The sequence below is a fragment of the Pantoea sp. E2023-21 genome (assembly GCF_051302795.1).
Taxonomy (GTDB): domain Bacteria; phylum Pseudomonadota; class Gammaproteobacteria; order Enterobacterales; family Enterobacteriaceae; genus Pantoea; species Pantoea ludwigii_A.
On the sequence record NZ_CP195344.1, the window covers coordinates 1,086,886 to 1,200,076 of the forward strand.

The following is a 113,191-nucleotide window of genomic DNA, read 5'->3' on the forward strand; positions in this document are numbered from 1 at the left end:
GACTTATCTGACAGCATGCGAGCCACGTTACAGACAGGCACTGCAGGCATCATCGCGCGACTGGCGGAAGCGTTAGAAGCGGGGATTGAAGAAGGTTCGCTGGCTATCGATGATAAACCAGGCCGTGTGGCGGAAAGCCTGTATCAGCTTTGGGTTGGCGCCAGCGTCATGGTAAAAATCGTGCGCAATACCAGCCCGTTTGATTCCGCCATGTGCATGACGCAAAAAATCATTCGTATTACCGCGCAGTAAGAAGGGCGTCCCGCCGGGACGCCGCTTCACTCTCACAGAATCGATTTCGCCGTTTTAACCACGTTTTCAACGGTGAAGCCAAACGCTTTGAACAGCTGATCCGCCGGCGCTGACTCACCGAAGGTGGTCATGCCGACGATCGCGCCGTTCAGGCCGGTGTATTTGAACCAGTAATCTGCGATTCCCGCTTCAATCGCCACGCGCGCCGCCACCGCTTTCGGCAGCACGGATTCACGGTACGCCGCGTCCTGCTTGTCGAAGGCGTCGGTGGAGGGCATGGAGACCACGCGCACCTTGCGGCCTTCTGCCGTCAGCTGCTCGTAAGCGCTCACCGCCAGTTCCACTTCCGAACCGGTGGCGATCAGGATCAGCTCCGGCGTGCCGCTGCTGTCCTTCAGCACGTAACCGCCGCGCGCCACGTTAGCCAGCAGCTCAGCGGTACGATCCTGCTGCGCCAGGTTCTGACGCGAGAAGATCAGCGCCGACGGGCCGTCAACGCGTTCGATGGCGTATTTCCACGCCACCGCCGATTCAACCTGATCGCACGGGCGCCACAGGCTCATGTTTGGCGTCACGCGCAGGCTGGCCATCTGCTCAACCGGCTGGTGCGTCGGGCCATCTTCGCCCAGACCAATGGAGTCGTGGGTGTAGACCATAATCTGACGGATTTTCATCAGCGCGGCCATGCGTGCGGCGTTGCGCGCGTACTCGACGAACATCAGGAAGGTGGCGGTGTACGGCAGGAAGCCGCCGTGCAGCGCCAGACCGTTGGCAATCGCGGTCATACCGAACTCGCGCACGCCGTAATGGATGTAGTTGCCCGCCGCGTCTTCGTTGATTGGCTTCGAGCCGGACCACATGGTGAGGTTGCTTGGCGCAAGGTCAGCGGAGCCGCCCAGGTATTCCGGCAGGATTTTACCAAAGGCTTCGATCGCGTTCTGCGAGGCTTTACGGCTGGCGATTTTCGCCGGGTAGGCCTGCAGCTGCTCAATGAACTTCTGCGACTCGCTGGCCCAGTTTTCTGGCAGCGCGTTGTTAACGCGACGCTTGAACTCCGCGGCCAGCGCCGGATGCGCAGCGGCGTAGGCGGCAAACTTTTTGTCCCACGCGGACTCTTTCGCCTGGCCGGCTTCTTTGGCGTCCCACTGCGCGTAGATGTCGGAAGGAATTTCAAACGGACCGTGGTTCCAGCCCAGCTGCTTGCGGGTCAGCGCAATTTCATCGGCACCCAGCGGTGCGCCGTGCGAATCGTGCGTACCGGCTTTGTTCGGCGAGCCGAAGCCAATCACGGTTTTGCACATCAGCAGCGAAGGCTTGTCGGACACCGCTTTGGCTTCTTCCACCGCTTTCTTAATCGCGTCGGCGTCGTGGCCGTCCACGCCGCGCACCACGTGCCAGCCGTAGGCTTCAAAACGTTTGGCGGTGTCGTCGGTGAACCAGCCGTCGACGTGACCGTCGATGGAGATGCCGTTGTCGTCATAGAAGGCCACCAGTTTGCCCAGCTTCAGGGTGCCGGCGATGGAGCACACCTCGTGCGAGATGCCTTCCATCATGCAGCCGTCGCCCATAAACACGTAGGTGTTATGGTCTACGATGTCATGACCCGGACGGTTGAACTGCGCCGCCAGCGTGCGCTCAGCGATGGCGAAACCGACCGCGTTAGCGATGCCCTGACCCAGCGGGCCGGTGGTGGTTTCAACGCCCGCGGTGTAGCCGTATTCCGGGTGGCCTGGCGTTTTAGAGTGCAGCTGACGGAAATTTTTTAATTCGCTTAGCGGCAAATCATAACCGCTCAGGTGCAGCAGGCTGTAAATCAGCATTGAGCCGTGACCGTTCGACAACACAAAGCGATCACGGTTAGCCCAGTTGGGATTGCGGGGGTTGTGCTGCAAAAAATCGAGCCACAAGACTTCAGCGATATCCGCCATGCCCATCGGGGCGCCCGGATGCCCCGAATTGGCGTGTTGTACGCCATCCATGCTCAAAGCGCGAATGGCGTTGGCTCTTTCCCGGCGTGTAGACATACAGTTCTCCAGAGGTGCGACGTCGGCGCTTATTTAGCGTGGGATACTTGTTCGTAGTAACCGATCTTCTCAACTTTGGCGGTTGAGCCACCACCTTCAAACTCCGATGCCAGCCAGGCATTGACGATATTTTTCGCCAGCTCAGGCCCGATAACGCGTGCGCCCATAGTCATGATCTGCGCATTGTTGCTCTTGCGAGCACGCTCGGCAGAGAAGGTGTCGTGACACTGCGCCGCACGCACGCCCTCTACCTTGTTGGCGACAATCGCCACACCGATGCCGGTGCCACACAGCAGAATGCCGCGCTCAAATTCGTTTTTCTGAATGGCCGTGGCGAGAGCAAATGCCACATCCGGGTACATCGGACGGTCGTTTTGCGCGTCATTGGTGTAATCCGTTACCACATAGTCTTTCTCTTCCAGCAGCTTTTTAATCACGTTTTTCAATTCGATAGCCGCATCATCGGCGCCAATTGCGATCGTTTTCATCGTCGTTCTCCAGCAGGGTTTGCAATGACGCCTGCACGTTTGTTCAGCAGGCGAGAAGATGTTCATGGTTAGCGTGCCATAAAATCAATCATATGTTCAATGGTTGTTCATATGAATTGCAGCCGGAATCGCATATGAAACCCTTCCTGATCCCCGTGAGAGGGCCGCTGCCCGCGCTTATGGGCGTAATAATCCGATAAATTGACCAAAATCAAATCTCATGAGCCTGCTCACACTTTCGCGTGTTGCAGTTGAGAGATGCACAATTATCCGTGTAGTGTTCATATGTTCGCATGACTATACCAATGTACAAGAAGACCCATCGAGGACTCGAACATGTGTCATTTACACCGTACCTCTCAGTACTCCTGCAGCCAGCGCTCCTTTGGCGTTTGGTCAACACCACATAAAGAAATGATCACTCACGCACGTCGTGGAGGTGCGTTATGAACCAACAAACAATGACGGCGGTGGAGCAATCCACCATCAGAAAAATCTCCTGGCGCCTGGTGCCGTTCGTGGCGCTGATGTTCTTCATCAACTTCCTCGATCGCACCGCGATTTCGTTTGCCGGCCCCAATGGCATGACGCAAGACCTTGGCCTCACCGCGCTGCAGTTTGGTCTGGCGTCGGGCATCTTCTTTATTGGCTACATCTTGCTGGAAGTGCCAAGCAACCTGGCGCTGCATAAGTTCGGCGCTCGCCGCTGGCTGGCGCGCATCATGATCAGCTGGGGCATTGTCTCGCTGCTGTTCACCTGGGTGAGCAGTGTGGAAGGTTTGTATACGCTGCGTCTGCTGCTGGGTATCGCCGAAGCTGGCTTCTTCCCTGGTGCGATTCTCTATCTCAGCATGTGGGTGCCGGGCCGCCATCGCAGCAAAATCCTGTCGCTGTTCTATCTTGCCCAACCGCTGACGGTGGTGTTCGGTGCGCCATTAGCCGCGTCACTGATTCAGCAGCACGGCCTGTTTGGCATGGAAGGCTGGCGCGTGATGTTTATGGGTGTCTCGATTCCCGCGATTCTGATTGGCATCGCCGCGCTGTTTTGGTTGGTGGACTCGCCGCGTCAGGCTAAGTGGCTGACCGCTGAAGAGAAGACCTGGCTAACGACAGAACTGGAAGCCGAACATCAGCAGAAGCAGGGCCATCAAAAACACAGCCTGCGTTCGGTGATGGGCAATGGCCGCGTCTGGATGCTGTGCCTGATTTACTTCGGCTTTATTTACGGCCTGTATGCGCTGGCATTCTTCCTGCCAACCATCATCGCCGGCTTCCAGCAGCAGTTTGGCACCACCTTCAATGTGATGCAGAAAGGACTGATTACCGGCGTACCGTATCTGATCGCAGCGGCAGTGATGTTCTTCTGGTCGAAAGATGCCACGCGTCGCGGCTGCAAAACCTGGCACATCGCTATCCCGGCGCTGGCAGGCGGCATCAGCGTACCGCTGGCGCTGTATATGGATTCGCCCTTCACCACCATCATGGTGATTGCGATTACCGCCAGCGCGATCTTCGCCGCATTGCCAAACTTCTGGACCTTACCGACGCAGTTCCTGACCGGCGCATCTGCCGCCGCAGCGATTGCACTGATCAATACCGTAGGAAACGTAGCGGGCTTCTCCGCAGGCTACATCACCGGTGCGCTGCATGACGCGACCAACAGCTATGCCTTGCCGATGTTTGTGGTGGGTGGATTCATGCTGCTGTCAGCCTTACTCATGCTGTTACTTAACCGCCGTCGCTCGCCGTCGCAGCCGACCTCTTTAGCTCAGGAGCATTAATATGACGTACCTGTTTAACCAACCTTCAGCCTTTGCCGCTGAGCTCATTGAAGGCTTTGTCGCCGCTAATGCCGATAAAGTCCGTCAGGTTGCCGGAGGCGTGGTGCGCAGCACCCGCAGTCAGCAGAATACGGTGGCGGTGATTGTGGGCGGCGGGTCCGGCCACTATCCGGCATTCGCCGGGTTGGTTGGACAAGGTCTGGCACACGGCGCGGCGATGGGTAACTTATTCGCTTCACCGTCGGCGCAGCAGATCTACAACGTGGCACGTGCGGCGCATAACGGTGCGGGCGTGTTGCTGATGTTCGGTAACTACGCCGGGGATGTGCTGCACTTCGGCCAGGCGTGTGAGCGCCTGCGGGCAGAAGGCATTGCTTGCGAAGTGCTGGCGGTGACGGACGATATCTCCAGCGCGGGTAAAGATGAGCTGGAGAAACGTCGTGGTGTGGCTGGCGATCTGTGCGTGTTCAAAGCCGCCTGCGCTGCCGCCGAAGCGGGTCACGATTTATCACAGGTACTGCAACTGGCGCAGCACGCCAATCAGCGCACGCGCACTTTTGGCGTGGCATTTTCTGGTTGCAGCCTGCCGGGTGCCTCACATCCGCTGTTCGAAGTGGAAAAAGGGCGTATGGCACTGGGTCTGGGGATTCACGGCGAGCCGGGGATTAAAGAGACCGACATGCCGAGCGCGGATGAGTTGGCAGAGATCTTTGTGGAGCGTTTACTCAATGAACGGCCAGCCGATATTCCGCAGGCCGACGGTCAGCGGGTGGCGGTGATCCTCAACGGCTTAGGCTCGGTGAAATATGAAGAGCTGTTTGTCGTCTACCGTCGTGTCGCACAACTGCTTCAGGCTGCCAGGCTGCAGGTGGTTGAGCCAGACGTCGGTGAGTTTGTCACCAGCTTTAACATGGCCGGTGCATCACTGACGCTGATGTGGCTGGACGATCAGCTGGAGACCTTGTGGCGCGCGCCGACCAATACGCCAGCTTACCGCAAAGGTAGCGTATTGGTTGCCGAACCGTTGAGCGCCGCTGAGCTTGTTGAAAGCACTGAAGAAGCCTTGCCAGCAGCAACGGCCGAATCACAAGAGAGCGCGGTACGCGTGCTGCAGCTGCTCGAATCAGTGGCGCAAATGTTACAACGTAACGCTGAGCGTCTTGGTGATATCGATGCGGTGGCCGGTGATGGCGACCACGGTATTGGCATGGAACGTGGCGTGTTGGGCGCGGTAGAGAAAGCGCGTGAAGTCGCCGCGCGTGGCGCCGGTGCGGGCAGTTTGCTGTGCCGTGCGGCAGATGCCTGGGCGGATAAAGCCGGCGGCACATCTGGCGCGTTGTGGGGGGTGGCGCTCACTGCGCTCGGTACCGCGCTGGGCGATCGTCAGGTGCCAGACGCACAGCGTGTGGCAACCGGTGTACGTGAGGCGAAAGAAGGCATTATGCACTTTGGTAAAGCGCGCGTCGGCGATAAAACCATGGTTGATGTGCTGGTGCCCTTCAGCGACACCCTCAATGAGGCGGTTGCCGCAGGTGCCTCGTTAACCGACGCCTGGTTAGCAGCAGCGCAGGTGGCCGATAAAGCCGCACAGGACACTGCCCAACTGGTACCGAAAATGGGGCGTGCGCGTCCGCTGGCAGAAAAAAGTGTCGGCACGCCGGATGCCGGGGCCATTTCGCTGGCGTTAATCGTCAATACTGTCGGCGATCTGCTAAAAGAACACAGTGCATCTGAACAAGGAGCTTGAAGCATGTCTCAGCCAAAAATCTGGCTCGGCGTCAGTTTGAAAATGTACTTCGGCTATCAACAAACGTTGCAATGGTGTCGCGATGTGGCGGCATTAGCCGAGCATCAGGCGGTGAAAAGCGGCGACGTCGGATTGTTTGTGTTACCGGCTTATCCAGCCATTCCTGCAGTTGCCGAGATTTTCGCGCATACGCCGGTGCGCTTCGGCGGTCAGAATGTTTGTCAGGCAGAGAACGGCGCCTGGACCGGTGAGGTTAGCGCCAGTATGTTGCAGGAACTAGGCTGCTCGCTGGCAGAAATTGGTCACGCTGAGCGCCGTCGTCACTTCCATGAAGACAAGACACAAATCGCCGCTAAAGTGGCGATGTCGCTGCGCCACGGCATAACGCCGGTGCTGTGCATCGGCGAAGAGCAGCAGGCGGAACCGCAGCAGGCGATAGCGCTGTGCGAGCAGCAGCTTGCCGAAGCGCTGGCCGAGTCTGCGCAGCAGGGATTAAAAGGTGAAGTGTTCTTCGCTTACGAACCGCAATGGGCGATCGGTGCGCCGCAACCAGCACCAGACAGCTACATCCGCACGGTGTGCGCCGGATTGCAGCAGCTCGCCACGCCGCCTGGTATCAGCCTGAAAGTTATTTACGGCGGCAGTGCCGGCCCGGGACTGATTCAGCGCCTTGGCGCGGACGTGAATGGCTTGTTCCTTGGGCGCTTTGCCCACGATCCGAAGGCGTTGGCCCACATTATTGATGAAGCCAGTGAGCTGGCTCAGGAGCGCCGTTAATGAGCCGTATCGGACTCAGCACCTACGCCTTTTTCTGGCGCATGTCGTCGAAAGTACCTCATCCGCTGACGCTGGAGCAGATGCTGCAGCAGACCGCCGATCTCGATGTGTCAGTGTTTCAAATCTGCGACTATCCGGCGATTGAAAGCTGGTCTGACACACAACTGCTGACGTTGCGTCAGCAGGCCGATGCGCTGGGCATCACGCTGGAACTCGGCACGCGCGGCCTCGGCACTGAGCATCTGCGCCGTTATCTGCATATGGCGGAAATCCTTGATGCGCACGTAATACGTTCGATGTTCTACACCGCCGATCACCGTCCATCGCTTGACGAGGCCGCCGAGCTGATTGCCAACGTGTTGCCAGATTTTGCGCGTCAGCAGGTGCGTCTCTGTCTGGAGACATACGAGCAGGTGAACAGCGGCGCGATGATGTCGGTGATCAATACGTTTCTGTCGCCGTGGCTCGGTGTATGTCTCGATCCCGCTAACTGTGTCGCCGGACTCGAATTGCCAGAGCAGGTGATTGCCAACACCGCTGCGCGTGTCGGTAATCTGCACATTAAAGACTTTGCTTTCACGCGCCGTGATGGCTGGGTCGGCTTTACCTTTGCCGGCTGCCCGATGGGCGAAGGCTTGCTGGATTACGACCGGATGATCGCCAGCGTGCGCCCGGCGGATAAAGGCATTAACCAAATCGTCGAACATTGGTTGCCGTGGCAAGACGATGCCGCTGTAACCTGCGAGCGAGAAGCCGAATGGACTCGCCGCACCGTTGAATTCTTACGCAGTAAACAAGATCAGGAGTAACACTATGAGCGAGCAACTGAAAACCATCACCGTGATTGGCGCGGGCGGCAAAATGGGTATGCGTATTTCTGCTAACTTCCAGAAAAGCGCTTACCAGGTATTTTACTGTGAGAATTCACCCAAGGCGCAAGAGCAGGTCAGCGCACAAGGTCGCGAACTCTCTGACGCCGCGTCAGTGGTGCCATTGAGTGACGTGGTAATCCTGGCGGTGCCCGATATCGTCCTGGGCAAAGTGTCTGAAGGCGTGGTGCCACAGATGAAACCGGGCGCGATTCTGCTGACGCTGGATCCGGCGGCGGCGTATGCAAACCTGATCGCGCATCGTGATGGCATTGAATACGCGGTGGCGCATCCTTGCCATCCGTCGGTGTTCCTTGAGCGTTACACCAAAGAAGAACATGCCGATGCGTTCGGCGGTATTGCAGCCATTCAGCATGTGGCAGCATCGTATGAAACCGGTTCTGATGAGCAGAAAGCCGAGCTAAGCAACGTGATCAGCGTGATGTATGGCCCGGTTGAGCAAGTGCATTGGGTGACCGTAACGCAATTGGCGTATCTGGAACCGACGCTGGTGGAAACCGTGGCCTGTATGGTCGGCGCATTTATGAAAGAAGCGCTGGATGAAACCGTAAAACACAGCGGCGTGCCGGAAGAAGCGGCCAAAGCGATGCTGTATGGCCATATTCAGATCGCGCTGGCCGTGGCGTTCCGCGCCACCAACCCGTTCTCGGATGCCTGCATGATCGCTATGGAATACGGTCGTGAGAAGATTGTGAAGCCAGACTGGAAGCAAATCTTCGATCAGAAAGAGCTGGATATCGTGATTGCCCGTATGCTGAAAATCGACGCCATCAAACGCTAAGCGTGACGCTCGACCGACTCGCGGCGCTGTTGTCTGGCGAAGCGAGTCGTATCAATGATATAACTCCCTGCCAAAGTCACATTAAGCCGGTATTTTGTAGGGTCGCCATTGATGGCGACCAGGTGCGCATAAATGCGCACCCTACGTGGTACGCTTGCAGCATCTTAACATAACACCCAAACAAGACAGGTTACGGATGGAAAAAAACACGCTTTCTCAGGACTCCGAGCTGCTGACGGAAATTGCCGTCGCCTACTATCAGGACGAAATCACCCAGGAGGAGATTGCGCGTAAGTTTGGGATTTCTCGTATTAAAGTCGGCCGATTGCTGAAACGTGCTCGTGAAGAGGGCATTGTCGAAATCAATGTGCGTTACCATCCTGTATTCAGCACCCGCCTCGAACAACAGCTGAAAAATCGTTTCCCCCAACTGCAACGTGCGCTCATTGCGCTTGATCAGCCCGATCAGGAGGAGCAACGTCGTCAGGTTGCTGCACTGGTGTCGTCACATTTAGCGCAGTCGTTGAAAGACGACGCGATTGTCGCCGTGGGGCAAGGGCGCAACGTCGCCGCTGTCGCCGATTATCCCGGTCAGGTCCAGACGCGGAATTGCCTGTTCATTAGCGGCATTGGCGGCACGCACCGTCCCGGCGATGCCATCAACGCGGATCACATCAGCCGCCGTATGGCGAAGAAATTCGGTGGCATCAGCGAAACGCTGTATGCGCCCGCCTATGTTGAGAACCGTGGGCTGCGTGATGCCTTTATGCAAAACGGCACCATCAAAGAGACGCTGGACCGCGCGCGTAAAGCGGATGTGGCGTTGGTGGGCATCGGCGACATGAATGAAAACAGTTATATGGTGAAACTCGGCTGGTTTACGCCGCATGAAATCATCGACGCCAGCGTTAATCAGGGCGTAACCGGGGATGTCGCCGGCTATGACTTTTTTAATGCTCAGGGACAACACGTTGATACCGTGATGAACGATCGTGTTATTGGACTCAGCATTGATGAGTTACGTAAAATCCCTTGCGTGATCGCTATTGCCGCCGAGAACACCAAAGCGATGGCGATCCTTGGCGCACTGCGCACGGGTGCGATAGATATTATTGCGACGACCGCGCAGAACATTCGTACCATATTGAGTTTGTCGCAGTAGCGGTCAATGTCGTGTCAATTTGGCTGGGGTGAGGCGCCTTCGCGCTTTGCCTGCCAGCAATCAGCCTTATTCCATAACGCGAAGTGGCATAACCTAACGATCTTGTTCGCGCCAGGTACAGGATATATCCTGTATTTTTCCTTGTTGAGAATCCTGCCAGATGAAAGACGCACGCTTGCTCTCGGTTGAAAATCTCTCACTGCACACGCACGATCGCCGCTTGCTGGTGGATAACATCTCCTTTCATCTCGAGCGCAAAGAAATCCTGGCGCTGGTTGGCGAGTCGGGTTCCGGCAAAACCTTAACTTCACTGGCATTGATGAATTTACTGCCTGCGGGCGTGCAACAGCGTGGCGGTCGTGTGGTGTTTAATGGCGAGACGCTTGATGCGCGCACCACCCAGCAACTACGCGGTTGCCGCATCGCCACGGTATTTCAGGAACCCATGACCAGCATGAATCCCACGCTGCGTATTGGTGAGCAGATTGCCGAAGTGCTGGTGCGGCATCGTCAGTTCAGCTGGAAACAGGCGCAGCAGGAAGCGATTGCGCTGCTGGATCGCGTCGGCATCGTCAATCCGGCGCAGCGTGCGCGGCAATATATTCATCAGCTGTCGGGCGGAATGCGGCAACGTGTGATGATCGCCAGCGCCATCAGCGGTCAGCCTGAATTGTTAATTGCCGATGAACCGACCACCGCGCTAGACGTCACCATTCAGGCGCAAATTCTGGCGCTGCTGCAGGCGCTGCAACAAGAGATGGGCATGGGGATCTTATTGATCACCCACGATCTCTCCGTCGTGGCGCGCTACGCCGACCGCGTTTGCGTGATGAAGCAAGGGCAGCTGGTTGAACAGGGCGCGGTACTCAATACGCTGGGCGCGCCCACCCATCCCTACACGCGGAAATTGATTGCTGCCTCGGCGCCGCAGATGCCGGAAGCGGTCGCGCCGGTGGTACAGCCGCCGCTATTGGTGCTGCGTGACATCAGTAAAAGCTATCCGTTGCCGCGCCGCATGCCGCTGTGGCCGGCCAAACGACAAACCGTTTTGTATCCGGCCAATTTGTCGATTGCGCAGGGCGAAATTGTCGGGCTGATTGGTGAATCTGGCTCCGGCAAAACCACGCTGGGCAGCGCGGCCATTGGCCTGATTGCGGCAGATGGCGGTGAGGTACACTTTGAAGGTCAGCACCTGCAAGGGCGTCAGCTCCATACCTTACGTCGCCATACGCAAATTATTTTCCAGGATCCTTATGCCAGCCTGAACCCCAAAATTCCGGTCGGAGAGCAGATCGCCGAACCGCTGCGCGTCTGGCAGCTACGCAAAGGTGCCGCGGTGGATGAGCGGGTCAAAGAACTGCTGACGCTAGTGGGATTGAAAGCCGAACATGCCGGACGCCTGCCGGGCGCGTTTTCAGGTGGGCAGCGTCAGCGTATTGCCATTGCGCGCGCGCTGGCGATGGAACCGAAGCTGCTGGTGGCGGATGAAGCGGTGGCGGCACTGGATTTATCGGTGCGCGGGCAGATTCTCGCGCTGTTCAATACGCTGCGGCATACGCTGGGATTATCAGTGTTGTTCATCAGCCACGATCTCAGCGCGGTGCGCCAGTTATGCGATCGCGTGGTGGTGATGTATCACGGCAAGATTGTGGAATCGGGTGCGACCGCCAGCGTAATTAATCATCCGCAGGACAATTACACCCGTCAACTGCTCGCCGCCGCGCCCGACATTCAGCAGGCGCTGGCGCTGCGGTTAGCGGCCGTGTAACAGCGGCAGATCGAGATGCTCGGCCCATTCATGCCAGGAACCGACATACACCGAGACATGTGCATAGCCCGCCAGCGTTAACGCCGCCCATACCGTGGCGGCGCGGGCACCGCGATGGCAATAGACCTGCAACTGCGCGTGCTTACTTAATCCAGCGGCCTCGGCGCGTGTAGCAATCTCCTGCGCAGGTAAGTAATGGCCGTCGGCGATGACCTCTTCCCAAAACAGCAGCTGTGCGTGCGGAATGCGTCCAGCGCGTTGACAGCAGGCATGTGCAAAGCTGCCATCGAACTCGCTGGGACGACGCGCATCAACGTTGATTATCGCCACGCCATCCGCCGCTAAAACCTGTTCACGGCTGCAAACCACATCGTTATTCCACGCAGGGGCGCTAACTGTGGGTGGATGCGCCACGGTGCGGCTCAAGCCCAATCCCGGACTGAGGTCATATCCCGCGGCGATCCATGCATCAACGCCGCCATCCAGAATCAGGGCATCCTCACGCTTGAGCAGCCATGCGAACCACGCACCGCGTGGTGAACGCATGCCAACCTGCTGTTCGAAAAACACCGGCGTGGCACCGGGATAGGCGGTAAACATCGGTTGCAGCGCGGTGGCGGCTTCTGCTGCCATCATCGCTAAACCTTGCTCGCTGCCATCCTCAATAAAATAGTCGTAGACGTTGCAGTGCTGTGCGCCGGGTAATGTGCCGCGTTGCCAGTCGGCAAATTCGCGCACATCGATCAACAGAAACGCTTCGCCGCATGCCAGGCGCTGATGCAGTGATAGCACATCAATGATCATGCAGAACTCCTGAAAACAGCGGCTGTAGCGAACCGAGTTCGTCGTGCTCGGCTGCCAGCAAGACGCGCGCGGCGAGGGCGATATCAAAGACGTTGAGGCCAAACGAGGAAAAATAGACGCTGTCATCGTGCTGTGGCCGCCAGTTATCCAGCAGCAGCGCCGCGAGGTCGGCTGCTACATCCTGCTCACGAAACTCACCGGCGCGGAACATCTGGAACAGGCTTTTGGCGCTGCGCTGGGCGAAATCACCCCACGCATCGACCATCACTTTGCTGCTGGCTTTAATCGCGGCAAAACTGACTTCGTGATAGCCGACCTGCACAATCATTCTGCCGGGACGCACTGCTGTGGCATCGACAATCGGCTGGTCTGCGCTGGTACAGGTCAGTATTGCGTCATAAGGCTGTGCTAAGGCGAGTGGCAGATCGGTTTCGATCTGCACTTCGCGCAACGCGCTAAGTTTGAATGGCGAGCGATTCCACACGCCAATCTGTTCCAGCTGCGGAAACAGCTGCTGCAGCATGCGGAGATGCGCCTGAGCATGCAGACCGGCGCCGAGTAGCAGCACACGTTTCACCGGACGCGGCGCGGCCAGCTGTAATGCCAGCGCGCTCACCGCAGCGGTGCGGGCAGCCGTTAATGCGCCGCTGGCCAATAAACCACGCGGAATGCCGCTCTGCGCATCATTAATCAAGGTTAACGCTAATGCGGCGGGCAATACATCAGGTCGCTGCGGACGATGTGCGGTCCACTTCACGCCAGCGGCATTGTAAATTCCGCCGACGCGCGCCGGTAAGGCATAGGCTTTACCGAGTGGCGTACCAAGGTCGATGTGATTTTCGGCGGGCATCTGTGCTTCACCAAGCCGCATCAGGCGGATCACCGTTTTGACGTCTTCCAGCGCCAGAGCAACATCACCGCCACCCAATTGCGCGACAGTGGCTTCATCCAATACACGCAATAAGGCTTCCATTATTGCTCCAGCAGTCGGTCGGCGAACGGATAGAGCGCCGGAGAACCACCACAATGCACGAAGGTAACGCGCGAACCCTGCGGAATACGCCCTTGCTCCACCAGTGCGAACAGGCCGTGCATCGCTTTGCCGGTGTAGACCGGATCCAGCAGCACGCCTTCCAACTGGGCGAGTTTATAGATGGCGGCAATGCCGCCGTCCGATGGCACGCCGTACGCCTGACCGACATAGCTATCTTCTATCCAGATATCATCCGGCTGCCACTGCTGCGGCCATTGCAGCAGATCGGCACAATCCTGCGCCATGCCAGCAATGCGCGGCTGGAACCAGTCGGCTTTGGCACTAACGCTTACACCAATGACCTGAGTATGGGGCCAATAGTGACGCGTACCCACATGCAAGCCTGCCAGCGTGCCGCCGGAACCGGTGGGCGCAACGATGAAATCGGGTGCGGGCGTCTGGCTGGGTGCCAACTGCGCCGTCATCTCTTCCACCGCCCGCACATATCCCAATGCGCCGAGTGGCGTCGCGCCACCCAGCGGAATAATCATCGGGATTTCACCTTGCGCAATAGCTGCATCAGCGTGCGCCTGCATTGCGCCTTCAATTTGCGAGAAATAGCCGTCGGGATCGAGGAACTGCACCTCGGCGCCAAACAGCTTGTCCAGCAGCAGATTACCTTGCCAGCTGGCGGGCGGATTGCCCCGCAGCACCAGCACAGGGCGCATACCAAACTTGCGCGCCGCGGCGGCCACCATGCGGGCGTGGTTCGACTGATGCCCGCCGGTGGTGATCACCACATTCACGCCTGTTTTGCAGGCCTCCGCCATCAGATACTCCAGCTTGCGCACTTTGTTGCCGCCGCCGCCGAAGCCGCTGTAGTCATCACGTTTTATCGTCAGCGTAATCCCAAGTGCCTCACTGAGCCGCGGCAGCGGCTCGTGAGGCGTGGGGAAGAAGCCGAGCGGAACGCGTTCAAACTCTTCTACTGATTTCATTATTTACGACCTTTATTTTTGTGTACTGCGGTGTTTCCCTGGTGTGGCGCGACCCGGCCAATGGCCGAATCATTGAATGCGTTGAGCCATAAGCTCATGGATTGCTGGAAGCGTTCGAGTCCTGCCAGCGTGACAAATTCATTCACGGCGTGCGCGTTGCCGCCGTGGCCTAAACCGCCAATCAGAAAGGCGGGCGCGACGGCCGCGAAGGCGTAGGCGGGCGCACAACCTGGCGCCCACGGCCAGATTTGCGGTGCCGCGCCCAGCGTTTGATAGCTGGCGATCAAGGCATCGACGCCGCTGGCGTTGCGGCTAAAGCGCACGCCGGGATAGCGATCGAACAGTTGCAGTTCACTGCCGGCTAAATCAGGTTGCGCCAGGCGCTGCTGCGCGGCTTCAATCATCGCATCCTGATCGAAGCCCGGCGGAATGCGGAACGCCAATTCAGCGCTGGCACGGAACGGAATCACGCCGCGTCCGCCCGGCGGATCGCTGTGCAGTTCAGCCAGCGTTAGGACCGCGCTACCGAGCAGCGTTTGCAGGCAGCTCAGCGTGTCGCCTTCGATCATCAGGCGCTGGCTGCGACGGAAGTGCAGTTCATCATCAATGCTAAATTCTGCGGCGACTGTGGTTAGCAGGGCATTCGCCTCATCGTCCGTTGGTTTGCATGCCAGCACGCCGCTGTGTTCAGCAGGCGCAATGGCATTCAGCGCGTTGACTAAGCGCCACGCCGGATTGGCTATCCAGCTGGCATTGCTGGCATGAATTGCCGACGACGGTCCGCCCCACGCGCCACCGGTGACGCTGAGGCGTCCGCTGGCCAGTCCGGTAAAGCCGAGGTAAACGCGTGGCGCGCCGCCGCCGTATTCGCACAGTGACGGAAACAACACGGCTTCCGCGGGGGCAATCGGGCAAGGTTGTTGCGCTAAATAGCGACGTAGCGCGCCGCTGCCGACTTCCTCTTCACCTTCGAGCAGGATTTCGATATTGAAGTCGAGCTGCTGGCGCTGCTGCAGTTCGCGCAGCAGGATCAGCAAAGCGGCGACCGGGCCTTTGTTGTTTTCAGCACCGCGTCCGACAAACACCTGGCCGAGTTCAGGCCACTCGCACACGCCGCCGACAAACGGCGACACATCCCAACCTGCCTCATCCGCAGGCATCACATCGTACATGTTGTACAGCACCACGGTTTTGTCGCTGCCGTTATCGATGCGCACATGCACCAGCGGCGGGGCGTCGCCATTTTGCGACGCGACCGGAAAAATCACTGTCGCCGCGAGATGCGCCACCATCCACTGTTCCAGCCAGGCGGCCAGACCGCGCTGCGCAGAGAGCTGACCGGCCACACTCGGCCAGCGCGTCAGTTCACTCAGCAGATCTAAGGTGGCATCAAGGCGACTCATAAACGAATCCTCGGGTTCAGCACCAGATAGAGCAGGTCGATCAGCAAATTGATTGCCACGAACACCACTGCGGCGAGCAATACAATCGCCTGCACCAGCGGGAAATCGCGGTTTTGAATCGCCTGAATCGCCAGACGACCAATGCCCGGCCAGGCAAAAATAATCTCAGTCACCAGTGCGCCGCCGAGCAGCGAGGCGAAATACATGCCCTGCACGGTGATTACCGGAATCAACGCGTTACGCAAACCATGGCGTACCACGATGCGCCAGGCGCTGAGCCCTTTGGCGCGCGCGGTCCGGATATAATCCTGTTGCAGCACATCCAGCAGGCTGGCGCGCGTCAGGCGTGCCACGGCGCTCATGTAAAACGCGCCGAGGCTTAGCGCCGGCATCACCAGCGCGGCGAAGGTGCCGTAACCGCTGGACGGCAGCCACTGTAACTTCAGGCTAAACAGCAGAATCAGCAGCAGTCCGAGCCAGAACACCGGAATCGCCTGACCGGAGAAGGCCAGCAGGCGGCACAGCAAATCCCACAGGCTGTGTGGTCGCAGGGCGCTAATAATGCCGAGCAACAAACCCAGCAGCGAACTCCACGCCAGCGCACTGACGGCTAGCAGCGCGGTTGCGGGTAAACGTTCGGCGATCAGCGCCAGCACCGGCTGGCTGTAACGCAGCGATTCACCAAAATCGCCGTGCAGCACGCCGCCGAGGTAATGGCTGTATTGCCACAGCAGCGGACGATCAAAGCCCATGCTGTGACGAAAAGTAGCAATCTCCTGCTGGCTGGAACCGGGCGGCATCATCAGCGCCGCCGGATCGCCCGTCATATGCAGGCTGAAAAAAATCAGCAGCGACACGCCAAGCAAGACTAAAACCGATTGGCCAAGGCGATTAAGCAGAATATTCAGCATCTCAATCCAACCTTGTATGCGTGCGACGTAACAGCGCATCGCCGAGCAGGTTGCAGCCAATCACCAGCGCCGCAATCACCAAACCGGGATAGAGCACCAGCCATTGCGACAGCAGCATGTAAGAGCGGCCTTCACCAATCAGATTGCCCAGCGTTGGCGTGGGTGGCTGAATGCCCATGCCGAGAAAACCCACCGAGGCTTCGAGCACGATTAAACGCGGGATATCCAGCGTCAGCAGCACCACCAGCGGTGTTAGCAGATTGGGCAGAATATGCCGCAACAGCACGCGCAGTGGGGAAAAGCCCATGGCGCGCACCGCCTGAATGTATTCCAGTTCGCGAATTTCTAAGGTTTTGGCGCGTGCCACGCGGGCGTATATCGCCCAACTGGTGCAGCCCATAATCACGATGATGTTGGTGAGCGATGCGCCCATCAGCGCAATCACCAGCAGAATTAACAGAATAAACGGCACCGCCAACTGGATATCGATCAGGCGCATGATCAGCGCATCAACCCAACCCCCGGCGTAACCGGCGATCATGCCGAGCGCGACGCCAATCACCGCGCCAATTGCTGCCGCGACCAATACCACCAGCAGCGACAAGCGCGTGCCGGAGAGTATTCGCGCCAGCAAATCGCGGCCCAGTTGATCGGTGCCGAGCCAATGCGTGGCTTGCGCGCCGGAACTGCCCGGCGGCAGGAACATCTCATTGAGGTTGTTACTTAATGCATCAGGCAACGGCAACCACGGAGAGAGCAGCGCCGCGGCAATCACCACGATCAGCAAGACACTGCCGATCACCGCATCGCCATAAATCAGGCGGCGCGGACGGCGCTGCAGCACGGTGCCTGGTGAAATCATTTCAGCCTCAGGTCAAACAGCGGGATGCGGGCATCGACGCGGCCTTTGAAGTTGAGCGACGTGCTGTGCGCATACAAGGTGTCTTCACGGTATAGCGGCAGCAGCGGCTGCTGTTCAGCGACGCGTTGCTGAATCTGCTCTAACACTTTTTTGCGCGCAACGGGATCAACAATCTGACGACTTTGGTCGAGCAGCTTATCCAGCTCCGCATCATGGACGGTGGAATAGGGCTCGCCGCTGCGCAGAATCGGGAACAGCGCGGCATCGGCATCTAAAGTTTGGGTGGAGCCCCACGCCAGCATGTACATCGGTGCCTGCTTCTGTGACGCGACCTGCTGGGTATAAACCGACCATTCCGGCACGTCCAGTTCGGCTTTCACGCCAATTGCCGCTAAATCCTGCACGATGGCTTGTGCTACGTCGGCGCTGGCGATGTAACGGCGCGGTGCCTGGAAGCGCAGGGTAAAGCCGTTGGCGTAACCGGCTTCTGCCAGCAGGGATTTGGCTTTCGCCACATCCTGCGCGGTAGCCGGAACCGCCAGATAACCGAAGTCATTAGCGCCTGCCATGGTGCCGGTTGGCGTGCCGAAACCGTGCAGCAGCTGCTGGGTATAAGCCTGGCGATTCAAGGCTAACGACAGCGCCTGACGTACGCGCACATCACTCAGCGGCTTCTCATCCTCTTTAAGGCCGAGATAAATCGTCAGCCCGCCGCCTTTTACTTGTTCCAGCTCGACGTTCGGGCGATTTTTCAGCGCCGGCACTAAATCGGCAGGTACACTTTCAATCAGCTGCACTTCGCCGGTCAGCAGCGCGGTAAGACGCGCGGTGGCTTCAGGAATTGGGCGCCAGGTGACGCGGTCGATGGCCGGTTTACCGCGCCAGTAAGTTTCGTTCGCCACCATCACCACTTTTTCATCCGGGATGAAGCTATCGAGCTTATAGGCACCGCTGCCCACCGGTTTACGTGCAAACTCGCTGGCACCCACTTTTTTCACATAGGCGGGTGGCACAATGTAAGCCGGATAGCGGCTCATGCGTGTCGGCAGCAATGGATCCGGGCCGTTGGTATGGATCTGCACTTGATAATCGTTGATCACTTCCACCGATTTGATGGTGCGGATATAGGAGATGGTCGGCGCGTGATTGGCGGGGTCTAAAATACGATCGAGAGAGAATTTCACCGCTTCGGCATTCACCGGCTCGCCATCAGTAAATTTCACATCCTGGCGCAGGGTAAATTGCCAGGTGGTTTCGTTAATCGCTTTCCACTCAGTGGCTAAGCCCGGCTGTAATGACATGTCATCGGCGCGGCGCACTAAGGTATCGAAGAGGTTATCCACCAGCGTGGCAGATTCTTTCAGAAAGCCGGGATCCATCGCCGTGGCAGACGTGGGTTGGCCAATGGTGAGTTCTGCGGCCTGTACGGTTGGCATCAGAGCAAATAGCAACGCGGTGGTGGCAAACTTCACTGCAGGTAGTCTCATAACATTTCCCAAATTTGCCAGCGGCAAGGTAGTGAAAAGAGTGGATACTGCCAGAATCAAGACTGTGCTTATTTGTAATACATGATATATCCTATAATCTGGCAGGTTGGCAATAAAACATTAAAAATAACTTACCATTTGCGAATTTCAGTAAAAGGCTCTCAACGAATGATCGAAATGGATAAAGCGCAGCGCATGAGTTTGACCGCGCAGGTAGAATCGTCACTGCGCAGCGCGCTGATAGTCGGCAAGTTAAAACCTGGCGCACGGCTGGTGACGCGCGATCTGGCGGCGCAGCTTGGCACCAGTATCACGCCGGTACGCGAAGCATTATTACGTCTGGTTTCTGCGGGTGCGCTGGATGCCACGCCGGCTGCGGCTTTTCTGGTTCCCGATATGTCGCGCCAGCGCTTTGAAGAAATCACCCTGATTCGTAAGCAGCTTGAAGGTTTAGCGGTGAGAGCGGCGACGCCATTTGTGGGGAAAAAACAGATTTCCGAGCTGAAAAAACTCTGCGCGCGCTACATGCAAGCCAAGCAAAGTGGGGATGCGGAAGCGGCGTTAGAAGCCAATCGCGCGTTTCGTTTTACGCTCTACCGCTTTGCGCAAATGCCCACGCTTGAAGCACTGATTGAGCAACTTTGGGTGCAGATTGGTCCGTGCTTTAACTATCTTTATCCGCAGCCCGCCGAGGTGGTAAAGGGGCATCATAATTACGATCGTCTGCTGGAAGCGTTAGAGGCGGGTGATGCGGTCACCAGTGAAAAGATATTGATGAAAGCGATTGATGATGGCGCTGCGATACTCAAGCAGCACTATTTTAATCAGTAAAAAACAAATTAGCGCGATGAATCGCGCCGCTACAAATACGTGCATACATCCGTAGCGGCGCAATTTATTGCGCATCCTTTAACCGCGCAGTCACCGCAATGACATAAATCCTTCATTTCCTTCCGCTAGCTTACCGCCATTCTGATTTCTGGATTGCGGATGCATGAGCCACCTTTCGCTACATCACATCACTAAAGCCTGGGGCGAGAAAATTGCCCTGGATGACATCAGCTTTGACGCGGCAGAAGGGAGCTTCGTTGCGCTACTCGGCCCATCGGGCTGCGGCAAATCGACGCTGCTGCGCACCATCGCCGGACTGGAAACCGCCGATCGCGGTACAATCCATTTTAAACACGCCGATATCACCCATCTGCCGCCGTCCCAGCGCAAGCTTTCGATGGTGTTTCAGTCTTATGCGCTATTTCCGCACCTCAACGTACGCGAGAACCTGCTGTTTGGTTTGAAAGCGCGCGGCGAGGAGAAACGATCATTTGCCCAACGCCTCGAAGACGTCAGCACGTTAATGGAGCTGGATACGCTGCTGGAGCGTTTGCCGTCGCAGCTTTCCGGTGGGCAGCAGCAGCGTGTGGCGCTAGGCCGTGCGGTGATCGCCAATAACACGCTGTGTTTGATGGATGAACCGCTGTCGAATCTCGATGCCAAGCTGCGTCAAAGCATGCGCCGTGAAATTCGCGCGCTGCAGAAAAAACTCGGCTTGACCATGTTATACGTCACGCACGATCAGACCGAAGCGATGAGCATGGCCGACAGCATTATCCTGCTCAACGATGGCCACATCGAACAGCACGGCACGCCGGACGATCTCTATAACAATCCCGCCAGCGTATTTGCCGCGCAGTTCATTGGCGCACCGCCGATGAATATCCTGCCGCTGCAGCAGCACGGCGCGTATCACTATTTGCTGCCCCTCACCGCGCCGGTGGTGGAATACCGCGACGCGCCGCTGAGTCTTGGATTGCGTGCCGAAGATATCCAGCTGATCGCTGCAGAACAGGCGGCACTGACCGCGCGGGTGATCAGTGCTGAATATATGGGGGCTGATACTTTGCTGGTGTGCAATCTTGCCGACTTCGGCGCACCGCTGACGGTCAAAGTGCCTGGCATGCAGCGCTTCACCGATGGCAGTGAAGTGGGATTGCAGTGGTCCGCCGCGCGGCAATATCTGTTTTACAGCAAGAGCGGGAAGCGCTGTGCGGATGCCGAGCGCCAAATGTTTGCCTCACAGAAAAAATATGCCGTTTAACCGTTGTCATTTGCCCAAGGGAAAATCATGTCTGCGATTCGATATTCACGTCTTTCTGCTTTAGTGCTCGCCGTTACTGCGTCGGCGTTCGCTGCCGAACCGGTCAAGCTGCAAATGTATTATCCGATCGCGGTGGGGGGCAAAGTCAGTCATACCGTTGATGCGCTGGTGGCGGATTTCCAGAAAGGGCATCCGGGCGTGAGCATCCAGCCGGTGTATACCGGTGACTACGCCACCACCGTAACCAAAGCGCTGACCGCATTTCGCGGTGGCAACGCGCCGCAGCTGGCGGTGATTGGCGATATCGAAGCCTATTCACTGATTGATGCCGGTGCGATTGTGGCGGCCAGCGATTTGGCGCAGGGCGATTCAGGCAAAAAATGGATCGAGAGTTTCTATCCGGCGTTTCTGCGCCACATTGATGGCAAAGTGTGGGGCGTACCGTTCCAGCGTTCGACCGTGGTGATGTACTGGAATAAACAGGCGTTTGAAAAAGCCGGTTTGAATGCCGATACGCCGCCGGCCACCTGGCAGCAGGTGGTGGCGTTCAGTAAGAAACTCACTATCAAGGATGCCAATGGCGTTAGCCAGTGGGGCATCGAGATTCCGTCTACGCCAAACGGCTATTGGAACTTCCAGGGCTTGTCCGCCACAAATGGCGGTCGTCTGGATAACGGCAAAGGCACTGCGGTTCACTTCAATACGCCGGGCAACGTTGAAACGCTGCAGTGGCTGAACGATCTCGGCCAGAAAGAGGAAGTCTCGCCTAAAGGCGCAATTGCGTGGGGCACCACACCGCAGGACTTCATCAGCGGCAAAACCGCGATGATGGTGACGACGACCGGCAATCTGACCAACGTGCGTGATAACGCGAAATTTCCGTTCGGCGTAGCGATGTTGCCGGAAAAAACCCAGCGCGGCAGCCCAACCGGCGGCGGCAACCTGTATGTTTTCAAAAATGCGTCGCCAGAACAGCAGAAAGCGGCGATGGAATTTATCCGTTGGGTAACGTCGCCAGAGCAGGCGGCGCGCTGGAGTATCGCCACCGGTTATGTTGCGACGTCTCCAGCGGCCTGGGATACCACGGTAATGAAGGATTACGTCAAAGACGTTCCGCAGGCATTGGTGGCGCGTGAACAGCTGAAGTATGCCCAACCGGAACTCTCTACCTATAACAGCGTGCAGATTCAGGATGCGCTCAATCACGCGGTAGAAGCTGCGGTGACGCAGGCGAAAACGCCAGCCGAAGCGCTGGAAGGCGCGCAGAAGCAAGCCGATCGTCTGCTGAAGCCTTACCAATAATGATGAGCACGATTCTCACCGTCGCGCCGGTTCGTCCTTCCCGGTTATGGTCGATGCAGCTGTATGGTTATCTGCTGATTTTGCCGGCACTGAGCTTTTTGCTGCTGTTCACGCACTATCCGGCGGTCGCGACTGTGTGGGAAAGCCTGTTCAGCGCAGCGCGTAACGGTCGTCCCGCGCATTTTGTTGGGCTGGATAACTATCTCGCGCTGTTAGATGACGATATCTTCATCCAGTCGCTGTGGAATAACCTGCGCTACGCGCTGATCACTATTCCGCTGGCGGTAACGCTGGCGCTGCTGATGGCGCTGGCGGTCAATCGCCATATGCGTGCCAATGCGCTGGTGCGCTCTGCGTTCTTTATTCCTTCGCTGCTGCCGATGATCGCCATCGCCAATTTGTGGCTGTTCTTCTATACGCCGCAGCTTGGGTTACTGAATAAGCTGCTGGCGCTGTTTTCGCTACCGGCCATTAACTGGCTCGGCGAACCGGGCAGCGCATTGTACTGTCTGATGGCGGTTTCAGTGTGGCGCGAAGCGGGCTTCTTTATGATCTTTTATCTCGCCGCTTTGCAGCAGATCGATCCGCGCCTCAGCGAAGCCGCGCAGATAGAAGGGGCCTCGCGCCGCTATTTCTTCCGTCGCGTGCAGTGGCCACTGCTGATGCCCACCACGCTGTTTGTGCTGATCAATGCCTCGATGAATGCCTTCCGCATTGTCGATCAGGTGATTGCCATGACCAATGGTGGACCGAATAACAGCAGTAGCTTGCTGCTGTTTTATATTTATCGTACCGCCTTTAGCTTCTGGGATATGCCCGCGGCTGCCGCCATGACGGTGGTGTTGCTGGTGATCCTTGCCGCTATTGCGCTGCTGAAATTCAACCTGTTAGACAAGCGAGCCCATTACCAATGAAGCCGACAATCACTTTTGGTCGTCTGTGGCTGAACACGGTTATTGGGCTTGCCGCCTTGCTGTGGTTTTTACCGATTCTGGTGGCGTTTTGGGTAGCGATTCATCCGGCTTCCGATCAGGCGAGCTTCTCGCTCTTTTCACCGCTAACCTTACAGAACTTTGTGAATGCCTGGCACGCCGCGCCATTTGGTCGCTACTTTCTCAATACCAGCTTGCTGGTGCTGATGATTGTGGTGGTGCAACTCATTCTGGCAACCATGGCCGCTTATGCGTTAGTACGCTTTCGTCTGAAATTTTCGGGTGCCATCTTTGCGCTGATTCTGCTGCAACTGATGATCAGTCCCGACGTGCTGATGCTGAACAACTACCAAACCATTGGTGCGCTGGGTTTACGCGATACGCTCACCGGCATCGCGCTGCCGTATTTCTCCTCGGCGTTCGCCATCTTCCTGCTGCGGCAAACCTTCAAAGCCATCCCGCTGGTGCTGGAAGAGGCGGCGATAGTAGAAGGCGCCAGCCGCTTTTACATTCTGCGTAAGATTTACATCCCGCTGGCCAAGCCGATCTATGTGGCGTTTGCACTGGTGTCGATCAGCTTTCACTGGAATGATTTCCTCTGGCCGCTGGTGATCACCGATTCCGTCAACGTGCGGCCGCTGACCGTCGGCTTGCAACTGTTCTCGGCGCCAGAGCAGGGCGTGCAATGGGCGTTGATTGGTGCGGCCACCTTGATGACCACTTTGCCGCTGCTGGTTCTTTTCCTGATTTTCCAGCGTCAGTTCATTCAATCGTTTATGCGTGCCGGTATTCGCTAAGGAGTGCTTTTCGTGTCTTATCCGCATCCGCTGACCCCATTACAGCGTGAACTGCTGGGCGATGTCGCCAAACTCTATGCCTTGCCTGATGTGCGTCGCGCACCGCTCGGTGGCACGCTACGTTTTGGTTTGATTGCCGATCCGCAGTATGCTGACATCGACGCCGATATTGCTAAAAATCTCTACTATCGCCACGCGCTGCGTAAGCTGCCGCAGGCAATTGAGGTGTTGAATCAGCAGCCGCTGGATTTTGTCGTCACGCTGGGTGATTTAGTTGATCGCCAGTGGAGCAGCTACGCGGCGATATTACCGATTTACCATCGCCTCGAGCATCCGCATGTGGTGGTGCTGGGCAATCACGATGCGCAGACCATCGCGCAACATCTCAATGAAGCCGCCGCGCTGCCGAAAAGCTATTACGCCTTTGGATTGCAGGGCTGGCGTTTTATTGTTTATGACGGCAACGATATCAGTCTCTATTGCAACACGCAGAACGGTGACGATCGCGCGCAGGCGGAGGCGATGCTGGTGGACCTGACGGAGCGCCAGCAGCCGCAGGCGAAACCATGGAACGGCGCGGTAGGCAAGCAGCAGCTGATGTGGATTGAACAGCAGTTGCAACAGGCTCAGCAGCAAGGGGAAAAGGTGGTGGTGTTCGGCCATTATCCGCTGGCACCGCATAATAGCCACAACTTGCTCAACGGCAGTGTGCTGGCAGAACTGCTTTCTAGTTACAACATACATGGGTGTTTCTCTGGACACGATCACCGCGGCGGCTTTGCACGTATCGGTCGAACAGGCTTTTATACGCTCAAAGGAATGCTGGATGGGGCCGACGAGGTGCCATTTGCGGTGGTTGAGATAGAGGGCGAATCGCTACGCGTGACGGGTTATGGCGGGGAAGTCAGCTGGGCACCATCACTGGCGTAATACCGATCGGTTAAGTTCTGAATTCACTTATCGCACAGTCCGTAGCGGTACAATTTATTGCGCAATAAATTGCGCCGCTACATTACGTGCGAGCGTATGCCACTCATGGTTATGATGCTGGTATTTGCCCGCGCTGACGATGAATCGCAATCTCTTCGGCGCGCTGCAACAACTGCTGCAAATCATCCTCATCTATATCCAGCACTTCACCGCTTTCCAGTGCCTGATGCAGGTCTTCACGCGTAATCTGCACGTCAATCACCACGGGCGGCGCTTTGGTCTCCGTTGTCGCCAGTGGATGCGGGTAACGGCGGCCGGCGAGATTGTTAAACACCAGCGCCAGCAATGCCAGACACACCGAATTCAACAATACCGGCGTCAGAATAAAGTGATAACCCAGTTGCTGGACGCCATTACCGCCCAGAATTGCTGTCAGCGCCACCGCGCCGCTCGGTGGATGCAGACAGCGCAGCTGGAACATCAGCGCTATCGTCAAGCATGCCGCGATGCCGCATGCCATTGCAGGATGGGGAACAAGCAGCGCGGTAGTGACGCCGATGACACCCGCCACCAGATTGCCGCCCACAATTGACCACGGCTGCGCCAGCGGACTATTCGGCAGGCCAAATAGCAAGACCGCCGAAGCGCCCATCGGGGCGACAAACCATAGATTTACTTCTCCCAGCAACCAGTGACTGGTCAAGCTGGTAATCATCAGACCTAATCCCGCGCCAATGCTGGCAATGACCCTCTGCTTTTTGCCTCCCGGTAACGGAGGGGGCCACAGGCGGGCCAGAAAGGTGCGCACGGATGAAATCCACGTCACCGATGGCTGTTTTGTCATTGCGGAATCACTCTGTCATAAGAAAAAACGATGGGTGCGGATTGTCGCTGATCGATCCAATGACAACAACCACATTGTTAGTGTGCTGTTACATCGTGGTGAGAGAAATGCTGATGATTGTCGCGATGCTTAACCAACGCCTAAGGTTGCTGTATAGTCCGTTTTTTTTCGGAGGAACCATGCTGCCTAACTCATCCACACGCCTGAACAAGTACATCAGCGAGAGCGGTATCTGCTCACGCCGCGATGCCGATCGTTACATCGAGCAAGGCAACGTTTTCATTAACGGTAAACGCGCTGCCGTCGGTGCGCAGGTGTTTGCGGGGGATGAAGTAAAAGTGAACGGTCAGCTGATTGAGCCGCGTGACGAAGAAGATTTAGTCCTGATTGCGCTCAACAAACCGGTTGGCATTATCACCACCATGGAGGAGGGTGAGCGTGACAACATCGGGGATTTCGTTAATCACAGCAAGCGCGTATTCCCGATTGGTCGTCTGGATAAAGATTCGCAGGGACTGATTTTTCTCACCAACCACGGCGATCTGGTGAATAAAATCCTGCGTGCGGGTAACAACCACGAAAAAGAGTATGTGGTCACCGTCGATAAGCCGATCACCGATGAGTTCATTGCCGGAATGGGCGCGGGCGTGCCGATGCTCGGCACCGTGACAAAGAAGTGCAAAGTAAAAAAAGAGTCGACCTTTGTCTTCCGCATTATTCTGGTTCAGGGGCTGAATCGCCAGATTCGTCGTATGACGAAGCATTTTGGCTTTGAAGTCACCAAACTTGAGCGTACGCGCATCATGAACGTCAGCCTGAAAGGGATTCCGCTCGGCGAGTGGCGCGATCTCACCGATGATGAACTGATCGACCTCTTCAAATTGATTGAAGACTCGTCATCCGAAGACCAAAAAACGCAGAAGACTCAGGCGAAGAAGAAACCTGCGGCAGCCGCAAAAAAATCGGCAGCGAGCGCAGCAAAACCAGGCGAGAAAGCGGGCGCAAAGCCGGCCAATCGTCAGCGTTTTGCCCAGCCGGGACGTAAGAAAAAAGGGCGCTAATTTCATTTCCCCGCGCCATCTGCGCGGGGAATCAAGGTTACTTGTCGGTGCCAAATCCCTGCTTTTTCAGCGCGTCCAACACATGCGGGAAATAGATCTTGTGATAATAGCCGCTCACGCTTTCGCTCCAGCTCTCGCCATCTTCACGTCCGGTATTCTTCCAATGCTGCACCATCTCCTGATTGTAATCAGCAATGTGCTGCTCCAGTCCATCACGTTGATAACGCTCTTCATGACGGAAGGTTGCCAGCGGCAAACGCGGCTTCTGATGTGCAGGTTGATCGACATGACCAATCACAACGCCCGCCACCGGGAAGGTGTATGCCGGCAAATCGAGTAAGCTGACCAACGCCTGTGGTTCACGACGAATGCCGCCAATCGGTACAATGCCCAGGCCTTCCGCGCGCGCTGCCGCCATGATAGAACCCAACGCAATACCCACATCGGTTGAGCCTGACACAATGCTTTCAATGCTCTGCTGGGCAATCTGCTCGCGGTCGATAGCGTTCATCGCCAAACGCGATTTATGCATATCCAGCACCAGCGTAATAAATACCGGCGCTTTGGCAATCCACGGCTGGCCGCCGGCAATCTGTGAGATTTGTGCGCGTTTTTCAGCATCGCGCGTCACCACCAAAGAAACCTGCTGCGAGTTCACCGAGGTTGGGGCGCGATACGCGGCCGAAATGATGCGATCCAGCACCGCATCCTCAATGGGATGGTCGGTAAAACTGCGCTCGCTTTTATGACTGGTGAAAATATCGATTAATGAACTCATGGATCCTCCTGATTGGGAGGCGAGAGCGTAACAGAAGAGGGAAGGACCAGATTTAACCGTTGTTGCCTTGGCTAACGACGTCTTTCGAATAAGTAAAGTGCGGGAAAAAGTAAGCGGAAACGGGCCGGTGCATAATGCACCGGCTAAGCGACCCTGGCTTGAGCGACGGCAGGGTGGATGCTGCGATCGGGACCGCTGAGCATTACGGCTTTACCAGAACGTAATCCGCGCTGAAACTGCGTCATTCGCTCTTCGCTGATCCCGGCACCACACCATAACAAATGATGATTGTGGCGGCTTTCTGAGTCGTACCGTATCGGTTGTGAGGTTTGATCCACATCGACGCAGAATCCTTGTCCGGTCAGGCGAATGGCTTCCAGCCACACTTCCGTCTCATCACCTGTGCTTACCACTTCAAGCAACAGCGGCATCTGCTGTTGACGCGATGAAGCGCGTTTTACGCAGTCGCTGTGATGAACGATTGCTTCGTGAAAGCGCGTTAACCTACGCGATGCGCCGCGACGCGTATCATCACGCAGCCAACGATTGAGCGGTTTCATCAGCACATTGACGAAATCGTCACTGCTGTAATCGCCCGACAGATTGCGCACGGTGCGTGCCAGTTCGCGGTCAGAACCTAGTTCCAGCTGACGTAACAGATCGCCGCGGCGTGCCACCCAGCCCGATGATGAGTAATCAAGTCCGCAATGTCTGCCCTGATAGATTTGCCACAACGTGGCGCCACCCGCGGTTAATGCCATCATGGCGAGCACTTCATCAACCTGATGTCGGCTCCAATCCTTATTAACGTGATTCTCAGAAATTAATCCACCGCGCAACCAGCGACGCAAATTAGCGCGGTTGGCACCGGTTAAGGCGCAAACGGTTTCTGTTGAGTAAAAATTCATAACGTGCCCTCAGATTGAGGGTGAATTGCCGTGGGTGCTAATCCAGGATGAGTGACCATCCTGAACCTTATCTGTATGGATTACCAGTAATCTCTGCAAAGTTCTTAACAATATTTGAACAAGCGAAGCGCCAAAAAACGCCGCAAGCCTTACTGGACTTGCGGCTGTGCTAAATGATGAATTTTTAACTTTTTACCCTACAGCGCGACTTTTACCACGGTTTTCCCGAAGTTTTTGCCGTTCAACATATCGAAAAACGCCTGTGGTGCGTTTTCCAGTCCGTCGATCATGTGCTCGCGGTAGTGGATTTTTTGCTGCTCCACCAGCGGCGTCATCGCTTTAAGGAATTCAGGGTAACGATCGCCATAATCCTGGAAGATGATAAAACCCTGCATACGAATGCGACGCTTAAGAATACCGCCCATGATTTGGGGGGTGCGATCCGGCCCCGGCGGTAATTCGCGGCTGCTGTAGCCCGAAACCAGGCCACATACCGGCACGCGCGCCGCGGTGTTCAGCAATGGGAATACCGCATCGAACACTTTGCCGCCGACATTTTCGAAGTAGATATCGATGCCGTCCGGGCAGGCGGCGGCCAGCTGTTCGGCAAAGTCTTCGCGGTGGTGATCGATACACGCAGAAAAACCGAGTTTCTCAATCGCATAACGACACTTCTCTTCGCCACCAGCGACGCCTACAACGTGGCAGCCCTGAAGTTTGCCAAGCTGACCAACCGTGGCACCGACCGGGCCGGTTGCCGCGGCAACCACTAAGGTTTCACCCTGTTTAGGCTGACCAATGTCCATCAAGCCCATATAGGCAGTAAAACCCGGCATACCGAGAATGCCCAGCGCCCAGGAAGGATGGGGCAGATCGCCCAGTTTCGCCACGCCGTTTCCGTCCGAAACCGCATAGCTTTGCCAGCCGCTTTGCGCAAGAACCACATCGCCTTGCTGGAAATCTGCATGTTTAGATTCCACCACTTCACTCACCGTGCCGCCGACCATCGGCTGGTCGAGTTCAGCGGGTGCAGCATAGGATTTGCTGTCATCCATGCGTCCGCGCATATACGGGTCGAGTGAAAGATAAAGCGTGCGCAGCAGGATCTGGCCCTCCTTCACGTCAGGAATCGGCTGCTCCACCAGGCGGAAATTCTCTTTTACCGGTTCACCATCAGGGCGTGAGGCTAATAGCCAAGCTTGATTACGTTGATTAGATTGCGACATTTTTACCTCTATTAGCGTTTTCACGTGAGGCAAGTGTAGACGAGGAAAAGGAAACAAGATCACTTAAGCTGAACTAAATGTTGTCATATAGAAACATTATGGTGATAATACAGTCATTGTTATCATATAACAACACTGGAGAGGGTATGTTGCCTGGTTTGCAAGCAATAGGAGCCAAATGCCGGGAAAGGCGGAAGGCTAACCGCTGGACTCAAGCCGATGCCGCAACGCGTGCAGGCGTTCATCGCACGGTTATTTCACAGATTGAAAACGGCGCCTATTCAGGTTCCCTCAAAGCGCTCACTTTGTATCTTAATGCGCTTGAGTTGGTGTTGTCTGTGCAGTCAGCGGGCTTACCACAGATGGATGAACTGGAGATGTTGTTTGATGATGACTGATTTTAACCAGCTTGCTCGACCGATTCGTCATATTGATGTCTACAGCGGTGGCGAATTAAGTGGCAGATTGCTGCACGAACACGGCAGTTATAATTTTAGCTATGCGGGTTCTGATGTCCACGCTGCTTCGATGACCATGCAACCCGCAAACCGCCTAAGCTATAATTCCAGCCGCTTATTTAATATTTTTGAGATGAACATTCCGGAAGGCTATGTTCGTTATCATATTGCTGAGCGTTTACGGCGTTATGTAGGTCATGTTAGCGACATGCTGTTCCTGGCTTTACAGCAGGATACCGGTATTGGTGCGCTATCCTACAAGAGTGATATTGAGCTGCCGTGTCCATCGCCGGAAAAATTAGATGATTTACTTCATTGGGATCTTAAAGAGAGTGCATTTCAATATCTGCTAAATAAATATTTATTGCAGACCTCGATTTCTGGCGTTCAACCGAAAGTCATGATCAGTACAGAGAGTCGCGGCACCGTTCTTTATCCTAATTTGATAGCGAAAACCGGTGATGAGGAGTATCCGCGTTTGGCAGAAAATGAGTTTATCTGCATGTCGTTAGCCAGGTTGTGTGGGTTACCCGTCGCTGATTTTTGGCTCTCAGATAATAAAGAGCTGTTTATCATGGAACGGTTTGATATTCAGAATGATAAACGGTTGGCGATGGAAGATTTTTGTGTGCTTTCAGGCAGGTCAGCCGATCATAAATATAATGGGTCCTATGAAACGGGGGGTAAGATCGTGAGTCTCTTTACTCGCGATCAGTCTCAAGTAGAACTTTACTGGCGTTATGTATTGTTTAGTTGCATGGTGGGAAATGGTAATGCGCATTTAAAAAATTTCTCTTTATTATATTCTGCAACCAACCATAGCACAGCCAAGTTATCGCCATTATATGATGTGGTAAATACACATATCTATCCAACTACCGATAATGAATTGGCCCTGAAGTTAAATAAAAGCAAAAAATTTCCTGATAGAGACAGTCTGATTAAACTCGCACGGGAATTGAAAATCGTTAAACCCGCCATGGTGATGGAGCAGTTTGCTGATGTTATCAATGATGATTTAAATCGAAATGCAATATACGCAGACTTTCCTGAAATGCGAGAGTCAATTGGTCGTTCTTTGACACGCAGTGTGGCAACTAATAATTTATTTTTAAAAACGGATGTTAAACGCGCCAAAAAACGAAAAACGGATTCCTTACGTTAATAGGTGACGCGAAGGGTGCATCCCGTCGTGAGCCAGCGCACAAACCAGGCGTAAACTTTTCGACGCGAATTAATATAACATCATGAATTTTAACAATCATAGGGCGTTTGCCTAAGCGGTCTCGGGCAATGCCACATACCCGCAGGCTCCCTCTGCTGCGTATATCTATAGGGATGCTTTTATCCCTACAGGTGACGCATGACACAACAACAATATGAATTATCACCCGATCATGACGCGCATATTGCCTCAGCCATCGGTAAGTTTTTCCGCCGCATCATTCCAATGCTGGCGTTGATGTTAATCGTTAATCAAATTGACCGGGCAAACATTGGCTTCGTTAAAGCCGAACTGCAAACTGATGCAGGTATCAGCGCTGCTGCTTTCGGCTTAGGCGCAGGACTGTTCTTTATCGGCTATGCGCTGTTTGAAGTGCCGAGCAACATGATGCTGAAGAAACTCGGCGCACGTGTGTGGCTCACGCGCATTATGATTACGTGGGGCATGGTGGTCGTGCTGACCGGTTTCGTGAGTACGCCGCTGCATTTCTATCTGCTGCGCTTCCTGCTCGGTGTAGCGGAAGCGGGCTTCTTCCCCGGCGTGCTGTTCTACTTCCGTCAATGGGTGCCGAACGCCTGGCGAGGACGCGCCACCGCGATGGTGCTGAGTGCCACAGCCAGCGCCTTTCTGTTCTCTGGTCCGCTCACCGGCGCCATTTTGATGATGCATGATGTTGGCGGCATCGCGGGTTGGAAATGGGTGATGTTTATGGAAGGCGGTGGATCGATCGTGATCGGCTTACTGGCCGCCTTTGTGCTGGTCTCTAAACCGGACAGCGCGAAGTGGCTGAGCGATGCGGAGAAACAGGCGCTGGCGCAACAGTTGGCATTGGAAGATGAGGTTCGCGAGGAGCATGCGGTTAGCCATGGCCGATGGGGCTTGATCACCGATCGCAGTCTTTTGTCTTACTGCCTGATTTTCTTCACCATGACCATGACCGGCTACACGTTAGTGTTTTGGCTACCGCAAATCATTCAGCGCATTCAGGGCTTCAACAGTTTTGAAACCGGACTGTTGACCGCCGTTCCGTGGCTGTTCGCTATCGTCGCGCTGTTTCTATTGGGTAAAGCCACCGATCGCTATCGCAATAAGCTGGATAAAGGGCTCGGCATCGCTATGCTGATCGCCGCGTGCGGCACCTTTATGGCCACGCTTGGCACGCCATGGTTTGGCTTTGTGGCGATGATTGTGGCCTGCATTGGGTCCAAAGTGAGCGCGGCATTCTTCTGGCCGCAACCGCAAAGCGAATTACCGGCATCCATTGCCGCTCCCGGCATTGCGCTGATCAACTCGATTGGCAACCTCGGTGGCTTCTTTGCGCCAACCGTATTCGGCTATCTTGAAATGCACACCGGCAGCACCACCGGCGGACTTTATGCCCTGACCAGCGTGTCAGCAGTTACCGGACTTTATTTGCTGTTGCGTCGCAAGCCTGTTCCACCCGCATTCGGTCACACGGAGAGAAACCATGTCAGACAGTCCAGTCATTAAATCGATGCGCATCGTGCCGGTTGCCGGCTACGACAGCATGCTATTGAACATTGGTGGCGCCCATAACTGCTATTTCACGCGCATCATCGTGATTTTAACCGATTCCGCCGGACATACCGGCGTCGGCGAAACGCCGTGTCATGCATCGACGTTGCACCTGCTGGAGCAATTTCGACCGATGATTGAAGGCAGCTCGTTGCTGCGCCTTAACGCCACGCTAAGCCAATTGTTCAGCAGCGACGCGCGCCAGCTGCAAACCTCGCATACCAACGATATTCATATTCCGCAGATGAATCCGGAGAAATTTTACAACGCCGCAGCGGCCATAGAAGCGGCGCTGCTGGATCTGCAAGGAAAGCTGTTTAACCTGCCGGTGGCGGATCTGCTGGCCAGCGGTAAACAGCGCGATCGCATTCCGGTGCTGGGCTATTTGTTCTACATCGCCGATCGCAAGCGCACCAATATGAACTATCGCTCGGGAGAGCAGGAGCAAGATGGCTGGTTCCGTCTGCGTCATGAGGCGGCGATGGACAGCGATGCCGTGGTGCGACTGGCCGAAGCGGCGGTTGAGCAATACGGCTTCCGCGACTTCAAGCTCAAAGGCGGCGTGCAAACAGGTGAAGAGGAAGTGGCAACGGTGGAAGCGCTGCTCGCACGGTTCCCTGAAGCGCGCGTAACCGTGGATCCTAATGCCAGCTGGTCGCTGGATGAGGCGATTCGCTTTGGCAAGCAGCTGGCTGGAAAGGTGCCGTATCTTGAAGATCCTTGCGGCGCAGAACAGGGCTATTCCGGGCGGGAAACCTTAGCGGAGTTCCGCCGCGCCACCGGCGTGCCGGTCGCCACCAACATGATCGCCAACGACTGGCGTCAACTGCATCATGCGCTGCAACTGAATGCCATTGACATTCCTCTCGCCGATCCGCACTTCTGGACGATGCGTAACGCCAACGTGGTGGCGCAGTTATGCAATGAATGGGGGCTGACCACTGGCTGCCACTCCAACAATCATTTTGATATATCGCTGGCAATGGTCGCGCACCTTGGTGCAGCTGCACCGGGCGACCGTCAAACCGCGTTTGATACTCACTGGATTTGGCAGGACGGTCAGCAGCTTACGCGTCAACCTCCGCAGATCCGCGATGGCTATCTGGAGTTGCCGCCGGGGCCGGGATTGGGCATTGAGCTGGATATGGATCGCATCGAACAAGCGCATGCGCTCTATAACGCGCTGCCGGATAAAAATCGTAACGACGCGTTGGGAATGCAATTTTTGATTGATAACTGGCGCTATGATGCCAAACGTCCGTCATTAGTGCGCTAAGGAAGCAGTATGAAGAAACGACTACGCGCGGTGACGCTATTGGCGTCGATGGCCGCCAGCGCACCGTTGATGGCGCAAACCTTTGTTTACGTGTCAGAAGCTAATGATGGCACCATTGCGCGCTACGCGCTGAACGAGCAAACCGGTGCGTTACAGTTGCTGGGACACACTCAAGCCGCTGGTAAAGTGATGCCGATGGCACTGAGCGCCGATCATAAGCATCTGTACGCCGCGATTCGCAGTACACCGCTGCAACTGGTGAGCTGGAATATCGACAGCAAAACCGGCGACCTGAGCCAATTGAACCGTGTGACTGCCGCGGCCAGTTATCCCTACATCAGTACGGATCCGCAGGGACGATTTCTGCTTGGTGCGTCCTATGATGGCGATGTAGTACAGGTTTACAGACTCAATAACGACGGCAAGGTGAGTGCGCCGCCGATCGGCAGTTATAAAACCGGGCATGCGGCGCACTCAGTCATTGTTGATGCGAGCGGTAACAACGCTTATGTCGGTAATCTCGGCACCGATCGCGTGCTGCAATTGAAACTTAGTGCTGAGGGTGAACTGACGTCGCTGGGGAACGGTTACGTCAAAACGGCTGCTGAGAATGGGCCGCGCCATTCCGTGTTATCGCCGGATAATCACTTCCTCTACAACATCGGCGAAATGGGCGGCATCATTACCCAGTTCCGTCGAGAAGCCAGTGGAGAACTGGTGAAAGTGGCGGAGACACCGAATGCCGTGGCTGAAAAATACCAACTTGAACATGGCAAAGAGCGTCCGCCGGGCTACAGCGACACCACGCCACGTATCTGGGCAGCCGATATTCGCCTGACGCCGGATGGACGTTTCCTGTATGTCAGCGAGCGCACCAGCAGCACGATTAGCGGATATCGTGTGAATAAGGCTGACGGTAAACTGACGTTGATTGATAGCTGGCAAGTCGAGAAACAGCCGCGTGGTATGGCGATTACCGATGATGGACGTTGGCTGATTGCCAGCGGCGAGAAAAGTGCGGTTACCGGCAGCTATGAAATTAATGCCGAAAGCGGGGGGCTGAAGCGAGTTGGCGAAGCTCCAGCTGGCGGTGATGCCAATTGGGTGACCGTGGTGAGTTATTGATTTATTCGTAGGGGGGCGATTTCGAGCAATTCATTGCGCCCCTACGAAGCAAGTGATCCGCAGCAGAACCTATAGTTGCTTATATTCTTCATCAGAAACCGGTTCAAGCCACTCGTTGGAAGCGCCCTCAGCTGGTACTGCGATAGCGATGTGTGCGAACCAACTATCCGCCGATGCGCCATGCCAATGCTTCAATCCCGCCGGAATGTTGACCACATCGCCAGCCACTAACTGACGCGCTGGCTGATTCCACGCTTGATACCAACCCGTCCCGCCAGTAACCAGCAAAATCTGCCCGCCACCATGATGGATATGCCAGTTATTGCGGCAGCCCGGTTCAAACACCACATTGCCGATATTGACGCCTTCTGTCGTCAACATGCTCAGATAGCTGGTCCCGGTAAAATATTGCGCAAATGCATCGTTTTTAGGCCCTTTGGGGAAAATGCCATTGCCGTCAAATTGATCGTTCATCTTTATCTCCATGTAAGTGCAGCATGGTTAAAGTGTAGCGGCGGGTTAGCTAAATGATAATGCGCTCAAAGTTGCAAGCACTTGTGAGCGCTATTCATTAATGCAGCTTGCGTGACGGTGTCACATATTTGAGCGTAAAGATTGCGTTCACATCCCACGACGATCGACGTTGCTAGCGACTAACCACAGAAGCGCGGTGACAAACCAGCCAATCACCCACGACACATCATTACCGGCAAAAATCCAGGTTAACGAACCGTGATGCAGCGGGTTATCAATAAATGGCAACTGTACCAGCACGCCACAGAAGTAAACAATAATGCCTGCCCAGTTCCAGCGGCCATAACGTCCATTGGGTTGTGAAAGCGCCGGCACATCAACTTTTCCTTTGGTAATCAAATAGAAATCCGTCAGACTAATGGCACTCCACGGCACAAAAAAGGCCAGTAAGAACAGCAGGAAATGGGTGAAGGATTTCAGGAAAGCCGGTTCGCTAATCAGCGCAATGACGCAAGAAATCGTCACCATCAAGACGACAAAAACAATGCGACCACCACGGCTCAACGCCGTTTTCTGACGGAAACCAGAAACGATGGTGGTGAGCGACATAAAACTGCCGTAGGCGTTTAACGTGGTAAAGGTGATTTTGCCGAAGCAAATGGCGAAATAGATCACCATCGCCATAGTTGCGCTGCTGCCTAAACTGACAATATAGCCAACCTCGTTGCCAGAAAAAGCCTTGCCGGCAATGGCTGCAACGATGACACCTAACGTCATTGATGCCTGTGTACCTAAAACGGTGCCAAAAAACACGCAGCTAAACAGTTTCTTTGCCGAGACATTCGCCGGTAAATAGCGCGAATAGTCAGAGACATACGGACAAAAAGCAATCTGCCATGACGACGACAGCGAAACGGCAAGCAAGAAGTTAGCGACCGTGAAATGCTGGTTTTGCCACAACGCGGAAAGATCATGGGTTGAGAGCAACGTGACAAACAGGTAAACGAAGGCGAGGACGCCAATTACGCTGGCCACTTTACCGAGCTTGTGAATCACGCGATATCCCAGCACCGCGATGACGACGATAATCGCACTGAAAAGGATCATGCCTAAAGCATTGCTGGTATTGATCAGCCTGGCGAGCGCCTGTCCGGCCAATACTGTGCCGCTGGCAGAGAATCCGACATACATGATGCAAACCAACACTAACGGAATCACCGCACCATAAACGCCAAACTGCATGCGGCTGGTGATCATTTGCGGCAGTCCGAGGCGCGGGCCCTGAATCGCATGCAGTGACATAATCACCGCGCCAATCACTTGCCCAACCAGCAAGCCGATTATCGACCACACTACGTCACCGCCCAATACCACGGCCAGCGCGCCGGTCACAATGGCGGTAATCTGCAGGTTGCCACCAAACCACAGGGTGAACTGGCTAAAAGGATGTCCGTGGCGTTCGCTCGGAGGAATGAAATCAATGGATCGCGTTTCTGACAGGCGCTGTTTCTCTGCGCCGGCGTAATCTGCTGCAGGTGATTCGGCTGACATAGTTTCCTCGCTGAAGCGTCTAAAAGTGGGGAATTATTGTTAGTGTGAGGTGAACTCTCTTGGTGGTACATGTATATACATGTAGCGATATTGTCATGCAGAATAGAAAGTTACAATACGATCAGCCATTGGAAAATGTGATGACGTTGGCAAGGTTAGGAAGTGATGAGAAGTACAGCACAGCGGAAATATGGGACGTTAAGATGACGTCGCTACGTGAATTCTGTAAAAAGAGCAGGGGAATAACAGCTGAGAATTCACGTAGCGCTGCCTGGTTTATCGGCAAAAATTACTTATCCCGGCCGATTGTCCAGGGGTTTGGCGCTGAATCATCTGGCTTATCGCCAGCAAAATCATCCAGCGAATCCAGATACAGTGCCTCAACTTCGGCACGCGCCCAAGGCGTACGGCGCAAAAATTTCAGGCTCGATTTAACGCTAGGATCGCTTTTAAAGCAGTTGATATTAATAAGCTTACCCAGTTCGGCCCAACCGTAATGGGCGACCAGCGCATTAATTTGCATCTCAAGCGTAATGCCGTGCAAGGGATCTTTGGAGCGATGATCGTTCATAGGAAATCCTTAAAATGTTGACGGCAAAGGTTACAAGAAAGCCACGCAGGCGGCAATGGTGCGATCTTCATTGCCGTTAAATGCTGTACACTTGTTGCCAGAAAATCACTATTGGACGGTACGCTATGAACGACAAGAAAATGATTTCCATCGATCAATTCAATCTGAGTGAACGCGTTGCAGTAGAGGACGCGTTTAAAGGGTTGATGGAGAAGTATCGCCAGCGCACCGGCAAAGAGCCGGATGCAAAGAAAGAGAAAGAGTTCACGGCGGAAGCCCGGCAGCAGATTATGACGACGAAACTGGCCAAAGAGAAAGCGCTGGCTGAAAAGGCCAGGAAAACACCGACGCGCCGGAAGAAACCTGAATCGTTGAAAGAAAGTGAAGTGAGCGATTTCAACTGGAAGGCATCAGTGATTAAAGGGCGCAGATAACGACGTTGTTGCCACAAATTTCATTCAACAGTCCGGTAACCGGGTTATAGCGGTTTACGGATTGTTGTTGGATAGTCGTAAGAAAGCAGGTGATGAGCTGATGGTGATTTGGGTGCGCGCTTAGATACTTCATTTAACATAATATACATTATGCGCCCTTTGGTTGTAGGTGCTATTTGATAATGTCACTTTTTAGCTAGTTCATAATGTCACCCAGATACGGCGCTTTTGCCATCTTTTCTGGGAGATCTCTGCTGATGCTGGTGACCATGTCGAACAAAGAACTTCACCGTCTTCCCGTGATTCAGGCTGTTATCGAAAAACGCCTGCGTCGTTGTGATGCTGCTTCACAGTTGCAGCTCACTGAACGTCAGGTTCAGCGGTTGATGAAACGCTATCGCGAGTTCGGCGCTGCCGGGCTGACGAACGCGCGTCGCGGTAAACCTGGCACCCACCGGATTAATGATGCGCTGCGCTGCCAGATACTGACGCTGCTACGCGAAAATTACGTCGGTTTCGGCCCCACACTTGCCGCAGAAAAGCTCCAGCAGCGTCACGGGATTGCGATCTCAGTTGAAACACTACGATGCTGGATGACTGCTGACGGACTCTGGATCCCGCACGCTCGCCGTCAGCCTCGAGTTTATCAGCCTCGTCACCGGCGTGACTGTCTCGGCGAACTTATCCAGATCGACGGCTCTCACCATGACTGGTTCGAAGGCCGCGCACCAAAATGCTGTCTGCTGGTTTACATTGATGACGCAACCGGTCGTCTGATGCACCTGCGCTTCTGCCAGAGTGAATCAGCTTTTGATTACATGATGGCCACGCGCGATTACATCGATAAACACGGCAAGCCGGTGGCGTTTTACAGCGATAAGCACGCAGTATTTCGCGTCAGCCAGGCCGAAACACGACGTACTGGCATGACGCAGTTCGGACGCGCGCTGCACGAGCTGAACATTGATCTTATCTGTGCCAACAGCTCACAGGCCAAAGGCCGGGTCGAACGCGCTAACCTGACGCTGCAGGATCGGCTGGTTAAGGAGATGCGGCTGGAGAACATCATCGGCATTGATAACGCCAACGCCTGGATTGAAACGTTCATCAGCGACTTCAACCGCCGCTTTGCCAGACCGGCAAAATACCCCAAAAACCTGCATCGAACTGTTACAGAGAGTGGTCCGGAGCTGGACGATGTCTTCGCCTGGCAGACACTGCGCACGCTCTCAAAATCACTGACTTTTCAGTACGATAAAATCATATATCTTGTAGAACCTACGGAGGAAAACTCACGCATTGCCGGAGAGAAAATCCTTGCTTTTGATTATCCGGACGGCACGCTCGCATTTCGCCACGGCAGCAGAATCTTGGAATATCAGATGTTCGACAAGCTGGAGTGCATCAGCCAGGGGCGCATCGTTGAAAACAAAAGGCTGGGCGCGGTGCTGAAGCTCGCGCAGGAAAAGCAGGATGAACTGGAGGCCGCAGGAAAGAGAAAACGCAGCCGTCATATGCCTAAGAGACAGGCGCAGGTTCAGGAACAACTCAGGGCAATCAATCCTGTACTGGCTGAGCCGTCACTCTTTAAATCCAGCCTGAAAAAATGAGCTCTCTGCCCTTTTCTCTTCATCAGAAAAGAGCACAAAGTGACATTAACAAATGGGAAATCAGGGTGACATTATCAACAGGGATAGACATTGGTTTGTAACGGCTAAATTCAGATGTCCGCCTCGAAGATGCGGATATTTCGTTGGATTGGTTATGTTGAGATCCTCAGATGCTGACGCTGCTAAGCGAAATCCCCAAACTACACAACGGTTGAAAACTAAGGTAACTGAAGATTTGTGGCTTTTCGCTGCCGCTGCTCGCCAATGACGGAAAATAACCCACCCGCCATCACCAGCGCCGCACCCGCAAAGGTATTAATCCCCGGTAATGCTCCGAGGAACATAAAGCCAATCAATACTGACCAAATCAGCGTGGTGTAATCAAATGGTGCAAGCAATGAAGCGTCTGCATATCGCAGACTGAGCGTCAGAAGGATTTGCGTAATTCCACCAAACAAACCGCAGCCGACGAGTAACAGCAGTTCACGGCTATCAGGCATTTTCCAACCGGCAGCGAGGGTAAGCAGTGATGTTGAAGCGGTCATGACCGCAAACCAGAAAGCGATGGCACCGGGTTTTTCTGTTTTATTTAGAAAGCGGATTTGTATCGATGCTCCCGCAGTACATACCGCGGCGGCGATTGCCAGCATCACGCCTGCAGAAGAAGCAAAACTGATTGAGGAACCGGAAAAAGCGATCAGGCCTGAAAGCATCACCACAATGCCCGCGAACCCTGTTAGCACCGCTATCCAACGATAAAATTTCACCCTTTCGCGCAGAATAATAGCTGCAAGAATAACGGTAAAAAGCGGTGCTGCGTAGTTAAGCACCGTGGCATCGGCCAGGGAAATGTAGAGTAGAGAGAGATAACTCAGGTACATGCCGCCAGTTCCTGCTAGCCCACGCAAAAAATGTCCTTTGACGTCTGAGGTCTTTATCCCCTCTTTCACCCCTCCTTGCAGTCGCAGCCAAAGTAGTAAAGGAAGCATGGCGAGAAACGAACGGAAAAAGATGACTTCGCCAACGGGCACGTTTCCGCCGAGGCCTTTAACACAGGCAAGCATCAGCGTTGAACTGAGTGCAGCCATAATTTTCATTGAGATGCCGGTTGAAACACTCATTACTTAATGTGGCCTGGAAATGTGTCGAGAAGAGTTGGATTAAGATACGTCAACAACCGCGAAATTCGTCACTTAATCATCGACCTTGCACGGCATTATATTTCTTAAGCGGTGGGAACAGACGGCTAACAGGGTAAAAAAAAGCCGCCCTTGAGCGACTTTTTTACAAGTTAATCATTTAAAGCGGTAATCAAATACGCCCATTACTTTATTTTTGCCAACACTTATCATGTGGCCGTCATTAAATTAACGGCTCACTTCATGACCAATTAAACCACCGATGGCTGCGCCGCCGAGCGTGCCGAAGGTGCTGCCGCCGGTTAAAACCGCCCCGCCTACCGCACCGACGCCAGCGCCAATCGCGGTGTTTCGGCCACGATGCGACATACCGCAGGCGGTCACAGAAAACATCACCAACATAACCATAGCAATTTTACAGCTGCGTTTTAAAAGCATACAAAGCCTCACTGCCATTATTTTATGGCATGCAAAAGTGTTTATTTGATTGTTGTTAAAATACCCAATCTGTAATGACTGGCACTGCTCGTCGGCGTGAATTTAAGGTGTTTTGGTATCAGGCGGAAGGTAAAAATTCTTATTTAATGGTGGTACTGGCGCGCAGAGAATCGTGCTTAATGTCAGGTGCGCACGGATGCGCACCTGGTGACTTGTTTAACGCTGATCTTCGGCCATGACGTTGCCGTTGATGGTCATCGGCACGCCATCCAGCGACAGCGAACAGTTTCTTAGAGGGATATCAAGATGGCACGGGGTATCGCGCGTTCCGCCCGCTTCGGTATTCGGGCCGCTGGAGAACAGGAAGTTTCCGGCGAAGGCACGTGCATCCATGCCGATGGTGGCTTGACGATCGTACAAGCCTAGTGTGCTCCAGTGGGCGCGCGTCATTAATCCCCAGCCTACATGTGCCATGGCGTAGGCTTCTGGATCGTTGAATGAATCCATAAAATTACGCATAAACTCCGCGTCAAAGCCGCCCTCAATACTGCGGATGTAACCTTCCTCGATAATCAACGTGACCGGCTCGCGCGCGTAACGTTTGAACGGCAACAGGATATCGCCGCTATCAATAACAATTTTACCATTTGAGCTGCCCTCATTTGGCCAGCGGGCGATGAAGCAACTTGGCCAGTGATCCCACTTACCCGGCGCATCGGAGAAGCCATATTGGGTTAACACCGGATAATCGCCCAAAGCGCAGCTAAAGTGGGTACCCGCCGTTGAGGTTACCGTCATGGTCTTCGCCTGCTGCAGCTGTTGGGTTGCAGCCAATGCACGCTGTTTATCGGCCAGAGTGGGCAGCAAACGCAACAGAATTTCCGGCGGTTCAACCGCCAGCAGCATGCGCGTATTGGCTTTGAGAATTTCTTCCTGCTCTGGCGAAAACAGCAGCAGCATTGTATCGATAATCAGATCGCTGCTTTTTAGCGCATTCAGCGCCACGGTGTTGGTTTCCAGTGCCGTTTTACCAACATAACCCGATTTATCCGGGCTCAGCGCCTTTTCGCCGTTCATCGGTGGCAGCATCAAACGCGTGACGACACCCCCCAATAACCCACAGGCAATTTCGCAGGTATTCACTACCTGAGGATGCGAATCGGTGCTGGTGAGAATGGTGACCTGCTCGCCCGCCTTTAATTGACACAAGTTCAAAACATGCTGCCAACCTTTTACTAAGTCGCTATCACTTACAGCCATCTTATGCTCCTCGTGCAGATGAGATTCAGGCGATGCCAGGCGCCGCCAGAGAGAAATATTGACGATCAAAATGCAGTAACGGTGGATGTGCATGACCAAAGCGAATCGCTTCAACTGCACCAAAAAATACGCTATGTGTGGAGGTCTGCACGCGTTCTGCAATGCGGCAGTCGAGATTCACTAAGGCATCATCCAGCGCCGGTGCGCCGCTGGCGAGTTCGCTCCAGTCTGCATGATGAAAGCGCTCACTGGGAGGGACGCCCGCCTGACCGGCAAAGATATCCGCCAGAAAGCGTTGGTCGGCATTTAACACGTTGACGCAAAAGGACCCGTTCTCCAGTATGGCGCGATGCGCTTCGCCAAAATGGTTGACGCAGATCAGCACCATCGGTGGCGTCACCGTCAGGCTACATACCGCCGAGGCGGTCATCCCGCGGCGCCCTTCTCCTTTGCCGGTAGTAATAATGTTTACCGCCGTAGCTAACTGACGCATGGCACTTTTAAACTGCTCTTCCAGGGGTATTTCATTGGTTGTCATTTCAGTTCCTCTCGTTCCCAGCCGGGTAACCGGCGCAGTTGCCGCACAAAAAAAGGCGCGCCCAATACCACCACAAACATGCGCACGGTTTGTAACGCCAGTACAAAGGTCACATCAACGTGGCTGGCAATCGCCACAATCGCCACGGAGTCGATGCTGCCTGGCACAGTCGCCAGAAACGCCGTCAGGAGATCGACGTTCATCAAATAGCTGAGCAGCAGTGAAAAGAGTGCGCTGAGTGCAATCAACGCCAGTGAAGCCAGGAGCGCCAGCGGTATCATGCGAATCAGGCGCAGCAGAATTTCGCGCGTGAACTTAAGTCCCACCTCCAATCCGATGGCGGCAAACGCCAGATTCAGCACCCAGCTGGGCAGCGTCATATGATAGACATCGCTAGCGCTCAGCAGCGCGCCTACGATCAGCGGCACCATCATCGCTGCCGCCGGTAAAAAACGGAGGTAACGCGTTGCCAGCGGCCCAAGTGCGGCAATGGCCAGCGTACTGCCTAAGGCGCTGAGGGCAATTGGTGTAAAGCTGAACAAGCTCGCACTGCTGATCACGGTGGCGGGCGTCGCGAAAAGATGGGATACCAGCGTTACGGCCAACACCACTGAAGCGAGTCGGATGTATTGCACCAACGCCACCACCCGTCCATCGGCGTTACGTTCATAAGCAATTATCACCATGGCGCTCGACATACCGGGCATAGCGGCCCATATCGCCGTTTCTGCCGACACATTGCCGAAATAGCGAAGTGCCCAACTGATCGAAAATGAAAATAACAGCGTGGCGGATACCGACAGCAATAAGATCGGCCAGTTACTGATGACCGAGAGCAAAATCACGGGCGTTAAATTGGTGGCAATCAAGCAACCGGCCACCCCTTGCGCCAGCAGAAACACCGGCCGCCATAAGCGGCGCTCATTGCCGCTCACAGCAAAACAGACGCCGGCCAGCATGGAACCTAACAGTGCGGCAGCCGGGAAGTTGATCAGCGTCAGCAACTGAGAAATGGCAGCAGCCAGCACAAAGAGGCCGCCCCACTGAATCAGTTGATTACTGCGTGAAGGCGAAACAGCTGACGCAGTGAGTTTCATACCACCCCTGTAAAATCCTGATTAACCGCTAAATGGTCTTCGATCCACGCTGCGCCGTGCAGCAGACGCGCATCGTCGCCAATGCGACCCACCAGTTGAATGCCTACCGGTAAGCCTTTGGGGCCACGCGTGGCCGGGACGGTAATGCACGGCGTATGCAGCAGTGTCCAGACCTGGTTAAAGGCCGGATCGCCAGTAGCGGCTAATCCTGCTGGTGCTTCACCGGGCGCCGCCAGCGTCAAAATCAGGTCGAAATCTGCCATCAGACTCTGCATCCTGTGACGCCACTCGCTGAGTGCCGCTTGCGCCTGCTGATACTGCGCAAAGGTGGATTTCGCTTTGAAATCGAGAAAACGGCGGGTGACATCACTGATTTCACTGCGACGATGCTCGAATGCCAGCGCATGCGCCACTTCCCACCCCATCACCGCATCGTGCATAGCGAACAGGTGCTCGAAATGGGGCGGCGTGGCGATATCACTCACGTGCGCGCCGGCAGCGGCCAATTGCGAGGCAGCAAACTCCACCGCCGATTGTGATTCACTCTGCGCCTGCGCCCAGTTTGAAGAACGGAACACGGCAATGCGCGGAGCTGCAGACGCCTCTGCCACGTTCAACGCTGGTTGGCTGGCTAACACCGCGCTGGCAAAGCCTGCATCACGCACGTTACGGGTAATCACACCAATGGTGTCCAGCGAATGCGCCAGCACTTTGGCACCGGTGCTATTAATGGTGCCGAAACTCGGTTTGTATCCCACCACCCCGCAATAAGAGGCCGGACGAATAATCGAACCAGAAGTCTGCGTACCGTAAGCCACCTGCGCCATATTAGCGGCGACGGCCGCGCAGGAACCGCTCGATGAACCGCCCGGCGTGTGTGCGGGATTATGCGGATTACGGGTTTGATTCGGGCTGGCCATGGCAAATTCGGTAGTGACGGTTTTACCCATGATCACGGCATCAGCGCGGCGCGCCAATGCCACACAACTGGCATCCCACGCGGGATGAAATCCGCGGTACAGTGCCGAACCGTAGCCGGTCGCGAGGTCGACGGTATCAATCACATCTTTAACCCCGATCGCCACGCCCGCGAGTGCGCCTTTTTCTCGTCGTGCATCAAGCGCTTGTGCCGCTTGTAATGCCTGTTCATTGGCTAAGGTTTCCCACGCTAAAATAGCCGGTTCGCGGCGCGCAATATGTGCCTGACGCACTTCAATTGCCGCGCTGGCGGTTAATTCACCCAATTGCACTTTGGACGCCACTTCACGGGCCGTTAGCGCCAGAATGGCCTGCTCAGACAGAGACATGGGAACTCCTGTTAAAGGGGGGGCGACGATGGAACCAGGGCTGCGCCTGTTCGAGTTGACCGGCGAGCGAAAACAGCGTGGTTTCATCACCAAATGCCGCGCCAAAATGGACGCCGATGGGTAATCCCGCGCTCGACATACCTAGCGGAACGCTCATCGCCGGGCAGCCAGCGGCATTGAATACGCAGGTAAAGGGACCGTGCTGCCAGAAGTGTTGATAGAAAGCATCAAGATCCTCGGTATCACCGTGCATCACACCCAGTAACGGCGCGACTTCGCTGGTGACCGGCGACAGCAGAATGTCGTATTGACTGAAGAACTGTCCCATGGCGCGGGCGCAGGCGTGTAGTTGGTTTACCGCCCACAAATAGTCGGTACCGCGCCAGTTAAGCCCTTCTCTGATCCACTGCTGGTTAACCGGCTCTAGGCGCGACAGCGGATCGCTGATGCCGCGCGCCGCGGCAAAACTGTTCATGCCATTGGCAACGTTGACGCCCAAAATAATGCGCCAGGCGCGCATCAAGGCTTCGGCATCGTAGCGACATTCAGCCGGTTCAACCTGATGGCCCAACGTGCTGCATAAGTTGGCCGCTTGGTTAACCGCCTGCAAAATCTCGGGATCGATGGGATTCCCCAACGGCGAACGGCTAATCAACCCAATACGAAGCGGGCGCGGCGCCTGGCTTACGGCCTGAAGGTAACTGTGTGGGCTGGCGGGAGCAGCATAAGGATCGCCGCGATCTGCGCCCGAACTGATATCCAATAGCGCGGCATTATCGCGGACCGACCAGCTCACGGCGTGTGGCGTCGACATCCCCGCAATCGCTTCAACCGCTACCGGGCCAAGCGGATTGCGCATGCGGCTGGGTTTAAAACCAAACAGGCCGCAATGTGACGCCGGAACGCGTGTGGAACCGGCTCCGTCAGAGGCATTGGCCAGCGGCATCCATCCGGCAGCGACCGCCGCCGCCGAGCCGCCGGAGGATCCTCCTGGTGTTCGCGAGAGATCCCAGGGATTGCGCGTAGCACCGTAAGCCAGAGGCTCGGTGGTAAAACTCAAGGCAAACTCCGGGGTGTTTGATTTGCCGAGCAGCAGCAATCCCGCCCGGCGATAACGCGCAATCAGCGTGCTGTCCTGCGAAGAGACCACGTCACTGAATAAGTGCGAACCACTGGATAAAGGCTGGCCGTTGACCTCAAAACCGGTGTTTTTGATCAGCATCGGCACACCAGCAAACGGACCATCGGGTAAACCCTGCCGCAGCTGCTGGCGCGCCTGTTCCCATGCGGGATGCACCACCGCATTCAGCGTAGGATTACCCTGTTCACACAGGCCGATCGCGGTTTCCAGCACTTCTTCTGCACTGACCTGCCGCTGACGAATCAGCGCAGCCAGTCCCAGACCGTCATAGTCTGCATAGTTGTTAAACATGCGATTCTCCGTTACCCGTCAGTGACGTGTGGCCGCCAAACAGGGCGACCCTGCGGCTGCATTACGCCAAACCGGCGAGCTTCTTCACCTGGTCAACAAAGACATCGCGTTTTACTTCTTCATACAGGCGCGCACGCAGGCGCGGTGCCGGGCTGGAGTTCACGTTTTCGAACAGCGCCACGCGCCCTGCCAGGGAGCTGGTGGTCATATCCCAGATAAAGTTCATTAATTGCTCTTTCTCCATCGCGCTGGCACCGTGACCCACCAACAAGTCGTGCAGGTAATGGCCAATATCTGGATTGTCGAACGCGGCTTTGCCAAAGCGCATCACCAAACCCTGTCCGCACATCTCCTGCAAAATATGGATGATGCGTGGATAGTGCTGGATCGAATAGAGGCGCCCCGCCGTTAACATGCCGACATCCGGAGCCATCACTTCGCCCTCGGTCATTTGCGCTTTGGCTTCGGCGGCATAGACGAAGGCGCGCAGCGTCTGCGCATACTCAATCAGTTCCCCGAGCATCGCCTGCACCGCAGGAATGCGACCGGTGCCGAGCACATCCAGCACCAATTGTCCGGCCCCGACAAACAGCTCGGCCTTCACTGCCAGACGCGTCAGCACGTGCCAGTGGGCAAAGGTACAAACCGGGCCGTAATATTGCATGGCCGTAGGATCGCCGAGATTGAAAATACGGTCAGTCGGCACAAACACGTTATCAAAGATGATGAACTGATCGGCCTCCTCGCCCAGTCGCGCGATGGGATGGTCAAAGGGATCGGCTTGCGGATGCGACACCATTTCACGTGAAATCATGCGAATGCCGTCGGAATTAATGGGGATGGAACCCCAAATACAGGCTTCCGCGGGCGTTTCCTGGATGCCGCCTAGGTTGGTAAAGAAGATTTCATTGGCCTGCGCCGCAATCGAGCCGACGGTTTTTGCACCGGAGACGCGTATGCCGCCGCGTTCAATGCTTTTCACCCTTAGCAGTGACGCTTCACCCGCTTTCGGAGAGGAGCGATCGGTTTGCGGACCGGTCAGGCTTTCGGATGCAGTAAGGTTATTGTCGCGACCATAAGCGAGATAGCGCTCAATGTTTTCAGCGAAATCCGGCTGGCAGCCATCGAAGGTGGATTTTTTAGCTTTAAAGGTGGGCAGATAGGCATATAAACCCACCGCAATTGCCGGAGCCAAATCCGGCGGACGACCAAAGGTGCCGCCGGTTTTCAGCGAGGTGTACTCAATCATCTTACGACGATCCTGCAATTCGCTAATGGTGCGAGGGATTTGCCAGGAGCGGCTGTAGACATCGCCAGTCACGCTGTCGGTGACGGTGGTGGCGTCGGCATGTTCTGCGGTGAACTGGTCATCAAACATCGATGCCAATAGGTCGACACCCGCAGCAAGCGCCGGCTCATCCGTGACTTTCTCCAGTTTTTTGCCGTTAACCCATAACTGGCGACCATCATCTAACGAAGCTTTGAACTCCGCGCCGGTTTTCAGTTTTTGTTGTGCTACGCCTTTCAACATCGCTTCCACTGGCTACCCCCTGAGTTTGAGAATCTGTCACGCCGCAAAGACCTCTTCACGACGGGTCGAACAGTTAAACCAATTACTCAACCATTTCCGGGTTTCCTCTGGTGTTGGCGATCCCGGTGATGCCAGAAAAACATAACAGCACAAACATTTCAACCATTAAAATTGGTTGTGGGGTGATTGGTTAATCGTGAAATTGACTGCGTAAAATGCTGAAATAACAGCGGTGAAAGCCGATGCGACCTGTGATTAATACGTTGAAATTAATAGATATAAATTTTTTTGGTTTAATGTTTGAATCTTATAGATATCCCCTGTGCCGCTTTCCGTCACTGGAAATTAGTATGACCTGCAGACGAGTGATAACCAAATGATATGGTTCAACCAAAAATATTGGTTGCATATTGGTTGTGTGAATAGCTTAATGAAATGCACCGGTGTAAGGGTGGTGCGCGTAACAACGCAACCCTGTGATTACACTGTGCATTCCGTTAATCATTTGTGCGGAGGAGAGAATGGCGGCAAAACAGTATGCAACATCAACGGGAAGCCTGGCATTGCGTGGTTTTATCTCCAGCGCGACAGGCAAAGGTAAGCGAGTGCGGTCGCAACTGGCGACGATCGGGCAGCGTAAATTGATAGCGCGTCTGCCAACTGGCACCCTGCTGGCCGCACCAAAATCGCTGTACTGGCATGCGATCCTGATGCTGATTAAGGATAAACACCTCGCCGCTGCCGCTGTTTTTCCACAGCGTGGTGTGCAGGGATTTGCCAGGCGTAACCTCCCCCAATGCCACCGAATACCAATGGGCGGTCGCCACCTCACACGACAACGCTTGTTTGCCCTGGTTATTAATGGCGATAACAAACTTATCCAGTCCTTGCGTTCCCCTTGCCACATGCAGCGTTTCCTGTGCCCACAGCGGAGCGGAAATAATAACAGCAAAACTTATTAGCCACTGAATTCGCATCATTGATCTCGTCGTAATTAAAGTGATGAGTTAACAAAGTGAATATTTATTTAATTTAACCTGATGTCAACAACAATTAATGAGGAATGCCATGATGAGAAGTTGGCAATTAGTTCGCTCCGCGCTGTTTATCAGTTTATTTTATTGCGTCAGCAGCCAGGCTGCCGATATTAAATCCATTGCGATACTCTCTCCCGAGCCGGGAACAGATTTTGGCTGGAACCAGCAAGGCATTGATGCCGCTAAAGCCGCCGGGGAAAAACAGGGTGTGAAAGTGATGGTGGCAGAAAATTTGAGTTACGGCGATGTGCGTCCGGCGATGCGCGATTTGATCGACGATGGCGCTCAGCTGTTGATTGCGCACGCCAGCGGCTACAACCAAGCCGCGCCAGAGATTGGTGCGCAGAACAACGTGCCAGTGGCAGTGACTGACAGTCCAGCTGCACTGAAATCCGGTTTGGTGGCTGATTACACCGTCAGTGGCCATGAAGGCGCGTATCTGGCGGGCGTGCTGGCGGCGAAAATGAGCCGCAGCGGTACGCTCGGCATGGTGGTCTCGGGCGAACCGCCTTCATGGAATGCGCAATCAAATGCTTTTATTCGCGGTGCCCGCGCAACTAACGAGCAGATTAAAATCCGTTACGCGGTGATCGGCCCTGCCGCTTATAGCGATGCGGCGGGCGGCAAACGCGTCACCGCGTCGGTGATTGCCGCCGGTGCAGATATCATCTTTGGTCAGGGTAATGGTTCCAGCTTTGGCATGTTGCAGGCCGTTGAAACCGCCAAAGCCGCCGATGGCGGAAAAGTCTATTTCATCGACGTGATTGGCGATAAATCAAAAATAGATAAAGGCAATTTATTAAGTTCGGTGTTATGGAACCTCACGCCGGTATTTAGTGCCATGATTACCGACTTAAAAGCCGATAAATATGGCAGCCACAACTACAAAACCTCATTAGCCGATGGTTCCATCAGCTTATTAAAGACCGATCATATTCCTGGGGATATTTGGCAGAGCGTTGAACAAATCAAGCAACAAATTATTGCCGGCACAATAAAAGTGCCGGCGGAATATGATGCTAAATCGCTGCATGATTTATTGAACAGCGGAAAATCCTAAATCGATTCAATTACCGGAGCCCATTATGAGTGATATCGCGCCCGTGCTGTCGGTTAAGCAGATTACCAAACGATTTCCCGGCATTGTCGCCAACGATCAGGTCGATTTCGCCTTGTGGCCGGGAGAAGTTCATGTGTTGCTGGGTGAAAACGGCGCGGGAAAATCGACGCTGGTGAGTATGCTCGCCGGCCTGTTGCAGCCTGATGAAGGCAGCATCACGCTGGCTGGCGAGCAGCAAAGCATTCACTCGCCACAGCGGGCGCTGGACTTGGGTATCGGCACGGTGTTTCAACACTCCATGATGGTGCCTTCCCTTTCGGTGGTCGATAACTTTGTGCTGGGCGAACGTTGGTGGAAGCGCCCGCCGCGCGCGCGTTTTGCCCAGGAAATTGCGCGCGTCAGCAAAGAGATTGGCGTGCAGGTCAATCCTTATGCGACCGCCGGTTCGCTGTCACTCGGCGAGCAGCAGCAGGCTGAAATCGTGCGCACGCTGCTCCGCGGCAGCCGGGTGCTGATTCTGGATGAGGCCACCGCGATGCTTACACCGCAGAATGCCAGCGAACTGGGGCAGCTCATGCGACGTCTGGTGGCGCAAGGGTTAGCGGTGGTGTTTATCACCCACAAATTAAATGAAGCGTTGGATTGGGGCGACCGCATTTCAGTGCTGCGCCTTGGCCGCAAAGTGGGCGAAATCACCCCCGATAGCTTGCGTGCGTTAAGCCGCGAAGAAGCCACGCGTCGGGTGGTGCAACTGATGTTTAATCTTGATGCGGCTCAGAGTCGTGAAGCCGAACACCGCGAGCGCAGCAGTAGCTGTCAGCACGATGCCAGTCCGGTGCTGGAAATCCATGCGCTGGAGGTTAATGACGCGCTGATGCCGGTGAGCCGCATTGAATTGCGCATTCGGCCCGGAGAAATCATCGGCGTGGCCGGTATTGATGGGAACGGGCAGAAACAGCTGGCTGAGGCGATTGCCGGACAGCGACCGCTCAGTAGCGGCCGCATCTGGCTGGATGGCACGTCCATTGAGAGCGACTCGATTGGTGAGCGGCGGCGACGCGGTCTGCGCTATGTCACCGATAATCGGTTGGGCGAAGGGACGGTGGGGACTTTTCCGGTTGCCACCAATCTGCTGCTCAAGCAGATCGGCGATCCCCCTTTCTGGCGCAACGGCATTGAGCAAACCGCTGCCATCGCCGAGTGGAGTCGCGTGCGCATTCGCGAGTACGACATTCGCGTACCGCAAACGGATACCCCGATTGGTAAGCTTTCGGGCGGCAATATTCAAAAAGCGGTGCTGGCACGCGAGTTGGGGGGCACGCCGCGCGCGGTCATCTTCTCCAAACCCACCTACGGCCTCGATTTACAAAATATTCGCTCAACGCGCCGGCGAATCCGCGAAACCGCTGAATCCGGCAGCGCCGTGATGCTGATTTCCACCGATTTGGAAGAGATTTTGGAACTCGCCGACCGCATCGCGGTGATGTCACAAGGCCAGATTGTTGGCGTGGTCGAAAACGATCCCCGCGCCCGCTCGCGCGTGGGTGAACTGATGAGTGGAGTACATTGATGAACAGTCAATCCGAACAAACCGGCTTGTCATCGCCAGCGGTGGTGCTGCCTTCGTGGACGAAAGTCTGGCTGATGCGTCTGGCCTATTCCGTGCTGCCGTTGCTGATTGCGCTGGCGATCACCGGCAGCCTGCTGCTGATGATGGGCGTTAACCCGCTGAAATATTACGCCTATATTGTGCGTAAAGGGCTGTTCACGCCGTCCGGTCTGGCTGCCACCTTGACGCGCATGGGGCCGCTGCTGCTGATCGCCGCCAGCCTGATTGTGGCGTTTCGCGCCGGGCTGTGGAATCTCGGCGGTGACGGGCAGTTTCTGCTCGGTGCAGTCACCTCTTCCGCGCTGGCTCCCGCACTGATTGGCTGGGGCGTGCCGGTCTGGCTTACGCTGCTGTTGGCGATGCTTGCCGCCGTGGTGGTCGGCGCTATCTGGGCGCTGTTGCCGGGCCTGTTGAAGGCGTGGCAAAACATCAATGAAATCATCACCACTATGATGATGTCGTTTTTGGGGATATCGCTGGCCAACGTACTGGTGAAGCTGGTGTTTTTTGATCCCAACACGACCGTGCCCCAGACCCGCACCTTGCCGTGGGAGGATCGCTTACCGGCGCTGTTTGGCAGCAATATCTCCTCTGGCTTACTGATTGGTTTAGTGGCGATTTTAGCGGTGCATTGGATGATGACGCGCAGCGCTTTCGGCCTGCAACTCCGCGTGGTGGGAGCCAATCCGCAGGCGGCAATTCATGCCGGAATCCCGGTGAGCCTACTGACGCTGGCGGTGTTTGCCCTGTCGGCGGCGCTGGCAGGATTAGGCGGCGCGGTAGAGATCATGGGCGTTCAAGGCAACGTACGTGCCGACTGGAATCCCGCTTACGGATTGGTGGTGGTTCCTCTGGTGTTTCTGGCGCGCTTTAACGGTTTTGGCACCATTGCGTTTGTCTTCCTGTTCTCAATGCTCTCCATCGGCAGCGAAAGCGCCGCCCGGCGCATGGATATTCCGAACCATTTCACCCTGGTGACGGTTGCCGTCTTGATGCTGGTACTGGGGTTAACCGAATGCGTTGAACAGCGTCAACGCCAGAAAAAGGGGTAGCACATGGATCTGTTTACGGTTGGCTTCCTGACATCACTGCTGCTCGGCGCGGTCATCGCGGGCGTACCGCTGTTGCTGGCGGGATTGGGCGAGCAGCTTTCCGAGAAAGCGGGTGTGCTGAACATCGGCCTCGAAGGCATGATGTTGTGCGGGGGTTATCTTGGCTTTTATGTTGCCTGGCAAAGTCAGTCGATGGGGCTCGGCCTGCTGGCCGGTGCACTCGGCGGTGGATTGACCGGCGCATTGATGGCGCTGCTGTGCGTCTGGTGGCGGCTGAATCAAATTGTGGTAGGAATTGCCATAACGCTCGGCGCAGAAGGCGCCACCGCCCTGCTGCACTATTTCCAGTTCAGCCGTACGTATCCCCGTTTGGGTAACGTCGATAGCTGGGCAATTCCCGGTTTGCATCAGATTCCGCTGGTTGGTCAGGTACTGTTTAATCAGCCGCTGGTTGTCTATCTGGCCGTGCTTACGGTACCGCTGTTTGCCTGGATCTATCGATCCACTCTCGCCGGACTGTATCTCCAGGCGGCCGGCGATAAACCGGCTGCGCTGGATGCCGCAGGTATCAACGTGTTACGCACCCGCACCATTGCGGTGGTGATCACCGGCATGTTTGCGGGGCTAGGCGGCGCATTTATGTCACAAATTGGCGCGGGGATCTTTGTCCCCTTTATGACACAAGGCAACGGTTTTATCGGTATTGTGCTGGCGATGCTGGCGCGCGGCAAACCATTATGGGTGCTGGCCGGTGCGCTGCTGTTTGGTTGCTGCTTATCAATGACCACTGCCTTGCAGGTATTGGGCATCGATGTACCCACCGATGTGATTCAGATGTTGCCGTTTATTGCTGTCATGTTGGTGCTGCTGTTGTTCGGACGTCGCGCTAGCTTGCCTGCGGCGTTAGGCGCGCCTTACGTACGCGGCGCACGTTAACATACTGTGTTTCTCAACCTTAAAAATCAACCAATTCATAAATGGTTTTGTGCGCGCTTTTTTTTCGGTTATGATGGGGAAATCGTGATTCTACTGCGTCAGATAATGACGAGTTGAGAATTTAGTGATCTGTTTTTGCTCATAATTATTACAATAACCATTTTTATTGGTTGCATGGCAAAGATCATCAACATCCCTACTCCGGTTATAGCGGAAAAGAACAATGACAGGAACGCCCATGACAACCAATAACGTTTCGCAGACCGAACGCTCGCCAGTCAAAGAGAAGCAGCAGGAGAAGCTGGAACAGCTGGTCACGCAAATCAGCAAACTTAAATCCGCGAAGGGTGGATTACCTGCTGAGCGCGTGCTGGCAGAAAAACTCAATGTAAAGCGTCATCTGCTGCGCCTTGCACTACAGATGATGCGCGATCGCGGTGATATTCCTCCCGCGCGCCCGGGACGTCGTATCACCTCCGGTAAGCCCAGAACCCAGCCGGTTGCCGTAACGGCTTCGGTCGATCCGGTCAGCACCTTTATTGGCAGTGACTTGGTGCGCTCCACCAATCCGCTGGAAGTGATGGAGATGCGTATGATGCTTGAACCGGCGTTAGCGCGTCTTGCTGCCCTGCGCGCGTCGCCGGAAGAAATTGCCGCGATAAAAGCCGCGGCCAGCACGCCCAACAATATCTCGCCCAGCGAAGCCGATCAGCGTTTTCACCGCGCCATTGCCGTGGGTTCTCGCAATAGCCTGGTGAGTGAACTGTTTGTATTACTCAATCAGGTTGCCAGCGACAGCCGTCTGCGCTTCGCCGAAAGCGACGAAGAGACCACGCAGGAGCGTATTGAACAGCGCGATCGTGAACATCATCAAATCGCGGATGCCATCGCCAACCGTGATTCCGACGGTGCCGAGCGCGCCATGTGGCAGCACCTTGCAGTGGTTCAGCAAAAAATCATCAGTCGCCTGGGCTTTGCGCCTTCGAAGAAGGATTACGCCTGAGCATTTTAACCGGGGAGAAAAGCAATGCATTACGATGTGCTGATTATTGGCGGGGGTTCGGCAGGTTCAGTATTGGCATCACGTTTCTCAGAAAATCCGGATTGCCAGGTGGCTCTATTGGAAGCGGGCGCGTGGCCAACCGATCCTGACATCGCTAATCCAGCCATGTGGCCGCGGATTCAGGGACGATGTTACGACTGGCAGTATGCCACCGTACCGCAAGCGGGTACCGCCCATCGTATTCACCCCTGGCCGCGCGGGCGCGTCGTGGGCGGTTCCAGCTGCCTGCATGCGATGGCGCATGTGCGTGGTCATCAAGACGATTTTGCCGCCTGGGCACACGCCACCGGCGATGATCATTGGTCATGGCAAGGTTTACTGCCGTGGTTTATTAAAAGTGAGCGCTTTTCTCAGGGTGCCAGCGCTGTACATGGCGATACCGGCCCGCTTGATGTCTGGCTGCCTGATGAAGATGTTCATCCGCTGGTAAAAAGTTATATGCAGGCAGGACTGAATCAGGGTGTGCCCTGGTTGGGTGATCACAATGGCGGGCAGCTGTGCGGCGTAGCGGCCAACTCGCTGACCATTCGCCACGGCAAACGCGTATCTGCCGCCGATGCCTGGCTGACACCCGCGCGTGAGCGGACTAATCTCAGTATCCTGCTCAATATTCAGGTCGAAAAGCTGCTGATTGATGACCACCGTATTCGCGCTGTGGAGTGCCACCGTAACGGTGAAGCATTGACCTTAAGCGCCAGCACCGTGATTGTGTCAGCGGGCGCTTTGGCTTCTCCAGCCTTGTTGATGCGTTCGGGCATTGGCAGCGCCAGCGAACTGGCTGAGTCTGGCATTGACTGCCAGATTCCATTGCATCAGGTCGGCAAGAATCTACATGATCACCTGCTGGCGGCGGGTAACGTCTGGCTGGCTCGGCAACCGATCGCCCCAACCCGCTTGCAGCACTCGGAATCACTGATGTATCTCAATGCGGCGGATATCCGCGAACGCGATGCTCAACCCGATGTGGTATTAGGTTGCGTTTGCGCACCTTCAGTGGCCGAAAGTTTCCCGCAACCGCAACCCGGTACCACTTATACCTTGCTGTGCGGCGTAACGCGGCCCACCAGTCGCGGCCAGATTCGCCTGACTGGCGCGCATAGCCGCGATCAATTGCTGATCGATCCCGCCTATTTGCAAACGGACTACGATCGCCAAACCTTCCTGAAAGCGTTGAAAATCGCCCGTCAGATTGGTAGCGATGCGGCTTTAGATGCGTGGCGGGAAAAAGAGTGGCTGCCAGGTGCGGAGATTCAGGATGATGCCGCGCTGAATGACTTTATCGCCCGCGCGGTGATCACCCATCATCATCCAGTCGGCACCTGCCAGATGGGGAAAACCGCCAGCGATTCAGTGGTGGATGGCCGTCTGCGCATTCACGGCCTGGAGAATGGTTACGTTGTCGATGCCTCTGTTATCCCGAGCATTACCAGCGGTCCGGTTCATGCGGCGTTACTGGCGCTGGCAGAATCATTTGCTGGAAGGTTTTAACGCCAGCGAACGGTTGTTTTTTACGCGCACCACGGTTCTGACCATCGCCAGCGTGGCAACAATCACTAATATGCCACCCACCATCGCCATGGCTTTAAAACCGAGATGTTTAAACATCAGCAAACCGACAATACCGCCAATCAGGAAGGAGAAAATCGTGGTCAGATGCGTCCATAACTGACGTTTCTGGCCCGAGATGTTTTTCGACGGATCGCGGCGAAACAGCGCGGCTATTACGGATGCCAGGGATATCCCCGCATCTGTCAGCGTGCCGGTAATATGGGTTGAACGTACGCGGCCATTGGATAATTGCGTTGACGTTGAATTATGTACGCCCATCAGGAAGCCCAGAATCACAATGACTTCGCGATTATTAGCCGATGAATAAAAGAACATTTCAAACAGCGATAACACGATTAAAGCAAGCCCTTCAGCCCACAGTATTTGGCAGAATATAATACGATTGCCATTCGCTAAACCGCTGATCACCACCATTCTCGCTGTGACCGCACCACAAACAAAGGCAAACAGGATAGTGGCCAAAAAGGTGATATCGCGGAAATTAACGTTCGACACTTCGCTGGATAATTGTGAGGTATTCCCTGACATGTGTGAGGGGAAAAAGCCAAACGCCCCCAAGGCGATCGCGTTGAGCACGCCGGCAGCAGTGGCGAGCCACATTGCCAGATTCCTGTCCTCATCATGCGTTCGTGTGCGTTTAAGTTTAATCAGCATCAGATACCTCATCATTCTGAAATAGGGCCAAAATATAAACTTAGAGCAGTTTGGGAAATTAATAGCCAGGAAACCCCTGAATATTTATCAAGAGTGTTAAAGAAACTAAAAAAAGCAATCAAGTTTGTAGTTATTTAAATTAACGTAAATTATCGGATGTAAATATCGGTCGCCATAAATTGCGCCCCTAGAGAATGGAGGCGCTGTGCGTTTTCATCGGTGCAACAACGACATTCACGCCTAAATCCTGCATACGGCGCAAAATAGGCACCGGCGTGCCCTGATTGACAATCACCACATCAAATTCACTCAGATGAGCAAAGCGATGCAACGCTCGACGTTCAAACTTGGTGTTATCCATCATCAAAATACGCTTCTGCGCGGCGTCAAACATCGCGCGCTTAGTCTCTACCGTTTCGGCGGATTGGTGGAACACTGCATCGTCGATGATCGCTGACATGCTGACGAAAAACACGTCGGCGCGCAGGCTGGCAATTTCATCCCGTGTCATGCGGCCCATGAACGCATTGCACCAGTGATAAAACTGTCCGCCCAGCCCCATCAGGGTGATATCGCGGCCGTTACGCAGCTCGTTCATTAAGGTCAGAGAGTTGGTGATCACCGTTAGCGGCGCGCGTGCCGAGAGCAGCCGCGCCATTTGCAGCACGGTAGTGGAATCATCAAGGAAAATCGCCTGTCCCGGTTCGAGATAGGTGGCGGCCACATCGGCAATCGCCTGTTTCTCTTCCAGCTGACGCGTGGCGCGATAGATATCGCTGGATTCAACCAGGCTGGTTGGCGTAGCAGACACCACGCCGCGCGATTTGTGCAGTAAGCCACGTTCTACCATTTCGTCGATATCACGATGCGCGGTCATCAAACTGATACCGAAGCGTTCGGTGATATCTTCGATGCGGATCGCCCCTTCGGCCATCACCGCTTCGGCGATTAACTGGCGACGCGCCAGTTGGCGCGCCTGACGGCTATCGCTGGGTAAGGCTTCGGCCATAAACACATTAAGGGAAGAGTCCTGCGGGTTGTGCGCCATATTTCATCCGGTGTGAAGCGAAAAGCGGGTTCGGCACTTATTACAGCGTTTAAACCATGTTTTGGCAAATTGTCCTGGTGCGCATAAATGCGCACCCTACAAAATCCGCATAGGTCTGTTGTAGGGTCGCCATTTATGGCGACCAGGTTTAACTTACTGCTTCAACACAAACGGCGAAGCGAAGTTGCCCGCATTCTCTTTGGTGATCAGAATGCAGTCAAACAGCTGCTTCTCGGAGGCCGCACCGGTTTTGCCGGTTTTCAGGAAACTGTCCGCCTGCTCAACCGCTTTCTGTGCGAACTGCGCCACCGGCTGCATTACGGTATAGGCCAGCGTACCGGCTTTCACTGCGTCAACTGCATCCGGCGAACCGTCAAAACCGCCCACTTTGATCTGATTCAGCTTACCGGCTTCTTTAAGCGCCGCGATCGCGCCCAGTGCCATTTCGTCGTTGCCGCTGATCACACCTTTGATGTTGGGATTGGCCTGCAGCAGCGACTGCATTTTGTTGAAGCCCTGCGTACGATCCCAGTTTGCCACTTCCTGTCCCACTTTTTTCAGCGTGGGATATTGCGTCAGCACGGTATCAAAACCGTTGGCGCGGGTGGCGGCATTGTTATCCGACGGCGGCCCCACCAGCTCAACATAATTAGCGCTATCGCCCACCTGCTTCACCCACTCCATCGCACCGACTGCCGCGCCCTGCGCGTTGTTAGAGACCAACTGCGCTTTGGCGAGGCCGCTCTGGTTGAGCTCGGCGTTGATGATAAATACCGGAATGTTGGCGGCGATGGCCTTTTTCACCGAACCGACCGAACCATCAGCATTCGCCGGGTCGAGAATAATCGCTTTTGATTTGTTGGTAATTGCCGTATCAATCAGCTGGCTTTCAGTGTTGGTATCGCCTTTGTGGGCGCTGACTTTGGCGCTGTAGCCAAGCTTCTCAGCGGCCTTCTGCGCTACCTGACCTTCTGTCAGCCAGTAAGGGTTGGAAGGATCGTTAACGATGATGGTCATTAACCCGTTATCTGCCCAGGTGGGTGCAGCAAACGTGGTGATGGCCATAGCTGCGGCCGCGATGAAGAGACGTTTTGAGAACATAGTTGGTGCTCCGTTATTATTAGGGGTACAGGTTTTACGGATATCCGCGCGCTGCTGAAACAGCGCACGTGAGTTAGCGAGCGCGCCGTCCGTATTGCAGAGTGTTGAGCAATACCGCCAGCACGATCACGGCACCAGTGAACACCGTCTGCCAGTAAGCAGAGACGCCGATAATCACCAGGCCATCAGAGAGAAAACCAATCACAAATGCGCCAAGCAGCGTGCCGCGCACGTTGCCGCGTCCACCTGTTAAGGCCGCGCCACCAATCACTACCGCCGCAATCGCGGTGAGTTCATAAGTGGTACCGGCGGTTGGCCCCGCCGAGGTGAGCTGTGAGGAGAGCACCAGTCCCGCCAAGGCGGCGCAGACGCCGGATAGCACATAGACGCTGATTTTGATGCGTTTCACCGGCACACCCGACAGATCGGCCGCACGTTCGTTACCGCCGGACGCATACAGCCAGCGACCAAATGCCGAACGGCTGAGCAGGAAACCACAGGCCAGCGCCACCACGCCCAGCACCAACACGCCAACCGGGATGTTGAAGATGCGATTAAAGCCGAGCCAGTCGAAGCCGGTATTCCCCAGCGCGTCGCTACCGGAGAGTTTGTTGTAGGTCAGGCCGTTGGTGATCAGCAGCGCAATACCGCGCGCCACATACATGGTGCCCAGCGTGGCGACGAAGGCCGGGACGCGGAACCAGGCGATTAGCACGCCGTTCACCAGGCCCACCAGCGCCCCCACCACCAGCGTTAAGATCGCCACTGCCCACACTGGCAGATAGAGCACCACGCCGAGCGCTTCCAGATTGATGCCCTGCATCATAAATCCAGCCATCACGCCGGCCAGACCGAGCGTGGATCCCACCGACAAATCAATGCCGCCGTTAAGAATAACCAGCAGCATGCCAATCGCCGGTAAGCCGAAGATCGCCACATGTGACGCCATGGTCAGGAAGTTGGCACCGGTAAAATAGTTAGGCGACAGGAAGGAGAAGGTGGCGATAATCACCAGCAGCGCGATAAATGCGCGCCCTTCCAGCAGCAGACGCGCCACATTCAGCTGCTTGTCGCTCTTTTTCCTGGTTATCACCGGCGGCGTATCCAGCGTTTGTGTTCTGTCACTCATACCTTTTGCTCCACTTTTCATGTCATGCCACCAGAGACTCGCCTGAAGCGGCCATAATGCGTTCTTTACTGACGCTCGCGTCGAAGATGGCAGAGATGCGCCCTTTGCTCATCACCACAATGCGATGCGCAATACTCAGGCACTCACCCACTTCCGACGTGGTATACACCACCGCCAGCCCCTTTTTGGCGTTCTCGGCTAACAGGCGAAACACTTCCGCTTTCGCGCCGATATCGATACCGCGGCTCGGCTCATCCAGCAAAATCACTTTCGGACGCGTGGCGAGCATTTTGCCAATCACCACTTTTTGCTGGTTACCGCCGGAGAGCGAGCCAATCGCCGCTTCACCGCCGGCGGTTTTCACCGTGACGTTGCGAATGCTGTCATTGACCAGCTGTTTTTCCCGGCTTCTGGAGAGCACCAGCCCGCGCACAAAGTCGCCGATGCTGGCGAGCGACAGGTTCTCGCCCACCGACATGGTTTGCACCAGGCCATCGCGCTGCCTATCTTCCGGTACCAGCGCCAGCCCAATTTCAATGCGTTGGGAAATGTTGAGCGAGGAGATCTCGGTGTCCTGCAACAGAATGTGGCCGCTACTTTGATGCAAGCGTCCGGCGATGCACTCCAGCAACTCGGTGCGGCCCGCACCCATCAGGCCGTAAATGCAGACGATCTCTCCGGCTTGTACCGCCAGCGATAAGTTATCCACCAGCCGTATGCCGGTTTTACTTTTCAGCGTCAGATCCTGCACCGTGAGCGCCGGTAGCCCAAAGTCGTAACCCTGTGGCGGCGAACCCAGATCAAAATGATCGCCGACCATGTTGCGCACGATCCACTCCAGATCGATCTCATCGCGTTTGGCATAAGCGGTCATCACGCCATCGCGCAGCACCACTGCCCGATCGGTAATTTCCAGCGCCTCTTCCAGATGATGCGAGATATAGACAATCGCCACACCCTGACTGGTTAAATCGCGGATCACTTGGAACAGCACCGCCACTTCCGCTGCGCTCAGAGCCGAGGTCGGTTCATCCATAATCAGAATCTGCGAATTGACCGACAGCGCGCGCGCAATCTCCACAATCTGCTGCTGGCCAAGACGCAGGTTCTCTACCGGCGTCAGCGGATCGATCTCCTCTTCCAGCGCGGCCATCAGGTGCGCCGTCACGCGCGCTTCTTCGGCATAATCGACGCCGCCCGGCTTCAAGATTTCGCGCCCCATAAAGATGTTGTCGCGCACGTTCATATTCGGCGCGAGATTGAGCTCCTGATGAATAATCGAGATGCCGCAGTCACGCGCTTCGGTGGCGGATCGAAAGGTCTTCTCCTCGCCGTGTAATAAGATTTCCCCGGTTGTTGGCGTAATTACACCAGACAAAATTTTCATCAGCGTCGATTTACCCGCGCCGTTCTCACCAAACAGCGTGGTCACTTCGCCGCGGCGAATTTCGAAATTGACGCCTTTCAGCGCGTGTGTGGAGCCGTAGATTTTGCTGACGTTGCGCGCCTGCAGGATCACTTCACCTTTGAGCAAGGCGGGATTGACATTGAACGGTTTCATTTCACCTCCATGCTGACCGGCGTCACCATCCAGTTCTTCGCGTTAAGTAAGCGGAACACGCCAACCACCTGCACGGTTTTGCCCGGTAACGCATCGCGATCCAGCTTGTCGAGCACCGCGCTTTTCATCGCGCGATTGATCGCCGAACCGGCATTTTGATATTCGATTTGATTAGTGAAATCGCCGAACTGAATCTTGCCGCTGGCGTCTCGCAGGTCGGTGCCGGTAATCGCCGGACCGGTTTGTAGCCGCACTTGCATATCTGCCGGTAAGCCATCGATTTTCAGCGGAAAGATGCCCATCTGGCCCGCTTGCACCACGCCTGCGAACTTAATGGCGAATACCGGCAGCGGTGCGCCCACGCCATATTTTTGCACCGCTTCCTGCTGATTTGTTTGCAGCGCGTCGGCTACGATTTTTGCCTCGACTGCGCGTGACATCACATCCTGCTGAATCGTTGGGAAGGTTTTCTGACCATAACTGTCGGGCGAGAAGCCCTGCTCCTGCACGTCGTCGGCGGAGCCCATTTTGACGACTTTCGTGTCGAGTGCCATCGCGGCGATTACCGCGATCACCACCACGCCGATGGCGGTATAGCGCCGGACGCGCTTACGTGAGATTTGCTGGGCCTGGATTGAGACATCGGACATAACATGACCTCTCACTGACATCAGCTGCGATATTCGCGCTGATAATGTTATAAGTGTGATAACTTGTGTGATGAGAATTGTGCTGATGTGACTAAATTGTCAACAGGTGTCGCGCAATTTTTTCAGGACAGCGATCTGGATCGCTTAAATGATGTCGGTCACGTCACAAACTGCATTTAGCCTCGCTCCACAAGCCTTTTTAACCTGTTTCATCATTTCTCATCGTGAGGTTTTAACACCTAATTCGTGATCGCCTTCGCTATCCAGAGTGAAATTTATTGGTTTTATCGAAAAATAATACAGCTTATATGTTATCTCAGTGAGAAGTGGTGTAAGACATTATTTAGCAAATTCATCACAGGTCGTTAACAGCTTTAGGCGGTAGCGACGCTGAACTGAACTCTTCTTCTTTCGGAGGTGTATGTGGACAGTGGCGATATCATTCTGGGTCTGGATTCCGGCACCTCGGTGGTTAAAGCGGTGGCGTTTGATCTGGAAGGCACGCAACTGGCATGCGCATCGGTGCGCAACCGTTATTACCGCAGCGAAGGCGGCGCAGCGCAGCAGTCAATGAGCCAAACCTGGCAGGATGCGGTCACGGCGATTCGCAATCTGAGTGAGCGCATCGACAACCTCGCCGCGCGTGTTGTGGCGGTAGCCGTCACCGCACAAGGCGACGGCAGCTGGCTGGTAGGTGCGCACAATCACCCGGTTGGCGATGCGTGGATCTGGCTGGATGCGCGTGCGGCGCCGACGGTAGAAAAACTCAATCAGCATCCGTTAGCCGCCGCACGCTTCAGCGCCACCGGCACCGGACTCAACACCTGCCAGCAGGGAGCGCAGCTGGCGCACATGGATCACTTTTATCCCGAGCTGTTAGCCAACAGCGAAGTGGCGCTGCACTGCAAAGATTGGCTCTACCTCAACCTCACTGGCATTCGCGCCACCGACCCTTCCGAGGCCAGCTTTACCTTTGGTAACTTCCGCCACCAGCGTTATGACGACCAGGTGATTGCCGCGTTGGGGCTGGAACAGCGTCGCCATCTGCTGCCGGAGATTATTGAAGGCACCGAAACCACCCATGCGTTAACCGCTGAAGCAGCGCAGGCCACCGGTTTACGTGCCGGTACACCTGTCTGCCTCGGCTATGTCGATATGGCGATGACCGCGCTTGGCGCGGGTGTGCACACCGGCGAAGCCAATACCGCTTGCTCCATTGTTGGATCAACCGGCGTGCATCTGCGCAGCGTCACCATTGACGACGTGTGGCTTAATCCGGCGCAAACCGGCTACGTGATTCCGCTACCCTGGCCGGGATATGTCACGCAGGTGCAAACCAACATGGCATCAACACTCAATCTCGACTGGTTGCTGAATCTCGCCAGCGAACTGCTTAACAGCTTTGGTTGCGAAATCGATCATGCCCGTTTGGTGAGCCATATCGATCGTTGGCTCAATGCGGCGCAACCCGGCAGCCTGCTCTATCACCCTTATATTTCGATTGCTGGTGAGCGCGGGCCGTTTGTCAATGCCGAGGCGCGCGCCAGTTTTACCGGCCTGAGTTACACCCACAATTTTGGCGATCTGGTGCGGGCGGTCATTGAAGGCATCGGTTTTGCGGCACGCGATTGTTATCAGGCGATGGGCAGTTTACCGGGCGAAATCCGTTTAACCGGCGGCGCGGTGCGTTCGCAGCCGTTACGCCAGATTTTGTCTGCCTGCATTGGTGCGCCGGTGCGCATCAGCCAGCGTGACGAAGCCGGCGCGGCCGGTGCCGCGATGATGGCGGCGGTGGCGATTGGCGCTTATCCGTCGATGGAGAGCTGCGTCAAAACCTGGGTTGTGCCGCTACTGGATGCGCCAGAAGCGCCCGCTAGCGAACTGATGCAGCGCTATGACCCGCTTTTCCACACCTATCAGCAGATGCGTAACGATCTGCCTGCCGCCTGGCACGCGCTAAAACAGTTTTGAGGAGTAAATCATGAGTGAACACATGCTGGATCTGTTTGTGATTGGCGGCGGTATCAACGGTGCCGGTATTGCGCGTGATGCGGCCGGCCGCGGCTTATCGGTAATGATGTGTGAGAAAGATGACCTCGCGCAGGGCACCTCATCGCGTTCCGGCAAGCTGGTACACGGCGGGTTACGTTATCTGGAGTATTACGAGTTTCGTCTGGTGCGTGAAGCGCTGATCGAGCGTGAAGTGCTGCTCAACGCCGCGCCACACATTATCTGGCCGATGCGTTTTGTCTTGCCGCACAGCCCAACCGATCGCCCGGCGTGGCTCGTGCGCCTCGGCCTGTTTCTCTATGACCACCTCGGCGGCCGTCAGAAACTGCCGGGCACGCGCTCGCTGGATTTACAGCGCGATCCCGAAGGTGCTCCGCTGCTGGATAATTACAGCAAAGGATTCGAATACTCAGATTGCTGGGTTGATGATGCGCGGCTGGTGACGCTGAATGCGCTGGATGCCGCCGAGCGCGGCGCCGCTATTCTGCCGCGCACGCGCTGCGTGGCGGCGACACGTCATCACGGTAAGTGGGAAATTACCCTGCAGGATGCCAGCGGTACGCCGCGCACCGTGTTTGCCAAAGTATTGGTGAACGCCGCCGGGCCGTGGGTGCTGGATATCGTCAATCAGGTGACGCACACCAAAAGCAGTCGCAACGTGCGGCTGGTCAAGGGCTCGCACATCATCGTGCCGAAATTCTGGGAAGGTCAGCAGGCTTATCTGGTGCAGAACACCGATAAGCGCGTGATCTTTATAAACCCGTACGAAGGCGACAAAGCGCTGATCGGCACCACCGACATTCCGTGGCAAGGCAAAGCGGAAGCGGTGACCGCCGACGACAGCGAGCAGCAATATCTTATCGACGTGGTGAATCGCTACTTCAAGGTGAAACTGCGCGCCAGCGATGTGATCACGCGCTTCTCCGGCGTGCGTCCGCTGTTTGATGACGGTAAAGGCAATCCTTCGGCGGTGACGCGTGATTACGTGTTTGATCTCGACGATCAGCAAAATGCCCCGCTGCTGCATGTCTTTGGCGGCAAAATCACCACCTTCCGCAAGCTGGCCGAACACGCGGTACAGAAACTGGCACCATTCTTCCCCAATATGGGCGCGGACTGGACGCGTGCCGCCACGTTACCGGGCGGCGATATGCCTCATGCCGATTTCGACAGTTTCTTAGAACAGGTCAAAGCGCGCTGGCCGTGGCTGCCGCAGCCGCTGCGTAAACACTATGCGCGACTGTACGGCACGCGTATCGATAAGCTGATCGGTCACGCCACTGCGCTGAACGATCTTGGCCGTCACTTTGGTGGGCAACTGTACGAAGCCGAGGTGCGCTATCTGGTAGAAAACGAGTGGGCACAACAGGCCGAAGATGTACTGTGGCGCCGCACCAAGCACAAGTTGCACCTCGATGATGCACAGCAACAGGCTTTCACACAGTGGTTCAACGCCACCTTTGCTGCTCCCGCGCCGCTGCGTGCGCATGCTGGATAAGAGGTGAATCATGCCGTTAACGCTATCACTGAACACCAACCCGCTAGTGAACCGCTTTGCCGATCCGCACGATTTGATTACCACCGTGGCGCAGCAAATCCGTATTCGTGATCTGCAGCTAACACACGAATTCATTAATCCCGGCTGGCCCGCGGCGACCATCACGCGCATGACGCGCCGGATGCAGCAGGCGCTGCGTTCAACCGGCGTGCGTGTGACGTCCGGCATGACCGGGCCTTATGGCCGTCTCAACCATTTTGGCCATCCTGACGTTGAAGTGCGCCGTTATTACGTTGACTGGTTTAAAACCTTCGCGGATATCACGGCGGAACTGGGCGGTGACGCGGTGGGATCGCAGTTTGCCATCTTCACTCAGCAGGATTTCAACGATGTTGCGCGCCGTGAGACGCTGATCGATATCGCAATGGATTGCTGGGCCGACGTTGCCGAACATGCCAAAGCCGCCGGATTGAAATACCTGTTTTGGGAACCGATGAGCGTGGGCCGCGAGTTTGGTGAAACTATTCCGGCGTGCTTAGCGCTGCAGCAGCGTTTGAGCGCAGCCTCGTTGGCGCTGCCGATGTGGATGATGGCGGATATCGATCACGGTGATGTCACGTCCGCTGACCCGCGCGATTACGATCCCTACGCGTGGGCGGAAGCGGTGCCGCGTTACTCGCCGATTATTCATATTAAACAGAGCATGCTGGACAAAGGCGGACACAGACCGTTTACCTTGCAGTACAATACCGGCGGCCGCATTCAGCCGCAGCCGCTGTTAGATGCACTGGCGCGCGGCGGTGCGCAGGATAATGAAATCTGCCTTGAACTGAGTTTTAAAGAACGCGAGCCAACCGACAGCAAGGTGGTGGCCGAGATCGCCGAGAGCGTCGCCTTCTGGGCCGGACATATTGATACCGGCGTGCAGGATCTGCATTTGTCTAATTAACAGGATGTACAAACAATGAAACCGGCACCAACCTCGACTGAACGCGACGAATCTCTGGCGCTGCGCGCCGCCTGGCTGCACTACGTCGGCGGTTTAACGCAGGCGGAAGTGGCGAAACGACTCGGGCTGCCGTCGGTGAAAACGCACCGTATGATTGCGCGCATGGTGGCAGAAGGCGCGGTGAAAGTGTCGATTGATGGCGATATCGTCGCCTGCGTCGCGTTAGAAGATCGGCTGCGTGCGAAATTCGCCCTGAACTTTTGTCATGTCGCGCCCGATCTCGGTGAAGAAGGTTTACCGGTGCGCGCATTGGGCATGGCGGGCGCGGATTACCTGCGTAACCTGCTCAGCGCGTCGCCCTCTACCACGCTGGGTCTGGGACATGGCCGCACCCTTTCCGCCGCCATCCACCAATTGCCGCGTATCGATGCACCACATATGCGCTTTGTCTCACTGCTCGGCTGTTTAACGCGCAACTACGCGCTCAATCCCCACGATGTAATGCATCGCATTGCTGAGAAAACCGGTGCGCAGGCTTACATGATGCCGGTACCTTTTTTTGCGAATACTCAGGAAGACCGCGACGTGCTACTGGCGCAGCGCGGCGTGAGCGAAGTGTTTGCCATGGCGGCGCAGAGTGAAGTCAAACTGGTGGGAATTGGTACCGTGGAGCCCGCCGCTCAGTTGGTTGAAGCGGGCATGATTGATGAAGCGGAGATCAATGATATCTCCTCATCCGGCGCGGTCGGCGAACTGCTGGGTCACTTCTTCGATGCCAACGGACAGATGATCCGCACCAACCTGACGGCACGCACTTTGTCGGTGGATCTCGATCTTTCGCATCGCGCTGAGATTGTCGCCCTGGCGGGCGGCAGCAGTAAAATCGATGCCATTCGCGCGGTGCTGGCGAGCGGGCTGGTAACGGGGTTGATTACCGATGAAGTGACGGCACTAGCGCTGGTGGGGTAATGGTCAGCTGATTAATGGGTCACCATAAATGGCGTCATGCCGAACAGTTGAGCCATGAGCCACTTTCGTTCGCCACAGGCTGGGGCAGTTTCAGCTATGCCGTGCGGCGACCGAGCAGAGAGCGCCTGGCCGCGCCCTCTGCACTCCGGGCCCTGCGCCAGCCCAACCCGCCGCTACGCGGTGCCTTCACTCCCTCACGATTCCTGACGGACCGGCGGCGATTCGCTCCTGCTTAGCGCCGCCTCTCGCCGCATCCCTGCGGCTCGGCCTGGAATCCCTCACTCGCTCAGCGGGCTGGGATGTCGCCTCAACCCCCACGCTGTAGCAATGATGCACATTATTTAGCCATCATCGCTGTAACGCCTGTAGAGGCACCATTCATGGCGACCTGGTGCGCATAAACCTTCAGCCAGCAAAATTCCAGACCAGATATTGCATTCACAGGCATTGGCGACGCTACTTTTCCTTACGACACTACACTCACTTCCACGCCCTTCTCCTGCAGCGCCTTTTGATAAACAAGCGCCAGCTCGGCATCGGTGATCACCTGTTTAAATGGCTGCGTGGGGGCCAGCGCAAACGGATGAATCTGGCCAAACTTAGAAGAATCCGTTAATGCGATAGTGTGCGTGGGTTTTTCCATGATGGCATTCACCACGTCACAGCGCAGCATATCGCGGCCGGTAAAGCCGGTGATCGCATCCCAGCCATCAATCCCGATAAACGCCTTGTGGAAATTCAGATGCTGAATACATAAACGCGTCAGCGGCCCCACTACCGACTCGCTGCTTTTCTGAAACAGACCGCCAAGGATGATGACATCGCCGCCCTTTTCGCGCATCAAGCCCGCAATGTAATGGCTCACGGTAATGATGGTGATATCGTTGCGTTCACTCAGTTCACGCGCCAGTAAGGCGTTGGTGCTGCCGCCCTCGATAAATACCGTTTCACCGCTGTTCACCAACGATGCCGCGTACTCGGCCAGACGCTTTTTCACCGCGAAGCGGGTTTGCATTCGCGCACCCACGTCATCACTTTCTGGCGCCACGGCAGAGCCGTGCACGCGGCGCAGAAAGCCACCTTTCTCCAGGTGATTGAGATCCTGGCGAACCGTCACTTCCGAGACGCCAGTGATGTGCGCCAGCTCATTGACGCTGACGCTGCCGCGCTCGCTAACCAAGTGGATAATCTGCTGATGACGTGCGTTCATAACACCCGCTGTTGTGAAATTTTTGCCAAGCTTACCAGAAATTTAACCCAAGCCCAGACTGCGGCGACCATTGGCATTTAACGCGTCGAGGGTGAAACGATCGCGCCATTGCGTTTCGTAATCCTCCTGCGGGAAATCGCCTGGCGACGCACCCGTGGACAGCGCCTGCGCCACTTTTGTCGCGTATGCCGCATTTTTCTCGCACAGCGGCGCGGCGGGAATGTACATCACGTTGCCCCAGCCTTGCTGATCCTCTACCGGCGCGACCGAGTGGATCACATCGCAGTGCCACCAGACCGAATCCCCCGCTTGCAACGCGGGAATAGAACACAATCCTGCAATCAGTTCCGGATGCCATTGCGCGGAAACGGGCAGCACTTTACCCGGCGCAACGCCGCACAGCTCATCTTCCGGTACATCTTTCAACAACGGACGCAGCAGCATATAGGCCATCGCTTCTGGCACCGGCACCACATGCAGTAAGCCCTGACCAATCTGCATATCCGACAGCGCGGTCCAGCCCTGGAAAGTGCGGAATGCCGAGCACTTGGTGGTGGTGCCCGATTGATACTCATTCACTTCGGTGCGATGCGCCGCATCCCAGGGATCGTATTGATCAAACTGGTTGGTGAAGATTTTACTGAACACCTGCTGATACGCCGGCAATAACCAGCGCTCCAGCGCGCCCGAATCGGTGTGCGCGCCGAGGCCTTTTGAGGTGGTGCCCGGTAAACGGCGGCGAATACGATCGGGATAAATGATGCTGACATCAGGATCGAACCAGCGCGTGCCACGTGATTCAAACTTCCACAGGCGATTGAGGAAAGATTGCGTTTGGGCCATGGCATCGCTTTGGCGCGCTGACATCTGCGCATCGCTCCAGTAAATCGGATAGATTTCCGGACGTGATGCGTCGAGGTTGCCGAAGAAGTTATCGCCCGGCCCTTTGTAGACGTTGTCGAAATCATTGTCATCAAGATACTTGAGCATCGACGCGTCCCAGGCCAGCGCCTGATCGCGCGGGAAAGTCTGCTTAACCACCACACATCCGCGTCGACGAATATGATCCTTCACCTCATCACTGATGCGTCCTGCGGCGATATCATCCTGGCTTATTTGTGGCCACGCGCTGCCGTTTCGCGCCTCTTCCGCGCGAGCAGCGGCGATTTCACTCACGATTTTGCTTTTGACTTGTTTAAACAGACCTTCGACATCGCCGATCTGCTCTCTCAGCGCTCTTTTCATCTGACGAACGTTGTGTTTGAAATCATCGGGTTGTTGCAATGAAGTGAAAGTGTGATTCATGAGATGCTCCGATTTGTTAACCTGAATGTTTCATTCGAAACTTAATTCCTATTCATTCATAACAAAAGCGGAGCATTTAACAATCATTAAACACTTAAACAATGACGCTGCTCACATTTAAACGCGCTGTTGAGTTTCAAATGAAAGTGGGAGCGCTTGCATAATGGCATCCACACACTGCTGGGCCGACAGGATTGCGCTATCAAGCTGCAGGCGATCGCGTTCCCATGGCTGGTACTCTCGCTGCTCAACCGCCTGCCAGTCCGGCAGCTTCAAGTCTTTAATATCGGAAACGCGATTTTCGACGCGAAAGCGATGTTTGTTGCGATCGGAACAGATCACTTCGACTTCCAGCAGCGGCGAGCCGCTTAACAAGGCGATATCGCGATAAGCATTACGGATCAGTTGCAAGTCGTTTACCGAGTCGGTAATGACGGTGGAACCGAGTAGCAAATTCTCGCGCGCCAATCCGTAGAGGACGAAATACCCTTCCGGGCCGATAGCATTCTTGCTCTCTTCTCCCGATCGCAGCGCCTGTTCGATGGTATCCACGCGTAAATAAACCGCACCAAGCTGCTGCGCCAATAGCCGTGCAATGGTGCTTTTGCCGGTGCCGGGTAATCCGCTAAAAGTGATGAGCATGAATTCATTCCTGTTTTGCAAAAGACATTTCCGATGTGCTGAGTTGCTTGAGCACAGCAACGTTTGAACCTCGGTTTTATAGACCAATAACACCCTTTAAGTGAACACAATCACAACCACAGATGGTTTGCATAACAATTAGTTCATCTTCCGTCCTCTAATACTGCTCCAGCGACTACGATCTCATGCAGGCGTACTGGAACTGGAGCATCTCATGGATAACATTAAAACCCGCGAACACCGGCTGAACGCCCTGCGCCTGCGGTCGTCTACGCCGGTGTTGATTGTCGGCGGCGGCATCAACGGCATCAGTACTTTTCGTGAGCTGGCGTTGCAGGGGATTCCGGCGATTTTGGTGGAAAAAGGTGACTGGTGCCAAGCCGCCAGCGGCGCGCTATCGCGCATGAACCACGGCGGTTTGCGTTATCTTGAAACCGGCGAATTTACGCTGGTCAAAGAGTCGGTTACCGAGCGTGACCGCCTGCTGAAAAATGCCTCGCACTATGTGTTCTAATGCCGAACAGTTAAGCAATGAGCCACTTTCGTTCGCCACAGGCTGGGGCAGTTTCAGTACTGCCGTGCGGCGACCGAGCAGAGAGCGCCTGGCCGCGCCCTCTGCACTCCGGGCCCTGCGCCAGCCCAGCCCGCCGCTTCGCGGTGCCTTCACTCATTCACGATTCCTGACGGACCGGCGGCGATTCGCTCCTGCTCAGCGCCGCCTCTCGCCGCATCCCTGCGGCTCGTCCTGGAATCCTTCACTCGTTCAGCGGGCTCGGATGTCGCCTCAACACCCACGCTGCAACATCAATGCGTATTTCTGAATCATCATCGCTGTAACGGCTGTAGGGTCGCCATTCATGGCGACCAGGTTCGCATAAACCTTCAGCCAGCGAAATTCCAGACCAGATATTGCATTCACAGGCGGCGGTGTTGGGCACCATCCGCAGCGCCGAGCGCAGAGTGACGGCCCGGATGAGCCGACACGACATCGGCGAAAGCGCGGCATGAGCCAGGGATGGCATCACGCCGCTTACAGCGATCTCGAGTTGCGCTACCTGATTGAGCATGAACAGGTGTGTCAGTTGGAGGATTTGCTGGTGCGCCGTACCGCGCTGGCGATTTGTGGTGAACTTAGCGCGCCGCTGGTGCAGGAGATCGCCCAGATAATGGCAATGACACTCGGGTGGAGCGACAGCGAATGCGCGCAGCAACTGCAACGCGGCTGCGCCAATCTGGCGCGGTTGCACGGACTCACCGGTCTTAATCCCACGGTTTTTCAGGAAGAACCGCATCATGCGAGTCACCCATAACGCTACAGGGATCATCAGCGAGCTGTGCGAAGAAGTGAGTTGATTTTACTGGCTTAATTGCCCTCTCGCTGCTAATCATGGAAGTCTTACCTCTTTAAGGATATCCGCATGCAGATCAATCAGCTTCCTTTCGGCATCACCACCTGGAACGACGTCGAGCCTGAAACCCATCCCGGCGATAAAGGCTTTGCACTGTGGCGCACTCAGCACTTTGGTGATATTCGGGTGAGGATGGTGGAGTATTCACCGGGCTATCTGGCGGATCATTGGTGCAGCAAAGGCCATATTCTGCTGTGTCTCGAAGGGGAAATGGTGACCGAACTGGATGATGGTCGTTCCTTCACGCTCACGCCGGGTGTCAGTTATCAGGTTGCGGACAATGCAGAAGCGCACCGATCTTCAACCGTGAACGGGGCAACATTATTTATTGTTGACTAGCAGCCGGTGAGTTTTCCGGGCGTACAAAAAATGACAACCTCTGCGCGGTAATGTACACTTGAGCTATCAAAATGTTCAAATGAACATTAATCAGGAGGTTGTTATGACAACTGCATCGCCATTCAATCACGGCAATGCTGCGCGCGTCTTCGATCCCACGCTGATCCAACACGTCCATCGCTCTTTTATGGATCAAATGGGGTTGCCGCGTAATCCGCTGAAAGCACACCAACTGATCACCGAAGGATTGGACGTCGGCATCGTTGAGCGCGCGGCAACGGTACTGAAAGCGACGCCGCTGGATGTTGCCCAAATGGTCTCGATCGATCGCAATACGTATCGCCGCCGTGAGAAAGCCGGGTCGCAGCTCTCCGTGGAGCAAGGCGCACGGGTGTATCAGGTGTTCGAAATTCTGGATGCCGTGCTGCAATTATTTGCCGGTGACGTTGACGCTGCTATGCACTGGATGTATCAACCTGCGTTGGCACTGGATGATGCATTGCCCATGGAGATGCTGAGCACGCCTGCGGGCTGCGATGCGGTGTTAACGCTGATTGGCCGCCTGGAACACGGAGTAATTGTGTAATGACGCCACGGAAGGAACCGGATGCGCCCTACCGACTGTTTTATCGTTTAGTGAAAGAAGAGTACGCCAGCGATGCGTTCAGCGGCGCTGGCGCTGAAAAATGGGGTGGACGCTGGAATCCGCCGGGCATTAAGACCGTGTATCTCAGCAGCTCGAAGGCGCTCGCCACGCTAGAACTGGTGGTGCACGCCGGTAAAGCCATGCTGGAGAAGAGCCGCTTTGTGATTTTTACCCTGCCGATTCCTGAGCGTGAAATCATGGCGCTGGACAGCAGTAAGTTGCCGGTCAATTGGGAAACGTATCAGCAGCAGGAAGAGACGCAGGCGATTGGTGCCGCGTTCCTCAATCTGCAAGGTGGCTTTCCTTTGCTGTTGACGGTACCGAGCATTCTCACCGGCGAAGACAACGCCATCCTTAATCCCGGGCATCCCGCTGCCACTGCCCTTTTTGCACAAGCCACCTCTGCGCCCTTCGCACTCGACCGCCGCATTAAAGAGGACAACAGTCTTCGCTGACCGGGACGCATGCGTCGCGGCATCACCTTTAACGACACTGGTTGGTACATTTTTGCACGCAAATTTGTGCTAGCGAGCCACAGCCGCCGTTATTATCATTTTTACACTGTGATTGCTGCACATAGCAGTTTTGCTGACACGACGACACATCGCACTTCGCAGCTACCGGGGTGAATTGCACCAGCGGCGCTTTTCGCTCGGGCTGCCATTCCGGCTGTGCCAGCACGCTGGCGCTGAACAGCAAGGCAAAAACCATTATCCATTTCATGAATGATTCCTCGCAGAAAGGGTGTAAAGAGTATGGCTGTTGCGTAGCCAATTACCATGTTGAAACATTCGATTCACACGCGCGCACAAATTGCCCTGCTGCAGTGCAGTGCGCTGCGCCATGTTAGTGCAGCGCAACAGCCTGTGATACTGACATGATTTATTATTATCAATGAGTTAGATGCATTCTGGCCAGTCACACAACCTGGTACAAAAGTTGCAATCTCCAATGCATAGCAAAGGAGACGGATATGAAAGCGATTGTGATTGGCGCGGGCATTGGCGGTATGAGTGCTGCGATTGCGCTGGAGAAAGCGGGTTTTGATACGGCGGTGTTTGAAGCAGTGAAAGAGATGAAGCCGGTGGGTGCCGCAATCTCCATCTGGCCCAACGGCGTGAAATGTCTCAATGCATTAGGCATGAAAGAGCCCTTGCGCGCGCTGGGCGGCAACATGGCATTTATGGCCTACAACGATGCGCATAGCGGCAGCACGCTCACCCGCTTTAGCATGAAACCGCTGGTGCAACAGGTGGGTGAATACCCCTATCCTGTGGCGCGCGCCGAATTGCAGGCGATGCTGATCGATACCTACGGACGTTCGCGCATCAGCTTTGGCAAACGCGTTACGCAGGTAGAGCAAACCGAGCATGGCGTCACCGCCTGGTTTGATGATGGTAGCCAGGCCGAGGGTGATTTCCTGGTTGCTGCCGATGGTACGCACTCAGTGATTCGCCACTATGTGCTCGGTGAGACCGTAGAGCGTCGTTACGCCGGTTACGTAAACTGGAACGGATTGGTGACGATTGATGAAGCGATTGCGCCCGCCGATCAGTGGACCACCTTTGTCGGCGAAGGCAAACGCGTGTCGCTGATGCCGGTCAGCGATAATCGCTTCTACTTCTTCTTCGATGTGCCGCTTCCAAAAGGCTTGCCGGAAGATCGCGCGACGCTGAAAAGCGATCTCAAGGGCTACTTCAGCGGCTGGGCCGCCCCGGTGCAGCGCCTGATTGAACGCCTCAATCCCGAAACCACTAACCGCGTGGAAATCCACGATATCGAACCGTTTAGCCGTTTTGTTAAAGGTCGCGTTGCGTTACTCGGCGATGCGGCGCACAGCACCACGCCGGATATTGGGCAAGGCGGTTGTGCGGCGATGGAAGATGCGATTGTGCTGGCGCAGACGCTGGCGTCGCATTCGCTGGGGATTGAGGATGCGCTACTGCGCTATGAAACACGTCGCGTCGATCGCACCAAAGATTTGGTGCTAAAAGCGCGCAAACGCTGCGATGTCACCCACGCGAAAGACGCGGCGGTGACGGCGGCGTGGTATGCGGACTTGAAAAACGAAACCGGCGAGCGCGTGCTGGCCGGTATGTGCGATACGATTGAAGGCGGGCCGCTCGGGTGAACCGGGTCGCCATGAATGGCGTAGTGCCGATCAGTTAAGCTAAGCGCCGAGCGACTTTCGTTCGCTATCGGCTGGGGCAGTTTCAGCTATGCCGTGCGGCGACCGAGCAGAGGGCGACAGGCCGCGCCCTCTGCACTCCGCGGCCCTGCGCCAGCCCAGCCCGCCGCTACGCGGTTCCTTCACTCGCTCACGATTCCTGACGGACCGGCGGCGATTCGCTCCTGCTCAGCGCCGCCTCTCGCCGCATCCCTGCGACTCGTCCTGGAATCCTTCACTCGTTCAGCGGGCTCGGATGTCGCCTCAACACCCACGCTGCAGCATCAATGCGTATTTCTGAATCACCATCGCTGTAACGCCTGTAGGGTCGCCATTCATGGCGACCAGGTAACCCCCCGCAGAGCCAATGCGCTGCTTAACTGACGAGCATTACGCTATGAATGGCGCCCCTATAAAGAATCGTTACGCTTCCTCCAGACCACGGTTTTTCAGCATTGGGCCGATTTCCGGCTCTTTGCCGCGCCACGCCAGCCACAGGTGCTGCAAATCGGTGCTGTTGCCGCGTGACAGAATATGTTCACGGAACTGCTGGCCGTTTTCACGCGTCAATCCACCGCGCTCGACAAAGGCCTGATAGCCATCGTCAGCCAACATTTGCGTCCAGATATAGGCGTAATAACCGGCTGCATAGCCGCCGCCCCAGATATGGCGGAAATAGCTTGAACGATAGCGTGGTGGAACCGCCGCCAGCGCAATGTTTTCGGCGGCCAGCGCCTGCAACTCGAAGTGGCTGACGTCCTGCGGATTGTCCTGTGTGGTTAACGAATGCCATTGCAGATCCAGCAGCGCCGCCGCCAGAAGCTCGGTCATGTCGTAGCCTTTATTGAACTTCGAGGCGCGCACCATCTTGTCACGCAACTCGGCAGGCATCGCCTCACCGGTTTTATAGTGACGCGCATAGTTGGCAAACACCGCCTCGTTGCTGGCCCAATGCTCATTAATCTGCGACGGGAATTCGACAAAGTCGCGCGGCGTGGCGGTACCCGACAAGCTCGGATAGCGCTGGGTGGCGAACAAGCCGTGCAGCGCATGACCGAACTCATGAAACAGGGTGATCACTTCATCCCAGCTCAGCAGCGCGGGCTGGCCAGCCTGCGGCTTGGGGTAGTTGCAGACGTTGTAAATCACCGGTTTGGTGCCAAGCAGCGTGGTTTGGTCGACAAAATTGCTCATCCACGCGCCGCCGCTTTTGTTATCACGCTTAAAGAAATCGGTGTAGAACAGCGCCAGCGGCGTGTCATCAGCATCGAAAATTTCGTAAACGTTGACGTCCGGATGATAAACCGGCAGATCGTGGCGCGGGCTAAAGCGAATACCAAACAGCTGGCTGGCCGACCAGAATACGCCTTTCTCCAGCACGTTGTTCAGCTCAAAGTACGGGCGGATTTGGCTCTCATCCAGCGCGTATTGCGCCTTACGCACCTGTTCGGCATAGAAATTCCAGTCCCAGACGCGCAGTGGGAAACTATGATGTGCGGCTTCAATCGCTTGCTGAATATCGGCGGCTTCGCGTTCCGCGCGTGCCCGCGCGGCAGGCACGATATTGCGCATGAAGGCAAAGGCGGCCTCCGGCGTTTTCGCCATCTGATCCTGCATACTCCACTCGGCATAGGTTTTGAAGCCGAGCAAACTCGCCTGCTGCGCGCGCAGTTGCGCCATGCGTAATACGATGTCGCGCGTGTCGTGATCATCGCCCTGCTCGCTGCGCGTCAACGCCCGCTGGAACAGCGCTTCACGCGTGGCGCGCACTTCCAGCGATTGCAGCGCCGGTTGCTGCGTGGTGTTTTGCAGCGCAATCAGCCATTCGCCGTGTAAACCGCGCGCTTCGGCTGCCGCTTTGGCATGCGCTAACTCCTCCTCACTTAATCCGGCCAGCGCCGCAACATCGCTCACCGCATAAGCACCGGCTTTGGTGGCGGCCAGCAACTTATTGCCGAATCGGGTGCTGAGGCTCGCCAGCTCCTGATTGCAGGCGCGTAGCTGGGTTTTATCCGCTTCGCTCAGGCTGGCGCCTGCCAGCTGGAAATGCTGCCAGGTCACTTCCGCCAGACGCATCGCTTCGGCATCTGGGCACTGTGAGCCGCGATGCTGGTAAACCGTATCGAGGCGAGCGAACAGCTGGCTGTTAAGGCAGATTTCATCGTTTAACGCGGTGAGCTGCGGCGTAATCAGTTCATCGATTTCCTGCAGACGGTCGCTGGTGTTGGCGGAGGTCATCGCGCCAAAAACCAGATTAACGCGTTGCAACAGCTGGCCGCTGCGCTCCAGCGCTTCGTAGGTATTGGCAAAGGTTGGCGCGTCAGGATTGCTGGCGATCGCCGCCACTTCACGACGTTTCTCTTCAATACCCGCTTGCAGCGCTAGCAGAAAATCCTCTTCCTGAATCTGGTCAAACGGCGGGGTTTGATACGGCAAGGTGCTGGCGGTAAAAAAAGGATTGGCTCGTGAATTCATTATCGCTCCTGATAATCAGCAACGCCGCACGGCGGCGGCGGGATGTTTCTATCCTGGCAGTTTCCTCGTCACTCAACAACTTATGGCCTGCTGCTGATAAACGCTGATGATTTCCCCCGCTACCGCCACGGCAATTTCCGCCGGCAACTTGCCCTTCACATCCGCTAATCCAATCGGACAGCGCAGACGTGCGAGGGAATCTGCTGCAATACCTTTGCCTTCTAAGCGATAACGAAAACGCTGGGCTTTAGTGGCGGAGCCGATAACACCGGCATAGCGAAAATCCCCCCGTCGCAAGATTGCTTCACTGAGCGCCAGATCGAGCGGATGATCGTGGGTCATCACCACAAAGTAGCTGTCGGGCGCGGCTTCCTGCACGCAGTCGATGGGATCCTCGACCTGACGCACCGTCACGCCGGGCGGCACCGCACGAAACTGCGCGGCGCGGCTATCAATCCACGTAATGTGGCACGGCAAGGTCGCGAGCACATTCACTAACGCCTGACCAACGTGGCCTGCGCCATACACCTGAATTTCAGGCTGCTGCTGCATCAGCGGCTCAAACAACAACGTGGCGTGACCGCCGCAGCATTGGCCAAGACGCGCAGCCAGCGCAAACTCTTCACTACGCGGCTGTGTGCAGCGCTGCTGTAGCATCTCACGCGCCTGCGCGATGCATTGATATTCGAGGTGGCCGCCACCAATAGTCAGAAAGGTGTCGTTGGCGCTGACCACCATCTTGCTGCCGCGATCGCGTGGCACTGAGCCTCGCTCGCTGAGCACGGTGATTAACACACAGCTTTCGCGCTGTTCGCGCAGGCGGTGTAACACGCTGATCCAGTCATGATAAATCATGGTCCGCTCCTGATAAGCGCTGAATCCCCCAGAACACCCGCTCCGGCGTGGCTGGTGCATCGAGTTGCGGATGGCGACGATAGTTATCGACGCTGGCAACTGCATCTTGCAACGCGCACCACACGGCGATGCCTAACATGAAGGGCGGTTCGCCCACCGCTTTGGAGTGGAACACCGTGTCCTGCGGATTTTTGCGGTTCTCTACCAGCTTGACGCGTAAATCACGGGGTACATCGCTGATCGCCGGAATTTTGTAGCTGGCTGGGCCATCGGTGAGCAATTTGCCCTTGTCGTTCCACACCAACTCTTCACAGGTCAGCCAGCCCATGCCCTGCACAAAACCGCCCTCAACCTGGCCGATATCGATGGCCGGATTCAGCGACGCGCCGACGTCATGCAAAATATCGGCGCGCAGCAAACGGTATTCGCCGGTCAACGTATCCACCAAAACTTCACAGCAGGCCGCGCCGTAGGAGAAGTAATAGAAAGGCTTACCGCGTCCGGCGACGCGATCGTAATGAATGCCGGGTACTTTGTAGAAGCCGGTAGCGGAAAGCGGTACCTGATTAAGCCATGCTTGCTGCGCCACCTCAGCGAACGTGAAATGTTTGTCGCCAACGCGCACAATGCCGTTGCTGAAGTTCACCGCTTCTGCAGAGCATTGATGTTGCTGACACAGCATCCCGGTCATGCGATCGCGCAGGATTTGCGCGGCATTTTGCGCCGCTTTTCCGTTGAGATCGGCACCGCTGGAAGCCGCCGTGGGTGACGTGTTCGGCACTTTCCCGGTATCGGTGGCGGTGACCTGAATCTGGCTAATATCAATCTGCAGCACTTCCGCCACAATCTGCGCCACTTTGGTGTTTAAGCCCTGGCCCATTTCGGTGCCGCCGTGGTTGAGTTGCACCGTGCCATCGGTATAAATCAAAATCAGCGCGCCTGCCTGATTGAGGAAACTGGAGGTAAAGGAGATGCCAAATTTCACTGGCGTCAGCGCCAATCCGCGCTTCATAAAACGATTACTGGCGTTAAAGGTGCTGATTTCGCGGCGGCGTGCCGCATATTCACTGCTGGTTTCTAACTGTTCGGTCATCTCATCCAGCAGATTGTCTTCCACCTGCTGATGGTAATGGGTGATGTTGCGTTCGGTTTTACCGTAATAATTGCGCTTACGCAGTTCAAGCGGATCCAGACCCACTTCACGTGCGACGTGATCCATGATCTGCTCTATCGCCACCATGCCTTGCGGGCCGCCAAAGCCACGATAAGCGGTGTTTGAGGCGGTATGCGTGCGGCAGCGATAGCCGGTAATCAGCGCATCGCCGAGGTAATAGGCGTTATCGGCATGGAACATCGCGCGATCGACAATCGATCCACTAAGATCAAGTGAATAGCCGCAGTTGCCGGCCAAATCGATTTTCACCCCGCAGAAGCGACCATCGTCATCGACGCCGACATCGTAACGCACAAAAAACGGATGACGTTTGCCGGTGATCTGCATGTCATCGCGGCGCGCCAGGCGCATTTTCACCGGTTTGCGCAGCTGGCGCGCGGCAATCGCACATAAACAAGCCACACCCGCCGCCTGCGTCTCTTTGCCGCCAAAGCCGCCACCCATGCGTCGCATATCAATGGTGACTTTATTCATGGTGATGCCCATGACTTCCGCCACCAGCTTTTGCACTTCCGTAGGGTTTTGCGTGGAAGAGAAAACCTGCAAGCTGTCATCTTCACCAGGGATCACCAGCGCTGTTTGGGTTTCCAGATAGAAATGTTCCTGCCCACCAATGTGAAACTCGCCCTGAATGCGGCGCGATGCGCGCGCTAGCGCGGCTTCAGCATCACCGCGTTGATGGATGTGCGGCTGCTGTACAAAGAAGCGTTGTTCCAGCGCGTCACGCACGTCGAGCACTGCCGGAAGCGCTTCATATTCAATAATTGCCGCTGCTGCGCCAGCACGCGCCGCATCAGGCGAATCAGCCGCAACGGCGATCACGATCTGACCTAAATACTCGATGTACTCCTGCGCCAGCAGTGGATCGCCTGGCTCCAGCGGACCAACATCGTTGAGGCCCGGCACATCGCGCCAGGTCAGCACGCTGACCACGCCCGGCACCGCGTAACACGGCTGAACATCCAGTTTGGTGATGCGTGCGTGCGCGTGCTCGCTGAGGCGCGGACAGAGATGCAGCAATCCTGGCAGATCGGGCTTGTCGTCGATATACAGCGCTTCACCGGAGACATGTTTATCGGCACTTTCGTGCTTGTTGCTGCGGCCCACGCCCGTTTGCATAGCGGTGGCGAACTGGGTTTTCAGCAGCGTCTCGTTCAATTCCGGGCGATTATGAGACATAGCGCGACACCTCCGTAATGGTCAACTCGCCAGACGCCTGGGCGTAATAGCGTCGCAACAGATTGCGTGCTACCTGCAAACGATAATCAGCGCTGGCACGGAAGTCGCTCAGCGGCTGGAAATCAACAGCCAACGCAGCACAGGCTTTTTCGATGCTGGTGAGATTCAGTGGCTGGCCGAGCAATTCTGCTTCAGCCGCCAGCGCACGTTTCGGTGTGGCCGCCATACCGCCAAAGGCCAGGCGTGCTTCTACTATCACCTCGTTTTTGATGTGCAGATTGATAGCGGCGAACACCGCGGAAATATCGTCGTCCAGTCGTTTAGCCACTTTCCACGCGGTAAAGCTGGGTGACACTGTCACTTTAGGAATGGTGATAGTGCGAATAAATTCACCTGGCAGCAATACCGTTTGACGATACGCGATAAAGAATTGATCGAGTGGGACTTCCCGCAGTTTTCCGCCCTGCTGTAAAACCAATATGGCGTTCAATGCCAGCAACATGGGCGCACAATCGCCAATGGGTGATGCGTTACCAATGTTGCCGCCGATAGTGCCTTGGTTACGAATTTGCAGTGAGGCAAAACGCTCTAGCATGGTGCTAAATGCCGGGATGTGCTGCGCCAGGAACTGATAACAATGGTGCAACGACGCGGCGGCACCGAGAAAAAGATGCGTTTCATCTTCATGACAAGCCTTCAGCTCATCTACCTGCTCCAGCGCAATCAGCAGCGGCAGGCGCTTATATTGTTGGGTAATTTGCAGTGTCAGATCGGTGCCGCCAGCCACCAGCTGGGCTTCGGGATGTTTCAGATAGAGATTGGCGAGTTGCGCTACTGTTTTCGGCACATAGCAACGACTGCCATCGGCTTCAATGATCTGTACTTCCTCGCTGCAAAGCGCCTGTAAGCGCTGCACTAACGATTCTGCGTCAGCACTGAATACATCCGAATGAGGTTGTTCACAGACCTGCTGCGCTGCATCCATAATTGGACGATAACCGGTGCAGCGGCATAAATTGCCGGCTAATGCCTGTTCCGCCTGATGACGATTCCAGCCATCACTGTTTTTTTGCAAGGTAAATAGCGACATCACGAAACCTGGCGTGCAGTAACCACATTGCGAGCCGTGGCAATCGACCATCGCTTGCTGCACGCCATGCAGCTCGCGGCCCTGTTTAAGATCTTCTACCGTGATCAACTGCTTGCCTTGCAGGCTGCTCACCAGCGTTAAACAACTGTTGACCGCTTGATATTGCATCTTGCCATTCACCACTTTTCCGAGCGTAACGGTGCAGGCACCGCAATCGCCGGACGCACAGCCCTCTTTGGTGCCGCGGCGCTGCAACTGACCGCGCAGATAGTTGAGCACGGTGAGGTTGGGATCAAGTGCGCGTTCGGTGATTAAACGATTGTTGAGTAAGAACTGAATCATGCGATTTGCTCCTCACTTTCACGCTGCCAGACCGGCTTGCCGCTCACCCAGGTTTGCGCGATGTTGCGGTCGTCGCCCAGCGTCATCATTACAAATAGTCGCTCCCAGATGTCTTTGCTGTTGGCGTTGCGCAGCTTCTGCAGCGGCGATACTGCCGGATCGAGCACCACAAAGTCAGCCTCTTTACCGCAGTTAAAGTTGCCAATCACATCATCGAGATCCAATGCATGCGCCCCGCCTAACGTAGCGTGATAGAACGCTTCGCAGGCGCTGAGTTTGTATTGCTGTAATTGACCGACTTTGTAGGCTTCGCCCAGCGTTTGCAGCAGATTAAAGGTGGTACCCGCGCCAACGTCGGTGCCAATGCCCATGCGCACGCCCTGCTGCCAGCAGCGTTTGATGTTGAATAAGCCGCTGCCAAGGAACAGGTTTGAGGTTGGGCAGAAGGCAATCGATGAATCGGTGTCATGCAGGCATTGCCACTCTTTGTCTTCCAGATGCAGGCAGTGCGCGAAAACGCTGCGTTTGCCGGTGAGTTGGTGGTGATGATAGACATCGAGATAGCCTTCGCGCTCTGGAAATAACGCTTTTACCCACGCGATCTCCTGCTGGTTTTCACTTAAATGCGTATGCATCCACACATCAGGAAACTCCTCGCGTAGCTGTCGCACTTTATCCAGCAGTTCCGGCGAGGACGTTGGCGCAAAGCGCGGCGTGAGTGCATAGCTCAGGCGACCACGTTGATGCCAGCGTTCAATCAGTTCTCGCGTGTGCTGATAGCTCTCTTCTGGCGTTTCCGTTAGCTCTTCCGGCGCGTTGCGATCCATCATCACTTTGCCGGCAATCAGCCGCATATCCAGCTGCTGCGCCGCGCTGAACAGTGAATCGACCGATTGCTTATGCACAGTGCCAAACACCAGCGCAGTCGTCGTGCCGTTAGACAACAGCTGATGCAGGAAGAACGCCGACATCTTAGCCGCGTGATGGGGACAGTGATATTGGCTTTCCACCGGGAAGGTGTACTGATTAAGCCATTCAAGCAGCTGTTCGCCAAAGGCGCCGATCATTTCGGTTTGCGGGTAATGAATATGGGTATCGATAAAGCCGGGCACGATCAGTTTGCCACGCAGATCGGTGACGCGCGTGGGATCCACACGGCCTTCTGCAATCTGCCAGCTTTCGAGGCTGACCACTTTGCCGTCCCGCAGCGTTAATAACCCATCTTCGAGATAGCGCGCATTGGCAGCGATGTCATCCGGCTGCGCGGCCAGATCGGTGAAATCAAAGAAGCTGGCGCGCAGCAGCGTTTCGGGTGCGTAAGGCATAACGGTTCCTTGGTACTTTTTTATGTGCAGGTAATTGCCTTAAAGATAGTTTGCAAAGTGCATGCCAATGCAAAGAAGAAATAATACTGTTTAAATTCAATATAATAGGTTGATTCGGCTGATTTATGTGTCAAGCTTGCTGGCAATCGTATGCGCAACCGGTTGCCTGGATTAGCAAACGGTTGCGATGTTATAGCGAGGCAACTTTTGCCGGGCATAGTGTGTTTATCGCCCGCAGATGTGCGTCTTTGTGGTGCGCTGTTGCACTGCTAACGTGCAGGAAAAATCCTGCAACAAGCTGCATTTGGTTTTCATGAGCACGGGTTAGAGGTTAATGCTAAGGTGTGGCTGATAACCTGAAATCGTTTGAGGAACAGTGAGATGATTATTTTTGTTACTGGCGCAACCGCTGGTTTTGGTCAAAGTATCACCCGCCGCTTCATTGCTACAGGTCACAAAGTGATCGCCAGCGGCCGTCGCGCTGAGCGTTTAAAAGAGCTGAAAGAGGAGCTGGGCGACAATCTCTATACCGTGCAGTTGGATGTGCGTAATCGCGCGGCCATCGATGAAGTGATCGCTTCCCTGCCCGCTGAATGGCGCGATATTGATGTGCTGGTTAACAATGCCGGTCTGGCGTTGGGCGTGGAACCTGCGCACAAAGCCAATATTGAAGATTGGGAAAATATGATCGACACCAACAATAAAGGTTTGGTGTACATGACGCGCGCCGTGCTGCCTGCCATGGTAGAGCGCAACGTCGGCCACATCGTAAATATCGGTTCGATTGCGGGCAGCTGGCCTTATTTGGGTGGCAACGTGTATGGCGCGACGAAAGCGTTTGTCCGTCAGTTTAGCCTGAACCTGCGTACCGACCTGCACGGCACCGCGCTGCGCGTGACCGATATTGAACCCGGTTTGGTGGGTGGCACTGAATTCTCCAATGTGCGCTTTAAGGGCGATGATGGCAAAGCCGAACAGGTGTATGAAGGCACGACCGCGCTGACAGCAGACGATGTCACGGAAGCGGTCTATTGGGTCACCACGCTGCCAAAGCACGTCAACATCAATACGCTGGAGATTATGCCGGTAACGCAAACCACTGCAGGTTTGAAGGTGCATAAAGGTTAATGCGATTTTGTAAGGTGCGCAGTAATGCGCACCCGATCGCCATAAATGGCGCCCCTACGATTTCCCGGAACGCCTTAAACACGGCTCCAGCCAGCAACGATGATCAGCATACCGCTAAAAGCAACCAACGCGCCGACCCAATCCCACGTACTTAACTTCACACCATCCACCACGCGTAACCATATCAGCGCCGTTAGCACATAAACGCCACCATAGGCCGCATAGACGCGTCCGCTGGCTGCGGGATGCAGCGTCAATAACCAGACGAACAGCGCCAGGCTCGCCGCCGCCGGTACCAGCAGCCAGGCCGTCATGCCCTTCTTTAACCACAGCCACGGCAGGAAACAGCCAACAATTTCCGCAATCGCAGTGATAAAAAACAGCAAGGCGGTTTTAACCAGCATAGAAAATCTCTCTCTAAGCTAAACAAAGCGCTCACCACTGGTGAGCAAAGAAGCAGCGATGATATACTAGCGCCCATAGTTGTTACAGCCGCGATCCCGGCTGTGCTGGTGTTAACTGAAGGAAATGACGATGAAAAAACTGTTTTCCGCCCTGTTGGCGACCGTGCTGACTTCAAGTCTGTTTTTGGCTGCGCCGCTGGCTTCTGCCAAAACCGATCGCCTGATCATTGAAGATGGCAGCAGCGCATCGAGCAATGAAGCCGCGCGCCAGAGCAAAGAGCAGTGGAACGATACCAAAAACCTGCGTAATAAAGTGAATACGCGCGTGGAGAAAGAGTTCGATAAAGCGGACAAAGCCTTTGATACCCGCGACTCCTGCGAGAAAAGCTACAACGTGAATGCTTATTGGGAACCCAACACGCTGCGTTGTCTTGATCGCCGGACCGGACGCCCGCTTGCACCTTAATCCGCCATCACTGCTATAGTTTTTACAGGAATTCTGACCAAAGGAGTGAATGATGAAAAAACGTAATGCAGTTCTGCTGATGGCGATGCTCGCGCTACCGGTATTGGCGCAGGCTTCTTGTGAAAGTGTCAAAGCGGATATCAGCAAAAAAATCATTAACAACGGCGTCGCCGAATCTGACTTCACGCTGGATATCGTGGCCAATGATCAAGCCGATCAGGTGGGCGGACAGGTGGTGGGTCATTGTGAAAACGACACACAGAAAATCGTCTACAAGAAAAATGGCCGTGATGGTGATAGCAGCGTGCCAGACGGTGCAGGCAGCTCTCAGGATACGCCAGCGCAGTAACCCTTCGGGCGGCTTGATAGCCGCCCTGCTTTTACTCTACTTCCGGCCTTTGCCGCGGCATCATCCACGCGACCCACAGTGTTAACAGCGCAATCAGCAACGACACTACAAATACCCAATGCAATGAGGTGGCGATTTGCCCGGTCCAGTCATGCAGCGTCGCTTCTGGCAGCGCCTGGCGACTTTCGTGTGACATGATCTTTTGCATCGGATCTTCCGCCTGCGGCAGACGCAGCGACAGATTCAGGTTGAGCACCGCGCCTAATAACGCCGTGCCAATTGCCGAACCGATCATGCGGCTAAACATGATAGATGCGGTGCAAATGCCGCGAATATCGTAATGCGCATGATTTTGTACCGACACCAGAAAAGTCGTGCTGGTCATGCCCATGCCGGTACCAATCACAAACGCGGTAAATCCTGCCTGCATGATTGAGCTATCGCTACGCAGCAACAGCAGTAATGCGCTGCCGGTAATCAGCAACAATGCGCCCATCTGTGCGGTGAAGCGATACGAGGTGATAAGCATCAATCTGCCGCTTAAGGTGCTCGCCAGCGGCCAGCCAATCGACATCATCGCCAGTGCGCTGCCCGCCTGTAGCGGCGTGCCGCCGGTAATGCCCTGAATCCACGTTGGCAGGAAGGCGCTGATACCCATCATGCTGGCACCGATAATCAGGTTGCCGACGTTGCCAGCAACGATGAGCCGACTGCGCCAGATTTCCAGCGGGAACAGCGGTGCATCGGCGCGCTGTTCATGATGCTTTAAGCGCCATGCCGCGATCAGCGCCAGCAGTAGGAACGGCAGCAGCCAGAAGCCGAGCACCTCTGCCTGCAACAGCGCGACTAACAACGCGGTCACGCTAATCATCAGCCAGCAGCTGCCGGTGAGATTGAGCGTGGTTTGCTGATTTTGCTCACGCGTGGGAAGAAAACGCGCCAGCAGCAGCATCGCGATCGCGCCAATCGGCACGTTAACCCAGAAGATGACTGACCAGCTAAAGTGCTGCACCAGCCACGCGCCGCTCAGCGGACCGATAATCGCCGCGACGCCCCAGACGCTGGAAAGCCAGCCTTGTACATTCGCTCGCTCGCGCGGCGAATAAACGTCAGCCACGATGGTGGAGGTGAGCGGCATAATCGCGCCAGCGCCTAAGCCCTGAAAGGCACGGAACAGGATCAACCACGTCATGCTGTGGGCGAATCCGCACAGAATTGATCCGATCAAAAATAGCGAAACGCCAATAAACAGCAGCCGTTTGCGGCCCCACATGTCAGCCAATCGGCCATACAACGGTACGCTCACTGCTTGCGTCAGCAAATAGATGGAAAATACCCAGCCGAACTGCGAAAAACCGCCAAGATCGGCAATGATAGTCGGCATCGCGGTGGCAACGATGGTGACTTCAATTGCCGCCATAAACATAGCGAGCATGCAGCCGACGAGAACCCAGTGGCGGTGTTGCGTGTTCAATTCTGCAGTTTCAGTCATACGTCTCCCTAATTTATTACAAGGCTAGCTGAAAATTCACCGGACCAGTTTCCTCTGCGTGCGCCTGTATGTTACGCCGTCACTTATTTCGATGAATATTTTTTATTGTCAGATGATGCCTTATTCCATGCGGGTTGAATGCGGTTTTTTATTATTTCTATCTGTCTGATTTTGCCGCAAAAACTGGCGCTTATCGTCAAGCATTGCTATAGGTCTAAGCGGTGCTTTCCAGTTATTCACTGAAAAAGCATCTGCTAACAGTCATTTTAACTGCAATTTAACGGGGTGAAGGATTTTCGTATGTGTTCTTTTTTGCACTGCGCCGCCATCCCGGGAATGACATAACCATATCGAACGATTTTTCAAATCAGGGAGACACTTGCTATGCAAAATGCATCGCTCGCCCGCCGCGCTGGGTTGGCATTGCTCGCGATTGTCGCGGTGATTGCCCTGCTGGTATGGGGGCTGGGGCTGAATACGCTGCGCGATCGCCGGGAAGATTTGATCTACCTCGGGCAGCAGCATCTGTTTTTAGTGTTTTGGTCAATGCTCTTTGCGCTGCTGGTGGGCATTCCCAGCGGTATTTTGTTAAGTCGTCCATTCGCCCGTCGCTGGGCTGAATACGTGATGCAAATCTTTAACGTCGGTAACACCCTGCCGCCGTTGGCGGTATTGGCACTGGCGATGGTGATTGTCGGTATTGGCGATCGTCCCGCGCTGATTGCCCTGTTCCTCGCCTCGCTGCTGCCGATTGTGCGCAATACGTTTGCCGGTTTGAGCGCGGTACCGCCGTCACTGATCGAAGCTGCCAACGGTATCGGAATGACTAAGTTCCAGCGTTTGCGTCAGGTGGAAATCCCCAATGCACTGCCGGTGATTCTGGCGGGCGTGCGCATTGCCACCGCGATCAACGTCGGCACCGCGCCATTGGCATTCCTGATCGGCGCCAGTAGCTTTGGCGAGCTGATTTTCCCCGGTATTTACCTTAACGACTTCCCTACGCTAATCCTCGGCGCAGTTGCGACTGCTTTGGTTGCGCTGGTACTCGACATGCTGCTCGCAGCATTGGGACGTTATCTCAGCCCGCACTCTGCGGCTTAACACAAGGAGTTTTGTGATGGCCACTGCCAACAAGCTGGCGCGCTGGGTAAAACATACTGCGCTGGCACTGACCGCGACGCTGGCAATTAGCCACAGCGCCGCTGCTGCAACGCCGATTACCATGGCAACCAAGAGCTTTACCGAGCAGCATATTCTGTCAGCGATGACGGTAATTTGGTTGGAGAAGAAAGGTTTTCAGGTGATCCCGAAGACCAATATCGCCACCACCATTAGCCGTAACGCCATGATCAACAAACAGATTGATATGATGTGGGAGTATACCGGCACCTCGTTGATCATCTTTAATCACATCAATAAGCCGATGTCGACGGAAGACGCTTATAAAACGGTAAAAGCGCTGGATGCGAAATTAGGCCTGGTCTGGCTCAATCCGGCACCCATGAACAATACCTATGCGTTTGCCATGCAACGCGATCGTGCGGACAAAGAAGGCATCAATACCATGTCGCAACTGGTAGCGAAGTTGGAAGAGGTGCGCAAGAACGACCCGGACCACAACTGGAAACTCGGTTTGGATCTGGAATTCTCGGGTCGCTCAGATGGCCTGAAGCCGTTGCAGAAAGCCTACAACATGCCACTCGATCGTCCGCAGATTCGCCAGATGGATCCCGGCTTAGTCTACAACGCAATTCGCGATGGCTTTGTTGATGCGGGTTTGATCTACACCACGGATGGACGGGTGAAAGGGTTTGAACTCAAAGTGTTAGAAGATGATAAGCACTTCTTCCCGAGTTACAACGTCACGCCTGTGGTGCGTCAGGATGTGCTGGCGAGCCATCCAGGTTTAGATGCGGCACTCAATCAGCTTTCAGCGCTGATTAACGACGAAGCGATCACCGAGATGAACAAGCGTGTCGATATTGATCACCAGTCGCCGCAACAGGTGGCGCGTGATTTCCTTCAATCTAAGAACATGCTGTAAGGAGGCGCTGTGGATACCTTGCATTACATCATGAATAACTGGCACACCTTGATGACGCTGACCTGGCAACATACGTGGCTGGTGCTGGTCGCGGTTGGTTTCGCCATTATCGTTGGCGTGCCGCTGGGCATTTTGATTGTGCGCTTTAAGTGGCTGGCTACGCCGGTGCTCGGCATCGCCACCATTGTACTCACCATTCCGACCATTGCATTGTTCGGCTTGATGATTCCGCTGTTTTCGATGATCGGTCAGGGCATCGGCGCCCTTCCCGCGATTACGGCCGTGTTTCTCTACTCGCTGCTGCCGATTGTGCGTAACACCCACACCGCGCTGGAGAATTTGTCACCGGGCCTGCGTGAAGCGGGTCGCGGCATTGGCATGACCTTCTGGCAACGTTTGCGCTGGGTGGAAATTCCAATGGCGCTGCCAGTGATTTTCGGTGGTATTCGTACGGCGGTGGTGATGAACGTAGGTGTAATGGCGATTGCTGCGGTGATTGGTGCCGGCGGTTTGGGCCTGCAACTGCTCGACGGCATCAGCGGCAGCGATGTGCGCATGTTAATTGCCGGCGCCTTAATGATTTGTTTGCTCGCGATTGTGCTTGATTGGCTGCTGCACCGTTTGCAGTCGGCGCTGACTCCTAAGGGGATTCGATAATGATAAAACTGGAAAACCTGACGAAAACCTTTACGCAAAAGAACGGCACGTCACTCAATGCCGTGGATAACGTCAGCCTTGAAGTACCTGCAGGCGAAATGTGCGTGCTGCTCGGCCCTTCTGGCTGCGGCAAAACCACGACGTTGAAGATGATTAACCGCCTGATCCCGTCCTCAAGCGGCAGGATATTGATCAACGGTGAAGATACCAGCGGACAAGACACCGTCACCCTGCGCCGCAATATTGGTTATGTTATCCAGCAGATTGGTCTGTTCCCGAACATGACCATCGAAGAAAACATCACCGTGGTGCCGCGCATGCTGGGCTGGGACAAAAAACGCTGCCGCGAACGCGCCACTGAATTGATGAGCATGGTGGCGCTCGATCCGACCAAGTTCCTGCATCGCTATCCGCGTGAAATGTCCGGCGGTCAACAGCAGCGTATCGGTGTGATTCGCGCGCTGGCTGCTGATCCACCGGTATTGCTGATGGATGAACCTTTTGGCGCGGTCGATCCGATTAACCGTGAAGTGATTCAGAATGAATTCCTTGAGATGCAGCGTCAGTTGAAGAAGACCGTGATGCTGGTCAGCCATGATATCGATGAGGCGCTAAAACTCGGCGATCGCATCGCGGTATTTGGTCAGGGAAAAATTGTACAGTGCGCCAGCCCGGATGAGCTGTTAGCCAAACCGGCGAACGATTTTGTTGGCTCATTTGTTGGTCAGGACCGTACGCTGAAACGGTTGTTGCTGGTGCAGGCCGGCGATGTCACCGATCAACAACCCACCATTACCGTGCAGCGCAATACGCCATTACAGGAAGCCTTTGCGACCATGGACGATAACGATATGCGTTCGGTCACCGTAGTGGACGAAGATGGCAAGCCGCTAGGCTTTGTGAAGCGTCGGGAAGCGCGTGCAGCCACTGGCCGCTGCGAAGAGATGCTGCATACCTTTAAAGTGACGGGTAAAGCGGAAGAGAACCTGCGCGTGGTGCTATCGAAACTGTATGAACACAACACGGTGTGGATGCCAATCGTTGATGAAGAAGGCCGCTACAGTGGTGAGATATCGCAGGACTATATTGCGGATTACCTCAGTTCTGGACGTACGCGCCGTCGGTTGAATCCTTAATTCTTCGAGCAGTCGCCGAGGGGCATATGGCAGATCGTAAAGTCGCCATAAATCATCCCTGAGGCTCAGCCCGCGCCTTCCCTGGCGCGGGATGCTTTACTCCTCTGCCATATGCCCCTCGGCTCATTCATACCGTGCGCTCAGTTAACGCGATTCCTCAGCCGTTTCTGTCCCTATCGCTTCGCTGCGCTCTGAAGGCAGGACGATATTCAACATAATCGCCAGCAGTCCGCCGGTGGTCACCGCATGACCAAATAAATTGCTCACTAGCATGGGGAACTGTTTCAGCACCTCAGGCACCGCTTCGACGCCCAGACCGATACCAAACGATACGGCAACAATCAGCATTTCACGACGCCCCAGCGGCGTTTGCGTCATAACGCGAATACCGGCCGCGACCACACTACCAAACATCACAATGGTGGCGCCGCCCAGCACCGGCGGTGGAATTTGCTGCAGCAAATAACCAATCGCCGGGAACATGCCGAGCAGCACCAGCATCACGCCGATCACCATGCCGACATAACGACTGGCGACACCCGTCATCTGGATAACGCCGTTGTTCTGCGCAAAGGTGGTGTTAGGAAATGCGGAGAAAACGGCGGCGAGTAAGCAGCTGATACCGTCGGCGAAAATACCGCCCTGCATGCGGCGCTCAAATGCTTCGCCTTCAATCGGCTGGCGCGACAACATGCAGTTCGCGGTAAGATCGCCCACCGCTTCAATCACGGCAATCACCGATACCAGCGCGATGGGAATGAAGATGGTCCAGTCAAAAGCAAAACCAAAACGGAACAGCGCTGGCAAGACCAGCCACGGCGTATCCGCCATCGGCTTAAGGCTGAGATGACCGGTAAAGGCCGCCGCGATACAGCCCGCGGCAATACCGGCCACGACGGCAACCAGCCGCGTCCAGCGATTTTGCGAACGGTTAAGTACAATAATGACCAATAGCGTCAAGGCACCCAGCGCCAGATTGCCAGGCGCACCGAAATTGGTGGCGTTATGCCCGCCGGCCCAATCGGTGATGCTAACTTTAATCAGGCTAATACCAATCAACGTGATGACGGTGCCGGTGACGACCGGCGTCAACACTTTACGCAGTGGCGCGATGCAACGACTAATAAACATTGGAATCAGCGCCGCGACCAGGTTGCAGCCAAAAATCATCGCCATGATCTCTTCAGGCGATCCGCCACGCGCTTTTACCATCAGTCCGCCCGACAGAATCACGCCCAGAAAGGCAAAGCTGGTGCCTTGCAGGCAGATCATGCCTGCGCCAATGCCCATAAAGCGGCGTGCCTGCAGGAACGTACCGAGACCAGAAACTAACAGCGACATGCTGATCAGATAAGGGATCCACGCCTGTAATCCCAATACGGAACCAATAATGAGCGGCGGCGTGATGATGCCAACTACGCTGGCCAGCACATGTTGCAATGCGGCACAAAATGCAGGCAATGGACCAATATGGTCATTCAGCCCATATAACAAACCTTTCTCATCTGATTGCGACATACAGGTGCTCCGGCAAGATATTCATCAGAGCAGCTGATGCATGAATCACGCCAGAGGATGGGCTTAAGCAAAAATATCGAGGTAATAAATTGAAAATGAAAGGAAATAATTTAGCTGAGAGGATGGCTGAGCCTGAAATCTTAGGTTCAGCCACTGATCATTTGCTGCTTTTTGTTTCATCAGGCGGCGGGTTTTGCACTGTTGTCGTGCGAAACATTCGTATTGAGCAGCGCAATATTCAGATAGCCGCTCAATTCTCGTTGCTCAGCGCGCGGCAGGTAAGGCAACTCGCCTAATAAAGGTGCGCCCAGTTTTTTGCTAAGAACATCAATAATTTCAGCGTAATGCGCCAGACCGGGATTAATACGGTTTGCCACCCAACCCACCAACTGCAACCCATCCTGAGCAATAGCTTCGGCGGTCAGTAAAGCGTGGCTGATACAACCTTCCTTAATCCCGACAACCAACACAACCGGCAAATTCTCCTGACGCACCCAATGCGATAAAGGCTGCAAGTCATTCATTAAACTGCGCCAGCCGCCGGTGCCTTCCACCACCACGCGAGCGGCGCGCTCCTGCAAATCGTTAAGACTGCGACTAAGCAATGAATAATCAATGCTTAGCGACGAGCTGGTGCTGATTTCATCCTCTTCCAGAGCGATAGGATTAACGGCGGGATAAGTAAGCGTGAGACCCGAAGCCTGTTGTAACAACAGTGCGTCTTTATTACGTAAGCCTTCAGGTGTGAGTTGCGCGCTTTTGGCGACAGGTTTGAAACCTGCAGCGCATAAATTCGCTTTGGCAAAGCACTGCAATAACGCGCGAGATACCACGGTTTTACCCACCGCGGTGTCGGTACCGGTGACAAAAAGCGTTTTCACCCTTTTCCTCCTTCATTAAAGCGATGTGTAACGTGCGAAGGAGGCAGTTTAAGGAAATGTTTTCACGGGCAGATTGCGTTAGGACAAACTTAAGGTGAGCTTTAATTATCCCTGCAACAGTTTTACCAATAAATGGCCGCTATAGAGCGCATCTTTTATGAGTGCAGCGCCACCAAAGGTGCCAGGATCGCTGAAAGCCGTTGGTGTGAGCTGGATTTCACGGCTGTAAGCAGGCAATGCCTGCTGACGAATGGTACTGCTCACCGCAGGGAAAAGCACATCAGCGGCCTTATTTAGCGGCGAACCGATAAGGATTTGTTGAGGATTAAAGATGTTTACCATCATCGCCAGCATGCGGCCAATATGATGTCCTACGCCAGCAATCACATCGCGAGCCAAGCGATCACCCTGCTGTGCCGCTTCGCATAAGCTTTCGATCGTCAACGGCGTGTGATGCAATAAACTGTCGGGCTGCGACGGCAAACGCTGTGCCGTGAGATTAAGCAAACTTCCGATACTGGCGACGGTTTCCAGACAGCCGTTATTGCCGCAGTAGCATTGCTGGCCGTAAGGATCGATTTGCGTATGGCCTATTTCCACCAGCGTTCGACCATTTTTATGCAGCAATTGTCCGCCGCTGATCACGCCGGCACCGACGGTTTCATCAATCACTATCTGAATCACGTGTTGCGCGCCACTGGATGCGCCAAACAACGCTTCGGCTAACGTCCAGGCAGAAATGTCATGCTGCACAAACACCGGTAAACCGGTGCGCTGCGCCAGGGTTTCTGCCAGCGGCATATCCTGAACGTCGTAACCCGGCATACGATGCACTATGCCAGAAGCGGCGTTGATCAAACCCGGCAAGGTAATGGCGATGGCGGTTAACCGTTCCAGTTTGCTTTGATGGCGAATAAAGAAGTCATTCACCATCTCCTGCAAGGTTTGCAGCAGCGGTTTTTCGGCGGTGGCATGCAGCGGCAAACGATCTTCCTGCAATGCACGGCTGCTGAGATCGCGCAGCGTCAGCGTAATGAATCCGGGCTGAATGCGTACGGCGAGATAGTGCCAGGCGAGAGTGTCGAGGATCAAACCAATCGCTGGGCGACCGCGGCTGCCCGGTTCCTGAAATTCGGTTTCCTGTACCAGATGAGCATCGAGCATTTCACGCACGATTTTGGTAATGCTGGCGGGCGCTAACTGGGCACGTTTAGATAGCTCAATACGCGAAATCGGGCCGTAAAGGTCAATCAGTCGGTAAACCACACCTGCGTTGGTCTGTTTTATCTGATCAATATGACCAGGTTGACTGTACAGATTCACGCCCTACTCCCATTATTTTCGCGCTTCTAAATAAACAACAGCTATGGTGATGCAGATTGGCTGGGAACGTCAAATATTTGATTAGAAATGTGATTTATCGCACATAAACTTTGCACCCAACTTAATGCGTTGGGTTAATTCTCCGCGTTTTGCAGCATCAGCGACATCATGTTGGTCATTTGCGCCGTTGGTTCTCGCGTCGCCGACCAGACCAACCAAACCTCAGAAATCGCGTCACTCTCCTGTAAAGGGATCCACACCACATCGGCCAGACGCGCCCGACGGAATGACGCCGGCAGAATCGACACGCCCAGCCCTGTTGCCACCAGGCCCAGAATAGTCATCGCCTCGCCCACTTCCTGAGTAATAAAGGGTTTAATTTGATAGCGATGCAGCAGCGCCAGGATTTCACCGTATAACGCGGTGCCACCCTGCGGATCGAAAAACACAAATGGCTCATTGGTTAACGCCTGAATAGAAATCGACTCAGCATCGGCCAGCGGATGCGCCCAATGCACCACCGCACACAGCGGTTCGCGCAGTAATACGCGGTGCTGCAAATCGTTGGGCAGCGGCGTATTGCGCATCACGCCAAGATCCAGTCGATCATCGTGCAAAGGCGCCAGTTGCTGCCGCGTGTTGTTCTCCTGCATCTGAATGTGCACTTCCGGCCAACGCTGGCGGAATTGATACAACGCATCTGAAACCAGGCCGGTAAAGGGAGCTGAGGAGGTAAAGCCGATACGCAACTCACCTTCCTGTCCCGTATGCACGCGCGCAGCGCGACGGGCAGCCTGTTCGACCTGCAGCAAAATGGCTCGCGCATCCTGTAAAAACAGCGCACCGGCGGGCGTGATTTGTACGCTGCGATTGGTGCGGGTAAACAACTGCGCGCCAATTTCCTGTTCCAGTTGCTGAATCTGCTGGCTTAGTGGCGGCTGCGAAATGTTGAGTCTCTGCGCGGCCCGCCCAAAATGCAGTTCTTCCGCGACGGCAATGAAATAGCGTAAATGGCGCAACTCTATATTCATATTTTAAACGTCTTATTTGAGATTATTAATATATTGTACAACCTATTATCCCTTTCCTACAGTAACGCCATGATTGCTTAAACGAGGATGTTCCGTGAGTCGCTCTTCCCAGGCGGTGATACTCGATGAAGACGAGTTATCCGTAAAGCCTGCTCCAGCTACAACCCCTTCAGAATGGATTGAACGCGGATCGCCGCAGTTTATGCGCGTGACGCTGGCCCTGTTCTCCGCCGGCCTTGCTACTTTCGCCCTGCTCTATTGCGTGCAGCCCATTCTGCCGGTGCTTTCGCAGCAATTTGGCGTTTCCCCGGCGCAAAGCAGCATTTCTCTCTCGTTATCGACCGGCTTAATGGCACTGGGCTTACTGTTTACTGGTCCGCTGTCGGATGCGATTGGGCGTAAATCGGTAATGGTTACCGCGTTAATGCTGGCCGCCATCTGTACCTTGATTTCCGCCACCATGAGCAGCTGGCAAGGGATTTTGCTGATGCGCGCGCTGATTGGGTTATCGCTGAGCGGTGTTGCTGCCGTTGGCATGACTTATCTAAGTGAAGAGATTCATCCGCGCGTCATCGCCTTTTCCATGGGACTGTATATTAGCGGTAACTCGATAGGCGGCATGAGCGGACGCTTGTTAACCGGTGTATTGACCGATTTCTTCTCGTGGCGCGTTGCGGTAGGCGTCATTGGTTGCTTCGCGTTGGCGGGCGCGCTGATGTTCTGGAAAATTTTGCCCGCGTCACGTCATTTCCGTCCGGCCTCATTACGTCCGCGCAGTTTGCTGATCAATTTCCGTCTGCACTGGCGCGATAAAGGTCTGCCGCTGTTGTTTGCTGAAGGCTTTCTGCTGATGGGCGCGTTCGTCACCCTGTTCAACTATATCGGTTATCGCCTGCTAAGCGCGCCGTGGTCGCTGAGCCAGGCAGTGGTGGGTTTGCTCTCGGTGGTCTATCTGACGGGTTCATGGAGTTCCCCGAAAGCGGGTGCGATGACCAGCCGCTTTGGGCGCGCTCCCGTGATGATCGGCGCTACTGCGATTATGCTAGCGGGATTGCTGCTGACAGCGTTTGACTCACTGTGGCTGATTTTGCCCGGCATGATGCTGTTCACCGCCGGATTCTTTGCGGCACACTCTGTTGCCAGCGGCTGGATTGGCCCGCGTGCGCGTCGTGCTAAAGGCCAGGCATCTTCACTCTATCTGTTCAGCTATTACGTTGGCTCCAGCGTGGCGGGTACGTTGGGCGGCGTGTTCTGGCACAGTTACGGTTGGATGGGCGTAACCGCATTCATTAGCCTGCTATTATTAATGGCTTTGCTGGTCGGTTGGCGTTTGCAGTGCCGAAAACTGTAATACCTTTCATCTGTTAAACGGGGCTGATGTGCCCCGTTCTCTTCTCTCAATCACGCCATGGGCCGATCTCACAGTCCCAGATAAAACAAAACGTCCATTCATCGCTATAATTCATTCCATTCCAACAATAGTTAGACTTTTATTATTTCACAGCAATGAGGACGTTAGATGGAACGCTATTATTACGTCGATAAGCACGCCGGCTATAACGACAACCATGTAGTACATGCAACGGGTTGCCCGTTCTTGCCCGCCGATGAGGTACGCCGTTTTCTTGGTACTTTTTACACGCCAAATGCCGCCATTCAGCAAGCCCGTAAATTTTATGCCAGCGCGCTGGGCTGCGAGCATTGCTGTCCGGTTAATGTAAAAAAAAACATGACGACTCAAAATAGCGTGGCACTAAAACACATGGTGCGACTCTGATAATCATGATTTGAGAATGGCCATGTGCTTAAGCTCTTTTGTTAAGCACGACTGAGGCGTTACACAATAACAATAAATTTAAATGTAATAATGACTGGACCTTAACGCTGCAAAACCGTCGTCGGGTCCAGTCGCCTCTTTCCCACTGCTATCGCTCTAAGTCACTCTCGCGTTGTAAGCAGAAAGCCTAATAACCTCAGGCTATTAACAACCACTTTCGCGATAAAAAATATTCAGTAATAAAATCCCGACAAACGGTTTCCCTCCGCTCATTAATGCTCCACAATAGCGTCAATTTGTGACTCAGGTCACTTTATGGGGTGCCACCTCGCCCTTTCACTCGCCGTCTGACAGATTTGAAATCCATGCAATCTACTACTGTTTCCCGTAAAACGGCCTGGCTACGCGTTGTATTGCTGGCCATTGCTGCTTTTGTATTTAACACCACAGAATTCGTACCGGTCGGCCTGCTGTCGGATATCGCCGCCAGCTATGACATGAAAACTGCTGACGTCGGCATCATGCTGACTATCTATGCGTGGGTTGTGGCCTTATTGTCGCTGCCGTTGATGTTGCTAACCCGCAACATTGAGCGACGCTTGCTGTTAGCGGTGCTCTTCATTGTGTTTGTGGCCAGCCATGTGCTCTCTTCCGTGGCATGGGATTTCACTTCACTGGTTATCTCACGTATCGGTATTGCCTTAGCGCACGCCGTTTTCTGGTCAATTACCGCTTCGCTAGCGATTCGCGTGGCGCCGGCGGGGAAAAAAACGCAGGCACTGAGTATGCTGGCAACCGGTACCGCGCTGGCGATGGTGCTGGGCGTGCCGATTGGTCGTATCGTTGGTCAATATCTTGGTTGGCGCACCACCTTCGGCATGATCGGCCTTTCCGCCCTGGTGTTGATGATCTTGCTAATGCGCATACTGCCGCGTCTGCCGAGCGAGCACACCGGGTCACTGAGCAGCGTGCCGATGCTATTCCGCCGTCCGGCGCTGGTGGCGATGTACATTTTGGTCACGGTAGTGGTGACGGCACATTACACCGCTTACAGCTACATCGAACCCTTTATGCAGATTGTTGCCAATGCCGACGATAATTTCACCACCTTGCTTTTACTGCTGTTTGGATCGGCGGGAATTATCGGCAGCGTGTTGTTTAGTACGCTGGGGAATAAATTTCCTTCGGCAATGCTGATCGCCGCGATTGCGATGATCACGCTATGTATGGGCTTGCTGGTGTTTGCCGCAGTCCGTCCCGCCGCGATCACCGTGTTGTGCATCGTTTGGGGCATGGCAATGATGATGATTGGGTTGGCGATGCAGGTACGCGTTTTAGCGCTGGCACCGGATGCGACAGACGTCGCGATGTCCCTGTTTTCGGGTATTTATAACATCGGTATCGGCGCGGGTGCGCTGCTGGGCAACCAGGTCAGTCTGCATATGCAAATGTCTGATGTCGGTAACGTCGGCGGCATCATTGGCCTTGCCGCACTGTTGTGGTGTATCGCTATCTTCCGTCGCTACCCGCAACTCCGTACCAACGGATAACAAAAAAAGGCTTCAGAAGGTGTATCTTCTGAAGCCTTTTAATCACTTCTCACGGAATGCTTCATCGCACTCCGCACTATTCTCTTAGTTATAAATTACTGCTGTGCCATTTAGCTTGTTGTTGCCAGAGGTCGAAGTGATGCGGAAAGACTTTGCTCCGGCAGCATTGGCCTTTTCCGCTAGCTGATTCTCCAGCGAGGTCAGGTTGGTGCTGCCCGATGCGCTAATCACGCCAACTTGTTGTTGATTCAGCGGCGCTGCGTTTACCAGGTCTGCAGCCATGCTACCAAACGCGATTGAAGACAATGCTAATGCGGCCAGGGTCAGTTTGATGCTTTTCATAATTTTGCTCTCTTAAACAGATGAATTGGGGTCGGTCATAATTAAGTTAACAACCGTTAATTAAATGCTACTGCTGAAAGGGTGCGCGCGTCAATCATTTTATTAATGGTCGTTATTTAAATTGAAAGTGGCGTGATTATGGGCTTCGCGGCCCTTTTTGACTTATCCATTTGGGTGCTTTCGTCAGCCAAAAGCACGAACGGATAAAAACGCACAGGCTCATTTCGCGCTGCGCTTGCATATTTATTTAATGATCGGTAATTTAATTGGGTGTTACTTAGCTTTGAGGTGCCCAATGACAGAAGTTAACGATGTGGTGAACAGGAAAACGCGCGGCCGCCCGAAGGTGTTTGATCGCAACGATGCCCTGGACAAGGCATTGATGTTGTTCTGGGCGCATGGCTATGAAGGCACTTCGTTGTCCGATTTGGTTAACGCAACCGGCGCTAAAGCCCCAACGCTTTATGCTGAGTTTGAAAATAAAGAAGGTTTATTCCGTGCGGCGATGCAGCGATATATTGAAACGTTTAGCACGCAGCGTAACGCAGTATTGAATGATGATGCATTAGATGTGAAAACGGCTATTGAAGCTTATTTTCGTGCAACTGCCGCGTGCTTCACTGAATGTGATAAGCCAGCAGGCTGTTTCTTCATTTGTACCTCGAGCGCACTTTCTTCTGGTTCACAAGAAGTGGCGCAAATGCTGGCGCAGCAGCATCATGCGCAGGAATCCGCGTTGAAAGCATTTCTTGATACCCGGCAGCAGCGCGGCGAGTTACCGCAATGTGCCAATAGTGCAATCTTAGCCAGCTATCTCGCGTGCTTACTGCAGGGAATGTCCGTGCGTGCTCGTGAAGGTGCTAATCGCAGCGATCTTGACCAGATCGTGGATACACAAATGGCAATCTGGCCCGCTCTCGCGGGATATTGTGAATTGAGCACCCAATAAAATTCAGGCCGACTTCCCTGTCGGCCTGAATTTATGGCCTCAATACTACGCGTGAGGCGAACGAGCGTTAAGGTAGGAAAAACATCGGTGTTAATGGCGCGCTCACCGGGCTGTTATCCGGTTTAGATGGCATTAAATCCTTCATTGATGCCCACCAGCGCTGACACACTTCTGTTTTTGCTACTGCTTCCCAACGCGCTTCAGACTCAATTTCCACGCTGGCAAACAGCAGATTGCGTTCACCATCCAGCCAGATAGCGTAATTGTGCGCGCCATGCGCCTTCAGCGTCTCGGCCAACTCCGGCCAAATTGGCGTATGACGGCGCAGATACTCATCGTGGCAGTGTGCATGCACCTGCATCACAAAGGCTTTACGCAACATCGCTGCGTTCCGCCTGCAGAGCCGCTTGCCACGGCTTGACGTTGAAGCGTTCACCCAACGCGATCAGCTGCTCTGTGGTGATGCTTTGACGGATTCCACCCATCGACAGTGCTTTCACCACCACTTCGGAGGATTTCTCCGCAGTGTCGATCAGGCCAAAGGTCTCATCGAGGTTTGGACCCGCGCCAAAGATACCGTGGAACGGCCACATCACAATGCTGTGGTTCGCCATCGCATCAGCCGTAGCCTGACCAATTCCATCAGTGCCTGGCACCATCCATGGCAGAATGCCGACGCCATCCGGGAACACCACCAGACATTCAGTGCTGCCTTCCCACAGCAGGCGTGTGAAGCGTGCGGAATCCAGATCCACCACATAACTCAGCGCCATAAAGTTGGTGGCATGGCAGTGCATAATGACGCGATCAACGCCATTTGAGATCTGTTTGCGCACGCTGTGCGATTGGAAGTGGGCTGCCAGTTCTGATGTTGGCAAGCCACCGTTACTCAACCCCCAATGGATTTTATATGACAAGCCTTTGTCATCCACCTGCAGTAGCGCCAGACAATCGGCCGGGTCGATTTGTACATTGCGGAAAAACTTGCCCGACCCGGTGACCAGGAACCAATCATTGGCCAACGCCGGCGCGGGTTTTGTCAGTTCAATACAGCGCGGCTCTGCATAGAAATCACCGGTGAAATCTTTAACTTCTTCCGGCAGTAAACGTAGGCTGACGTTGCCGCCATTACGTTCATCCCAGCCCTTCAACCACATGTCGCTGGTCGCTTTAACCATTCCCTGAACAAAAGCGGAAGAGAGAATATTTTGCATGGTGTGTCCCTTAACGTTGACGCAGTGTTTGTTGTTCGTAATGACGGACTTCGCTCAGCCAGCTGGCATCAGCAGGGACATCGTGGCGCAGACACCAGGCTTCCCACACCGCTTGCCACGGCAACGATTTTTGTTCTTCCAGCATCGCCAGACGTCCGGTGTAATCCCCTTCGCTCTCAAGCTTGCGTAACTGATCGGTGGGTTCCAGCAGCGCACGCAGCAGCGCTTTTTTGGCATTGCGTGTACCAATTACCCAGGCCGCGATGCGGTTAATAGACGCATCAAAGAAGTCCAGGCCGATATGCACCTTGTCGAACAGTTTGTGACGCGCGATCTCGGTGGCGATGGCTTGTGTTTCATCGTCGAGAATCACCACGTGATCGCTGTCCCAGCGAACCGGACGGCTTACGTGCAGCAGCAGGCGAGGCACATAGAGCATGGCCGTGGAGATTTTGTCGGAAATAACTTCGGTTGGGTGGAAGTGGCCGGCATCCAAAGTCAGTGCGGTCTGGCGACTGCTGGCATAACCGAGGCAGAATTCATTGGAACCCACGGTGTAGCTTTCCGCACCAATGCCAAACAGTTTGCTCTCAACCGCATCGATATGATGCGCGGGATTGAGTTTTTCACTGATCACGTCATCAAGCGCACTCGCCAGGCGTTGGCGCGGTCCCAGTCGATCGACTGTGAGGTCTTTCATACCGTCCGGCACCCAGATATTCATGACGGATGCGGTGCCCAACTGCTCACCAAAATGTGCTGAGATACGGCGGCTGGCCTTGCAGTGATCGATCCAGAACTGGCGAATGCCTTTGTCGGCATGTGATAGCGTAAAGCCATCCGCGCTCAACGGGTGTGAAAAGCAGCTTGGATTGAAATCAAGGCCTAGCTTATGGGTTTTGGCCCATTCAACCCAGTTGCTGAAGTGTTTCGGTTCAATCGCATCACGTTCGACCGGCTTGTCGCTCTCCAGATAAATTGCATGCAAGTTAAGACGTTTTGCACCTGGAATGAGTGACATCGCTTTTTCAACATCAGCGCGCAGCTCATCGGCATTGCGGGCGCGTCCCGGATAGTTGCCAGTGGCCTGAATACCGCCGGTCAGTTCTCCGTTCGGATTTTCAAAACCACGCACGTCATCGCCTTGCCAGCAGTGCATCGAGACCGGAATGCCATCCAGCTGCGCCATTACCTGTTCCACATCCACGCCAATTGCGGCGTAGCGTTGTTTGGCCAGTTCGAAGGCCTGTTCAATCAGCTTAGTCATATGCAAGTTCCTTAGCAGGTTGGCTTAGCGCCGCAAAGCGTGCCTGATGGGCAGCAAAGGCGCTGTTGTTCAACGGTTCAAATTTTTCTAACGGGAAGTTTTGGCTAATGCAGCGTCGTAGATCGCTAACGTCACGCAGTTCGCCCAAGGCGATTAACTGGCAGCCGACGTTACCGAGCGTCGAGGCTTCAATCGGTCCTGCCAATACCGGCAGTTGACAGGCATCAGCACATAATTGATTTAACAGCGGATTCTGACTGCCACCACCCACCACATGCAGTTGGCGCAGCGGCGCGGCGCGCAGTTGGCCGAGTTCACCCATCACCTGGCGATACAGCAAGGCCAAACTGTCAAAAATGGTGCGCGCCAGCGCGGCAGGCGTCTGCGGAATGGGCATATTTTGTTCGGCGCACGCGTTTTGAATCTCCTGAACCATGCTGTCTGGATTGATAAAACGGCTGTGGTTTGGGTTTATAAGCGCATTACAGGCAATTTCCTGTGCCGCTTCTGTTATCAACGCGCAGAGATCGGTAATTTGCAGCTCGGTGCAGACACGTTGCAGCAGCCACAATCCCATGATGTTTTTGAGAACGCGATAGCCTTCTGCCCCACCTTCATTGGTAATGTTGGCTTTAAGCGCGGCAGTGCTGACGCAGGGTTGCAGGCTCTCAATCCCCATTAGCGACCAGGTCCCAGAGCTGAGATAAGCGGCATCATCCTGCATTAAGGGGGTTGCTAAAACGGCGCTCGCGGTGTCGTGCGTGGCAACCGCGATGACCGGAATTTTGTTGCCGCTGGCGCTGGTCCAGTAACCTACCGTATTGCCCGGTGAGGTCGGTTTGCCGAACCATTTTGCGGGTACACCTGCCCAGGCGAGCAAATCACTGTCCCATTCACCGCTATGGATATTAAGCAGCTGGGTGGTGGTAGCGTTGGTGTATTCCCAGTTCATCTGGCCAGTAAGGCGATAATGCAGATAGTCTGGAATCATCAGCGCATACTGCACCTGCGCCTGCCAATCTGGTTGCTGTTGATGGAGGGCGTGCAATTGATAAAGCGTGTTGAAAGGCAAGAACTGAATGCCGGTGCGCTGATAGATAGCACCTTTGCCGAGGTCGTTAATGGCCTGAGCCATGTGTCCTTCTGTGCGCTTGTCGCGATAGCTCACCGCTTCGCCGACACGCTCGCCGTTAGCATCCAGTAAGACCAAATCGACGCCCCAGGTATCGATGCCGATACTGTCCGGCAAAATGCCTTCATCATCTAGCTGGGCCAGCCCCAAACGAATTTCCTGCTCCAGCCGGTCTAAATCCCAACAATCATAATCTGCACGGCGCACGCGCTGATTGGTGAAGCGACGAACTTCACGCAGGCTGATCTGCTGATTCGCTGAACTCCATTGTGCGAGCATCACGCGCCCGCTGGATGCGCCTAAATCAATGGCAACAATGTTACGCATACTCATGGCGTGTTCTTCCTGTGATGAGATGGCTACAGATTAGAAATCTCTGCTTTTAGCCACCTTCCCCTAACTGCCAGTGCGTAATAGTCGCTGGCAGACTGACAAAGAAGTTCGTGAGAAAGCTCACAGAACCACACAAGGAGAGAGTTGTGAGCCTTGCCGCATTTCCGTTAAACGCTGGTGAGATCTTGAAAAATTAGCCATTTTCCTGCGTCACTAAGGTGAAAATTCAAGGTAAGGTGCTTGGCGCCTGCGTAGACTCGGCAACGGTAAAGTTAATCAAGAGGCGAATCATGACCGTTCTACATAGCGCAGATTTCTTCCCTGAAGGGAATTACGCCATCGCCATTGAACCGCGTGTGCCGCAGCAGGCATTCCCCGAGCACCATCATGATTTCCATGAAATTGTGTTGGTTGAACAAGGTTCAGGTATTCATGTGTTTAACGGTCAGCCGCAAGCCTTATCTGCGGGATGCGTGTGCTTCGTACGCGATCACGATCGCCACCTATATGAACAAACGGAAAATTTGTGTCTGACCAATGTGTTGTATCGCAGTCCGTCAGCATTCCGTTTTCTTTCGGGTTTGCAGGATCTATTGCCGCGCGAAGAACAGGACCATTACGCTTCGCACTGGCGCATTAATCACAAAGTGATGGCGCAGGCGCTGCAAATCGTTACGCAGATGAAGCAGCATGAGTTGTGGTCACTGGAGCGTCACGCACGTCAGGAGCAGCTTTTTCTGCAACTGCTGGTGTTGTTGCGCGAAGCGGCTCACAACGATCAATCTCAGGATCAGGAAGCACGCTTGCATCGGTTGCTCGACTGGCTCAATGAGCACTACAGTGAAGAGATTGTGTGGGATGCATTAGCCGATCGTTTTTCATTGTCGCTGCGCACCCTGCACCGCCAGATGAAGCAGCAAACCGGCAATACACCGCAGCGTTACCTTAATCGGCTTCGCCTGTTACAGGCGCGGCATTTACTGCGCCATAGCGATATGCGCATAACAGACATCGCCTATCAGTGTGGATTTGGTGACAGTAACCACTTTTCCACGCTGTTCAAGCGAGAATTTGGCTGCGCGCCCAGAGCGGAGCGCCAGCAGATGCTATAACTGGAGCGTTTCCTCATGTCGCTGATTTTAACGCGCGAAGACTATTTCCCGGCCACCAATTTGCCGATTGCGGTGGCCGAGCGTATGCCGCAACCCTCCTTCCCTCCGCACCGCCATGAATTTAGTGAAATCGTTATCGTCTGGCGTGGCAACGGTCTGCATGTATTAAACGATCGTCCATGGTTGATTACCTGCGGCGACGTTTTTTACCTTCACGATAACGACTGCCACAGCTACGACAGCGTCAACGATTTGGCGCTGGATAACATTCTTTACTGTCGTGATCGTTTCCGTCTTAGCCTCGACTGGAGCCAATTATTGCCACCGCAAGAAGAGGATTCGCCAGGCTGCTGGCGTTTGACCACGCGCGGCATGGCGTTGGCGCGTGGCGTGATTAGCCAGTTGGAGCGCGAAAGCCGCAAAAGTGATTCGTTATCAATCCAACTCTCCGAAGCGCTGTTTTTACAACTTGCGCTAATTTTACGCCGTCACGGTTATGCTGCCGATCGACCCTGGGCATTGCCTGAAGGTGAGCAGCTGGATCTGCTGATGTCGGCGCTGCAAGGCGCCATCAGCCGTCCATTCGATTTGGCCGTATTTTGCCAACAGAATCAGTTGAGCGAGCGGGCGTTAAAACAACTGTTTCGCCAGCAAACCGGCATGACCGTGGGGCATTATTTGCGGCAGTTACAGCTGTGCCAAGCTAAGTATTTACTACGCACGCAGGATTGCTTAATCAGTGAAGTGGCCGCACGTTGTGGCTTCGATGACAGTAACTATTTTTCGGTGGTGTTTACGCGGGAAACCGGGTTGACACCCAGTGCGTGGCGGCAGCGTTTCCTGCCGCATCGTGAACCCTCAACTGAAAAGGTCAAAGCCTGACGCACAGCAGCAGCGCCAGGCTTTTCATCAGGCCGCCATGCCTAATCCAACGATATTGGCGGCAATGATGATTACCACACAACCCAGAGAAAGAACGCGTACCGGACGTTGACCCGCCGACTTCCACTCTTTCATCACCAGGCCAACCAAACCACCGCACAGCACGTAAAGGCTCATATGCAGCATCCAGCTGATGAAATCATACTGTGCCGGGATTTTGGCGTGTCCCCAGGCATAGAAGAAGAACTGCAAATACCACATGGTGCCGCCTAGCACGGCAAAGGCGATATTGGCGAGTAACATCGGTTTGGCAACTGAGAAATCACGGCGTACAGAGAGGTCGCTTTTCACTGCCAGGCGGATAAAGCAATAAGCCAGATTGACTAACGCGCCACCACCCATGATCACCACATAGCTTGGTAAGGCGACATAAAGAGAATTGATACCGAGATTCGCGGCGGCTTCATGCATGGGCTTTGCAGCATCCATCGCAAACGACATGCCCGCTGAGAAGATGCCGCACATTACGGCTAAAATCAGCCCCTTCTTCAGGTTGAACTCTTCGGCATTGATGCCGAGCGCGCGCTCTTTGAGCAAACCGGCACGCGAAACAATTCCCACACCAATCAACGCGACAAATACGCCGAGCAGCGTCATACGTCCGCCTGGCGAGCTGAACAGCTCAACAAAGCGGCCCTGCAGCAGCGGTGTCATTAAGGTTCCCACCACCAAGGTGATACCAATGGCGATACCAATCCCCATCGACATGCCCAGGTAGCGCATGGTTAAACCATAGTTAATGTTACCGATGCCCCACATGGCACCAAACAGAAACACCGGCATCAGTTGAGAGAAGCTAAAGCTGCCGTAATACGCCCAGAAGTCAGGCAGTAACACCGCACTGACGGCCCAAGGTAAAATCAGCCACGACATGACGCCGCCCACCGACCACATCGTTTCCCAAGACCACTTTTTCACCTGCTTAAATGGAGCATAAAAACAGGCGGCACTGGCGGCACCCACCAGATGCCAGAAAATACCTGCAATAATGGCACTGTTCATTGTTATTCCTTCGTAAGGTTGAGGCCAACAGGAAACCGGCGGTTTCCCGATTACCGGCAGTCTACGGTGGGCAGCTTTTCATCAGCCTTTGGATGGCTGCCGGAAAGCGGAGGTTGCTGGCAAAATTCGGTGGGTCATCAACATAAGGATCACAAAATCGCATTTGCAGGCAGGTCACACGTTAATTTTTATAAGTGTCTTATTATTCAGCCTATTTTTCTAATATGTTGTGTCGATCAGCACAGTTTTTGATTCACTGCCACTGCAACAGTTAACATGGCAGTTACACAAAGCCGTCTGTCAGCCTTTCCCCGCAGGCATTAAATCCGTATAACGTTGGGAAAATCATCAGGACGAAGGATTGAGATGAATACCAAAAGATTGCGGCTTTTGCTGTCACAATCGGTGAGCCGTGTGATGCTGGATGACATCCGCGCTATCGTGCCAGCGCACGCGCTGAACGTCTTTATCAATGGATTAGATGAGGCACATTACGCCACGCTGGATTGCGTGCAGAGCGAAGAGAATTGCGCTCTGCTCGCTTCGGTGATTGTGGTCTGGCGACAGCTGGGTCATGTCCACGCCATTCATTATCAGAAAGGTGAGCATCTCCGTCAGGTTGACGATGCAACCCAATTCCAATTGTTCAGTATGATGAAAACCCATCGCGCGATCGTGCAGATCGCTTAACTCTCGGGATGACTATGAAAATCGGACTGCTTTTCCCTATTGCCATCATCATCGCTGGCGTCAGTTTTCTGGTGTGGTTTATTGCCAGCGGCGCGGCGATGCCAGGTTCCTGACAAGAAATTAACAATCACTTTTTTTGGTTAACCCGCTGAAAGCGCGGCATTTCGCCAGGAATGCTGCGTCTATCGTGCTGTTCTTCCCTTCTTTGCCATCCCTCCGACCGCTTTGGCAATAGCAAAAAGGTGCAACACCCTGATCTGTTTCACTCTGCACTTCACAAATCTTTAACGAAACCGATCGCGGAGAACCTGCATATGACAACACACCATCAACATTATATAAATGGCGCGTTTGTTGCCGATCACAATGACAAGTGGATAGAAGTGATTAACCCGGCGACCGAAGCGTTACTGTCACGCGTGCCGGAAGGCAGTAAACGCGATGCCGCGCTGGCGATTGATGCCGCAGAGGTGGCGCAGCCGGAATGGGAGGCCTTACCTGCGGTTGAACGCGGCAACTGGCTGCGCAAAATTGCCGTCGCTATTCGTCAGCGTGAACCGGAATTAACCGCCACTATCGTTGCTGAAGGAGGCAAAACTCAGGGCCTGGCGCAAACCGAAGTCATGTTTACCGCCGATTATCTTGATTACATGGCCGAATGGGCACGCCGTTACGATGGCGAAATCGTGAACAGCGATCGTCCCAACGAAAATATCTTCGTGTTCAGGAAAGCGATTGGCGTTACCACCGGCATTCTGCCGTGGAACTTCCCCTTCTTCCTGATTGCGCGCAAAGCCGCACCAGCGCTGGTAACCGGCAATACCATCGTCATTAAACCCAGTGAACTGACGCCCAACAATGCAGCGATATTCGCACAAATTATTGATGACATTGGCCTGCCTAAGGGCGTGATCAACGTTGTTTATGGTTATGGTCCTGAGATTGGTCAGGAGCTGGCAGGCAACCCGAAGGTCGGCCTGGTGAGCCTCACCGGCAGCGTCAACGCCGGTATCGCCACCATGGAAGCCGCAGCGAAAAATGTGACCAAAGTGTCACTGGAGTTGGGCGGAAAAGCGCCGGCTATCGTGATGGATGACGCCGATCTTGATCTGGCGGTCAGAGCCATCGTCAGCTCCCGTGTGATCAACACTGGACAAGTGTGTAACTGTGCTGAGCGCGTTTACGTGCAGGAAGGCATTTACGATCGTTTTATCAGCGCGCTGACCACCGCCATGCAGCAGGTGAAGTATGGTAATCCGGCCGAGCAGAATGATATCGATATGGGCCCGCTGATCACTGCGGCCGCATTGGAACGCGTTGAGCAGAAAGTGGCGAACGCCGTCGCGGATGGCGGAAAAGTGGTATTGGGCGGCAATCGTGCAGGCGGCAAAGGCTTCTATTTTGAGCCAACGATCATCACGGGCGTGCGTCAGGATATGGAGATCATGCAGCAGGAGATTTTTGGCCCGGTTCTGCCGGTGATGACGTTTAAAACCCTTGATGAAGCCGTAGCGCTGGCAAATGACTGCGAATACGGTCTGACCTCATCGATTTACACCCAGAATCTCAACACCGCAATGGTGGCACTGCGCAAGTTGAAGTTTGGCGAAACCTACATTAATCGCGAGAACTTCGAGGCGATGCAAGGTTTCCATGCTGGCTGGCGTAAATCAGGCATTGGTGGCGCCGACGGCCGTCACGGTTTAGACGAGTTTTTACAGACGCACGTGGCCTACTTGCAGTTTTCGTAAGGTGGAAAATCCAGGTCGCCGTTAAAGGCGACCTGGTGGTTATCAGGAGATGCGCTTCTGGCTGCGCAGCAGCGCCAGGCCGCTTAACACCGACATCGCCATCAGATAATACCCCGGCGCCAGACTGGTACCGGTTGCGCTAATCAGCAGCGTACAAATCAGCGGTGCGAAGCCACCAAATACTGTGACCGCCACGTTATAACTGATCGCCATCCCGCTGGCTCGCGTGCCAATCGGGAACAAATCCGCCATCACCGACGGCACCGTTGAGAAGTAGATCGACTTGAGCAGCGCCATCCAGCACACCAGTAGAATCAGCGTAGTCGGCGTGGTGTGTTCAACCACCAGCTTGAATGCCGGATAAATAGTGACGATCAGCAGAATCAATGAGCCCCACATCAGCGGCACGCGACCCACGCGCTCGGCCCAAAGACCCATCATTGGCGTTACCACCGTCAAAATTACGCCCGCCAACAATGTCGCGGTAAACGCCACGCTGCCCGACAGGTGCAGATTTTTGGTGGCATAGGTTGGCACATAGTTGAGCATGTAGTTAACCGCCGTCGAGATCACCATCAAGCCGATAGCCAGTAGCATCAGTTCCTTCTGGCGACCAAACAGGCTCTTCAGCGGCGCAGCTTCCGGTTTGTGCTCAGCAAAGCTCGCTGGCTCATGGACGTGACGTCGAATGTAAATTCCCAGCGGACCAATCAGCAGGCCGAACGCGAACGGAATACGCCAGCCCCAATCCTGAATCTGGCTTTCGGTAAGAATCTGCGTCAATCCCAGACCAAACGCCGACGCCATTAAGGTACTGGCCCCTTGCGTGGCGAACTGCCAGCTGGCAATAAAGGCTTTACGCTCAGGGAAGTGCTCAACCAGGAATGCCGTTGAGCTGCCAAATTCGCCACCGGCAGAAAAACCCTGCACCAGACGCGCCAGCAAAATCAGCAGCGGTGCCATCAGGCCAATGCTGCTGTAGCTCGGCATAAAAGTGATGACCGCGCCGCCGAGCATCATCAGGTTAATCGACAGCAGCAGCGCTTTTTTTCGGCCGTGGCGGTCAGCATAGTTGCCCAGCACAATGGCGCCCAGCGGACGAATCAGGAACGATACGCCAAAACTGCCAAAGGTCAGCAACATCGAGACCGACGGATCGCTGGTGGGAAAGAAGGCATGCGCAATGTAACTGGCAAAAAAGCCGTACACGGCAATATCGAACCACTCCAGCGCGTTACCGATACAGGTCGCGAACAGCGTTTTATGAAGGTTCGGTTTGGTCGTATTCAGTGGCATTGCCGTATTCAATGTACTCATTGGCCACCCCCAATGTGCGCCCGATGCTGCGCCACCAGTTCCGTGCCCTGCTCACCGAGATCCCACAGTAGGCGCGTCATGATCTGCAGGCCTTCGCGGGCAATCGATTTCAGCATATGTTCGTTAACACCGTGCTGGCCGCAGGCCGGATACGAGTGCGGCACCCACAAGGTTGGCAAGCCGAGGATGTCAGAGAACACGTCATTGGGCAGTGAACCGCCGAGATTAGGCAGCAGCGCCGGTTTCTTGCCGCTGGTTTCTGCCATGCTGCTCAGCACCCAATTGACCAGCGGATCGGTGGGATCGAGCCGGGTCGCTGGCGATCCGCGCATAAACTCCACCTGCACA

At 54.9% G+C, this 113,191-nt stretch carries 108 protein-coding genes (2 of these 108 running past the window's edge); 54 read left to right on the top strand and 54 right to left on the bottom strand.

The features are described 5' to 3' along the window. On the top strand, positions 1–252 hold the 3' end of the coding sequence (locus tag ACRQ84_RS05190) for a TetR/AcrR family transcriptional regulator (RefSeq protein ID WP_064741182.1). The gene continues 357 nt to the left of window position 1, outside the view; the window shows 252 of its 609 coding nt (coding positions 358–609); the start codon falls outside the window, past its left edge; the stop codon is at positions 250–252. Between the two features lie 32 nt (positions 253–284). Here ACRQ84_RS05190 and tkt read toward each other — a convergent pair whose 3' ends face one another. Further along, a complete protein-coding gene (tkt, locus tag ACRQ84_RS05195; protein WP_483817359.1) occupies positions 285–2,276 on the bottom strand; it encodes a transketolase in 1,992 nt (663 codons plus the stop codon). Positions 2,277–2,305: 29 nt separating this feature from the next. Then, positions 2,306–2,764 carry an RpiB/LacA/LacB family sugar-phosphate isomerase gene (locus ACRQ84_RS05200; protein ID WP_064738648.1) on the bottom strand — a complete coding sequence of 153 codons (459 nt, stop codon included), beginning with the start codon at positions 2,762–2,764 and terminating at the stop codon, positions 2,306–2,308. A gap of 446 nt (positions 2,765–3,210) precedes the next feature. Between ACRQ84_RS05200 and ACRQ84_RS05205 the strand changes: the two genes are divergently transcribed. From ACRQ84_RS05205 to ACRQ84_RS05235, 7 genes are all read left to right on the top strand, one after another. Beyond that, positions 3,211–4,545 (top strand): MFS transporter, encoded by a 1,335-nt coding sequence (locus tag ACRQ84_RS05205; RefSeq protein WP_064738649.1) that lies wholly within the window; start codon positions 3,211–3,213, stop codon positions 4,543–4,545. A 1-nt stretch (position 4,546) separates the two neighbouring features. After that, positions 4,547–6,292, top strand: a complete 1,746-nt coding sequence (locus ACRQ84_RS05210) for a dihydroxyacetone kinase family protein (RefSeq protein WP_483817360.1) — start codon at positions 4,547–4,549, stop codon at positions 6,290–6,292. Between the two features lie 3 nt (positions 6,293–6,295). Beyond that, positions 6,296–7,069, top strand: coding sequence for a triose-phosphate isomerase family protein (locus ACRQ84_RS05215; protein ID WP_483817361.1), 774 nt, complete (start codon positions 6,296–6,298; stop codon positions 7,067–7,069). Next, the gene (locus ACRQ84_RS05220) at positions 7,069–7,878 is read left to right on the top strand and encodes a sugar phosphate isomerase/epimerase family protein (protein WP_483817362.1); all 810 of its coding nucleotides are present in this window, start codon (positions 7,069–7,071) and stop codon (positions 7,876–7,878) included. The genes ACRQ84_RS05215 and ACRQ84_RS05220 overlap by 1 nt, the downstream gene beginning before the upstream one ends. Before the next feature lie 4 nt (positions 7,879–7,882). Then, positions 7,883–8,740, top strand: a complete 858-nt coding sequence (locus tag ACRQ84_RS05225; RefSeq protein ID WP_483817363.1) for a phosphogluconate dehydrogenase C-terminal domain-containing protein — start codon at positions 7,883–7,885, stop codon at positions 8,738–8,740. 196 nt (positions 8,741–8,936) lie between these two features. After that, positions 8,937–9,902, top strand: coding sequence for a sugar-binding transcriptional regulator (locus ACRQ84_RS05230; RefSeq protein ID WP_064738654.1), 966 nt, complete (start codon positions 8,937–8,939; stop codon positions 9,900–9,902). 160 nt (positions 9,903–10,062) lie between these two features. Next, entirely contained in the window at positions 10,063–11,670 is a 1,608-nt protein-coding gene (locus tag ACRQ84_RS05235; protein ID WP_483817364.1) for a dipeptide ABC transporter ATP-binding protein, read from the top strand. On the opposite strand, the gene ACRQ84_RS05240 is transcribed toward ACRQ84_RS05235, so the two are convergent. From ACRQ84_RS05240 to ACRQ84_RS05270, 7 genes are read right to left on the bottom strand one after another with little or no spacing between them, the layout of a single operon-like run. Next, positions 11,656–12,474: a sulfurtransferase gene (locus tag ACRQ84_RS05240; RefSeq protein WP_483817365.1), complete on the bottom strand. Its 819-nt coding sequence runs from the start codon at positions 12,472–12,474 to the stop codon at positions 11,656–11,658. The genes ACRQ84_RS05235 and ACRQ84_RS05240 overlap by 15 nt on opposite strands. After that, positions 12,464–13,447: an ornithine cyclodeaminase gene (locus ACRQ84_RS05245; RefSeq protein ID WP_483817366.1), complete on the bottom strand. Its 984-nt coding sequence runs from the start codon at positions 13,445–13,447 to the stop codon at positions 12,464–12,466. Before ACRQ84_RS05245 ends, ACRQ84_RS05240 begins: the two co-directional genes overlap by 11 nt. Beyond that, entirely contained in the window at positions 13,447–14,445 is a 999-nt protein-coding gene (locus ACRQ84_RS05250) for a 1-aminocyclopropane-1-carboxylate deaminase/D-cysteine desulfhydrase (RefSeq protein WP_483817367.1), read from the bottom strand. The genes ACRQ84_RS05245 and ACRQ84_RS05250 overlap by 1 nt, the downstream gene beginning before the upstream one ends. Beyond that, positions 14,445–15,848, bottom strand: a complete 1,404-nt coding sequence (locus ACRQ84_RS05255) for a M20 family metallopeptidase (protein WP_483817368.1) — start codon at positions 15,846–15,848, stop codon at positions 14,445–14,447. Before ACRQ84_RS05255 ends, ACRQ84_RS05250 begins: the two co-directional genes overlap by 1 nt. Then, on the bottom strand, positions 15,845–16,759 hold the full coding sequence (locus ACRQ84_RS05260) for an ABC transporter permease (RefSeq protein WP_064738660.1): 915 nt from the start codon (positions 16,757–16,759) through the stop codon (positions 15,845–15,847). Before ACRQ84_RS05260 ends, ACRQ84_RS05255 begins: the two co-directional genes overlap by 4 nt. 1 nt (position 16,760) lies before the next feature. After that, a complete protein-coding gene (locus tag ACRQ84_RS05265; protein ID WP_064738661.1) occupies positions 16,761–17,621 on the bottom strand; it encodes an ABC transporter permease in 861 nt (286 codons plus the stop codon). Next, positions 17,618–19,108, bottom strand: coding sequence for an ABC transporter substrate-binding protein (locus tag ACRQ84_RS05270; protein ID WP_483817369.1), 1,491 nt, complete (start codon positions 19,106–19,108; stop codon positions 17,618–17,620). Before ACRQ84_RS05270 ends, ACRQ84_RS05265 begins: the two co-directional genes overlap by 4 nt. A gap of 168 nt (positions 19,109–19,276) precedes the next feature. On the opposite strand from ACRQ84_RS05270, the gene ACRQ84_RS05275 reads away from it, so the two are divergent. The 6 genes from ACRQ84_RS05275 to ACRQ84_RS05300 all read left to right on the top strand — a co-directional run bounded on the left by ACRQ84_RS05275 (position 19,277) and on the right by ACRQ84_RS05300 (position 25,164). Further along, positions 19,277–19,939: a GntR family transcriptional regulator gene (locus ACRQ84_RS05275; protein WP_064738663.1), complete on the top strand. Its 663-nt coding sequence runs from the start codon at positions 19,277–19,279 to the stop codon at positions 19,937–19,939. A gap of 163 nt (positions 19,940–20,102) precedes the next feature. Continuing rightward, the gene (locus ACRQ84_RS05280) at positions 20,103–21,203 is read left to right on the top strand and encodes an ABC transporter ATP-binding protein (protein WP_483817370.1); all 1,101 of its coding nucleotides are present in this window, start codon (positions 20,103–20,105) and stop codon (positions 21,201–21,203) included. A gap of 27 nt (positions 21,204–21,230) precedes the next feature. Beyond that, positions 21,231–22,505, top strand: coding sequence for an ABC transporter substrate-binding protein (locus ACRQ84_RS05285; RefSeq protein WP_483817371.1), 1,275 nt, complete (start codon positions 21,231–21,233; stop codon positions 22,503–22,505). 2 nt (positions 22,506–22,507) lie between these two features. After that, on the top strand, positions 22,508–23,419 hold the full coding sequence (locus ACRQ84_RS05290) for a carbohydrate ABC transporter permease (protein WP_483817889.1): 912 nt from the start codon (positions 22,508–22,510) through the stop codon (positions 23,417–23,419). After that, positions 23,416–24,234, top strand: coding sequence for a carbohydrate ABC transporter permease (locus ACRQ84_RS05295; RefSeq protein WP_483817372.1), 819 nt, complete (start codon positions 23,416–23,418; stop codon positions 24,232–24,234). The genes ACRQ84_RS05290 and ACRQ84_RS05295 overlap by 4 nt, the downstream gene beginning before the upstream one ends. 12 nt (positions 24,235–24,246) lie before the next feature. Next, a complete protein-coding gene (locus tag ACRQ84_RS05300) occupies positions 24,247–25,164 on the top strand; it encodes a metallophosphoesterase (RefSeq protein ID WP_483817373.1) in 918 nt (305 codons plus the stop codon). Between the two features lie 109 nt (positions 25,165–25,273). On the opposite strand, the gene ACRQ84_RS05305 is transcribed toward ACRQ84_RS05300, so the two are convergent. Beyond that, positions 25,274–26,008 (bottom strand): HPP family protein, encoded by a 735-nt coding sequence (locus tag ACRQ84_RS05305; protein WP_064738669.1) that lies wholly within the window; start codon positions 26,006–26,008, stop codon positions 25,274–25,276. Between the two features lie 179 nt (positions 26,009–26,187). Here ACRQ84_RS05305 and rluF point away from each other — a divergent pair, with 179 nt between their 5' ends. Next, a complete protein-coding gene (rluF, locus tag ACRQ84_RS05310; protein ID WP_064738670.1) occupies positions 26,188–27,069 on the top strand; it encodes a 23S rRNA pseudouridine(2604) synthase RluF in 882 nt (293 codons plus the stop codon). Positions 27,070–27,106: 37 nt separating this feature from the next. Here the strand turns inward: rluF and ACRQ84_RS05315 are convergent, their stop codons facing one another. The 3 genes from ACRQ84_RS05315 to ACRQ84_RS05325 all read right to left on the bottom strand — a co-directional run bounded on the left by ACRQ84_RS05315 (position 27,107) and on the right by ACRQ84_RS05325 (position 29,981). Further along, positions 27,107–27,847, bottom strand: coding sequence for a nitroreductase family protein (locus tag ACRQ84_RS05315; protein WP_483817374.1), 741 nt, complete (start codon positions 27,845–27,847; stop codon positions 27,107–27,109). Positions 27,848–27,990: 143 nt separating this feature from the next. Further along, on the bottom strand, positions 27,991–28,755 hold the full coding sequence (locus ACRQ84_RS05320; protein ID WP_064738672.1) for a hypothetical protein: 765 nt from the start codon (positions 28,753–28,755) through the stop codon (positions 27,991–27,993). A 197-nt stretch (positions 28,756–28,952) separates the two neighbouring features. Beyond that, positions 28,953–29,981 carry an NADP-dependent oxidoreductase gene (locus tag ACRQ84_RS05325; RefSeq protein WP_483817375.1) on the bottom strand — a complete coding sequence of 343 codons (1,029 nt, stop codon included), beginning with the start codon at positions 29,979–29,981 and terminating at the stop codon, positions 28,953–28,955. A 146-nt stretch (positions 29,982–30,127) separates the two neighbouring features. Here ACRQ84_RS05325 and ACRQ84_RS05330 point away from each other — a divergent pair, with 146 nt between their 5' ends. The 5 genes from ACRQ84_RS05330 to ACRQ84_RS05350 all read left to right on the top strand — a co-directional run bounded on the left by ACRQ84_RS05330 (position 30,128) and on the right by ACRQ84_RS05350 (position 35,601). After that, positions 30,128–30,379, top strand: coding sequence for a helix-turn-helix domain-containing protein (locus ACRQ84_RS05330; RefSeq protein ID WP_064738674.1), 252 nt, complete (start codon positions 30,128–30,130; stop codon positions 30,377–30,379). Further along, positions 30,369–31,604 (top strand): type II toxin-antitoxin system HipA family toxin, encoded by a 1,236-nt coding sequence (locus tag ACRQ84_RS05335; RefSeq protein ID WP_483817376.1) that lies wholly within the window; start codon positions 30,369–30,371, stop codon positions 31,602–31,604. The genes ACRQ84_RS05330 and ACRQ84_RS05335 overlap by 11 nt, the downstream gene beginning before the upstream one ends. A gap of 198 nt (positions 31,605–31,802) precedes the next feature. Continuing rightward, positions 31,803–33,155 (top strand): MFS transporter, encoded by a 1,353-nt coding sequence (locus ACRQ84_RS05340; protein WP_483817377.1) that lies wholly within the window; start codon positions 31,803–31,805, stop codon positions 33,153–33,155. Next, a complete protein-coding gene (locus ACRQ84_RS05345; RefSeq protein ID WP_483817378.1) occupies positions 33,133–34,476 on the top strand; it encodes an enolase C-terminal domain-like protein in 1,344 nt (447 codons plus the stop codon). The genes ACRQ84_RS05340 and ACRQ84_RS05345 overlap by 23 nt, the downstream gene beginning before the upstream one ends. Before the next feature lie 9 nt (positions 34,477–34,485). Continuing rightward, the gene (locus ACRQ84_RS05350; protein ID WP_483817379.1) at positions 34,486–35,601 is read left to right on the top strand and encodes a lactonase family protein; all 1,116 of its coding nucleotides are present in this window, start codon (positions 34,486–34,488) and stop codon (positions 35,599–35,601) included. 69 nt (positions 35,602–35,670) lie between these two features. On the opposite strand, the gene ACRQ84_RS05355 is transcribed toward ACRQ84_RS05350, so the two are convergent. The 3 genes from ACRQ84_RS05355 to ACRQ84_RS05365 all read right to left on the bottom strand — a co-directional run bounded on the left by ACRQ84_RS05355 (position 35,671) and on the right by ACRQ84_RS05365 (position 38,197). Continuing rightward, positions 35,671–36,075 carry a cupin domain-containing protein gene (locus ACRQ84_RS05355; protein ID WP_483817380.1) on the bottom strand — a complete coding sequence of 135 codons (405 nt, stop codon included), beginning with the start codon at positions 36,073–36,075 and terminating at the stop codon, positions 35,671–35,673. Positions 36,076–36,222: 147 nt separating this feature from the next. Beyond that, positions 36,223–37,626 carry a purine-cytosine permease family protein gene (locus ACRQ84_RS05360; RefSeq protein WP_483817381.1) on the bottom strand — a complete coding sequence of 468 codons (1,404 nt, stop codon included), beginning with the start codon at positions 37,624–37,626 and terminating at the stop codon, positions 36,223–36,225. A 289-nt stretch (positions 37,627–37,915) separates the two neighbouring features. Then, positions 37,916–38,197: a VF530 family protein gene (locus tag ACRQ84_RS05365; RefSeq protein WP_483817382.1), complete on the bottom strand. Its 282-nt coding sequence runs from the start codon at positions 38,195–38,197 to the stop codon at positions 37,916–37,918. 125 nt (positions 38,198–38,322) lie between these two features. Here ACRQ84_RS05365 and ACRQ84_RS05370 point away from each other — a divergent pair, with 125 nt between their 5' ends. Beyond that, positions 38,323–38,631: a hypothetical protein gene (locus ACRQ84_RS05370; RefSeq protein WP_483817383.1), complete on the top strand. Its 309-nt coding sequence runs from the start codon at positions 38,323–38,325 to the stop codon at positions 38,629–38,631. Between the two features lie 269 nt (positions 38,632–38,900). Beyond that, positions 38,901–40,241 carry an ISNCY family transposase gene (locus ACRQ84_RS05375; protein ID WP_483817890.1) on the top strand — a complete coding sequence of 447 codons (1,341 nt, stop codon included), beginning with the start codon at positions 38,901–38,903 and terminating at the stop codon, positions 40,239–40,241. A 218-nt stretch (positions 40,242–40,459) separates the two neighbouring features. Here ACRQ84_RS05375 and ACRQ84_RS05380 read toward each other — a convergent pair whose 3' ends face one another. From ACRQ84_RS05380 to ACRQ84_RS05420, 9 genes are all read right to left on the bottom strand, one after another. Next, positions 40,460–41,362 carry a DMT family transporter gene (locus tag ACRQ84_RS05380; protein WP_483817384.1) on the bottom strand — a complete coding sequence of 301 codons (903 nt, stop codon included), beginning with the start codon at positions 41,360–41,362 and terminating at the stop codon, positions 40,460–40,462. A gap of 246 nt (positions 41,363–41,608) precedes the next feature. Then, positions 41,609–41,818, bottom strand: a complete 210-nt coding sequence (locus ACRQ84_RS05385; RefSeq protein ID WP_007888377.1) for a glycine zipper 2TM domain-containing protein — start codon at positions 41,816–41,818, stop codon at positions 41,609–41,611. Positions 41,819–42,034: 216 nt separating this feature from the next. Further along, the gene (locus ACRQ84_RS05390) at positions 42,035–43,078 is read right to left on the bottom strand and encodes a 2,5-dihydroxypyridine 5,6-dioxygenase NicX family protein (RefSeq protein ID WP_483817385.1); all 1,044 of its coding nucleotides are present in this window, start codon (positions 43,076–43,078) and stop codon (positions 42,035–42,037) included. Between the two features lie 25 nt (positions 43,079–43,103). After that, entirely contained in the window at positions 43,104–43,616 is a 513-nt protein-coding gene (locus tag ACRQ84_RS05395) for a flavin reductase (RefSeq protein ID WP_483817386.1), read from the bottom strand. Further along, positions 43,613–44,713, bottom strand: coding sequence for an AbrB family transcriptional regulator (locus tag ACRQ84_RS05400; protein ID WP_483817387.1), 1,101 nt, complete (start codon positions 44,711–44,713; stop codon positions 43,613–43,615). The genes ACRQ84_RS05395 and ACRQ84_RS05400 overlap by 4 nt, the downstream gene beginning before the upstream one ends. After that, positions 44,710–46,020 (bottom strand): amidase, encoded by a 1,311-nt coding sequence (locus ACRQ84_RS05405; protein WP_483817388.1) that lies wholly within the window; start codon positions 46,018–46,020, stop codon positions 44,710–44,712. Before ACRQ84_RS05405 ends, ACRQ84_RS05400 begins: the two co-directional genes overlap by 4 nt. Next, a complete protein-coding gene (locus tag ACRQ84_RS05410) occupies positions 46,007–47,452 on the bottom strand; it encodes an amidase (RefSeq protein WP_483817389.1) in 1,446 nt (481 codons plus the stop codon). Before ACRQ84_RS05410 ends, ACRQ84_RS05405 begins: the two co-directional genes overlap by 14 nt. A 61-nt stretch (positions 47,453–47,513) precedes the next feature. Then, on the bottom strand, positions 47,514–48,983 hold the full coding sequence (locus ACRQ84_RS05415) for a 4-hydroxyphenylacetate 3-hydroxylase N-terminal domain-containing protein (protein WP_483817891.1): 1,470 nt from the start codon (positions 48,981–48,983) through the stop codon (positions 47,514–47,516). A gap of 545 nt (positions 48,984–49,528) precedes the next feature. Further along, positions 49,529–49,963 carry a hypothetical protein gene (locus tag ACRQ84_RS05420; protein WP_483817390.1) on the bottom strand — a complete coding sequence of 145 codons (435 nt, stop codon included), beginning with the start codon at positions 49,961–49,963 and terminating at the stop codon, positions 49,529–49,531. Between the two features lie 88 nt (positions 49,964–50,051). Between ACRQ84_RS05420 and ACRQ84_RS05425 the strand changes: the two genes are divergently transcribed. The 6 genes from ACRQ84_RS05425 to ACRQ84_RS05450 all read left to right on the top strand — a co-directional run bounded on the left by ACRQ84_RS05425 (position 50,052) and on the right by ACRQ84_RS05450 (position 57,228). After that, positions 50,052–51,080 carry a putative B6 ABC transporter substrate-binding protein gene (locus tag ACRQ84_RS05425; RefSeq protein WP_483817391.1) on the top strand — a complete coding sequence of 343 codons (1,029 nt, stop codon included), beginning with the start codon at positions 50,052–50,054 and terminating at the stop codon, positions 51,078–51,080. 25 nt (positions 51,081–51,105) lie between these two features. Next, the gene (locus ACRQ84_RS05430; protein ID WP_483817392.1) at positions 51,106–52,650 is read left to right on the top strand and encodes a putative B6 ABC transporter ATP-binding protein; all 1,545 of its coding nucleotides are present in this window, start codon (positions 51,106–51,108) and stop codon (positions 52,648–52,650) included. Further along, a complete protein-coding gene (locus ACRQ84_RS05435) occupies positions 52,650–53,741 on the top strand; it encodes a putative B6 ABC transporter permease subunit 2 (RefSeq protein ID WP_483817393.1) in 1,092 nt (363 codons plus the stop codon). Before ACRQ84_RS05430 ends, ACRQ84_RS05435 begins: the two co-directional genes overlap by 1 nt. A gap of 3 nt (positions 53,742–53,744) precedes the next feature. Further along, positions 53,745–54,677 carry a putative B6 ABC transporter permease subunit 1 gene (locus tag ACRQ84_RS05440; protein WP_483817394.1) on the top strand — a complete coding sequence of 311 codons (933 nt, stop codon included), beginning with the start codon at positions 53,745–53,747 and terminating at the stop codon, positions 54,675–54,677. A gap of 238 nt (positions 54,678–54,915) precedes the next feature. Next, positions 54,916–55,680 (top strand): FadR/GntR family transcriptional regulator, encoded by a 765-nt coding sequence (locus ACRQ84_RS05445; protein ID WP_483817395.1) that lies wholly within the window; start codon positions 54,916–54,918, stop codon positions 55,678–55,680. A gap of 24 nt (positions 55,681–55,704) precedes the next feature. Beyond that, positions 55,705–57,228 carry a GMC family oxidoreductase gene (locus ACRQ84_RS05450; protein WP_483817396.1) on the top strand — a complete coding sequence of 508 codons (1,524 nt, stop codon included), beginning with the start codon at positions 55,705–55,707 and terminating at the stop codon, positions 57,226–57,228. Here the strand turns inward: ACRQ84_RS05450 and ACRQ84_RS05455 are convergent. The 6 genes from ACRQ84_RS05455 to ACRQ84_RS05480 form a co-directional block, all read right to left on the bottom strand. Continuing rightward, positions 57,208–57,963: a YoaK family protein gene (locus ACRQ84_RS05455; RefSeq protein ID WP_483817397.1), complete on the bottom strand. Its 756-nt coding sequence runs from the start codon at positions 57,961–57,963 to the stop codon at positions 57,208–57,210. The genes ACRQ84_RS05450 and ACRQ84_RS05455 overlap by 21 nt on opposite strands. A gap of 187 nt (positions 57,964–58,150) precedes the next feature. Next, positions 58,151–59,011 (bottom strand): DeoR/GlpR family DNA-binding transcription regulator, encoded by an 861-nt coding sequence (locus ACRQ84_RS05460; RefSeq protein WP_483817398.1) that lies wholly within the window; start codon positions 59,009–59,011, stop codon positions 58,151–58,153. A 153-nt stretch (positions 59,012–59,164) separates the two neighbouring features. Then, on the bottom strand, positions 59,165–60,112 hold the full coding sequence (locus ACRQ84_RS05465; RefSeq protein WP_483817399.1) for a D-ribose ABC transporter substrate-binding protein: 948 nt from the start codon (positions 60,110–60,112) through the stop codon (positions 59,165–59,167). Positions 60,113–60,185: 73 nt separating this feature from the next. Beyond that, positions 60,186–61,241 carry an ABC transporter permease gene (locus ACRQ84_RS05470; protein WP_483817400.1) on the bottom strand — a complete coding sequence of 352 codons (1,056 nt, stop codon included), beginning with the start codon at positions 61,239–61,241 and terminating at the stop codon, positions 60,186–60,188. 22 nt (positions 61,242–61,263) lie between these two features. Continuing rightward, on the bottom strand, positions 61,264–62,802 hold the full coding sequence (locus tag ACRQ84_RS05475) for a sugar ABC transporter ATP-binding protein (RefSeq protein WP_483817401.1): 1,539 nt from the start codon (positions 62,800–62,802) through the stop codon (positions 61,264–61,266). Next, positions 62,799–63,452: a DUF2291 domain-containing protein gene (locus ACRQ84_RS05480; RefSeq protein WP_483817402.1), complete on the bottom strand. Its 654-nt coding sequence runs from the start codon at positions 63,450–63,452 to the stop codon at positions 62,799–62,801. The genes ACRQ84_RS05475 and ACRQ84_RS05480 overlap by 4 nt, the downstream gene beginning before the upstream one ends. A gap of 423 nt (positions 63,453–63,875) precedes the next feature. Here ACRQ84_RS05480 and ACRQ84_RS05485 point away from each other — a divergent pair, with 423 nt between their 5' ends. Genes ACRQ84_RS05485 through ACRQ84_RS05500 form a run of 4 tightly spaced genes read left to right on the top strand, consistent with a single transcriptional unit; the run spans position 63,876 to position 68,878 of the window. Further along, on the top strand, positions 63,876–65,423 hold the full coding sequence (locus tag ACRQ84_RS05485; protein ID WP_483817403.1) for an FGGY-family carbohydrate kinase: 1,548 nt from the start codon (positions 63,876–63,878) through the stop codon (positions 65,421–65,423). Positions 65,424–65,433: 10 nt separating this feature from the next. Beyond that, on the top strand, positions 65,434–66,960 hold the full coding sequence (locus ACRQ84_RS05490) for a glycerol-3-phosphate dehydrogenase (protein WP_483817404.1): 1,527 nt from the start codon (positions 65,434–65,436) through the stop codon (positions 66,958–66,960). Between the two features lie 10 nt (positions 66,961–66,970). Continuing rightward, the gene (locus ACRQ84_RS05495; RefSeq protein ID WP_483817405.1) at positions 66,971–67,909 is read left to right on the top strand and encodes a sugar phosphate isomerase/epimerase family protein; all 939 of its coding nucleotides are present in this window, start codon (positions 66,971–66,973) and stop codon (positions 67,907–67,909) included. Between the two features lie 15 nt (positions 67,910–67,924). After that, complete coding sequence (locus ACRQ84_RS05500) at positions 67,925–68,878, top strand: sugar-binding transcriptional regulator (RefSeq protein WP_064738698.1); 954 nt, start codon at positions 67,925–67,927, stop codon at positions 68,876–68,878. A gap of 466 nt (positions 68,879–69,344) precedes the next feature. Here ACRQ84_RS05500 and ACRQ84_RS05505 read toward each other — a convergent pair whose 3' ends face one another. The 3 genes from ACRQ84_RS05505 to ACRQ84_RS05515 all read right to left on the bottom strand — a co-directional run bounded on the left by ACRQ84_RS05505 (position 69,345) and on the right by ACRQ84_RS05515 (position 72,035). Beyond that, positions 69,345–70,088, bottom strand: a complete 744-nt coding sequence (locus ACRQ84_RS05505) for a DeoR family transcriptional regulator (protein ID WP_483817406.1) — start codon at positions 70,086–70,088, stop codon at positions 69,345–69,347. Positions 70,089–70,130: 42 nt separating this feature from the next. Continuing rightward, entirely contained in the window at positions 70,131–71,393 is a 1,263-nt protein-coding gene (locus ACRQ84_RS05510) for a DUF1479 domain-containing protein (protein ID WP_483817407.1), read from the bottom strand. A 117-nt stretch (positions 71,394–71,510) separates the two neighbouring features. After that, entirely contained in the window at positions 71,511–72,035 is a 525-nt protein-coding gene (locus ACRQ84_RS05515; RefSeq protein WP_483817408.1) for a P-loop nucleotide/nucleoside kinase family protein, read from the bottom strand. 214 nt (positions 72,036–72,249) lie between these two features. Here ACRQ84_RS05515 and ACRQ84_RS05520 point away from each other — a divergent pair, with 214 nt between their 5' ends. The 5 genes from ACRQ84_RS05520 (at position 72,250) to ACRQ84_RS05540 (ending at position 74,884) form a co-directional block, all read left to right on the top strand. Then, complete coding sequence (locus ACRQ84_RS05520) at positions 72,250–72,549, top strand: FAD-dependent oxidoreductase (RefSeq protein ID WP_483817409.1); 300 nt, start codon at positions 72,250–72,252, stop codon at positions 72,547–72,549. 490 nt (positions 72,550–73,039) lie between these two features. Then, positions 73,040–73,345: a glycerol-3-phosphate dehydrogenase C-terminal domain-containing protein gene (locus ACRQ84_RS05525; protein WP_483817410.1), complete on the top strand. Its 306-nt coding sequence runs from the start codon at positions 73,040–73,042 to the stop codon at positions 73,343–73,345. Positions 73,346–73,453: 108 nt separating this feature from the next. After that, positions 73,454–73,783 (top strand): DHCW motif cupin fold protein, encoded by a 330-nt coding sequence (locus ACRQ84_RS05530; RefSeq protein WP_483817411.1) that lies wholly within the window; start codon positions 73,454–73,456, stop codon positions 73,781–73,783. Between the two features lie 103 nt (positions 73,784–73,886). Then, positions 73,887–74,369, top strand: a complete 483-nt coding sequence (locus ACRQ84_RS05535; RefSeq protein ID WP_064738704.1) for an antitoxin Xre/MbcA/ParS toxin-binding domain-containing protein — start codon at positions 73,887–73,889, stop codon at positions 74,367–74,369. After that, a complete protein-coding gene (locus tag ACRQ84_RS05540; RefSeq protein WP_483817412.1) occupies positions 74,369–74,884 on the top strand; it encodes an RES family NAD+ phosphorylase in 516 nt (171 codons plus the stop codon). Before ACRQ84_RS05535 ends, ACRQ84_RS05540 begins: the two co-directional genes overlap by 1 nt. 28 nt (positions 74,885–74,912) lie before the next feature. Here the strand turns inward: ACRQ84_RS05540 and ACRQ84_RS05545 are convergent, their stop codons facing one another. Beyond that, positions 74,913–75,152 carry a hypothetical protein gene (locus tag ACRQ84_RS05545; RefSeq protein WP_483817413.1) on the bottom strand — a complete coding sequence of 80 codons (240 nt, stop codon included), beginning with the start codon at positions 75,150–75,152 and terminating at the stop codon, positions 74,913–74,915. Between the two features lie 250 nt (positions 75,153–75,402). Here ACRQ84_RS05545 and hpxO point away from each other — a divergent pair, with 250 nt between their 5' ends. After that, complete coding sequence (hpxO, locus tag ACRQ84_RS05550) at positions 75,403–76,560, top strand: FAD-dependent urate hydroxylase HpxO (RefSeq protein ID WP_064738707.1); 1,158 nt, start codon at positions 75,403–75,405, stop codon at positions 76,558–76,560. A gap of 459 nt (positions 76,561–77,019) precedes the next feature. On the opposite strand, the gene dcp is transcribed toward hpxO, so the two are convergent. The 5 genes from dcp to guaD all read right to left on the bottom strand — a co-directional run bounded on the left by dcp (position 77,020) and on the right by guaD (position 85,036). Further along, positions 77,020–79,071, bottom strand: a complete 2,052-nt coding sequence (gene dcp / locus ACRQ84_RS05555) for a peptidyl-dipeptidase Dcp (protein ID WP_483817414.1) — start codon at positions 79,069–79,071, stop codon at positions 77,020–77,022. Positions 79,072–79,143: 72 nt separating this feature from the next. Further along, positions 79,144–79,926, bottom strand: coding sequence for a xanthine dehydrogenase accessory protein XdhC (gene xdhC / locus ACRQ84_RS05560; RefSeq protein ID WP_483817415.1), 783 nt, complete (start codon positions 79,924–79,926; stop codon positions 79,144–79,146). Then, complete coding sequence (xdhB, locus tag ACRQ84_RS05565) at positions 79,913–82,279, bottom strand: xanthine dehydrogenase molybdopterin binding subunit (RefSeq protein ID WP_483817416.1); 2,367 nt, start codon at positions 82,277–82,279, stop codon at positions 79,913–79,915. The genes xdhC and xdhB overlap by 14 nt, the downstream gene beginning before the upstream one ends. Beyond that, positions 82,269–83,711, bottom strand: a complete 1,443-nt coding sequence (xdhA, locus tag ACRQ84_RS05570; RefSeq protein ID WP_483817417.1) for a xanthine dehydrogenase small subunit — start codon at positions 83,709–83,711, stop codon at positions 82,269–82,271. Before xdhA ends, xdhB begins: the two co-directional genes overlap by 11 nt. Then, the gene (gene guaD, locus ACRQ84_RS05575) at positions 83,708–85,036 is read right to left on the bottom strand and encodes a guanine deaminase (RefSeq protein WP_483817418.1); all 1,329 of its coding nucleotides are present in this window, start codon (positions 85,034–85,036) and stop codon (positions 83,708–83,710) included. The genes xdhA and guaD overlap by 4 nt, the downstream gene beginning before the upstream one ends. Positions 85,037–85,417: 381 nt before the next feature. Between guaD and ydfG the strand changes: the two genes are divergently transcribed. Continuing rightward, positions 85,418–86,164, top strand: a complete 747-nt coding sequence (gene ydfG, locus ACRQ84_RS05580; RefSeq protein ID WP_064738713.1) for a bifunctional NADP-dependent 3-hydroxy acid dehydrogenase/3-hydroxypropionate dehydrogenase YdfG — start codon at positions 85,418–85,420, stop codon at positions 86,162–86,164. Between the two features lie 74 nt (positions 86,165–86,238). Here the strand turns inward: ydfG and ACRQ84_RS05585 are convergent, their stop codons facing one another. Then, positions 86,239–86,568, bottom strand: coding sequence for a YnfA family protein (locus tag ACRQ84_RS05585; protein WP_073991656.1), 330 nt, complete (start codon positions 86,566–86,568; stop codon positions 86,239–86,241). 130 nt (positions 86,569–86,698) lie between these two features. On the opposite strand from ACRQ84_RS05585, the gene ACRQ84_RS05590 reads away from it, so the two are divergent. After that, positions 86,699–87,034: a DUF1283 family protein gene (locus ACRQ84_RS05590; protein WP_064738714.1), complete on the top strand. Its 336-nt coding sequence runs from the start codon at positions 86,699–86,701 to the stop codon at positions 87,032–87,034. A gap of 52 nt (positions 87,035–87,086) precedes the next feature. Next, positions 87,087–87,383: a DUF1161 domain-containing protein gene (locus ACRQ84_RS05595; RefSeq protein WP_064738715.1), complete on the top strand. Its 297-nt coding sequence runs from the start codon at positions 87,087–87,089 to the stop codon at positions 87,381–87,383. Positions 87,384–87,414: 31 nt separating this feature from the next. Here the strand turns inward: ACRQ84_RS05595 and ACRQ84_RS05600 are convergent, their stop codons facing one another. Further along, positions 87,415–88,875, bottom strand: a complete 1,461-nt coding sequence (locus ACRQ84_RS05600) for an MDR family MFS transporter (protein WP_483817419.1) — start codon at positions 88,873–88,875, stop codon at positions 87,415–87,417. Positions 88,876–89,259: 384 nt separating this feature from the next. On the opposite strand from ACRQ84_RS05600, the gene ACRQ84_RS05605 reads away from it, so the two are divergent. From ACRQ84_RS05605 to osmV, 4 genes are read left to right on the top strand one after another with little or no spacing between them, the layout of a single operon-like run. After that, the gene (locus ACRQ84_RS05605; RefSeq protein WP_064738717.1) at positions 89,260–89,976 is read left to right on the top strand and encodes an ABC transporter permease; all 717 of its coding nucleotides are present in this window, start codon (positions 89,260–89,262) and stop codon (positions 89,974–89,976) included. A 16-nt stretch (positions 89,977–89,992) separates the two neighbouring features. After that, complete coding sequence (locus ACRQ84_RS05610) at positions 89,993–90,919, top strand: glycine betaine ABC transporter substrate-binding protein (protein ID WP_483817420.1); 927 nt, start codon at positions 89,993–89,995, stop codon at positions 90,917–90,919. A gap of 9 nt (positions 90,920–90,928) precedes the next feature. Further along, positions 90,929–91,576, top strand: coding sequence for an osmoprotectant ABC transporter permease OsmW (gene osmW / locus ACRQ84_RS05615; RefSeq protein WP_064738719.1), 648 nt, complete (start codon positions 90,929–90,931; stop codon positions 91,574–91,576). Next, positions 91,576–92,712, top strand: coding sequence for an osmoprotectant ABC transporter ATP-binding protein OsmV (gene osmV / locus ACRQ84_RS05620; RefSeq protein WP_064738720.1), 1,137 nt, complete (start codon positions 91,576–91,578; stop codon positions 92,710–92,712). The genes osmW and osmV overlap by 1 nt, the downstream gene beginning before the upstream one ends. 144 nt (positions 92,713–92,856) lie before the next feature. Here the strand turns inward: osmV and ACRQ84_RS05625 are convergent, their stop codons facing one another. The 4 genes from ACRQ84_RS05625 to ACRQ84_RS05640 form a co-directional block, all read right to left on the bottom strand. Further along, a complete protein-coding gene (locus ACRQ84_RS05625; RefSeq protein ID WP_483817421.1) occupies positions 92,857–94,230 on the bottom strand; it encodes a nucleobase:cation symporter-2 family protein in 1,374 nt (457 codons plus the stop codon). 179 nt (positions 94,231–94,409) lie between these two features. Beyond that, the gene (gene bioD / locus ACRQ84_RS05630) at positions 94,410–95,111 is read right to left on the bottom strand and encodes a dethiobiotin synthase (protein ID WP_483817422.1); all 702 of its coding nucleotides are present in this window, start codon (positions 95,109–95,111) and stop codon (positions 94,410–94,412) included. Positions 95,112–95,216: 105 nt separating this feature from the next. After that, on the bottom strand, positions 95,217–96,434 hold the full coding sequence (gene mlc / locus ACRQ84_RS05635; protein WP_483817423.1) for a sugar metabolism global transcriptional regulator Mlc: 1,218 nt from the start codon (positions 96,432–96,434) through the stop codon (positions 95,217–95,219). Between the two features lie 134 nt (positions 96,435–96,568). Further along, on the bottom strand, positions 96,569–97,465 hold the full coding sequence (locus ACRQ84_RS05640; RefSeq protein WP_483817424.1) for a LysR family transcriptional regulator: 897 nt from the start codon (positions 97,463–97,465) through the stop codon (positions 96,569–96,571). Positions 97,466–97,559: 94 nt separating this feature from the next. Between ACRQ84_RS05640 and ACRQ84_RS05645 the strand changes: the two genes are divergently transcribed. The 3 genes from ACRQ84_RS05645 to ACRQ84_RS05655 all read left to right on the top strand — a co-directional run bounded on the left by ACRQ84_RS05645 (position 97,560) and on the right by ACRQ84_RS05655 (position 100,792). After that, positions 97,560–98,816 carry an MFS transporter gene (locus ACRQ84_RS05645; protein WP_483817425.1) on the top strand — a complete coding sequence of 419 codons (1,257 nt, stop codon included), beginning with the start codon at positions 97,560–97,562 and terminating at the stop codon, positions 98,814–98,816. 168 nt (positions 98,817–98,984) lie between these two features. Next, complete coding sequence (locus ACRQ84_RS05650; RefSeq protein ID WP_064738726.1) at positions 98,985–99,242, top strand: hypothetical protein; 258 nt, start codon at positions 98,985–98,987, stop codon at positions 99,240–99,242. A gap of 365 nt (positions 99,243–99,607) precedes the next feature. Beyond that, a complete protein-coding gene (locus tag ACRQ84_RS05655; RefSeq protein WP_064738727.1) occupies positions 99,608–100,792 on the top strand; it encodes a sugar transporter in 1,185 nt (394 codons plus the stop codon). Positions 100,793–100,876: 84 nt separating this feature from the next. Here ACRQ84_RS05655 and bhsA read toward each other — a convergent pair whose 3' ends face one another. Further along, complete coding sequence (gene bhsA, locus ACRQ84_RS05660; RefSeq protein WP_064738728.1) at positions 100,877–101,134, bottom strand: multiple stress resistance protein BhsA; 258 nt, start codon at positions 101,132–101,134, stop codon at positions 100,877–100,879. A gap of 295 nt (positions 101,135–101,429) precedes the next feature. Between bhsA and ACRQ84_RS05665 the strand changes: the two genes are divergently transcribed. Then, entirely contained in the window at positions 101,430–102,083 is a 654-nt protein-coding gene (locus ACRQ84_RS05665) for a TetR/AcrR family transcriptional regulator (protein ID WP_483817892.1), read from the top strand. 67 nt (positions 102,084–102,150) lie between these two features. Here ACRQ84_RS05665 and rhaM read toward each other — a convergent pair whose 3' ends face one another. From rhaM to rhaB, 4 genes are read right to left on the bottom strand one after another with little or no spacing between them, the layout of a single operon-like run. Beyond that, a complete protein-coding gene (rhaM, locus tag ACRQ84_RS05670) occupies positions 102,151–102,465 on the bottom strand; it encodes an L-rhamnose mutarotase (RefSeq protein ID WP_483817426.1) in 315 nt (104 codons plus the stop codon). Beyond that, the gene (rhaD, locus tag ACRQ84_RS05675) at positions 102,455–103,297 is read right to left on the bottom strand and encodes a rhamnulose-1-phosphate aldolase (protein ID WP_064738731.1); all 843 of its coding nucleotides are present in this window, start codon (positions 103,295–103,297) and stop codon (positions 102,455–102,457) included. Before rhaD ends, rhaM begins: the two co-directional genes overlap by 11 nt. Before the next feature lie 10 nt (positions 103,298–103,307). Beyond that, positions 103,308–104,564, bottom strand: coding sequence for an L-rhamnose isomerase (locus tag ACRQ84_RS05680; RefSeq protein ID WP_483817427.1), 1,257 nt, complete (start codon positions 104,562–104,564; stop codon positions 103,308–103,310). After that, positions 104,557–106,029, bottom strand: a complete 1,473-nt coding sequence (gene rhaB / locus ACRQ84_RS05685; RefSeq protein ID WP_483817428.1) for a rhamnulokinase — start codon at positions 106,027–106,029, stop codon at positions 104,557–104,559. The genes ACRQ84_RS05680 and rhaB overlap by 8 nt, the downstream gene beginning before the upstream one ends. 290 nt (positions 106,030–106,319) lie before the next feature. Between rhaB and rhaS the strand changes: the two genes are divergently transcribed. Both rhaS and rhaR read left to right on the top strand, forming a co-directional pair. Beyond that, positions 106,320–107,141 carry an HTH-type transcriptional activator RhaS gene (gene rhaS / locus ACRQ84_RS05690; protein WP_483817429.1) on the top strand — a complete coding sequence of 274 codons (822 nt, stop codon included), beginning with the start codon at positions 106,320–106,322 and terminating at the stop codon, positions 107,139–107,141. Positions 107,142–107,156: 15 nt separating this feature from the next. After that, positions 107,157–108,023, top strand: a complete 867-nt coding sequence (rhaR, locus tag ACRQ84_RS05695; protein ID WP_483817430.1) for an HTH-type transcriptional activator RhaR — start codon at positions 107,157–107,159, stop codon at positions 108,021–108,023. Positions 108,024–108,050: 27 nt separating this feature from the next. Here rhaR and rhaT read toward each other — a convergent pair whose 3' ends face one another. Next, positions 108,051–109,085 (bottom strand): L-rhamnose/proton symporter RhaT, encoded by a 1,035-nt coding sequence (gene rhaT, locus ACRQ84_RS05700; protein ID WP_483817431.1) that lies wholly within the window; start codon positions 109,083–109,085, stop codon positions 108,051–108,053. Positions 109,086–109,451: 366 nt separating this feature from the next. Between rhaT and ACRQ84_RS05705 the strand changes: the two genes are divergently transcribed. From ACRQ84_RS05705 to aldA, 3 genes are all read left to right on the top strand, one after another. After that, complete coding sequence (locus ACRQ84_RS05705) at positions 109,452–109,775, top strand: hypothetical protein (RefSeq protein WP_064738737.1); 324 nt, start codon at positions 109,452–109,454, stop codon at positions 109,773–109,775. A gap of 14 nt (positions 109,776–109,789) precedes the next feature. After that, the gene (locus ACRQ84_RS05710; protein WP_155726380.1) at positions 109,790–109,888 is read left to right on the top strand and encodes a YoaK family small membrane protein; all 99 of its coding nucleotides are present in this window, start codon (positions 109,790–109,792) and stop codon (positions 109,886–109,888) included. A gap of 201 nt (positions 109,889–110,089) precedes the next feature. Continuing rightward, a complete protein-coding gene (gene aldA / locus ACRQ84_RS05715; protein WP_483817432.1) occupies positions 110,090–111,526 on the top strand; it encodes an aldehyde dehydrogenase in 1,437 nt (478 codons plus the stop codon). A gap of 42 nt (positions 111,527–111,568) precedes the next feature. Here the strand turns inward: aldA and ACRQ84_RS05720 are convergent, their stop codons facing one another. Continuing rightward, positions 111,569–112,843 carry an MFS transporter gene (locus ACRQ84_RS05720; RefSeq protein WP_064738739.1) on the bottom strand — a complete coding sequence of 425 codons (1,275 nt, stop codon included), beginning with the start codon at positions 112,841–112,843 and terminating at the stop codon, positions 111,569–111,571. Next, positions 112,840–113,191: the end of a M20 family metallopeptidase gene (locus tag ACRQ84_RS05725; protein WP_483817433.1), read on the bottom strand. It continues 1,070 nt past the right edge of the window; only the last 352 of its 1,422 coding nucleotides appear in the window; its start codon lies beyond the right edge, outside the window; its stop codon occupies positions 112,840–112,842. The genes ACRQ84_RS05720 and ACRQ84_RS05725 overlap by 4 nt, the downstream gene beginning before the upstream one ends.

What these genes read in the sequence shown, in the direction of transcription:
- tkt (WP_483817359.1), bottom strand. Translation starts at nt 2,276, where the DNA reads ATGTCTACACGCCGGGAAAGAGCCAACGCCATTCGCGCTTTGAGCATG.
- ACRQ84_RS05200 (WP_064738648.1), bottom strand. Translation starts at nt 2,764, where the DNA reads ATGAAAACGATCGCAATTGGCGCCGATGATGCGGCTATCGAATTGAAA.
- ACRQ84_RS05205 (WP_064738649.1), top strand. Translation starts at nt 3,211, where the DNA reads ATGAACCAACAAACAATGACGGCGGTGGAGCAATCCACCATCAGAAAA.
- ACRQ84_RS05210 (WP_483817360.1), top strand. Translation starts at nt 4,547, where the DNA reads ATGACGTACCTGTTTAACCAACCTTCAGCCTTTGCCGCTGAGCTCATT.
- ACRQ84_RS05215 (WP_483817361.1), top strand. Translation starts at nt 6,296, where the DNA reads ATGTCTCAGCCAAAAATCTGGCTCGGCGTCAGTTTGAAAATGTACTTC.
- ACRQ84_RS05220 (WP_483817362.1), top strand. Translation starts at nt 7,069, where the DNA reads ATGAGCCGTATCGGACTCAGCACCTACGCCTTTTTCTGGCGCATGTCG.
- ACRQ84_RS05225 (WP_483817363.1), top strand. Translation starts at nt 7,883, where the DNA reads ATGAGCGAGCAACTGAAAACCATCACCGTGATTGGCGCGGGCGGCAAA.
- ACRQ84_RS05230 (WP_064738654.1), top strand. Translation starts at nt 8,937, where the DNA reads ATGGAAAAAAACACGCTTTCTCAGGACTCCGAGCTGCTGACGGAAATT.
- ACRQ84_RS05235 (WP_483817364.1), top strand. Translation starts at nt 10,063, where the DNA reads ATGAAAGACGCACGCTTGCTCTCGGTTGAAAATCTCTCACTGCACACG.
- ACRQ84_RS05240 (WP_483817365.1), bottom strand. Translation starts at nt 12,474, where the DNA reads ATGATCATTGATGTGCTATCACTGCATCAGCGCCTGGCATGCGGCGAA.
- ACRQ84_RS05245 (WP_483817366.1), bottom strand. Translation starts at nt 13,447, where the DNA reads ATGGAAGCCTTATTGCGTGTATTGGATGAAGCCACTGTCGCGCAATTG.
- ACRQ84_RS05250 (WP_483817367.1), bottom strand. Translation starts at nt 14,445, where the DNA reads ATGAAATCAGTAGAAGAGTTTGAACGCGTTCCGCTCGGCTTCTTCCCC.
- ACRQ84_RS05255 (WP_483817368.1), bottom strand. Translation starts at nt 15,848, where the DNA reads ATGAGTCGCCTTGATGCCACCTTAGATCTGCTGAGTGAACTGACGCGC.
- ACRQ84_RS05260 (WP_064738660.1), bottom strand. Translation starts at nt 16,759, where the DNA reads ATGCTGAATATTCTGCTTAATCGCCTTGGCCAATCGGTTTTAGTCTTG.
- ACRQ84_RS05265 (WP_064738661.1), bottom strand. Translation starts at nt 17,621, where the DNA reads ATGATTTCACCAGGCACCGTGCTGCAGCGCCGTCCGCGCCGCCTGATT.
- ACRQ84_RS05270 (WP_483817369.1), bottom strand. Translation starts at nt 19,108, where the DNA reads ATGAGACTACCTGCAGTGAAGTTTGCCACCACCGCGTTGCTATTTGCT.
- ACRQ84_RS05275 (WP_064738663.1), top strand. Translation starts at nt 19,277, where the DNA reads ATGATCGAAATGGATAAAGCGCAGCGCATGAGTTTGACCGCGCAGGTA.
- ACRQ84_RS05280 (WP_483817370.1), top strand. Translation starts at nt 20,103, where the DNA reads ATGAGCCACCTTTCGCTACATCACATCACTAAAGCCTGGGGCGAGAAA.
- ACRQ84_RS05285 (WP_483817371.1), top strand. Translation starts at nt 21,231, where the DNA reads ATGTCTGCGATTCGATATTCACGTCTTTCTGCTTTAGTGCTCGCCGTT.
- ACRQ84_RS05290 (WP_483817889.1), top strand. Translation starts at nt 22,508, where the DNA reads ATGAGCACGATTCTCACCGTCGCGCCGGTTCGTCCTTCCCGGTTATGG.
- ACRQ84_RS05295 (WP_483817372.1), top strand. Translation starts at nt 23,416, where the DNA reads ATGAAGCCGACAATCACTTTTGGTCGTCTGTGGCTGAACACGGTTATT.
- ACRQ84_RS05305 (WP_064738669.1), bottom strand. Translation starts at nt 26,008, where the DNA reads ATGACAAAACAGCCATCGGTGACGTGGATTTCATCCGTGCGCACCTTT.
- rluF (WP_064738670.1), top strand. Translation starts at nt 26,188, where the DNA reads ATGCTGCCTAACTCATCCACACGCCTGAACAAGTACATCAGCGAGAGC.
- ACRQ84_RS05315 (WP_483817374.1), bottom strand. Translation starts at nt 27,847, where the DNA reads ATGAGTTCATTAATCGATATTTTCACCAGTCATAAAAGCGAGCGCAGT.
- ACRQ84_RS05320 (WP_064738672.1), bottom strand. Translation starts at nt 28,755, where the DNA reads ATGAATTTTTACTCAACAGAAACCGTTTGCGCCTTAACCGGTGCCAAC.
- ACRQ84_RS05325 (WP_483817375.1), bottom strand. Translation starts at nt 29,981, where the DNA reads ATGTCGCAATCTAATCAACGTAATCAAGCTTGGCTATTAGCCTCACGC.
- ACRQ84_RS05330 (WP_064738674.1), top strand. Translation starts at nt 30,128, where the DNA reads ATGTTGCCTGGTTTGCAAGCAATAGGAGCCAAATGCCGGGAAAGGCGG.
- ACRQ84_RS05335 (WP_483817376.1), top strand. Translation starts at nt 30,369, where the DNA reads ATGATGACTGATTTTAACCAGCTTGCTCGACCGATTCGTCATATTGAT.
- ACRQ84_RS05340 (WP_483817377.1), top strand. Translation starts at nt 31,803, where the DNA reads ATGACACAACAACAATATGAATTATCACCCGATCATGACGCGCATATT.
- ACRQ84_RS05345 (WP_483817378.1), top strand. Translation starts at nt 33,133, where the DNA reads ATGTCAGACAGTCCAGTCATTAAATCGATGCGCATCGTGCCGGTTGCC.
- ACRQ84_RS05350 (WP_483817379.1), top strand. Translation starts at nt 34,486, where the DNA reads ATGAAGAAACGACTACGCGCGGTGACGCTATTGGCGTCGATGGCCGCC.
- ACRQ84_RS05355 (WP_483817380.1), bottom strand. Translation starts at nt 36,075, where the DNA reads ATGAACGATCAATTTGACGGCAATGGCATTTTCCCCAAAGGGCCTAAA.
- ACRQ84_RS05360 (WP_483817381.1), bottom strand. Translation starts at nt 37,626, where the DNA reads ATGTCAGCCGAATCACCTGCAGCAGATTACGCCGGCGCAGAGAAACAG.
- ACRQ84_RS05365 (WP_483817382.1), bottom strand. Translation starts at nt 38,197, where the DNA reads ATGAACGATCATCGCTCCAAAGATCCCTTGCACGGCATTACGCTTGAG.
- ACRQ84_RS05370 (WP_483817383.1), top strand. Translation starts at nt 38,323, where the DNA reads ATGAACGACAAGAAAATGATTTCCATCGATCAATTCAATCTGAGTGAA.
- ACRQ84_RS05375 (WP_483817890.1), top strand. Translation starts at nt 38,901, where the DNA reads ATGTCGAACAAAGAACTTCACCGTCTTCCCGTGATTCAGGCTGTTATC.
- ACRQ84_RS05380 (WP_483817384.1), bottom strand. Translation starts at nt 41,362, where the DNA reads ATGAGTGTTTCAACCGGCATCTCAATGAAAATTATGGCTGCACTCAGT.
- ACRQ84_RS05385 (WP_007888377.1), bottom strand. Translation starts at nt 41,818, where the DNA reads ATGCTTTTAAAACGCAGCTGTAAAATTGCTATGGTTATGTTGGTGATG.
- ACRQ84_RS05390 (WP_483817385.1), bottom strand. Translation starts at nt 43,078, where the DNA reads ATGGCTGTAAGTGATAGCGACTTAGTAAAAGGTTGGCAGCATGTTTTG.
- ACRQ84_RS05395 (WP_483817386.1), bottom strand. Translation starts at nt 43,616, where the DNA reads ATGACAACCAATGAAATACCCCTGGAAGAGCAGTTTAAAAGTGCCATG.
- ACRQ84_RS05400 (WP_483817387.1), bottom strand. Translation starts at nt 44,713, where the DNA reads ATGAAACTCACTGCGTCAGCTGTTTCGCCTTCACGCAGTAATCAACTG.
- ACRQ84_RS05405 (WP_483817388.1), bottom strand. Translation starts at nt 46,020, where the DNA reads ATGTCTCTGTCTGAGCAGGCCATTCTGGCGCTAACGGCCCGTGAAGTG.
- ACRQ84_RS05410 (WP_483817389.1), bottom strand. Translation starts at nt 47,452, where the DNA reads ATGTTTAACAACTATGCAGACTATGACGGTCTGGGACTGGCTGCGCTG.
- ACRQ84_RS05415 (WP_483817891.1), bottom strand. Translation starts at nt 48,983, where the DNA reads ATGTTGAAAGGCGTAGCACAACAAAAACTGAAAACCGGCGCGGAGTTC.
- ACRQ84_RS05420 (WP_483817390.1), bottom strand. Translation starts at nt 49,963, where the DNA reads ATGATGCGAATTCAGTGGCTAATAAGTTTTGCTGTTATTATTTCCGCT.
- ACRQ84_RS05425 (WP_483817391.1), top strand. Translation starts at nt 50,052, where the DNA reads ATGATGAGAAGTTGGCAATTAGTTCGCTCCGCGCTGTTTATCAGTTTA.
- ACRQ84_RS05430 (WP_483817392.1), top strand. Translation starts at nt 51,106, where the DNA reads ATGAGTGATATCGCGCCCGTGCTGTCGGTTAAGCAGATTACCAAACGA.
- ACRQ84_RS05435 (WP_483817393.1), top strand. Translation starts at nt 52,650, where the DNA reads ATGAACAGTCAATCCGAACAAACCGGCTTGTCATCGCCAGCGGTGGTG.
- ACRQ84_RS05440 (WP_483817394.1), top strand. Translation starts at nt 53,745, where the DNA reads ATGGATCTGTTTACGGTTGGCTTCCTGACATCACTGCTGCTCGGCGCG.
- ACRQ84_RS05445 (WP_483817395.1), top strand. Translation starts at nt 54,916, where the DNA reads ATGACAACCAATAACGTTTCGCAGACCGAACGCTCGCCAGTCAAAGAG.
- ACRQ84_RS05450 (WP_483817396.1), top strand. Translation starts at nt 55,705, where the DNA reads ATGCATTACGATGTGCTGATTATTGGCGGGGGTTCGGCAGGTTCAGTA.
- ACRQ84_RS05455 (WP_483817397.1), bottom strand. Translation starts at nt 57,963, where the DNA reads ATGCTGATTAAACTTAAACGCACACGAACGCATGATGAGGACAGGAAT.
- ACRQ84_RS05460 (WP_483817398.1), bottom strand. Translation starts at nt 59,011, where the DNA reads ATGGCGCACAACCCGCAGGACTCTTCCCTTAATGTGTTTATGGCCGAA.
- ACRQ84_RS05465 (WP_483817399.1), bottom strand. Translation starts at nt 60,112, where the DNA reads ATGTTCTCAAAACGTCTCTTCATCGCGGCCGCAGCTATGGCCATCACC.
- ACRQ84_RS05470 (WP_483817400.1), bottom strand. Translation starts at nt 61,241, where the DNA reads ATGAGTGACAGAACACAAACGCTGGATACGCCGCCGGTGATAACCAGG.
- ACRQ84_RS05475 (WP_483817401.1), bottom strand. Translation starts at nt 62,802, where the DNA reads ATGAAACCGTTCAATGTCAATCCCGCCTTGCTCAAAGGTGAAGTGATC.
- ACRQ84_RS05480 (WP_483817402.1), bottom strand. Translation starts at nt 63,452, where the DNA reads ATGTCCGATGTCTCAATCCAGGCCCAGCAAATCTCACGTAAGCGCGTC.
- ACRQ84_RS05490 (WP_483817404.1), top strand. Translation starts at nt 65,434, where the DNA reads ATGAGTGAACACATGCTGGATCTGTTTGTGATTGGCGGCGGTATCAAC.
- ACRQ84_RS05495 (WP_483817405.1), top strand. Translation starts at nt 66,971, where the DNA reads ATGCCGTTAACGCTATCACTGAACACCAACCCGCTAGTGAACCGCTTT.
- ACRQ84_RS05500 (WP_064738698.1), top strand. Translation starts at nt 67,925, where the DNA reads ATGAAACCGGCACCAACCTCGACTGAACGCGACGAATCTCTGGCGCTG.
- ACRQ84_RS05505 (WP_483817406.1), bottom strand. Translation starts at nt 70,088, where the DNA reads ATGAACGCACGTCATCAGCAGATTATCCACTTGGTTAGCGAGCGCGGC.
- ACRQ84_RS05510 (WP_483817407.1), bottom strand. Translation starts at nt 71,393, where the DNA reads ATGAATCACACTTTCACTTCATTGCAACAACCCGATGATTTCAAACAC.
- ACRQ84_RS05515 (WP_483817408.1), bottom strand. Translation starts at nt 72,035, where the DNA reads ATGCTCATCACTTTTAGCGGATTACCCGGCACCGGCAAAAGCACCATT.
- ACRQ84_RS05520 (WP_483817409.1), top strand. Translation starts at nt 72,250, where the DNA reads ATGGATAACATTAAAACCCGCGAACACCGGCTGAACGCCCTGCGCCTG.
- ACRQ84_RS05525 (WP_483817410.1), top strand. Translation starts at nt 73,040, where the DNA reads ATGAGCCAGGGATGGCATCACGCCGCTTACAGCGATCTCGAGTTGCGC.
- ACRQ84_RS05530 (WP_483817411.1), top strand. Translation starts at nt 73,454, where the DNA reads ATGCAGATCAATCAGCTTCCTTTCGGCATCACCACCTGGAACGACGTC.
- ACRQ84_RS05535 (WP_064738704.1), top strand. Translation starts at nt 73,887, where the DNA reads ATGACAACTGCATCGCCATTCAATCACGGCAATGCTGCGCGCGTCTTC.
- ACRQ84_RS05540 (WP_483817412.1), top strand. Translation starts at nt 74,369, where the DNA reads ATGACGCCACGGAAGGAACCGGATGCGCCCTACCGACTGTTTTATCGT.
- ACRQ84_RS05545 (WP_483817413.1), bottom strand. Translation starts at nt 75,152, where the DNA reads ATGAAATGGATAATGGTTTTTGCCTTGCTGTTCAGCGCCAGCGTGCTG.
- hpxO (WP_064738707.1), top strand. Translation starts at nt 75,403, where the DNA reads ATGAAAGCGATTGTGATTGGCGCGGGCATTGGCGGTATGAGTGCTGCG.
- dcp (WP_483817414.1), bottom strand. Translation starts at nt 79,071, where the DNA reads ATGAATTCACGAGCCAATCCTTTTTTTACCGCCAGCACCTTGCCGTAT.
- xdhC (WP_483817415.1), bottom strand. Translation starts at nt 79,926, where the DNA reads ATGATTTATCATGACTGGATCAGCGTGTTACACCGCCTGCGCGAACAG.
- xdhB (WP_483817416.1), bottom strand. Translation starts at nt 82,279, where the DNA reads ATGTCTCATAATCGCCCGGAATTGAACGAGACGCTGCTGAAAACCCAG.
- xdhA (WP_483817417.1), bottom strand. Translation starts at nt 83,711, where the DNA reads ATGATTCAGTTCTTACTCAACAATCGTTTAATCACCGAACGCGCACTT.
- guaD (WP_483817418.1), bottom strand. Translation starts at nt 85,036, where the DNA reads ATGCCTTACGCACCCGAAACGCTGCTGCGCGCCAGCTTCTTTGATTTC.
- ydfG (WP_064738713.1), top strand. Translation starts at nt 85,418, where the DNA reads ATGATTATTTTTGTTACTGGCGCAACCGCTGGTTTTGGTCAAAGTATC.
- ACRQ84_RS05585 (WP_073991656.1), bottom strand. Translation starts at nt 86,568, where the DNA reads ATGCTGGTTAAAACCGCCTTGCTGTTTTTTATCACTGCGATTGCGGAA.
- ACRQ84_RS05590 (WP_064738714.1), top strand. Translation starts at nt 86,699, where the DNA reads ATGAAAAAACTGTTTTCCGCCCTGTTGGCGACCGTGCTGACTTCAAGT.
- ACRQ84_RS05595 (WP_064738715.1), top strand. Translation starts at nt 87,087, where the DNA reads ATGAAAAAACGTAATGCAGTTCTGCTGATGGCGATGCTCGCGCTACCG.
- ACRQ84_RS05600 (WP_483817419.1), bottom strand. Translation starts at nt 88,875, where the DNA reads ATGACTGAAACTGCAGAATTGAACACGCAACACCGCCACTGGGTTCTC.
- ACRQ84_RS05605 (WP_064738717.1), top strand. Translation starts at nt 89,260, where the DNA reads ATGCAAAATGCATCGCTCGCCCGCCGCGCTGGGTTGGCATTGCTCGCG.
- ACRQ84_RS05610 (WP_483817420.1), top strand. Translation starts at nt 89,993, where the DNA reads ATGGCCACTGCCAACAAGCTGGCGCGCTGGGTAAAACATACTGCGCTG.
- osmV (WP_064738720.1), top strand. Translation starts at nt 91,576, where the DNA reads ATGATAAAACTGGAAAACCTGACGAAAACCTTTACGCAAAAGAACGGC.
- ACRQ84_RS05625 (WP_483817421.1), bottom strand. Translation starts at nt 94,230, where the DNA reads ATGTCGCAATCAGATGAGAAAGGTTTGTTATATGGGCTGAATGACCAT.
- ACRQ84_RS05640 (WP_483817424.1), bottom strand. Translation starts at nt 97,465, where the DNA reads ATGAATATAGAGTTGCGCCATTTACGCTATTTCATTGCCGTCGCGGAA.
- ACRQ84_RS05650 (WP_064738726.1), top strand. Translation starts at nt 98,985, where the DNA reads ATGGAACGCTATTATTACGTCGATAAGCACGCCGGCTATAACGACAAC.
- ACRQ84_RS05655 (WP_064738727.1), top strand. Translation starts at nt 99,608, where the DNA reads ATGCAATCTACTACTGTTTCCCGTAAAACGGCCTGGCTACGCGTTGTA.
- bhsA (WP_064738728.1), bottom strand. Translation starts at nt 101,134, where the DNA reads ATGAAAAGCATCAAACTGACCCTGGCCGCATTAGCATTGTCTTCAATC.
- ACRQ84_RS05665 (WP_483817892.1), top strand. Translation starts at nt 101,430, where the DNA reads ATGACAGAAGTTAACGATGTGGTGAACAGGAAAACGCGCGGCCGCCCG.
- rhaM (WP_483817426.1), bottom strand. Translation starts at nt 102,465, where the DNA reads ATGTTGCGTAAAGCCTTTGTGATGCAGGTGCATGCACACTGCCACGAT.
- rhaD (WP_064738731.1), bottom strand. Translation starts at nt 103,297, where the DNA reads ATGCAAAATATTCTCTCTTCCGCTTTTGTTCAGGGAATGGTTAAAGCG.
- ACRQ84_RS05680 (WP_483817427.1), bottom strand. Translation starts at nt 104,564, where the DNA reads ATGACTAAGCTGATTGAACAGGCCTTCGAACTGGCCAAACAACGCTAC.
- rhaB (WP_483817428.1), bottom strand. Translation starts at nt 106,029, where the DNA reads ATGAGTATGCGTAACATTGTTGCCATTGATTTAGGCGCATCCAGCGGG.
- rhaS (WP_483817429.1), top strand. Translation starts at nt 106,320, where the DNA reads ATGACCGTTCTACATAGCGCAGATTTCTTCCCTGAAGGGAATTACGCC.
- rhaR (WP_483817430.1), top strand. Translation starts at nt 107,157, where the DNA reads ATGTCGCTGATTTTAACGCGCGAAGACTATTTCCCGGCCACCAATTTG.
- rhaT (WP_483817431.1), bottom strand. Translation starts at nt 109,085, where the DNA reads ATGAACAGTGCCATTATTGCAGGTATTTTCTGGCATCTGGTGGGTGCC.
- ACRQ84_RS05705 (WP_064738737.1), top strand. Translation starts at nt 109,452, where the DNA reads ATGAATACCAAAAGATTGCGGCTTTTGCTGTCACAATCGGTGAGCCGT.
- ACRQ84_RS05710 (WP_155726380.1), top strand. Translation starts at nt 109,790, where the DNA reads ATGAAAATCGGACTGCTTTTCCCTATTGCCATCATCATCGCTGGCGTC.
- aldA (WP_483817432.1), top strand. Translation starts at nt 110,090, where the DNA reads ATGACAACACACCATCAACATTATATAAATGGCGCGTTTGTTGCCGAT.
- ACRQ84_RS05720 (WP_064738739.1), bottom strand. Translation starts at nt 112,843, where the DNA reads ATGAGTACATTGAATACGGCAATGCCACTGAATACGACCAAACCGAAC.